This window comes from Sphaerisporangium sp. TRM90804 (assembly GCF_029846175.1).
Lineage (GTDB): Bacteria > Actinomycetota > Actinomycetes > Streptosporangiales > Streptosporangiaceae > Sphaerisporangium.
Map to the genome: position 1 here is coordinate 280718 of NZ_JARWAC010000004.1, position 113022 is coordinate 393739.

Sequence of the window (113022 nt, forward strand, 5' to 3'; positions counted from 1 at the left end):
CGCAAGTGCCCAATCGAGATGCCCGGGTCGTCGTCGACGATCAGGTGGTCGGCCTCGTCGAGTTCGGCCTGCTTCTTCGCGACACGGGTCCAGTCGTCGGCGTTGAGGTCCCGCTGTTGCAGCTTCTGGAGCGTGACGCCGGCTTCGTGGGCGACCATGCGGGCGAGGATTTCGTCGTGGCTCATCTCCAGCGACGCGAAGAACACCGGGAGCTTCAGCCGCACGCCGACGTGCAAAGCCATGTTGACCATCAGGACCGACTTGCCCATGCCGGGTCGGGCACCGACCACGATCAACTGTCCGGGGCGGAGCCTGGTCACCAGGGAGTCGAGGTCGACCCATCCGGTGGTGACCCCGACCTCGGGGGCCTTGGACTCCAGGCGGTCCAGGTAGGGCCCGATCAGCTCCGAGACGGGCTTCGCGGACGACCCTTCCGGGACTTCAGCGACCTGGTCGAGGATCTTCCTGGACTGTTCGGCGACGTCCTCGATGTCCAAGTCCGAGCGCGACCCGAGGGCCTTCAGGCGCCTGCCGGCCATGAACAACTTGCGGCGGAAGTACTGCTCCTGGAGCAGCCGCAGGTGGTACTCGATGTGACCGGCCGCGGTCACCGACTCGATCAGGTCGAACAACAGCCGCGGGTGGACCTGCTCCCGTTCCTGGGTGCTGCGGCGCTCCAGTTCGGCCCTGACGGTCACGATGTCTACGGGGGCGGACCGCTCGACCAGGGAGGTGACGCACTCGAACACGACTTGGTGTGCCGCCCGGTAGAAGTGCCGGATCGTGAGGGTGTCGACGACCAGGCCGGCGGATTCGGGGGACAGCATCGCGGCGCCGAGGACCGACCGTTCGGCTTCGAGGTCGTGGGGAAGGTCCGCGTAGTCCTCGCTCATCGTCCCTTCCTCCGGTCTGCGCCGCTCAGCGCGATCACGGTGGCGCCGTCACGCAGACGGCTGGCGAGCCGGTCCCCCAGCGGTTCCGACAGCTTGCGCATGTTGGTCGTGATCGCGGTCGGCAACCCGTGCTGCCACCGCTCGTCGACGACCGACAGCAGGCACTCCCGCTGCCAGTCGTTGATCCGGAACGACCCGAGATCGTCCAGCGCGAGGAAGTCGACGACCCGCATCGCGCGGAGCTGCTCGCGGTCTACGGGCGGCGCGGTGGCGTCCTGCCAGTCAGCGGACGTGGCGACCTTGAACCCACCCAGCCACCCGGCCCGCACGGCGCGGTCCAGGGCTTCCCAGACGCTCCAGGTCTTCCCCACGCCCACGTCGCCGACGACCACGAGGTTCCCGGCCCTGCGGGCGACCAGCTCGGCGGACCACGCGGCGATGCGCTGGTCGAGCACTCCCTGGTGGGAGAGCTGCGGCGGGCGCTGGGCGCGAATGGTGTTGAGCCGGAGCGCTAGCCGGTCGGCGCGCCACTCGGCGTCGAGAAGCTCCTCAACGGGCTCGCGGGTCTCAGTCATTCCCGAACACGTCCTCAGGGTCGTCGGAATAGGGCTGGGATCGATCGATGTGGGGGCCAGAGCCGTTGCCGGAGCGGCCGTCGGTGCCGGCGTGCCACCGACCGTGGATCTGGCCTCCACCGCGCTCGCCGCGTGACTTCATTTCAAGAGCGCCGTACTTCTCGCGGAACTTGGGCAGCGCGTTGATGTTCAGCGACCAAAAGCCATCCCGCTGCGACCAGTCGAGGACATCGAGAGCCTCAGCCAGCGGGATGCCGTCGAGGTCCAAAAGCTTGCGCGCCTCGTCGCGCCAGCCGTCGGGCACGGCGGCGGGGCGCTGGCGGTAGTTCTTCTTGATCAGCCACTGAAGGAGTCGGGCGCAGAGCTGCTCGACGTCCTCTCTCGGTGGGGCGTCCGCCAGCTTGGGCTTGGTTCGCTTCTTCGGACGAGAAGAAGAAGTTCTTTTCTCGTAGTTCTCCGTAGGAGAACTACTTGCGCGGCCAATTTGGCCGGTAGGCAGGTCAGACCCAGTGGCCAGATTGGCCAGTGGCCAGATTGGCCGCTGGTCGGCCTCACCATCGGCCGAATTGGCCACTGGGTTCGACCTGGCGGTATCCGTTTCGTCCCCTTCGACCACCGGCCAATCTGGCCACAGGTCGGCCTGCCTACCGGCCAAATTGGCCGGTGGGTTGACCTGCCTACCGTCCAATCTGGCCGTTGGGTCGGCTTCACCACCGGCCAAATTGGCCACTGGTGTGACCTGCCTACCGTCCAGATTGGCCAGTAGGGTTTCGCCCGGGTTCAGACGGCACCGATCGGAGAGCCGATGCCCCTTGTCGTCGTATCGCTTGTGCCGCTGAATGTGACCGCCCTCCTCCAACTGCTCCATATAGCGGCGCACCGAGCGGGCTGGCACTAGCGCTACGGCGGCGATTTCTTCCTGACTGGCTGCGCACTCCCACGCGTCGTCCGCCATGCCCGCAAGGCTGAGCAAGACGATCCGTGCGCCGGGGTTGTTCGCGATCGGCTGGGCCCATGCCCATTCAGCCGCCTCGCCGTCCAGGCACACAGGGCGCTCGCCGGCGGCTGACGTGCCGGTCTGGGCTTCACCCTGGAGCGTGTTGTCGTTCACCTAGCCTGGCTCTTCCTTGGTGCTTGATCTTTGTGGTTGGGCTTACTCCTCTCGACGCGAGCCCTGTCTTCGACCTGCCGAGTCATCCACGGCAGTCCCCCTCATCGCTTGAGTGTTCGGGTTCATCATATGCCTCACCCTGTGGCACAGTGTGCGGCAGACAGTGTGACATTTGGTGTGGCAGACTGGTCGCCATGGATATAGGCCACCAGGTAATGCCGCATGTCCTGTGGCACCATGTGGGCATGGACGAAGAGCGCCGGAGACGATTGCGCCGCCTCGGGCGCGCCTACCGGGCCGCCATGGACGCCGAGAAGAAGGCCCGCGAGGCACTCGCTGCCGAGGTCCTCGCAGCCCTCTCCGCAGAAGAGCCCGTGGGCGAGGTCGCCCGAGAGGCCGGCTTCGACAGGGAGTGGGTCCGCCGGGCTCGCATCGCCGAAGAGAAGCGCCTCGCGGATGAGGCGAATAAAAAAAACTCTTTGTTGTCCTCCAATGCGGCGGGTTTGTCGCCCAACGCGGACTGAACGTCTGACTTCTGAACGGCCGTAACGCTGCATCGCTACCTCCCTCCCGCGGGGACAGGAGGGGCGGACCCGAGTCCGCCCCTCGCGGGTTACTTGGGCTGGGGGAACTTCTCGTGCTCGGCGAACCGCAGCGTCATCAGGTCCCGGCCGTCGCGGTAGTAGTTCCACGCCTTGATGGTCATCGCGAGGACGTGCTTCTCGTGGAGGCGGCCGGGTTGGGCGTTGATGTCAGCGAGCCGGTTCCGCAGGGTCAGGACGGCGTGGCCCTTGGGGAGCATGGCGCCGTCTCCGAGGCGGTCGAAGAACTCGGTGCACTGGGCGGGGTTGATGCGGTTGAACAGCCACCACGTCAGGCCGATCGTCGAGGCCGGGAGGAGCTTGGCTTTGCGGTAGTGGTCTGCGGCGCGGGCGGCGTCCCGCAGGTCGGGGTTCTCGGCGAGGAACGCGAACGCTTCCGGGGTTGAGGCGGTGAACCGGCCGATCTGCGGCTTGAGGCTCAGCTCCCACAGCAGTGCTTTGCGGACTGTCGCTGCGAGGGTGGTGGCGGACGCTTCGCCGTGGAACTGGAACCGGTCGGCCATGGTCCGCTTGGTGCCGTCGTCCACGGTGTCCCGGGCGGTGGCTGGGAGGTTGGACACCACGAGCAGCCACGCCGGGGTCGCGGACTTGACCATGGCGTGGAGGCGGTGCTGCCCGTCGAGAAGGTTTCCGTCGGCGGAGAAGCGGACGGCGTCGCCGTTCTCCATGAACCTGCCGTTCTTCAGGTCTCGGCCGATCTTGTCGACCACCTCGCCGCGCAGACTCCGGTTGCCGTTGTTGCGGTACAGCCACTCGTGGGCGGTGTCAGGAGTGACCCACACCAGCTCGTACACCACGCCGTCAGGGGAGACGAAGCTACGCGGGTTGGGCTGCCCGGTGACGCTACGCACGAGCCCGGTCGCCCCGTTGGAGGCGGGTGCCTGCGGGGCGATGAACGCTACGGTTGTGGCTGACATGAGGTCTTCTCCTTGATGTGTGATCTCGTGGTGGCCGCCCGCGCACCGGGCGGCCACATTCGTTTCTGGGGGGTTCAGGGGCCGCGGCTCGCTCGCCGGGGTCGTCACGACGCGCCACCGAACAGGTTCAGAGCGATGGGCTTGGTCAGGCGTCGTTTGATCAGCTCGGCGTGCGGCTGCTCCAACTCGATCAGCACGCAGCGGAAGCCCTCGATGACGCACGCCTCGGCGGTGGTGCCTGAGCCCGCGAACGGGTCGAGAACGGTCCCGCCGGGCGGGGTGACGAGCCGGACCAGCCACCGCATCAGATCGACGGGCTTCACCGTCGGGTGCGTGGTGCCGTCGTCGAGGCGGGGCCGCTCCGATGTGGAGGCCTTTGCCTCGTAGCGGAAGGTCGGGAAGAACCGGGACGCGCCACCGGTCTTGGACATTTCCCAACCGTCACTGGCCGTCGCGCCGGACGGCTTCCCGACCCGGCTGACGGTTGCGCCGCTCTGGCGGTCGAGTTCGACAACCGGGCATTCCGCCTCGCAGGGCCTGCCTTGCACACAACCCTGGCCATGGGTGAACACCACGTTGGTCGGCCACCGGCCGATCGCCGAGGCGGTGTCGTTCCTTTGTGCGTCCTTGCCGTAGACCTCGTTGGATCGCTCGCCGAAGCGGCCTTTGTTGCTGTTGTGCTCGTAAGTTGCCCGATCAGTCACGTCGATCCGGCACCCGTCGATGTTAAGTGCGCCTGTGCCATATGTCAGGACGTTGGAGGCCACCGTCCCACCCAAGGGTTTCCGGACCAGCCACCAGTGTTCCTGGGACGGCTTGAGGGCTGTTCCCCAGCCCTCCCAGCGCTTCGCCATCTCCGTCGCAGGAGCAGTTAGGGTGCGGTCCTCGCTATCCCCGATGTAGGGCACCGAGCCTCGTCCAGTGCCGACTCCGGTGGTCCGCTCGCCGATGACCTCCCGCTGGTGCCACGCCTCACCCGGCTGGCCCTTACGGCCGTTCAGCCGCCAGACCTCGGCGTCCATCTCGTCGCCGAACCCAAGCAGGTGCTTGAGCTTGAGCCACTGATCCCATGTGGGCACCATGGCGATCTTTAGATGAGGGCGTGCGGTCCAGTGCCCTGCCATGCCGTGAAAGCCGAAAGCCTCGTCGATCCGCCGATTCGTCCACCCTGTGGCGTCCCGGGCCGATGCGATGAACGCGGTCACGTTGAGAATTTCGGCCCGATCGTCCCGGGCCCTATCAATGGCCTTGGATACGTCTAGCGACTTAGGGAAGCCGGACCCGAAGACATGGACGATGCAGTCCCGGATCTCAAACCCAGCGCCTTCCAGGGCCATGGCGGTCCAGTGGGAGGTGCGGGGCAGCGCCCACACCAAGGCGTGGCCGCCAGGCTTGAGAACCCGGCATGCCTGCTTCATGCGGTCAGCGAGCCAGGCGATCCAGGCGTCACGGCCGCCCTTGTCGGAGTCCCAGTCACGGCCCATAAAGGCGACCCCGGCGGGCGGGTCAGTGACAACGGCGTCGACGCTCGCGCCGGCCATCCCGGTGAGCACCTCGCGGCAATCCCCGACATGTAAGGTCACGCCTTCGTCTTCCCAGTAGGGCGTCACGACGCGGCCTCCACAGGAGCAAGGGCGTCGCCGTCAGCGTCAACGGCGCGTTCGGCTCGTGCGCGTTCGACTGAGGCTCTGCGGCTGCGCCGGCGGCGTTCGACGTCCCGCTCGTCGTCGTTCAGGCCGCCCCAGGTGCCGTACTTCTCAGGCCTGCTGGTGGCGTAATCCAGGCAATCGGAGCGGACCGGGCACCAGGAGCAGATCTCCTTGGCCTTACGCTCCCGCACGTCTCTGTCGGGCTGTCGTTCGCCTTCAGGGCCGAAGAACAGGTACAGGCTCTCTCCGCGGCAGGCGGCGTTGTTCTGCCACTCCCATGACGGCCGGGTGATGGGGTTGTGGGTTCCGTGGGGGATGCCGGTCTGTGCGGCCATCACGCCTCCTCAAGGGCGGTTACGGCGTGCTCGGTGACCTCGGCGTCGCCGGGGGTATGGTCGGGCGTTTCCTCGATCAGCCGGTTGTGGATCGCCATTTGGGCGCGGGGCACGCCCACCGTGCGTGGGGTCCCGCCGCGGGCCGGGGCGGTGGAGACGACGACTTTCGTCTCGGTGACCGCGATCACGGTCAGGCGCCGGTCGTCGCGGCCGGGGTCCCGCGGCTGCCACACCTGGCCTTCGCGGACGTCGGTGTACCCGTCTTCTTCGCGGGCGGCGAGGAGTTTGCGGAGGCGCTGGCACCGGCGGATCGCGTCCCTCAGGCGGTCCTCGGCCTCACACATCTCCCGGCCCGCCAGGACGGTGCCGGCGCGGCCTGTGGACAGGTGGGCGGCGCATCGCCTCATGGATTCCTCCGCGTGGCGGGCAGCCCGGGCAGTCACCTGGATTTCGTGTTCAGCGGTCCCGACGGGCGGGTTGACCGGGTACACGTCGCGGAGTAGGTCAGTCACGGTGATCCGCTCCCATCCGGTCACGTCCCGAGTCGTCCGGATTTGCTGTCTGGCCGGTGTCGACGCCAGCGAGCCGCAGCACCGTGCGGGCTGCCATGCGGAGCCCTTCAGCGATGCCTGCGGCGTGCTCGCCGGATCCGGTGGGCGGTGTCATCTGGAGGAGCGTGACTGCGGTGGTGGACGCGAAGTCCTGGCGGTCCCACCGGGCCTGCTCCGTGTGGAGGCGGGTGATCGCCGCCTCCACACGGGCAGCGAGCTGCTCCTCCCAGACGGGAAGCGTGTCGACGGTCAACACGCCTCCCGCGGCTGGCGGGTTGCCGGCGGGCCCAGGAACGGCGTGGCGTGGCATGTCACTGAGAGAAGGCATGGCAGGGCTTGTCCCGGAAGGTCGAAACGGCATGGGCAGGCCGGTAAATGGGAAGGCGGTAAGGGTCGGATGGCAGAGCTGGTCGCCAGGTGTTGAGACGACTCGGGTAGTCGGCTGGGGCGGTGTAAGACGGTGGCTTGGCGAGTCGCGCAAAGAGGGCAGGCAAGGACGGTGTGTGAGGTGGACTGTCGGCTTGGCATGGCTGAGCTCGGCAAGTCGGCCCGGCACGGGCAGGGAAGTGGTGGCATGAACTGTCGGAGTGACCTCGACAGGCGACGAGTCGGCTTGTCGACTCGGGACGTAATGGCACAGGAGCGGAGGGGCTTGTCGGCGTGACATGAGTCAGGCGTGGCCAAGGCAAGTCGGATGGGCTCAACGAAGACGCGGGTAAGCCAGGCGTGCCTGCCTGTATGGCTAGCCGTATCGGTCACGGCGTCGCGGGTCCGGTAGGCCATGGTCAGGCGACCTTCTCGAACGCGAGGAGTTCGAACCGGCCGTCAGACCGACCACGGTCGGCACCGATGCCGATGCCCTCACCACGCTCCCAGATGCGGCCCCACTCCTCCATCGACAGGAAGTCGTCGTGGACTTCGAGGACGAACTCCAGCAGGGGGCGCTCCACGAACTCGACCCGGTTGATAGAGCTGCGGGGCCCCTGCGGGCCGTTGGTGTGCTTGATCCGCTCCTCAACACCGGTCGGCTCCTTCACGCCCAAGCCGATGTACACGCCCTCGACGAAGACCCGCTCTGCCAGAGTGGACATCAGGCCCTTTCGGAAGCTGGCGGCGACCTTCTTCTTGCTGGGCCAGTCCACGCCCGGGTAGGCACTGTTGGCCCACTCCTTGATGGCTGCCTTCATGCACCGCGCCTCGTACGCCAGCTCACCGCTGTCGGGGATGCGTTTGAACCCGTTGACCGATGGTGCCGCGTCCGATTCCATGAGCGCCTCGGCGAGTTCGTCCGCGGATGGCTGCCGGTCAGGGAACCGCTCTTTCAGCGTCTGCTCGGTCAGCTCCTGCAAGTCCCGGTCGCCGAGCTCCATCCGGGTCTTGAGCCAGCCTTTGATGACCGACTCTTGGGACGGCACCCCGCCCACGATCTTGTCCAGGACCTGGAGACGAACCCGGTACCTGGTGACGTGAGACTTGATCGCGAAGACATCGACGGCGCTCACGAGGCCACCTCGCGCTGCTCGGCAGGACGCTCGACCGCGCCCTGAACGACACGGCCGGCCGTCGACAGCGGCGTAGCGCCGCGGCCCGCGTTCAGCGCCGCGTTCGCGGCCCGTAGGGCGGCGTTCTCCTGCTTCGCCTCATCCAGGCGTCGCTGCACGTCGGCCACGTACGCCGCAGTCTCCATCGGCATATCCGCCGGCGGCAGCGCGGCAAGCTCGGCGCGGACCTGCCGCACCATCTGCCGGGCCCGTCCATACTTGGCGACCGAGATCTGCAACTCGGCGGCCTGGCCGATCGCCCGGAAGGTGTCGAACAGCTCCCGCGGGTTCTTACCGTTGAGGGACTGGCCGGTGATGGCCTCGATGTCCGCGCGTAGCGACGCATCACCCTGGATCAGCGCTACGACGGCGTCGAACTCCTCCGCGGAGTACTGCTGCGCGGTCTTTCTGTGGTTCATTGGGTCCTCACTTCGGGGGACGATGTAAGAACGGCGGGGGTCCCGTGTGCTCTCTGGGAGGCCACTACGCGGCCACTTCCGGGGACAGGGAAAGTCATGCGCGGCACTCCTCGGCGTGCAGGACGGCGCGGAGCCGGTTGCCGATCCAGTGCCCGACCGGAGGGCTGACGGCGTTGCCGAACCCGTCGACCTGGTCTCGTGCGGAGCCCCAGACGATGAAGGTGCCTTGACGGTCGGCGAAGTCGACGTCGAAGCCACAGCCGGCGCCGACCTCGTGCGAGGCCATCATGCGGAAGTAGCAGTCCTCCAGCTTCAGGTTCGCGAGGACCTCGCGCCACTGGGCGCCGAGTGCTGTGGTGTCACGAGCGGTCAGGGTCCCGGTGGCGGTGAGCAGGCCGGGGATCTGGTCGGACGTGACGGTGGGCATGGCCTGGGCATGCGATGTCGGGGTGGTGTTCTTCCGGAACGGGAGGACTCCCGAGGAGAGGACGCCGAGGCCACCGGAGCCGGCGCCGCCGACAAGGGTTTCCATCGGCTCGCCGACGCTGCGGCTTGTGCCGTTGGTGCGATTCGGCAGGACCCGCGCGGCAAGGAGCCCCATCGTCTCCGAGCCGCCCTGCGTGGGAAGCGGCTCGTCGGCGCCACGAGGCGCGCCCTGGAAGTTGTTCACCGCGAGCAGGACTGCCTTCTCGTGCGTGCTGGTGACCGTGTCCATCGCCTGGGTGATGTGCTTGCCGTCGCCGTTGTGCCGGTGCGCGACCATCACCTGTCCGGTCATTAAGGCGACCGGAGGCGTGAACAGCGCCTGGGTGTTGGTCGCGGTCTGCGACGGCAGCACCTCGCCCAGGGTGCGGGTGCGGCACTCGGAGCCGGGCCGCTCGTAGGTGTTGCCTGCGGCGGCGATGAGCGCGCCGGTCGAAAGGATCGACGTCTCCTGCTGGCTGGTCTGCGTCGCGAGGGGCTGCCACGGGTGGCGTTCGGAGCCGCGCTGGGACTTGGCCGGCATGAGCACGGCGGGGAAGTCGGCGAACCGCTGCCTGCATCGCTCGGCCCTGGCCATGGTTGCCGGTGCGAGTGGGCTGCGGGTGATTTCACCGGTGTGCTTGTCCTTGAACTCGCGGAGTGGCTTGTCGCCGATCCTGCTACCGAGGTTGGACAGGTCGAGTGCGTGCAGCGACGGCGCGAACGGAGGCACCACGACGCTCCTGCATGAGCGGCACCGGTACTCGTACTGCTTGCCGTAGCGGACGCTGCCGGTGGGCGGTATCCCGGTCTTCCAGGTCCATGCGGCTTGCACGAGGGTGTCGCAGAAGGAGCACCATGACTCGGGCTGGTGGTCGAGGTCCGGGGTAGGTAGGTGTTCGTCCCAGAAGATCCAGTAGCCGCGGTCGCGGGATTGCGGGACATCGAAGAACATCGAGTTGAGGTACAGCACGCGGTGCTTGTAGCCCAAGGTGCCGAACTGCTTGAGCCACCACCGGTACGTGGACCCGTCGCCGTACTTCTTGCCCTGCACCGCTGGGCCCCATGAGGTGAGTTCGGTGGTGCATTCGATGAGGATCATCCGAGGGTGGTGCTGGGCGGCGTAGTGAAGCACGCAGTTCGCCGTGGCGCGGTCACGCTCTGATTTGGTGACGCGCTCGTCGAACTCCGGGTCGTCGAGGTCGAAGAGCGACAGACGCTGCTGGTAGGCCTTCTTAGTGTTGGCCTGCGAGTGGTTGACGCAGCTCACGCCGGCGACGAGGAGATCGCCAGGGGGGAGGTCCCTGGCGGAGTGGTAGTCGGCCGCCTCCGGGTCGACTAGGTCCGCGATCCAGTGCTCGGCGTGTGGGTGGTTAGCCTCGTGGATCTCGACCTTGTAGGCGTTGTGGTTCGCCGCCATGATCGTGGTGAATCCCGCGAGCTCGATGCCCTTCGTAAGCCCGCCGAAGCCCGAGAACAGGTCCACAGCGATGAGATCGTCGTGGCGGAACCGGCGCTGGCGCACAGCAGGGCGGTGGGTCGCAATACGGCGCTGCTGCGAAGGTCGGCGACTCATCGGTCTTCCTTGCGGGTGTCGGCAAGGGCGCGACGGCGGAGGCCGACGGCCATGGACAGCAAAAGAAGCGCCCAGCCGGCGACCTGTAGGGCCATGTCCATCAGGTGCTCCTTCTGCTGGTCGGGGTGGGTTTTCTCCGTGTGTACGACGCGGAGGGTGAGGGCGACGCCTACGACGGCGACTGCGAGGGTGGCGAGCATCAGGGGCATCATTGGTGGGTCCCGTTGGAGCGGTAGCGGGCCAAGTCGTCCGCAGTGGTCGCCGTGTTGGCGTCGAACTCAGGCGGCGGGGTGCGGGGCGGTGTCGGGCGTCGGCGGGTCCAGATCGCGAGCAGCGTGACCGCGAGCAGGCAGGCGAACACGGTGACTCCGAACCCGGCGGCGATGTTGAGGAAGACGTCCCACATCACAACCACTCCGCTTCGTCAGCGCAGGAGCCTTCGAGGGCGGCCCGTTCGGCGTCAGCGCCCACCAGGCCGGACAGCATGGTGTTGCGGTCACGGAGGGACGTGTTCTCGGTTTCGAGGTCCGAGACCCGGGACTCCAGCTCATCGACGCGGTTTCCAAGGCGCAGGTTCGTTCCGAGCGCGAGCGTCAGCCGGGCGGTGATGTCGGTGATGCGCTTGACGTCCGAGCGGCGCAGAAGCCACATCAAGACGAGGCCGACCACCAGGCCGGCGACAAAGAGCCCTGCGGTAAGCAGCGTCACCGTCCCTCCCCCACGTACACCGGAGGACCAGGAGCAGGCGCGGTGTTGCCGAGGATGGCGCGTGCGACGTCGACGGCGTACCGCACGGAGCCGGGTTCGTCGCACACCCCCCAGTCCTCGGGGTGGGTCATGGAGGCCGCTTGGCGTGCGCAGGACTCCAGCCAAGCGGCGAGCGGCTCGGCCAAGCCCGGATGCATCAGCGCGATCCACGGGGCACAGCCTGCGGCTCGCGGATGCTGGTTGTACTCGGGGGCGAGGACCGCGACCATCTGCCGTTCGGGGTCGGTGGTGATCGTCGCCGAGCACGTGATGGGCTTCGTTTCCCACCACCAGGGGCCGTCAGCGTGCCATGGCCCTGGGACGGCGGCAGCGGCCAGTTCGCGCACCTTGGCGGCGGCGGCGTTGAGTTCTTCGGCGACGGTCATCGGGCGAACACCTCGCCGCCCTGCTCTGAGGCGGTCTTGCACGGCCACGGGGTGATGGCGATCTCGTCCCAGCACACCGCGCACACCCAGATGCCGGGCCTGCACGTGTCCAGCCACTTCGGAATGTGGAATCGTGCCGGGAGCGTCGCCCGCTCCTCCAGCATCTCTGGCAGCGTCTCGTAGTGCGGGTGGTCCGGCGCTTCGAGGAGGATCGCCTTGACCGGCTCGGAGTAGGCGCGGCGGTGAAGCAGCGCCACCTCCTTCATCGCCTTCGTGACGGCGGTCTCGCCGGTGGCGGTCATCGTCCACCTCCGTGGGCGGTCGGGGCAGGAGCCGGGGACGGGGACGGGGCCAGACCGCTCACAGGAACGGGCAGCGACCACGAGAAGACCGCCACCACGAGCAGAGCCGCGAGGACCGCTCCACCGCCGGCGAGCACAACGGGAAGGGCATAGCGCATTACGCACCCCCGCCCTGCTCGGCGAGTCCGCCAGCCTCCAAAAGGTCAGCCGCCTTGGCCAGCGCCGCAGCGGAGGAGACACCAGAGAGGGCCGCTTCCTTTCCTCCGGCGTATTCGATGACCGACTGGTCCATACGCTCCTTGGAGTGGCTGCGAAGCTCCTCTATGCAGCGACGGCGCTCATCGTCGCGAACGCCGTCCTGTTCGGAGCGGAGGCGCTGCACTTCGGCCACCAGTTCGCGTCGGGCTTCATCCAGCGTCCATATGTCAGGGTTGTAGGGCGCCTCACCAGCGGTTGAGTCCACCTGCATGTCGCGGATCTCGGCGAAGCGTCCGGCGCTCATCGGCTCAGCCACGGTGCTCACCTACCGGGGCCGTCTCCTGGCCAGTGAGAGCCGCTTCGATCCGCGCGGCCTGCTCGGGCCCGGCGTACACGGTGGACATGGCGGCGAGGAGCCCGGTAGCGGGTCGGCCGGCGAACTGGTCGCCTTCCGCGCCGTGGTCCTCGGCGAGCCGCCGGGCCACGTCCACGGGCAGTTCAATGCCGTGTTCGCCGAGCGCTTTGGCGAGGGCACCGATCGACGGCAGCTCACACGGGGTCTCCCCCAGGGCGAGAACCTCGTCAGCGTCGTCGTATTCGAGGTCGGGGACGATGTCGGTCACCGACGCGAAGAACGTGCACAGGGGCGCGTCCCAGCCGACGATGGTCTTACGCCCGGGAGGGGAACCGGGAGCGTTGGGGATGACGTGTCGGCTCACTTCGAGTCACCGCCCCGGCCCACGAGAAGCAGCGTGATCGTCAGCAACAAGCTGGCCAGCAGCGCGGTGCCGTAGCTCATCGTCGGGATCACCGGCCACCACTGGTGATGCAAGACGCCGACCAGCAGCATCAACGCCCAACCCGACAGGAGCCACCCGCCGGCAGCGACGGCGACGAAGAGGAGGAGAACCATCACGCCTCACCGCCCGTCTGTGCCTCAGCCTGGTCAGCGAGAGCGGCCATGCGCGCGGCCTCGCGCCGCGCATCGGCCGGGGTCATCTCCGTGTTGTCGTCGATCTCCGCGCGGATCGTTCCGTCCGGCGAGATCCACGACCGGAACGAGGGCCGACCGCCCTCCAACCAGTCCTGAGCGAGAGTGGCCGGCCGTTCCAGGACGATCGGCGCCCGGTCTCCCTCGACGACGACCGCCCGGAATTCGGTGGTGGTCTGCTCGGAGTCCTTCTCGCCGAACGACCTGACGCGGATCTGGACGACGTGCCCGGCTACCTCAACGAGCATGAACCACGGGTTGGCGTGGTCGTACTTCCCGCCGTTGTTGGCGAGGCTCGCGGCGACGTTCTCCGGGGTGGGCGGGGTGATAGCGCTCATCGGGCGTCACCAACCTGAGCGTTGGTCTGCCCGTCGAGAACCTCAATGGTGAAGCGGCCACCGAGACTGAACCCGCAGAGAATGGAACCGGTCATGGCCTCCAGATCGACCACAACGTCCAGATCCTCTGACAGGACGTACTTGCGAACGTCGTTCCACACCAGATCAGAGAGATGGTCAGCTCCTGCAGCTACGACTACAAGCGGCGGGATGTCCCGGCGGCGGCCGACCCGGTCGTAGGTGACGCGGTACTGCGCCTGCGCCGGACGGGTCTCCTCCAGCGTGGCGTCGATGCTGGGGGTCTCGATCTGCTCGACGTACTCGCGGGCTGGTGGCGGGGTGAGAGTCACGCGGTTCAGATCCAGGCCAAGGGCCTTCACGGGGTTGGCGGGCGTGTCGTTCATCGAGCGTCACCGCCGATCTCCGCAGCCTCGTCGTGAACCGAACCCGCGAACAGCTCGAACAGCCCCAGAGGAAGACGGGCCCGGACCGTCTTGCCGTCCTCGCTGGTGAACACCAGCGTCCGGAACGGGGTGCCGTCGGCCGGCGCGGTGACCGCGTACAGGGTGGCGTCGAGTTCAACGGGCGGCTCGTCCACTGCGGTGTCCCCGCCGACCGCGTGCCGGACCATTTCCCGGTCGGTGGCCGGACGGATCACAATCGACGCGTCCTCGTCGGCGAGTTCGGCGCCGAGCGCGGCCACGAGGAACATCTCAACGGCCGTGTCAGCGTCCACGGGACCGGAAGGACGGGTCTGCCCCGGGTACGGCGCGGCGTGTCCGTCGAGCAGAACCCGCCACCGGCCCATGTTGGGGCCCGTCGGGAGAATCTGAAGGCCCCGGTCACGGAGGCAGTCGTCCAGAGCGTCAGCGTCCGCGAACGGGTGGTTGCTGGCCTCATCGTCGCTGGTGGGGTCGTTCTGCCACTTCACCAGGGCAGCGGCGATCTTCTCCCGCTTCGCCTGGTAGAAGCTCTTCTCGGGGGTTTCGGTGCTCACGGGGTGTCTCCTGGGGTTAGGTGCTTGAGTGCCTTGAAGGGCGGGGTGGCGTCCGGGTCCAGGCGGCGGGCGTGACGGGCCTTGTACGGCACGACCAGGCGCACCAGTCGCCGCAGCGCGGTCACGACGCCCTCTCCCGGTCCTCGCCCATGTCGGCGTACTGGGGGTTCTGGGCGTGCGGGTCGCACGACGCCCCCCACCCGTGGGTCAGGCCGTTCGGCGACGTTTCGGTGCGCTCGGTCCGCCACACCTCCTGGCCGCAGTGGATGCAATGGCCCACCGAAGGGTTGTCGAACGGGGACCCCTGCGGCGCGTCCTGCGCCGACCCCAACGGCTTGCTCGTGTCCAGCGGGTGCACCTTCAGGTCCGACACCCGCAGCGAAGGGATACCGGGCGCCGGAGACGTCACGGCCGGCGGCGCGGCGATCTGGGGGACGTGGACCCCGGTCATGCCGAGCAGCACTGAAGCGGGGTTGGCGACGTCGCATGCCTGCTGGGCGTGGTGGAGGTGCTGCTGCTTGTCCAGCGCCCGGGCGTCGATCTTCTTTTGCAGGTCCGCGATCTCGCCGAGCCAGGCGTCTACGTCGGCCTGTGCTTTGAACGCCTGCTCCCACTCGGCGTTGGCCAGGGCGACGGCGTTCTCGTACTTCTCGCGGATCGGCCCTGTGACGGTGTGCGCGGCTTCCGGGGTGGCGAACTGGACCAACGGTGCGCGGGACGCGGGGGGCTGGTTGTCGGTCAGGGTCGGGTTCGGGTCGTACGGCTCGCGGCGAGCATTTGATCCGCGGTCACGCATGAGGGTTCTCCGTTCAGGGGGTAACAGGGGGAAAGATCAGGAGGGGCGGTTGTCGCGGACCTGCTGGAGGGCTTCGCGGAGCCGTTCCAGTGGCACGCCACGCTCACGGATCGGGTTGAATAGCAGCCCGAACACGGCGGCCTCGACGTTGTCTTTTGGCTGGTCCAGCACGCCGGCGGGTTCGACGAGCGCCGCGACGCCGTTCTTCACAGCCCACGTGTCCGCGACGTCGCCTTCGCCGTCGGGTTCGTCGTGAATGAGCTGGACGTGCATGTCCAGGTAAGGGAACGCTTCGGCGATGACCGTCAGGTCCTCAGTGACCTCGGCCCGGGTCGGCCACTTACCGATGTTGTACGACGCGCAGCCGATCTTCCCGTCCCAGTCACACCACCCATGGGGGCCGTCGATGTAGGCAGACGCGATCTGCTCGTTGTGGAGGTAGTGCAGTTCCAGCACCCCGAAGCTGCTCTTCCAGGCGTCTTCGGCGTTGAGGTGCTCAAGGAACGCGCGAGGCCGTTCTTTGTCGCGCGCCCAGTCGTAGGCGGCGGGGCGGCCGAACTCCTCGGTTAGGAGGTTGATTTCCTGTTCCCACGCCCGGTCGTTGGTCGCCATGTGCCACAGGTCGGTGCGGATCAGGATCTCGTTCGCCTGCTCCCGCGAGACCGGCTGACCGGCCACGATGAGCCGGGGCCACTTGCCGTACTCCGTCACGACTCACCGCCCAGCGGTAGTTCGGGCCATCCCGGCGGGTCGAGCGGCAGTGCACGCTGGGCGGCCATATCCAGCCGGATCTTGGTCGACTCGTACAGGCGGTACAGCGGCTCGATCGCGTGGCCAAACACCTCGTACGTGGACTTGGCTGTCAGCCAAAACAGCGACTGGTATTCGACGCGAGGCTTACCGTCCTGTCGCAACACGCCGCCCTGTCGGAGAACTCGCGTCAACTCGACAACCGCAATGCGCACACCGAACCGTTGGCGCATAAGCACGACCGCGTCAGCCCAGGGGAACGTCAAAGGCTCGAACAGCTCCGGCGACGGAGGCGTCTCCACCGTGAGCTTGGCCGCAGCGTCTAGCGCCGAACGAACCTCTGCTTCGTGGGTACGCACGGCGAAGTACGTTTGCGCGGCAGCGACCTCGGGCTTGCGCGGGTCGCCGTTCATGGCCACGAGGTAGCAGGCGTAGCGAGTCAGGCGGTGGTCGTCGACAGGACGCTTGTGTCCACGGGCGTTCCTTGTGATCTTGAGGGCATCCTCAAAGTGATCATGGACTGCCGCGCCCACGGCCTGTGCGGCTGCCTTCGCCTTCTCAACGACCTCCATGAACTGACGCCAGTTGGTGTAGCCCTCAAGCGGTTGAAGATCACGGGCCGACCAGAACTCCCCGCGTTCGTCCACGCGCTTGATCGCGTCGAACGGTGAAGCTCCGCCGAGGTGCTCAAGGTTGCTCACTGGTCTCCCCCAACGGCCATGCGGTTGCGCTCCAGATACGCCTGGATTGATGCCAAGGGGATGCGCAGGTGGGAGTTGCGGGCGGGGCCTTTGATGGCCTCGATTTCGCCCTTCTGGATGAGTCGTGCCAGCGTGGCGCGGCCTTTGCCGATTGCTCCGCAGGCTTGCGCGGTGGACAGAAGCATGTCACCTTCCTCCGTTTGCTTGCTCAGTCACAGTACACAAGTGAGCAACTCGACGCAACGCAAAGTGCCCGGTTTGGTTGGTCAGAGACAGGACAGGGCGTACAACCGTCATGTGACCGCCGACAGAGCCCCCGCCGCGCCGTTCCACGCGCTCGTGCTCGCGACGCTCAACGAGCAGGGCAAGAGCCAGAACTGGCTGCACAAACGAACCGGCATTTCCCGGAACACCATCAGCGCATGGGCCAAGCAGCCCCGGCCCCCGCAGGCCGGCACAGTGCTCGCGGTCGCCGACGCACTCGGCATCGACAGAGGCGAGGCTCTCCGGCTGGCCGGCGTCATGGCGGACACCAAGGCTGCACTGGAGGGAACGACGGTGGACCTCTCCGAGGTAGACACCGAAGTTCTCCTCGCGGAGATTCGTCGCCGCATACGCGGCTGACACGCTTCTCATCTGCGGCTCACCGCTTCCCGGTGAAGCGCCGCCATGGGTGCTCGGCAAGGGTTCGCACCCACACCATGCGCCCGGCGTTGACAACCTCTTGGACGCGGAACGGGCTGCACGGCAGCACCAGAGGTGCCTCGTCGGGATGTGAGCCGAAGGTTTCGATGTACTCCTCACGCGTCGGCAGATCTTCGAAGGCGTCGAGCTGCTCGCGCAGGTCTTCGAGTTCCGCGATCAGGTCGTAGACCCTCGCGACGGTTTCCATCACGGCCGGGCAGTCCTTGGGGCCGTTGGCGTGCAGCCACGCCAAAGCCGTCTGCCGGTCCGCCTTGATCACGGCCAGATCGAGCGGCAGTGCCGGCGGCATCTCTGAGTAGTCCACCGCCGGGTCCTGCTCGGCAGGTGGAAACTCTTCGAACACGCGGCCTTCGTTGTAGTCAGCGCCCATGTTTCCGGACTCCAGTTCGTTCAAGAGGGCCGCCGGGCCCCACCCCCGAGAAGGGCCCGGCGGGCGGGTGATCAGGTGTCGATGCGGTGCGGCACGAACGAAGAGGTGTTGTCCGTGATCAGGCCGCGGGTCTCGCGGATGCCGACGCCGGCCGCTTCGTCGCCGACGACCCACGCTCCGAGCACGGGGTGCCAGCCGTCGAAGTCGGGGAGCGGCCAGAACTCCTGGTAGACGTAGCCCTCAGCGCCGTACTCGCCGGGGGTGTCCTGCGTCTGCCCGGGGGTGACGATGCGCATGGAAGCGCCCTCGCGGCCGAGCAGCGGCTTACGGACGTAGGCGCTCAGCTCGCGGGGCCCGTCGAGGTAGGCGGGCAGCAGGTTGGGGTGGTCGGGGTACATCTCCCACAGCACGGCCAGGAGCGCCTTGTTCGACAGGAGCATCTTCCACAGCGGCTCCATCCACGACCCGTTGGCCTGGCGTTCCACCGCGGACTGGCCGAACGGGTCGGAGATCATCCACTCCCAGGGGTACAGCTTGAACAGCGACCCGATCGGCCGGTTTTCCAAGTCCACGAACTGTTCACGGCCGGTGTCCCAGCCGATGTCCTCCATCGAAATGGCCGTGGTCCGCAAGCCGGCGGCCTGAGCGGTGTCTTGCAGGTAAGCGACGTTGAGGGCGTCCTCGCCGGACTCGTCGGTCGCGGTCCATGCGAAGTGCGCGGTCCCGCCGGGCGCGGCGAGTTTCTGCCACCGGGCCGCGAGCTTCTCGTGGATGGAGTTCCACTGGTCGCTGTCGGGGTGGACGTCCTGGAGCCAGAACCACTGGATGACCGACGCCTCGACGAGGCTGGTCGGGGTGTCGGCGTTGTACTCCAGCAGCTTGGCGTGCCCGGCGCCGTCGTAGCACAGGTCGAACCGGCCATACAGGTGCGGGTCGTGGCGCTTCCACGAGGCGCGGATCGGTTCCCAGCACCACTCGGGGATTCCGAAGTCGGCGTACCGCTTGCGCTTGATCACCCAGTCGACGGCCTTGAGGCACATGTCGTGCAGCTCCTCGACCGCGGCCTCCAGGTCCAAGACTTCGGCCATGGTGAAGACGTAGTGGGCTGCTTCGTCCCAGTACGGGCGCCCGTCATACCCGGGCGCTACCGACCGGTGAAACCCGAGCCCCTGGGACTCCACCAGGGCTTCCCAGCCCGGGCGCCGGTCCCCCAGTTCGCGGCGCATCAGGATCCGCTCCCGCCATGGCCGCCGAACCCGCCGCGGATCACGGTCCCGGACCGGGTGGCGATGTTCCCGGCCGCCGGCCGGGTGATCGTGCCGCCGGTCAGCCGACCGTCTGCGGCGCGGGTGCTGCCGTACATCCAAATGAACGCGCCGCCGCCGCTGCTCCCACCGCCACCGCTGTTGCAGTGCCGGTCATCGACCGCCTTGTAGGAGCCGTCGGCCTGCTTGACCGCGCAGTCAGCAGTGACCTGCGGCTCGTCGTCGGAGCAGGCGGTGACCATGGCGATCGACAGGGCGCCGAGCGCTAGCAGGGTGACGGCTCCGGATGCCTTAGGCATGGATCTTTCCTTTCAGGGGGTCGGGGGTGTCAGGCAGGTCACCGGGAGGGTTGTGCGTGACCTCGGGCTGGACGTGGTTGGCGTGGTCGGCCGGCATGTCCTGTCCGCAGACCTCGCACGCGGACACCGGGACGGTCTCCACGTCGGGGCCCGGGGCCAGGCGGATCGACCGGGCACAGTTCCGCTCGTACCGGACCAGCCCCATCGCCTTCAGGCGCCGCACGTGGTGGGTAGCCGACGAAGGGCCCCCCAGGTGGGCTGCTTCAGCGATTTCCGCTAGGGTCGGCGAATAGCCGTGCCGCGCGTGGAACTCGGCGATCGCGTCGAGGACCATGTGCTGCCGCGGCGTGAGGGCCTTCACCGGGCCACCTCGTCAGCCTTGAGGTGCGCCTCTTGCGCGGCCAGATCCGCAGGGCAGACACCACACGGGTTGCCGTCTGCGGTAGGGCACGCCGGCGGCCCACCACCGACACAGGCGTGACCGACGGGCATCATCTGGTTCTCGTAGTCGCACAGCTCCCACGCCACGACGGGAGGTGGGGTTGCGTCCTGGGCGGCGTCACGCAGCACCGGTGTCGACCGGCTGATCTGCCCGCACCCGGTGCACGCCATCTCCTGGCCGTCGACCACATGCTCGCGGGACGCCATGCACGGCTGGCACCAGACCATGAGGGCCGTCACGACGCCACCTCCGCCGGGGTCACGCCGCCCTTGTCGTCAAGCCACACCCAGCCGTGAACCCAGTGCCACACCGGGACATCGCCGGGAGCGGCGATGCCGTGGCGGATCTTCCAGCCCCGGGCATAGGCACCCTTCGGATCCGCTTCCACCGCGTTATGACAGAGCCGGCACGCGTGCAGATTGTTCGACGGGGTGTTGCTGTGCGGGTCCTTCGTGCCTCCCATGCCCTTCGCCATCCGGTGGGACGGGTCCGTGGCGCGGGCGTTGCCAAGGCAGATCACGCCGATCTCGCACATTCCGCCAGAGCGGATGGCGAGGATGCTCATCACCTTGCGGCTGGGGCCGGTGCGGCGGGACCGCTTTGGCGTGGCGGTCGCACGCTCCATCACCCCGCCGCCGGACGACATCCGCGTCTTCCGCTGGAGCGGCTTCCCCGGCTTTAGCCCCGTCTTGGCCTGGAGGCGGGTACGCCGCTGAAGGCTGCTCACTCGTCGCCATCCCCGGTCGCCGGGCCCTGCGGTGTGGTGTCCTGGTCGTCCTTCACCAGTTCCCCGGGCACGCTGTCAGGCTGCTCGGGTTCGATATCGAGAGCGTCGGGCGCCAGATCGGTGCGCACCGCCCCGTCCTGCGCCAACGCGCGTGCCATCTCCGCGGACTTGGGGATCAAGTCGAACAGCGCACGGATACACGACTTCTCCGCCATGGCGTTGTAGTCGTTCTTCCACGCCGGAGACCACGGGCTCTGCCCACGGTGGCGACGCCGTTCGACTTCCCGCCTGTCCAGCACGACGAACCGGTAGCCGCCGTTGACCAGCTTGGCGACCGCGTACCACTCCCCGGTCTCCTTGCCGCGTTCCCCCTTGGCGGGCTTGTGGCGAAGGAACGCGCCGAGCCCGTACTCGTAGTCGAACTCGTCGTTCTCGTACACCGTCTGCGTGTCGAGATACGCGGCCAGGGGGTGCTGCCAGAACAGGGTGGCCATGCCCTTGTAGCCGAGTTCGAAGCTGGCCTCCAGCACACCCTTGTTCTTTCGGGGGACGATGAACGCCTCACCCGTCGGGCCCGGCTCCAGCCCGAGTTGGGCGCAGGTGAGGATCGCGCCGGCCAGGGACTCGGCGGTGCATTCGGCCAGGTCGGGGTTCTTGCGGATCTGGGTGTAGGTGATCCGTGCCATCCGCTCGGCGGTCATGTGCGCCGGGAGTGCTTTGGCGATCTCCGGGGCCATCGCGGTGAGCAGGTCCCGCACCCGCGTTAGGGGATGCGGGCCGCTGCCGTTGCCCGCTTCTTCACGGTTGGCGATGGCGCTGCTGATGGTCTGGCCTGCCATATCAAGGCTCCTTCGAAAGACGCGCGGGGTTGAGCCGGTCCACGGTCGACTCGACAAGGCACGCCGCGTACACGTCGGGGTAGTCGCGCTTCAGCCGCTCACGGTCGATGTCCTTGCGGGGGAAAACCGAGCGGGAGCACACCTTGCGGTCCCCGGCGACGGCTCGTTTGCCGTCGCCGAGGATCTCTCTCAACTGGTTCTCGCACGCGTCCCTACGGCTCTCGGCATCCGCGAGATCACGCCGCGCCCGCTCGTAGTGGTCCGCCAGGGATTCGGGTACTTCGACCTCGGGTTCGTCGTCCTGGTCGACGGCCGGCCATAGGGACTGAAGCGCGCGGGCCGTGGCCGCGGCGTCGTCGATCGGCGGCGCGTCTTTGCGGTTCAGGCGGTCGACGAAGTTCGTGGCCGCGTCCCGTAGGAGCTTCACGTCCCGCTCGTCGTAGGTGACCAGGTAGTGACGGACCTGCTTGGAGTGCAGGAACAGGCACGACACGTAGCCTTCGGTCAGGCCGAGGGTGTCGAGCTGCCACAGCACCTGAGCCCGGTAGTGCACCGGGATCTCGTCAGTGCCCGCCTCGCCCCACCCCTCGTAAGTGGCGGACGTCTTGCCTTCCCACACCGCGACGGGGGCCACAGAGTTGGGCGACTCGTGTACCAATCGGTCCGGGGTCGCGAGCTGGTAGGGCCGCTCAGTGGACTGCCACAGCCCCGCGTCCCGCACGTGGAAGTGCGGGTGCGCTTCGGCGAACCGGTCAGCCACCCACGGCTCCAACGTCCGCCCGAGCGACATGGAGTCGTTGTCCCGGATCTGCGGCAGAGCGCCGAGCTTCCGCCAGTACAGGGAGTACGGCGACTCGTACGGCGACAGCCCGAGCAGCGCCGCGACCTCGGAGGCTGTTACGCCTACGAGACGGGCCGTGTGCCACTCGGGTGTCCGGTCCATGCCGGGAGGCAGGACCAACCGTGCTTTCACTAGTGGTCGTCTCCTTGGTCGTTCACGTCGTCGTCGGCCCGGTCGCGCCGGTCCCGTTCGCGGTCGGCCTCGGGCTGGACCTTCGCTGCGAGGTCGCGGCGCCGCTGCTCTACCGGGTCGGCGACGGGCTGCTGCGGCCGGCCGAGCCACATCGCTAGGGCGATGACGGCCACGCTGAACAAGATGGCCGCGCCGATGGACACCGCTGCCTGTACGCCGCTCACAGGGCGCCCACCTGCGTTGGGCCCGCGCCGGTCACCGCTACCGCGTCACCCTGTGGGGCGGGGAACTCGGCCGGCGCGGGAGCCTTGGGGAGGAGGACGACCTCGGCGGTGCAGCAGGCGTGAAGCTTCTGCGGGCGAAGTGCGCCGTCGACCTGCGCCCACGCCTCGCAGCACCGGCCCGGCTCACAGGGGCGGGCGTCTTCGAGCATCAGCCACACCGGGGGGAGCACGGTCTCCCCGTCCAGCTCGTACAGGCGAACCTTGTTGCCACGGTGGAGGTCCTCGAAGGCGGTCACAGCGCCTCACCGCCCGCGGGCTCCTCGCGACGGTTGGCGGTCCGCTCGTAGGCGATGAGTCGGCAGTGGATCCCCCACCAGGTGACGTGATGCGGACTCCGCCCGATCTCCGTCCACTCAGCGTCCAGCAGCTCGAAGAACGCGTCATCGGCACAGCAGCCGCTCTCGCCCTCCCCGACGTACAGCAGCAGGTCGCCTTCGTAGGCGGAGAGCGCGTGAGATGCCCACGGGTCGCTGTAGCTAGGCCATGACAGCAGCAGCGCCCTGTCGGGGTGCTTGCCAGCAGCCGACGCGTCATCGCGCAGCAACGGGTAATACGGCTCGGTGATCTCGACGAACGTGTTGTCGGTGACGTCGTTCGGCTCGTAAGCGACCACGTCGACACCGGCCTGGGCGAGTTGCCAAGCCCAGTACCCCGAACCCGCGCCCACTTCAACGACAGCGCGACCGTTCAGGACCCCGGCGATCCATGTGATGTCGCCGGGCGTCGGGATCGACCACGAGTAGGTGGAGACCAGCTTCGTACGGCCGACGCTCAACCCGGCGTAGTAGCCGGTCGGGGTGATCCCGTCGCCCATCCACCTGTCGTCGATCGAGGGCAGCAACCGGACGATCTCCCAGTACGGATTGCTCACCCCTTCCGGGACGACCTGGTCGTGGGCGGTACCGGCGATGATGAACTGATCGCGATGCCTCAGGTAGTCGAACTCGCCGTTCTCCACGTAGGCGCGGATCTCCGCGAGGGTCACGCCGAGGGCGTCCATGTCGATCTGTGTGGTCACCGGTCCACGTCCTCTCCGGTGTGCTGTGCGACGTGCGCGGCTTTGGTGAGCGCGTCGAACACCTCGGCGTCGCTGGCGCGGTCTGACCAGTCCCCCAGCAGCCCGACCAGCTCCCGGACGCTCAGCGCGTCGACTTCGGCCAGCGGAGCCACCACCCGACCAACCGTGCGGGCCGCCTCGATGAGGACCCGGTCGACAGGGGTGATCTCCTCCGGGGTGGCGCGCCACAGCCCGACCCACGTGTCCGGTTCCAAACCCACGGCGACGGCCAGCGCGCCGCACACATCTACGGACCCGTCGACCAACTCGTAGTGGCCACGGCACCGGCCATGCCGCTCCAGCACCGGGATTGCTGCGTTGAGGAGGTTCTCGACGGTCTTCACGCCGTCACCTCCGCGGCCTGCTCGGGCTTCACGAAGCGGGCGTTGTCCGGGTAGCGGTCTCGCCACTTCGGAGGAATGACGCCCTGATGCCATAGATCCCGGGTTGCCACCGTCCGACCGTCGAAGAACTCGACGTCGAACCGGCGGCCTCCGAAACCTCGGGACGGACCAGTGCCATCGCCGATGAGGTAGTGCTCCCCATCGATGACGACCCGCCGGGTTGGATCGTCCCGGTCTCTGAACCCGCCCGGCCCCCAGTAGTCGTCGTGATCCTCGCGGCCCTCGGAGACGGTCACAGTGATGGCGTAAGCCTTGCTGCCGCCGTCTGGCTGCGACACCGTGTAGACCGAGGTCACGTGGGTGGTGGCACCGTCCTTCGTGAACTCGCCAGCGGTTCGACTGGTGCCTGGCGTCTCCTGCGGCAGTTCCTTGATGACTGCGAGAACTCCAGCCCAGAGAGCGCCGTTGACGGACTCATTGCTGTTGCTTGTCACGCCGTCACCTCCGAGGGGACGACCTCGACCAGGCGGGCCACCAGGGCGAGGAACGCCGGGCAGGCCGCCATGTACGCTGCTTCACGCGCCGTAGCTGGGCTGTCGGGCCACGCCCCCCGGCACGCCGCCACGCTGAGAAGGCCAGGCGTGCTGGCCTCGTACGCGGCGACGATGTCCCACGCCGCGTCGTTGTGCTGGGTCAAGTGCCACCCGTCGAGCGGGCACACGTCCGGCATCAGGCACCACCGGGCGTGCAGCCACTCCCGGGCGGCCCGGAACCGCAACTCACGGGCCGCGTTCAGGGCGACGGTCACCCACGGGTCCAGGACGTCACCACAGTCCACGACGAGCCGGGCATCCCGGTACAGGCCTACGAGTTCTAGGGTCGGCATGCTGCGGATGTGGTCTTCCGCGGGAAGCGACTGGTCGAAGGGGCCCATGGCTGCGGGGGCGAGCTGCTGGGCGGTCACCTGGGGCCTCCGGCGTGCTCGGGGCAGTAGTCGATCGGTGAGCGGGAGCCCTTACCTCGGTTCGGGGGAACGTCCCATCCCGCGTCGCGGGCCGCGACGCGGGCGGAGTGGGCATGTCTCCGCCCGAACTCGCTTGAGGGGGTGAAGACAGCGCCGCAGTCCGGGCTGTCGCAGCGCACGACGTAGACCGGCGGCTGAGCTTCGTGGGTGCTCATGCGACGCCCCCGGCCTGCTCCACCTTGTGGACCGCGTACCCGGTGGCCTCACGGAACCCGTCTACGGCCACCGCGTGCAGCGCCACCGTGGACGAGTCACCGTCACCGACGCGCACCCACTCCCAGCGCTGGCCATCACCGGGCCCGCCGTCGGCCTCGGCCAGCTCTTCGGCGTGCGCGCGGGCGACGTCCTCGCGGGCGGCGGTGTCGATCTGCTGCCCCTCGAAGGTGACGAGGTACGCGACGCCTCGGTCTGATGTGGCCATCACGCAGCCCTCCGCTCAGCGGAGAGAACAGTGATGTCCCTGGCCAGCACAGCAGTCAAAGGCCCGTCGTCCACCTGGACGTACACCACCAGCTCACCCCGAAGGGTCGTGGTCCTGTACGCGGTGCCCTTACGGCCCTGGCGGTCACGAACCCGGGCGGGCCCATTCCCGAGCTGCATCTGGAGGTAGGTCTCGCGGACGCTCACTGCGCCACCCCCGCCGGGGTCTCGACGGCCTGCTTGGCGGCGTCGTACTGGGCGATGCCCCAGACGATCCCGTGGAGCGCCCACAGGAACCACCAGTGGAAGTCCTGAAGCTCCCACTCCCAGGTGTCCTGAAATCGGAACGGCTCCCCAGCCACCTCTTCGGGGAGATACTCGAAGTCGTTCAGAGCTGCGCGGGCGCCATCCTCGTACTCAGTGTTGTACTCAGCGAGTACGCCGTTGACGTGCTCGTCCCACGCCTTCGTCACGCCCGGATAGTCCTTCTCGACGTCCGCGAGATCGGCCGCGACCTGCTGATCGAAGACGTCCTTCGAGTACGTTCGGGTCGCATCCCTGTGGGAGGTCAGCTTCTCCGCCCAGTAGGAGGGGCTGATGTGGCCGACCGGCCCCCGGAAGAAGGCGAACATGTCGTCGAGGCGGTCGAAGACGAAGCTCTCACCGTCGCCCCGGAAGATCAGCGCGTGAGGCACCGTGATCAGGTCAAACCAGTAAGAGCCGCTGCCCGGCTTCTGGAACCTCAGGTGCCGATACAGGCCGTCGTCGTGGCGGACCGTCATCGTGTGCTCAGCGGTCTCGCGGGCGAACCGCTCTGCGATGCCCTGGTAGCGGTCGCTCATCGGGCCACCGCCGGGGTCTCGGCGTTCACGGGCAGGTCGAACACCAACGTGTACTCGACCTGCTCAACCATCCCGGTCACCCGCTGGGCGAACACCCGGTCGATCTCGGTGTACACATGCACGTGCACCGGACCGAAGAACAGGTCCACACCACCGAAGTCCTTGGTCCGGCACTGCCTGACCACCCCGCCCGCGTCCACGCACGCCCTGGCCGCGGTCACCATGAACTCGACCGCGTCAACGGGCTCGCCCAGGTAGGCCAACATGCGGTGCGACCCGGTATCGAGAGCGGCCCGCTCGGCGACCTTCGGGTTCACCGCCAGGAACGCGGCGACGTCACCCCAGCCCCGGCACATCGCTGCGGCCTCGGAGACCGACGTCGGGGTTTCGGGGCGGGTCTGGTTCTCGTCTAATGTGGTGGCCATCAGCCGCCACTTCCTTCCTGCTTTGGATCTGGTGTGTGGTGGGTTGAGATGGCCCGGCCGGTGCAGTCGGCTCGGGCCATCGAACGTTCAGGACTTCAGATGGCTTCAGGGAGCGTGTCGAGCGCGAGAGTGTCCGGATCAAGCCGCAGCTCCGCGCACACATCCGCCAAGGTCGGAAGCTTCATCAACTGCTTGTCCGACTTGAGCAACGCGGCGAGCTGCATGCGAATCGCGTTGCTCTCAGCGCGACCATCGACAACCGCCGCCTCACGGAACACGGCCTCGACGAACTGAGCCGGCGTCGCTTCGACCCAGAGCACGCCCTGTCGAGCTCCGTCCGATCTACGGACTGACATGCTCGGGCTGATGAGTCGCCCCGAGGTGACGGAAACGCCCCGAGCGATGAGACGCTCGTTTCGGCGCTGAGCCTCCCGTCGAGTCCTCACGGTGTTGACGTAGGAGCCGAGCGCGGCTTCAAGACGCGAGTCGATCCACGCGTTGATCTCGGGGTCGTCATGCTCGGCGGCCAGCTTGATGAACTCGGCACCCCAGATGGCTTTGTCCGCTCCGGGGTGCAGTCCGAGCACCATCTCGGCGATGCCCTGCTTCAGTTCCTCGCTCATCGAGCACCGCCCCCAATGACCCGCAACCCCGGACGGCGCGCGGCGCGAACCGCTTCCAGCCACTCAGTGACGTCACGAACCATGGCTGTAGCGACCTGCAACTCGGCCTCGGTGAGTGCTGCCGCGACTTCCTCTGCGTCCTGGAGGGGCAGGTCCGCGACCGCCGCGATCGAGCGGGACCAACGAGCCCGTACCCGGGTGCGGTTGACCTCGGCTCGCGCACCGGGCTGACGCTTCTCGATGGCGTCGAGAAGCTGGTCATCGCTCGGAGTCGCCGGGTCGTCCTCGACGATCTCGGCGTCGACCACTTCGACCACTTCAGGCGTCGGGGTCACTGGAGGAGCTGTGCGCAAGGGGGTCGGCTTGGGGGCCACGACTTCGCGGGCCTGCCGCACGGCAGCCGCCGTGGGCTTTCCGCCGGCGCCCTGAACGGCATGGTTCCAGGTCTCGCGAAGCTTCTCCGGCTTGTCGAGAAGAGGGGCAAGCTCACGGGCCTGAGACTCGGTCGGCACCCTAACCGGTCCGGGAAGTTGATCTACTTCCACAATTGTGGAATCGAGGTCCGCCTTCTCCGGAACGGTTTCCAGCGCTCGAACAACTCGCCCGTGGTCGAGGAGTTGGTAAGCGCGGGACTGGGACATCCCGAACTCGGTCATCGCGTAGTCGCGCCAGGAGTCGTAACCCAGGGCGCTCCACGCTTGCCCCTCATGGGCGCGCAACAGGAGCGAGTAGAGCTGCTCCGTCGCCGCCTTGATCTGCTCGGTGAGCAGTCGTGCTTCGTCCTCACCGAGACGGGATTCGATGTCGCTCACGCCGCACCTGCCCGCTTGGCGGCCTTAGCCTGACGCATGCGAAGCGCAGCCTTCTGGTAGTACGCCGCTTTGGCGTTCTCCGCGAGCTTGAGCCGAACGCCGGGGGCGAGCTTGCCGTTGGGGTCGACCTTGCGCTTCCAGTACTCCAGCGACGCCGGGGAGTTGTTGCGGGCTTTGGCAGTCGCTCCGGCCCGGTTGTCCTCGTGGGACCACCGGGTGTGGGCGGCGATGCTCGCGATGATGCTGCGCTCAGAGGGCGTGGCCATTACTCGGTCGCCCTGTACATGATCTCCTGCACGGTGCAGTCGAGTGCGTGGGCGAGGGAGTGGAGAAGGTCCACACTCGGACTTGCGGCGCCGCGCTCGATCGCTGAGATGTGCGGCTGAGTGACGCCCGCCTTCTCTGCGAGCTGCGCTTGCGAGAACCCTGCCTCCACGCGCTTGCGGCGTACCGCAGCGGCGTCGGCGTACTTGGGTCGCGCGCGGCTGCGGCGCTTCCGCCTCGGGGATTTCGTGGTCACAGACACCACACTACTGATCACTACACAGTTCTACAAGAATTTTTGGATGTCAGACTGTGTAGTTCTATGCAACGCGTGTTGTCAAGGCTTGTAATCTTCGGCGGATCCGCTCACTATGCTGGTCATATAGCTCTAGAGAGATCCAGAGAGGAGTGCAGGTCCCATGCCGCGAGACCTGCCATCAACGCCCGAGGGCGCCCTCATTCGCCGGGCCCGCGAGAGGGTCCGACCGAAGATCTCAATCGCCGTAGCAGCCGCACGCGCGGCGATGAGTCCCGAGAATTGGGGACACGTCGAGCGTGGCTACCAATCGCAAGGCCGCGGACAGCCCCCTCGCGTAGTCGTCGCGCCGGCCGACACGCTCGCCCACATGTCAAGGGCAGTCGGCCTCACTGCTGAAGAGCTGCGGGACGCAGGACGCCATGACGCTGCCGATCAGTTGCAGGACTTGATCAACCAGACGCCCCCGGGCGGCTTCCGGACCCAGGCAAGGTTCCCCGCGCTGATTACCGACGCGCAGCCGGCGACCGAGACAGCCACAGAGGCGCCGGTCGGAGCGAAAAGTCCCGCATGGTTCACCAGCGAGGCGAACCGGCGTGGGCTGAACATTGATCTGCTTACCGTCGACCAGCTCCGGAGCTTGGCGGCCCACTTTGGCTACACGCTGGGCGAGCTGCTGCTGAACGCTGGTCTGGCCACTGAAAGCGAGCTGAAAATTGGCGAGCGCCCTGCATCCCAGAGCAGGGCGCTCGCCGAGTTCGATGCTGCGATCAAGGAGATCGTTTCGTCTCCGCTGCTGTCCAAGCGGGATCGGGAAGCGGTGCAAAAGTCCGCCGACAAGACCCGTCAGGAAATCGTGGAGACCTACCTCGGAGGACAGTGATCCCCCACCTCAGGCGACGCCGTTGATGCGGTCCGTGAAGGGATGGCTACGCATCCGCCGTCCTTCCGACTCCTCGATCAGGGCAGCCTTGAGGCGGGCCGTCTCGATCTGGGTACGCCTGCTCGCCAAGGCTCCGTGATCTCCTCGGGTGAACCAGAGCACGAGGGTCCACAGACTGACCAACAGCGTGGCCAGCCAGACAACGAGGTACATCTTCAAGTGAAGATCTGTCATGGCGGCTCCGATCGTGCCGGCCCAGAGCAGGCCAGTGGCGCCCCCCAGCGCCACACGGATGCGTCGTGCGGTCATCGTTCCCCTCCATCAGCCGCGGGCGGCGCGGCTACTGCGGTGAATGCGTTCCCAGGCGTTCGCGGCAGTCCGGCTACTGTAAACGAAGTGGGCTGGCAATGGAACGGTGCAAATTCATACTTTTGATTGAGGCTTAATAGGCACTGCTCCCTGCACGTGCAGCATCACACGGGGTAATTGAACCCTTAACCACTTGCCCCTTTAGCTCCGTATGCCGGTTACGCCCCGCAAGCTTAGGTAAGCCATCCGTAACCCTCGGGACAGTGTCCCCGGTGGACTTCCAGCTAGATACGGTCACCAGGCGACAACCGGGCATGCGCCTGCCATGCGCGACGATCAGCGGCGGAGCGCCCATACCGGCGGATCATCTCCCATGACGCCCAACCGGCGATTCTCATGAGATCACCCTCGTTTCCCCCCGATTCCAACCATTTGTGTGCAAAATCATGGCGGAACCGATGCGCGTGCACATTGGCCACGCCGGCTTGCTTGCCACGGCGCTTCAACATCTGGTGTATGCCGGAGTTCTTCAACTGCCCCTTAGGGCCAAGCCACAGCCACCCGCTTTCGGCCAATGGATGGCGGGCCCGGGCTCGAATGTAACGATCCAAGTCCCGGGCCGCTTTGTTACCGACGGGTACGAACATCGTGTCGCCCCCCTTCTTGCGGATCCGCAGCAGCTTGCGTGACAGCAGGACGTCGCTGGCGTCCTGGTCGGCCGAGTAGCGCAAGCCGGCCAACGAGTCCAGGCGCATACCGGTGTCGACGAGAAGGCGGAGCAGGGCTGTGTCCCGCCGGTCGACGAACGACGTGCCCGAGGCAGCTTTGAACAGCTTGATCAGATCTTCGTCGTCGAACGTCTCAGTGGGGTGGTCGGGGACCTTAGGTTGATCTACGTTGGCCATGGGGTTGGCGCTGTGGCGTTCGCCTTCGGCCACCAACCAGCGGAACATCACCCGGAGGTTGCGGAAGTGCTTGGCGGTGTCCCCAGGGCTGGACTGGGCGATGGAGCAGCCGCAGGGCTCCGGTTCGTCGTCCGGTTCGGCGCCGGGGATCCAGCACCCGTTCAATTTGACGCTGAGATAGCTGCGTAGATGCTCGGCCTGGACTCCCTCGACGGTGTTGGGCATGTCATGCTCGTCGAGGTAGTCACAGAACTGGCGGCCCGTGAGGAGGTACGAGGTGATCGTCCCTTTGGAGCGGTTGGCCGCGGTGAGTGCCAGATCCCAGGAGTCGAGCAAAGTTCGCAACTCCGGTGATCTATCCTTAGTCTTGCGCCGGGGGGTCACGAGGCGAATACTATGCTTTCGCCTGGGTGTGCACAGGGGTCTTGCTCCTAGAGACTCGGGATAGACGCAGGTCAAGTCTCAGTTTTGCGGGGCGGTAGCTCAGCCGGTCAGAGCAGCGGACTCATAATCCGTAGGTCGTGGGTTCAAGTCCCACCCGCCCTACGACCCTGATCACGAGATAGAGCCCCTGGCCGGCAGCCATGCCGCCAGGGGCTCTCTCGTCTCGTCCGACCGTCCACGGCTGACGGTGGCCGTCTACGGCCGGTCTTCCCTGATGCTCACCCGGTGGCCGCTCCTGGAGCGTGAGTCATCTCGGGGGTTGAGGGTCGGATCGATCGCGGAAGCGTACCGCCGCTCCGGCGTGCTTGCGTGACGGTGCGAGCCTTGACGGGTGGCGGCTCACCATTGGTAGTCGCAGATCGCGGCGTTCTTGGAGTAGAACCATTGCTTGTCGAGGAACTCCGTATTGAGTTGCGCGGCCGCCGCGGTGTTCTCGATGAAGAATCCGTGATCCTGGGTCGTGTCGGGATAGACGTTCCTGGAACCGACGTAGAACGCGGTGTCGTCCACGCAGACCAGTTTGGTGTGCAGGCGGTACTTGTAGCCGTCCGGCCAGGTCTGCTGATTCGACGCGCGGAACGGTGCCAGTTGCAGGTTTCTTCTCAGTATCTGATGCGCCTGCGCGTCGTAGGTGGTGGTGAGCCGGACGCGATCGAAAAGCGACTTGTAGGCCACGTCAAGGCTGCCGATGTTGGAGTAGTCCGGCCGCCCGGGATTGCTGATGACGATGCGGACCTTGACGCCGGAGGACATCTTCGCGGCGAGGACGTCGAGGAACCTGACGTCGAACAAGGCGTGCCCCAATGGGGAGCCCGTGAATCCGTTGATGTCCTGCTGGGACAGTACGATCTTCGCCTTGGCGTGGGCGACCAATGCCCGCAGGGCGTTGGCGTCGGGATTGACCGTCATGAAGTCGCGGTCGGTGTTGGTCTCGTTGTTCGAGCCGGTCGCGGCCTGCTCTATCCGCACGACGGGCGACGGCACGTAACGGGAGGTCTCATCGCGGACCTGGATTCCGTAGCCGAGGCTGCCGACGGAGATGACTTCCAGGTTCCCGGCGTCGGCCGGCGTGAGGTTTTTGTACAAGGCCCAGTCCTTGGGCTTGTCGGACGCGCCGACCGCGACCCAGGCCTGGCTACCCGGGGCGTTGTGCACCCATTTCCATAACTCGTCCAGGAACCTGCCGGCTGAGGCGGCCACCGGGCCGCGCAGGGCTATGTCGAGGTCGGTCACCGGAGCCGAGTCCCCGAACCCCCTGCTGAAGAAGGGCCCGGTCTCGATGTAGTAGTTCGTCATCCAGTTGACGCCGCCGTGGATGACCGACTCGCCGTCGACGATGACCAATTTGGTGTGGTTGTACGATGACATGCCGCGGGTCGTCATCGACGCGACCCTGAAGTCGATCACTTCCGCGGCGGCCGGGCCGACCTTCTCTATCAGCGCACGACGAAATCCCAGCGGACCGGCCGTCACATCCACCCCCACCACGCCGGTCAGAACCCGCACGGTCAGCCGAGTGCGGTCCTTGGCGGCGCCGACGGCCGCGAGCTTGAGGCCGGTGCACATGGCGTCGAAGAAGTTGCCGTCCGGGAACGGCCCGGCCGGAGAACCTATCACGTCCGGCGGCCCGAAACCGCTGATGTCGACGGTTCTCTTCGCCTTGGCGATATTGTTCTGGATCTTGACGAGCAGGGCCTTGACGCCGGGCTTTTCCTCACCCTTCGGAATGTCCGTCGGGGAGGCCCAGCCCCAAACGCCGGGAACCTGCAGTATCCAGGATGCGCTCCCGCCTCCAGTCGTGTCGAGCGCATTCCCAGAAGTGCGCTCCCACAGTTTTCCTCGCATTCCGGGCGAAACGGAATTCAGTTCGTGTTCTACCGCGTCCAGATACTCCATATTCGCATCGTTGCATCCAGAAGCCGAGACCACCAGATACCAATGCCATTCACCTCGAACCTTCGTGAGGCGGTCGGGTCGTGTAGCGACTCGACCGAGTGGCGTTTCCAGCGGCGGGTCAACCGTTTAGCCCGGCTTTCGCGTCGAGTGGGCGATATTCCATGGTTCCGGGTGTGGTGTCCTTCCTGGCCGTCGGGATCGTCGGGGCTTACAGGGCGCTGCCGTGGACGTGGAAAGCCTCATCATCGCCGGACGGTTACGGTCCCCGTCCACGCCCCGCCGGGTCCGCGCCGTGCTCAACCCGCTCGACCTGCCTCGCTACGGCCGCTACCGGCACACCTACGCCGGCCTCCCGGCCGCGCACGCCGAGCTGATCCCGCGTCGATGCCGTCGACCGGCAGGTCATGGTCACGGCCGCCCCGCGACAAGGGGGCCGAGGGTTTCCTGGTCAGCCCGTGGTCTCAGTGAGACGAGCTCCACGGTCGTGGGTGCTTCGCGGAAGCGAACTGTCCCGTGGCGATCAGGATCACGACGAGCGCGAGCGGCGCGATCCACCCGCTCCAGCCGAGGATCGTCGCCTGCGTGGTGTCGACGTGCTCGCCGGCCTTGGCGAAGAGGAGGTAGGTCCCGCCCGCCCCGTTGAACGCGGCATGCGCGAGGGCCACGGGCCACACGGACCCCGATCGGAGCCGCAGCCAGCCGAAGACCGCGCCGACCAGGATGCACATGCCGACCATCGCGGTCACGCCGAGCCAGCCCGGCGCATCCGGGTAGTTGTACCCCAGGAGAATGAGCGGAGCGTGCCAAAGGCCCCAGATCACGCCCGAGATCAGGAGGGCTGGGAGTGTACCGAGCGGCATCAGTCTCGGCAGCAGCCACCCTCGCCACCCGAGTTCCTCCCCCAGCGCCGGGATGAGGTTGATGAACGCCGCCAAGGGGAGCGCGGCGAGCTGGATGACGACGAGCGCGCCGATCGGCATCGGGATCTCGGCCACTCCCGCCGCGCCCGTTTGCTCGTCGAGGACCCGCTGGTACGCGGAGAAGTTCACGAAATCGGCCGGGTAGACCCCCAGCAGCGCGCCGACCGGAAGCGCCACCAGGACGAGCGCGATGGACACGATGATCCCCAGCGCCGCGTAGCCGAGCAGGCTCCGGACCGGTCGCAACGGCCACAGTCCGAGCGTCCGCGTCTTCCGCTGCGGCCGCTCGACGAAGAACACGACGACGAGGGCGGCGATCGCGGGGGTCGTCATCGTGGCGGCGGCCACGAGGGTGAACCAGGGGCCGGCGAGTCCGTCACCGAACCAGAGCGGGAGCGCGAGGAGCCAGGCGAGCGCGAACGCCAGGGTGGTGAACACACCGATGGATCGCAGATCGCGACTGCTCATGCGGGGGCCGCCTCGGGGCGCGGCCGCCTTCGATCCGACCGGAGCTTCGATGGTCACGACGTCTGCCTTTCGAGGATGTGCAGACCGGCGATGGTGCGGTCGTCGCGGAACGCGATCCGCGCCGTGTAGTCGCCCGCCTCCAACGCAAGCGGCGTGTTCGTGATCGTCACGTCGCCGGCCCGGGCGACCTCAGGCTCTCCATGCCCCTCGAAAGCTCCCGACAGGCCGACGATCTGCGCCCACGCGGCCGCGAGCGCGTCCTCCGACAGGCCATCGCGCATGCTCGGATCGAACCGCTCGGTGACACGCGACCATCGCCCGGACGCGAGGTCCTCGATCACCGAGGCGGCCAGTTCGGCGACGCCGGGCAGGGGCGTGGTGTTCATGGGTTCTCCTGTTCTCGGATCGGTCGGCTTGCCGTAGCGCTGAAACGCCGCTTGCCGGCTCACGCCGAGCGCATCACCGATGACCTGCCACGTGGCGCCGTTCTGGCGCGCCTGCTGCACGACGGCACGCACGACGTCATCGGCGGCCGCCTGCATGCTCACGGCGCGCCCGATCGAGTCGGCCCAGTCGTCGCTTCTCGTCAGGACCCGTGAGGCGAGGAACGCCTCCATGCGCGCCTTCAAGGCCCGCAGCGCCTCTGTCAACGTCTCTTGCACTTGTAAATCATAGCTTTACAAATGGCCTGTGCGTCAAGAGGGATTGCTGGGACCATCTGGTTGGAATCGAACGCTAGCGACACGTTTTCGCAGCTCGGAGCCTTGACTTAACGATGCCCGGCCCGCGGCGACTCTCGACGGGGCTCAACCGGCACGCCGGTCGTCCACCTCGACGGACAGCCATCGCCACGGCGCCGGGGAACACCGGTGTGTCAGGCCGCGGGCCGCAGATGTTCGCGCGCCCACTGCTCGAAGGTCGTGAGCGGGATCCCGAAGGCCCGCGCGTACTCGGGGCGGGCGGGTTGCCCGACCACCTTGACGAACTCGTGTGAGGCCACGCCCGGCCCCGGCATCCCCGCGGCGACCGCCTCCTCCATGGTCATGTCGGGCGCGGCCAGCTCGGTGCCCAGCGCGCGGGAGAGAACCCCGGCGATGTCCGCCATCGTCAGATAATCGCTCGCCAGCTCCAGTTCGACCTTGTGGAACCGCTCAGGGGCGGCGAAGGCCGCGGCGGCCGCCGCGCCGATGTCGTCGACCGCGGCGAGGGAGAGCCGGGTGTCGGGCTTCAGCACCGTCACCAGGCCGCCCTCGACCCCGCGGGGAAGCAGGTATGCCACGGACGGCAGGAAGTTCTCCATGAAGAAGCCCGGCTTGATGATCGTCCAGTGCGTGAAGCCGGCCTCACGCACACGGTCCTGGGCGGCGGCCTTGGCGCCGAGGCTGGGCCCCAGCGATGCCCAGCGGCCTTCGGCCCAGCCGGGGGCCTCGGTGTGCTGCCCCGCGCCGGAGACGGACGTGTGCACGAACTGCGGCACGCCCGCGGCCAGCGCCCCCTCGATCAGGTTGACGGCCTGGGCCAGCTCGCCGTCGAAGTCGAAGGCGCCTTCCCTCAGCGCGGGCATCTGCACCGAGAAGACGGCTCGGGCTCCCTCGGCGGCCCTGATGACGGAGTCGCGGTCGCGCAGGTCGCCGGTGACCAGTTCGGCGCCGAGCGCCTTGACCGCCTTCGCCCGGTCGGTGGAGGGATCGCGGACCAGCGCCCGGACGGGCACGCCGGTCGCGAGCAGGGCGCGGGCGGTGGCGCCACCCTGCTGTCCGGTGGCACCGGTGACGAGGACGGGTGCGGGATCGGTGGACATGAGGCTTCTCCTCCGATGGGCGGGCAAGAAACGGCGGGGCCCGCCGTTTCCTGTTCCGGTAAGATACGGCGGGCCCCGCCACTTAGCAAATGTGAGGTGACGACATGCCCGTCCAGCGTGCGGACGCCCGGCGCAACTACGCGCGCCTGCTCGCCGTGGCCGCGGAGGCGATCGCCGCGCAGGGCGCCGACGCGTCCCTGGAGCAGATCGCCCGCACGGCGGGAGTCGGATCCGCCACCGTGCGCCGGCACTTCCCCACCCGTCACGCCCTGCTGGAGGCGGTCTTCCGCGAACGGGTCGAGACCCTGTGCGCCCATGCCCGCGACCTGACCGCCCGGGCCGACACCCGGGCCGCCCTGCTGGAGTGGCTGAGTGCCGTCACCGCGGACGCCGCGACCATCCGGGGCCTGGCCATCGCCCTGACCCGCGACCAGGCCGACCCCGGCGTTGCGCACGAGCACTGCAGCACGGCGCGGCTCACCGAGGCGGGCGCCCCCCTGGTCCGCCGCGCCGCCGACGCCGGCGCCCTCACCCCGGGCGTCACCATCACCGACCTGCTCAACCTGATCACCGGCATCGCCCTGGCCACGGAACACCACCCCGACCCCGCCGCCGAGGCGAACCGGCTGCTCACCCTGACCGTGGCAGGTGTGAGCCCCCACCGGAGATGAGCGGACGGGAGCACGTTCGGCGTCGCGCCGTCGGCGACGGAGCCGTCAGCGGGCGGGCTCAGAAGCCCTGTGGGGTCTGCCCGAGGGTCTGGCGGGTGTGGAGGAGGCGGGTGCCGAGTTCGGTGGTGTGGTGGAGCATGAGGTTGGCGTGTCTGACGCTGGCTATGAGCTTGGCCTGGCGCAGGACGTGGGCGTGTCTGCTGGCGCTGGACAGGGAGACCCCGGCGTCGCGGGCCAGTTCGCTGGTGCTGCAGCCTGAGGTCAGGGCGATGCAGCGCAGGATCTCGGCCCGGGTCTGGCCAAGCAGCGCCACCAGCGGGTCGCTCGCGGGGGTGCCAAGGGCGGGGCGGCGCGGGACGGGGTAGGCGAGCACGGGGGGAAGTCGCGGGTCCACCAGGGCGATCGGGTTCATCCGGCAGAAGTAGGACGGGATCAGCGTCAGGCCCCGGCCTCTGAGGTGGATCTCGCGGTCGAGGCCGGGCGGGTAGTCCACCTCCAGAACGGGAGGTCGCCAGCGCATCGCGGGCCCGAGGTTGGCGAGGACCTGCTCGGGGCCGCCGGTGACGAGGTGACGCAGCATGAAGGCGCGTTCCTCGGTCAGCGCGTGGTCGGCGTCGGGCAGGTGGGGGGTGACGACGGCCCGGCAGTAGCCGGCCACGACGTCCCCGAGCCGCCTCATGGTCTGCTGGTCGCCGCGTGCGAGGTCCTCCAGGTCGGCGGAGGGAAGGCCGGTGGCGCGGCGCAGGAGGTCCACCTCCTCCCGGACGCGGGTCCGCGGAGTGTCCTGGAAAGCCTGGATGCCGGGCTCGTCTCCCAGCTGCGCCTCGATCGGGGTGAGGAAGTCGGGGAAGTACGGCCCTCGGGGAGCGAGGGGAAGCAGGAGGGAACGCACGGAGGGCAGCAGGCCGCGTTCGCTCAGCCGGGCGTGGGCCTGACACCGCCACGCGGCCATCGCCCTGTCGCCGTCACGCGTCTGGAGCCGGTGCAGGCTGCCGATCATCTCCCACATGAGATCGGTGCGCGTCGCCGTGCGGGTGAGCACGAGGTCCTCGGCGGTGAAGACGATCCTCAGGGTGCCTTTGGAACGGTGGCTCATGCCTTTCCTTCGCGAGCTGCTCGACGACGACGTCCCTGACCAGCACCAGGCCGACGCCACACCGAGCACCCGGCCCGCGCGATCCCCGCACGCTCCACGCTAACCTCCGCCGCGCGCGTCCGCGACGTCGTCGGCGCCCCGGGGCCGGCCGCCGTCCGGCGTGACGCGCCGTGCCGTCCGGCCGACCGTCCGCGCCGGACGGGTGGTGCACGCACCGTCATCAGGATGTTTGCCGCCGAAGTCAAACCTCTTGCACTCGACGTTGTCACCGTCGACCATGAGCACGACTTGGGCGATATGCGGCACATGGCCGTCTGCACCGCGTGGGCGCGGCCAGAGCACTGATGAACGGACGCCTGTATCCGCGGCCGGCCTCTGAGGGGAGAGCCGGCGGCACGGGAGGAACCGGCGTCTTCGGGGAGCCTTGCGTCTACGGGGAGATGGCTGATGGGCGAATGTGTGGTGCGACTCGACGATGTGCCGGTCAGGCACCGGTTCGGCTACTGGTGGGAGCTGGTCGCCAAGTCGGTGGTCTCGGTGGACGCCTCCAGCCGGCACGCGACCGACTTCTGGGCCGAGATGCGTTCGGTCGACCTCGGCGCGGTGCACCTGTCGAGGGTGAGATGCGTCGACTTCACGGCGAACAGGACCGCCAGGCACATCCGCGGCTCCGACCCGGAGGCCTACCAGCTCTCCGTCACCGTCCGCGGCCGATCGGGGATACGGCAGGGAGACGGTGAGGCACTGCTGGCGCCCACCGATCTGGTGCTCTACGACACCTCGCGGCCGTTCAACGCCTGGAGCTCGCCCGATGCTCTCAGCGCCTGGAACGGCTCACGCGGGAACATGGCCGACGGCGTGATCGTGCACATCCCCCACGACGTGCTGAGGATCTCGGCGGCCGCGGTTAAACCGATGCTGGCCAGGCGAATCCCGGGACGTGGCGGCGTCGCCGCGGTGTTCGGCAACCTGCTCCACCACCTGCTGTCGCAGGCCGACCGCCTGTCGCCGACCGACCGCGATCGGCTCTCCGTCGTGGTCATCGACCTCGTCACGGCCCTGCTCGCACACGAACTGGAGATCGATCCGGCCTCGTTCACGGCGGATCCCGGAAGGGTGCTCGTCCTTCGCATCCAGGAGTTCATCGAGAGGCGCCTTGACGACCTGAGCCTGACGCCGGCCGACATCGCCGCCGCCCACCACATCTCGCTCCGCCAGATGCAACGGCTCTTCCACCAGGAAGGGCACACCGTCAGCGGCTGGGTACAGCATCGGCGGCTCGAACGGTGCCGTCACGCACTGGCCGACTCCCTGATGGAGGACGTCCCGATCAACGCCATCGCGGCCCGGCTGGGCTTCGCCAGCGACGCGCACTTCAACCGCCTCTTCCGCCGGACCTACGGGCTCCCGCCGGCGAGCTACCGCCGCCGCCTGCGCGACAGCCGGTTACAGCCCGCCCGGGAAGCCGGATAGGACTCCGCGAACAGCACGGCGGCGCCGGGCGCCTCGTTCTCCGGCGCCGCCCGGGAGAGGCCGGGGGCGGGTTGCCGCCTCGGCGGCGGGGGCGGATAGTCGAGGGGAGACGCCTTCCGGGAAGGAAGGTCCGCTGTGACACGGGTCTTCGTCAGCTACCGGCGCCGTGACGCCGGCGACCTGGTGGACGGGCTGGATCACGCCCTCAGCCGGGCCTTCGGGCGGGAGAACGTCTACCGGGACGTCGTCTCCATCCCGGCCGGGCGCGACTGGCTCAAGTCCCTCACCCATGCCATCAGGGCCTGCGACGTCGTGCTGGCCGTCATGGGCCCGGACTGGGCGGGCGGCACGGGCGGGGACGGGAGCCGGCGGATCGACGACCGGCGGGACGTCGTCCGCGTGGAGATCGCGACCGCGCTTTCGGAGAGGGTGCCGGTGATCCCGGTTCTGACCGACCGGGCCGTCATGCCGCGCCCGGAGGAGCTCCCGCTCAACGTGGCCGGGCTGACGCGTCTCAACGCGCTCTCCCTCAGGCGAGCCCATCTCCAGGCGGACATCGCGCACGTGGTCGAGGCGGCGAGGGCCCAGCCGGCGAGGCGCGGGGAGACCTTCCTCAGCCGGCTCGACGAGGCCAGGCGCCCGGGTGACCTGGTCGGCACGTGGGTCAGCCGGAATCCGGGCGACGCGCTGCTGGAGTTCACCTTCCATCCCGACGGGACGTACGAGTCGACGGGCGCGCTGCGTCAGGAACGGCGCTCCGGCTCCATGCTCTTCGAGTCCTACCAGGCGGGCGAGTACACCGTCACCGGCGGGCGGATAGGGCTCACCCCGTTCCGATCGAGCACCAGCCGCCGCGACCCCGACTTTCCGGAGGAGGACTATGTGAACCGTCCCGAGCGCGCGGCGGACAGCGAATACTCCTACACCATTTCCGGGGCGGCGCCGGACGAAGTCCTCGTACTGGTCGACCAGCGGGGCAGGCGAATCCCCTATCGCCGCCTCGGCTGAACTCCGGCGCGACGCCCGCCGCGCGAGATCCGCCCTCGCCGGGCGCCTCAGCCTGCGGCGGGGGTGCGGCGCAGCAGGTAGGTGTCCATGATCCAGCCCTTGCGGGCGCGGGCCTCGGCGCGCAGCTCGCGGATCCGGTCGCCGACCTCGGCCACCGGGCCGGAGACCAGGATCTCGTCGGGCGTGCCGAGGTAGGCGCCCCAGTAGATGTGGAAGTCGTCGCCGACGCCGGCGAACGAGCAGTGGGCGTCGAGCATGACGAGCACGTCGTCGGCGGTGGCGCCCTCCTCCGCCAGGCGGCGGCCCGTGGTGATGTGCACGGGCCGCGCCACCCGGGTGAGGCTGGTGGCGTGCCGGGCGGTCAGCGCCGAGACGCTGCTGATGCCGGGGATCACCTCGTACTCGAAGGTGAGGAGCTCGGCGACCTCCTCCAGGATGGCGAGCGTGCTGTCGTACACGCCCGGGTCGCCCCACACCAGGAAGGCGCCGGTCTGGCCGTCCGCCAGCTCCTCGCGCACCAGCGCCTCGTACACCCGCGCCCGGCGCGAGCGCCAGTCGCGCACGGCGTCGGCGTAGGCGGGCGTGGTGCGGTCGCGGTCGGGGTCGCGGGCCTCCACCACCCGGTACGGCGGGCGGCCGTGCGCCTCGATCAGGTCGTGCCTCAGCCCGGTCAGGTCGTGTTTGACCTCGCCCTTGTCCAGCAGGAAGAACACGTCCGCGGCGGCGATCGCCTTGACCCCCTGCAGGGTCAGGTGGTCAGGGTCGCCCGCGCCGATGCCGATGATGAGTAGCCGCTTCACCCGCAAAAGCATGCCAGAAGGGCTGCTATACGATATCCCTCGCAAATCACCCCAAGGAGGCACGTGGCCGCGATCACGGTCGTCGGCGTCGGCGCCGACGGATGGGACGGCCTCGCCGCCGGCTCCCGCCGGGCCGTGCAGGACGCCGAGGTGCTGATGGGCGGTCGCAGGCAGCTCGGCCTCGTGCCGCCGAGCGCCGCCGAACGGGTCGCCTGGCCCTCTCCCCTGCTCCCCGCGCTGCCCGAGCTGATCCGGGCGCACGACGGCCGCCGCGTCTGCGTGCTGGCCAGCGGCGACCCGATGTTCTACGGCATCGGCTCCACGCTGGTGCGGCTGCTCGGCCCCGGCCGGGTGGAGGTGCTGCCGCACCCGTCGTCGCTGTCGCTGGCCTGCGCCCGGCTCGGCTGGCCGGTGGAGGGCGTGGAGGTGGTCAGCCTGGTGGGCCGTCCCCCGGCCGCGCTGAACGCCGCCGTCCAGCCCGGCCGCCGCCTGGTCGTGCTCGGCGCCGACCGCGGGTCGCCCGCGCTGGTCGCCGCGCTGCTCACCGCCCGCGGCCACGGGCCCAGCCCGATGACCGTGCTCTGCGACCTCGGCGGGCCCGGCGAGTCCGTCGAGCGGGGCACGGCCGAGGCGTGGACGGCCCCGGCCGCGTCCGCGCTGAACGTGATCGCCGTCGAGTGCGCGCCGGGCCCCGGCGCCGAGCCGCTCGCCAGGGTGCCCGGCCTGCCCGACTCCGCGTTCGAGCACGACGGGCAGCTCACCAAGCGCGAGGTCCGCGCGGTGAGCCTGTCGCGGCTCGCCCCGCTCCCCGGCGAGCTGCTGTGGGACGTCGGCGCGGGCGCGGGCAGCGTCGCCGTCGAGTGGATGCGCGCCCACCCGTCGTGCGCCGCCGTCGCGATCGAGAGCAGGGCCGCCCGCGCCGCCGCGATCCGGCGCAACGCCGACGCGCTGGGCGTCCCCGCGCTGCGGGTCGCCGAGGGCGAGGCGCCCGCCGCGCTGGAGGGCCTGCCGGCGCCGGACGCCGTGTTCGTCGGCGGCGGCGCGACCGCCCCCGGCCTGCTGGAGACCTGCTGGGCGGCGCTGCGGCCCGGCGGACGGCTGGTGGTCAACGCCGTCACACTCGAATCCGAGGCCGTCCTGGCCCGGTGGTACGGCCGGCTCGGCGGCGACCTGGTGCGGCTCTCCGTCCAGCGCGCCTCGCCGGTCGGCGGCTTCACCGGATGGCGGGCCGCGATGCCGGTGACCGTATGGTCGGTCACCAGGAAGGACGCGCCATGACCGTGTACTTCATCGGAGCCGGCCCCGGGGCCGCCGACCTGATCACCGTGCGGGGGCTGCGGCTGCTGGAGTCCGCGCGGGTCTGCCTGTACGCGGGCTCGCTGGTGCCGCGCGAGCTGCTGGACGCCTGCCCCGAGGGCGCGCGGCTGGTCGACACCGCGAACCTGACCCTCGCCGAGATCGTCGAGGAGCTGGCCGGCGCGCACCGGGCCGGGCTCGACGTGGCCCGGCTGCACTCGGGCGACCCGTCGGTGTTCAGCGCCGTGGCCGAGCAGATGCGCCGGCTGGACGCGCTGGACGTGCCGTACGAGGTGGTGCCCGGGGTGCCGGCGTTCGCCGCCGCGGCCGCCTCGCTCGGCCGGGAGCTGACCATTCCCGGGGTCGGGCAGACCATCATCCTGACGCGCACCTCGGCACGCGCCACTCCGATGCCCCCGGGCGAGGACCTGGCGACGCTGGGCGCTAGCGGCGCCACGATGGTGCTGCACCTGGCCGTGCAGCGCATCGACGCGGTGGTCGAGGAACTGCTGCCGTCCTACGGGCCCGGCTGCCCGGTGGCCGTGGTGGCGCGGGCGAGCCGGCAGGACGAGGAGATCCTGCGCGGCACGCTGGCCGACATCGCCCCCCGGGTGCGCGCGGCGGGGATCCGGCGCACCGCCGTCATCGTCGTCGGGCCGGTGCTGACGGCGTCGGAGTTCCCCGACAGCCACCTCTACAGCGCCGCGCGCGTCCGGTCGTGAGACGCGTCCTGATCCTCGGCGGCACCGCCGAGGCACCCGTCCTCGTCGCCGGGCCGCCCGGCCCGCGCGCTGAGTGCGCACGTTCGTGAGACGCGTCCTGATCCTCGGCGGCACCGCCGAGGCGCGTGCGTTGGCCGCCGAGCTGGCCGGGCCGGGCGTCCACGTCGTCTCGTCGCTGGCCGGGCGCGTGAGCGACCCGCGGCTGCCCGTCGGCGAGGTGCGCGAGGGCGGCTTCGGCGGGCCGGACGGCCTGGCCGCCTGGCTGACGGCGCGTCGCGTCGACGCGCTGGTCGACGCGACCCACCCGTTCGCGTCCCGCATGACCGCCTCGGCCGCCGAGGCCGCGCGGCGCACCGGCGTGCCGCTGCTGGTGCTGCGCCGGCCCGGCTGGCGGGAGGGGCCGGGCGACGAGTGGCGGCGGGTCCCCTCGCTGGAGGCCGCCGCCGAGCTGCTCACCGCGCCCGCCCGGGTGTTCCTCACCACCGGGCGCAGGAGCCTGCAGGTCTTCGCCGGGCGACCGGGCGTGTGGCTGCTGGCCAGGTCGGTCGACCCGCCCGAGCCGCCGGTCCCGGCCGGCGTCCACGTGCTGCTGGACCGCGGGCCGTACACGGTCGAGGGCGAGCGCGCCCTGATCCGCGAGTACCGGCTCGACGTGCTGGTCACCAAGGACAGCGGCGGCGCCATGACCACCGCCAAGCTCGTCGCCGCCCGCGAGCTGGGCCTCCCGGTGATCATGGTCGACCGGCCGCCCCTGCCCGAGGGCCTAGGCCTGGTCGGCGACGTCTCCACCGCCGCCGCCTGGGCCCGCGGGCGGGCCTGACGCCCGGCGCCCGGCCTGGCGCTCCAGCCGTACCTCGTGAGGCCGGGCGAGACCGTGCGGGTGAACCCGTGGGGGACGAGTGCCACAAGCGCACGAGACGGCCGCCGCCGTGATCGTCAGGCCGGGTCCGCCTTGTGTGCGTCCCCGTCGGCTTGGCTGATCAGGTGCGCTCGGCGCAGCACGTCGAGCTGAGCAGGGTTGTAAAGAGCCTGGAGGGCGTGGCCGGCGGCGCTCAGGGCCGCCCGGGCCCGGCCCGGTGTGGCGGCCTTGGGCTCCAGCGTGACCGAGTGATCGGTGGCCGCGTCGATGAGCGGTGCTATCCGTTCGGCGAGGGCCTGCCGGGTGGCCTCGTCGGCGTCCTCGGGAAGGTCGCGGAACTCCTCGTCGAGTGCGGGGTTGGGACGTGCCTCAAGGGTCTGCCGCACCGCATCCATCGACTCGTCCGAGAACAGCTCGGCATAGATCGTGAGCAGTGCGCGATCGTTGTCACGCAGCGACTCCGCGACGCCGCTGAACCCGGCCGGCACATCCGGCGACGCGCCGGGCTGGGACAGCACGGCCAGCTCTCGCCGGATGTTCTGGAGCCGCTCCACCGTCGCCTCCAGCTCGGCGTCGATTGCCTGGAAGACCGAGGCGCGGCCGTCGGGGTCCGTTCCCATCGCCGCCACCTGTGCGAGCGGCACACCCAGTGCGGTCAGTCGCTTGATCTGCAGAAGCCGCGTCAGGTGGCGGACCTCGTACCGCTTGTAGCCGTTGGGCTCACGCTCGGGCTCGTCGAGCAGGCCGATCTCGTGGTAGTAGCGCACCGTCTTCACCGTGCATCCCGCCAGCTCGGCCAGCTCGCGTGTGCTCCACGCCATGGGTCCTCACCTCCTCACGCGGTACCGCACGTCCGGCGCCGGCGGCGGCGCTAGCTCGTGGCCCCCGCCCGCCGCTCGCGCAGCCAGACGAACAGGACCATGCCGATGTCGACGGCGGCGATGATCAGCAGGGACGCGTCGCCGGTGTCGGTGGACCGGTCGAGCGGGAAGGCCTCGCCATCGGCCATCAACGTGTTGACCGTCGTCGCCAGGACGTTGTTCGCGATGTGGAACGCGACCGGTGCCTCGATGCCGCGGCTGATGATCGCCATCAGCCCGGCACAGACGCCGAACACGACATAGTATCCAAAAAGCCATGGGTCGGTTGACCCGTGGACCACGGCGAAGGCCAGGCTGGAGACCACGAGCCCGACGACCAGCGCCGGGCGGACCGCACGCACCCAGGACGCGGCGGCGGGCAGCGCGGCGCTTCGGAACATCAGCTCCTCACCGGCGGACTGTACCGGGGTCGTCAGAAGCATGATCACCAGTATGGCGATCGTCGTGCCGGTGACGCCGAAGGCGGTCCAGCCCGGAGCGTCGGGTGCGACCAGCGCCCCGAGACCGATCCCGGCGCCCACCAGCAGAGCCGCGCCCGTCAGGTACCGCGCCAGACGGCGTGCGTCGAACGCTCGCGGCGAACTGATCAGGCTTCGCCACGGCACCCCGGCCGTCCACGCCAGGAGCAGGATCGCCAGCACGCCCGCCGCGCCGATGCTCAGGTTGACCGCCAGGAACTTCAACGGCGTGATGGTGGCCGACATCGGGTCGTCACTGCCCTCGATGACGCCGACGACCTGGTAGAAGAGAACCTGCAGGACCAACATCGCCAGCGGCGGCACGATGATGACCACGAGCGGCTTCCACCAGCTCATGCGCAGGTGGGCACCGAACGGCCGGGACTCGTCGACGGCCGGGTGAGACCGCCCCGGCGCCAGGGTGCTCGGGTGGGACGTCGCGTCCCGGGGGTCGCCGGAACCGGGTGTTTCCATCGTTGATTTCCTCGTGGGCTCGAATCTCCATCTTCGCTCACGAGCCAACACCCTGCCCTGGGGGCACACTCAAGTCGCCGGGTGGACGCGATCCTCGCTCGGGGTCAGGGGCGGCGGCGCGGGGTGTGGACGGTGCCGGTCACGCGGGTGGTCGAGGAACCGGCGATCAGCAGGCAGCGCGTGGCCATCCGCTCGGGGTCAGGGGTAGCGGCGCGGGGTGTAGACGGTGCCGCTCTCGGTCACGCGGGTGGTCGAGGAGCCGACGATCAGCAGGCAGCGCATGTCGACCCGCTCGGGGTCCAGCTCGCCGAGCGTGGTGACGGTGACGCTCTCCCCGGGGCCGCCGACGTCCCTGCCCACCACCACCGGCGTGGCCGGGTCGCGGTGCTCCAGCAGCAGGTCGCGGGCCGCCGCGAGCTGCCACGTGCGGCTGCGGGAGGCGGGGTTGTAGAGCGCCAGCACCAGGTCGGCGCGTGCGGCCGCCGTCAGGCGTTCGGCGACGACCTCCCACGGCTTGAGCAGGTCCGACAGCGACAGCACGCAGTAGTCGTGGCCGAGCGGCGCGCCCACCCTGCTCGCCACGGCCTGCGCCGCGGTCAGGCCGGGCACCACCCGCACCGGCACGTCCGGGAAGCCGGCCGCGGCCTCCAGCACGGCGCTGGCCATGGCGAACACGCCGGGGTCGCCGGAGGACACGACGGCCACCCGCGCCCCCTGCCCGGCCAGTTCGAGGGCGTGCCGGGCGCGCTCGGCCTCGACGCGGTTGTCGGTGCGGTGGCGGCGCTGGCGCGGGTTCGGCGCCACCCGGTCGACGTACGGCCCGTATCCGACCAGGTCGGTGGCCGCGGCGAGCGCGTCCTGCGCCTCGGGGGTGAGCCACGGCCGCCCGGCCGGGCCGAGGCCCACCACGACCACCTCCCCCGGCCCGCCGGACGGCTCGCGCTCCGGCACGAAGGTGCGCTCGGCCGGGCTGGCGAGCAGGGCCAGCGAGAAGTACGGCACCCCGTCGGGGTCGACGTCCTTCAGCGGCGCGACCCGCTCTGCCCCCATGGTGGCCCGTTCCACGTACCAGGCGTCGTCGAGGCGGCCGGCGTCGGCGAACGCGTCGCGCACCTTCTCGAACGTCCGGCCCAGCTTGAGCACCGCGGCCGAGCCGGTGCCGCGCAGGTGCTCCGTCAGCACCTCGCCGGGCAGCGTGCCCGGCAGTACGGTGAGGATCTCGTCCCGCTCCACCAGCGGCCGCCCCAGCACCGCCGACGCCGCGCTGACCGAGGTGACGCCGGGCACCACCTCGGTGGGGTAACGGTGCGCGAGCCGCTTGTGCATGTGCATGTAGGAGCCGTAGAACAGCGGGTCGCCCTCGCTCAGCACCACCACGGTCCGGCCGGCGTCCAGATGCGCGGCCAGCCGTTCGGCGCAGTCGGCGTAGAAGTCGTCGAGGGCGCCCTGGTAGCCGCCCGGGTGGTCGGTGGTCTCGGTGGTCAGCGGGTAGAGCAGCAGCTCCTCGACCTGCCCCTCGCGCATGTACGGCAGCGCGATCGACCGGGCGATGCTGCGGCCGTGCCGGGCCGCGTGGTAGGCGATCACGTCGGCGGCGCCGATCAGCCGGGCGGTCTTGACCGTGACCAGCTCGGGGTCGCCGGGGCCGAGGCCCACTCCGTACAGCCGTCCCGTCATCGCTCACTCCACTTCGCTGGCGATGGCGTTGACCGCCGCCGCCGTCATCGCACTGCCGCCGCGGCGGCCGTGCACCACCAGATGGTCGAGGCCGCTCGCGGCGAGCGCCCGCTTGGACTCGGCGGCGCCGATGAAGCCGACCGGGATGCCGAGCACCGCCGCCGGGCGGCCCGCCCCCTCGGCGACCAGCTCCAGCAGCCGGAACAGCGCGGTGGGCGCGTTGCCGATGGCCACCACCGAGCCCGCCAGGCGGTCGCGCCACAGTTCGAGCGCCGCCGCGCTGCGGGTGGTGCCGAGCCGCTCGGCCAGCGCGGGCACCTCGGGCGCGCCGAGCGTGCAGATCACCTCGTTGTCGGCGGGCAGCCTGCTCCGGGTCACGCCGGAGGCGACCATCATGGCGTCGCACAGCACCGGCGCGCCCGCCCGCAGCGCGGCGCGGGCGCCGACCACCACCCCGGGCGACCAGCCGAGGTCGGCCACCAGGTCGGTCATGCCGCAGGCGTGGATCATGCGGACGGCGACCTGTGCCACCTCGGGCGGCATGCCCGACAGGTCGCTCTCGGCGCGGATGGTGGCGAACGACCGCCGGTAGATCTCGGCGCCGTCGCGGATGTAGTCGGTCACTACTGCCTTTCCTCGTATCCCTCGCCGGTGGCGACCATCTGCGTCACCCGGCCGCGCGGCAGGCCGCAGCGCCGCTCGCATCCCGCCCAGTGCACCGGCACCGCGGGCGCCCGGTCCCGCCCGGCGGCCCAGCGTGCCGCGTCGGCCTGGACGTCGGCCAGGGACTTCGCGCAGCCGGGACGCCCGGTGCAGGCGGTCACGCCCACCCAGGGCGAGGCCGGGTCGGTGACCAGGCCCGCGTCCTCCAGCGGGCCGGCGAGGGCTTCTACCGCGCGCGCGTCCACGTCGAGCAGCACGACCGTGCGCCACGGCGTCAGCCGCACGGGCCGGGCCGTGCCGGCGAGCGCGCGCGCCTGGGCGGGTGAGAGCCGGCCCAGCGGCACGACCGCCTCCAGCGCCACGCGGCCGTCCCGCTGCCCGACGGGCCCGGCCCGCCGCGGCGCCGGGCCGGGCGCGGGCTCGCCGGTCGTCGCCCCGCCCAGGCGGGCGGCGATCCGGGCCGGGCCGCCGGTCAGCTCGGCGATCCGCCACGCGCCGTCGTCGCCCCGTTCGGCGAGGAACGCCTCGGCCGCGGCGATCATGAGCGTGACCGGGTCACCGGTGGGTGTCGGGCGCCCGGCGGGGTGCGGCGGGCCCGCCGTCCCGGCCCCGGGGCGCGGAACGGCCGAGCCGGCCGTGAGACCCTCGGCCGGGAATGGACCGCCGGCGGCGAACCCGACGCCGGTGCCGGCCAGCAGCAGGCCGCCGGCGCCGAAGGTCACGTCGGCGCCGAGCCCGGCGGCGTCGCCGGTGCCGTCGTCCAGGGCGAACAGGAACCGTCCGGGCAGCCCGGCCAGGCCCGGGGTCGCGCACAGGGCGGTGTCCAGGGCCGCGACCAGCGGTTCGGTGGCCAGCGCGCCCGACGGGCCGCGCCCGCCGAGCGGGGAGGCGACGATGTTGCGCACCCGTTCGTGGGCGGGCGAGGGCAGCAGCCCGGCGGCGGCGATCCGCGCGGCGAAGGCGGCGGGCGACCGCAGGCCGCGCACCTGGACGTTCGCCCTGGACGTCAGCTCGATGACGCCGGAGCCCAGCTCGTCGGCGGCGGCGGCCAGCTCGCGAAGCTGGGCGGCGGAGACCACGCCGCCGGGCACGCGGACCCGCGCCAGCGGGCCGTCGGCGGCCTCGTGCACCTGTAGCGCTCCCGGACAGGCGTCGGGACGCGCCCGTCCGGAAAAGTCAGCTATGGACACGAAGAGGATGGTAACGCCAGTTTTACGGTGAGCCGAGCTGCCGTAGTCTTCCCGTAGACGAAGGCAATGGGAGGAAGCCGGTGCGAATCCGGCGCGGTCCCGCCACTGTGACCGGGGAGCGAACCCCACCGAAGGCCACGGCCCGGAGACGGGCGGGAAGGCCGGGGTGAGCGTCGATCCGGAAGCCAGGACACTTCCGCCGTCGTGACACCCGCGGCCCGGGGCGAGGACCCCGAGGGAGGATCTCTTCGTGCCTGGCGACAGCCATACCGTCCTGCTGCTCTCCACCTCCGACACCGACCTGCTGAGCGCCCGCGCCGGCGGCGCGGCCTACCGCCTGGGCAACCCGGCGAGGCTGCTCCCCGAGGACCTGCCCGCGCTGGTGGACGGCACCGACCTGGTGGTGGTGCGCCTGCTCGGCGGGCGCAGGGCCTGGGAGGACGGCCTGGACGCGCTGCTCGCCGGACCGCGCCCGGTCGTGGTGCTGGGCGGCGAGCAGGCGCCGGACGCCGAGCTGATGGAGCTGTCCACCGTCAGCGGCGGCGTCTGCGCCGAGGCGCACGCCTACCTCGCGCACGGCGGCCCCGCCAACCTCGCCGAGCTGCACGCCTTCCTGTCCGACACCGTCCTGCTGACCGGCCGCGGCTTCGCGCCGCCCGAGCCGGCGCCGTCCTGGGGCCGGCTGGAGCGCGAGTCCCGGGGCGGGCCTGGGCCGGTGGTCGGGGTGCTCTACTACCGCGCGCACCACATGGCCGGGAACACCGCGTTCGTCGAGTCGCTGTGCCGGGCCGTCGAGGACGCCGGCGGCCGGGCGCTGCCCGTGTTCTGCTCCTCCCTGCGGACCGCCGAGCCCGAGCTGCTCGAAACGCTGCGTCAGGCGGACGCGCTGGTGGTGACCGTGCTGGCCGCCGGCGGCTCGCGGCCGGCCACGGCCGGGGCGGGCGGCGACGACGGCGCGTGGGACGTGGGGGCGCTCGCCCAGCTCGACGTGCCGATCCTGCAGGGGCTGTGCCTGACCTCCAGCCGGCAGGCGTGGGAGGAGAACGACGACGGCCTGTCGCCGCTGGACGCCGCCTCCCAGGTGGCGATCCCCGAGTTCGACGGCCGCATCATCACCGTGCCGTTCTCCTTCAAGGAGGTCGACGAGGACGGGCTGACCGTCTACGTCGCCGACCCCGAGCGGGCCGCCCGGGTGGCCGGCATCGCCGTGCGGCACGGCCTGCTGCGGCACACCCCGCCCGCCGAGCGCCGCCTGGTGGTCATGCTGTCGGCCTACCCCACCAAGCACTCCCGGATCGGCAACGCGGTCGGCCTGGACACCCCCGCCAGCACGGTCGCCCTGCTCGCCAGGCTCGCCGCCGCCGGGTACGACCTGGGCGACGGCTTCCCGGGCGTGGCCGGGCAGGACGGCGACGCGCTGATCCACGCGCTGATCGCCGCCGGCGGGCAGGACGCCGACTGGCTCTCCGAGGAGCAGCTCGCCGGCAACCCCGTGCGCATCCCCGCCGCCACCTACGAGGGCTGGTACCGGACGCTGCCGGACGACCTGCGCGCCCGCATGGAGCGCCACTGGGGGCCGCCGCCCGGCGAGCTGTTCGTGCACGAGGGCGACATCGTGCTCGCCGCCCTGCGCGCCGGGAACGTCGTGGTGATGGTGCAGCCGCCGCGCGGCTTCGGGGAGAACCCGATCGCCATCTACCACGACCCCGACCTGCCGCCCAGCCACCACTACCTGGCCGCCTACCGCTGGCTGTCGGCGGAGTTCGGCGCGCACGCCATGGTGCACGTCGGCAAGCACGGCAACCTGGAGTGGCTGCCCGGCAAGTCGGCCGGCATGTCGGCCTCGTGCGGGACGGACGCGGCGCTCGGCGACCTGCCGCTGGTGTACCCGTTCCTGGTCAACGACCCGGGCGAGGGCACGCAGGCCAAGCGGCGCGCGCACGCCGTCCTGGTGGACCACCTGGTGCCGCCGATGGCGCGCGCCGAGAGCTACGGCGACATCGCCCGCCTGGAGCAGCTCCTGGACGAGCACGCGTCGATCGCCGCGATGGACCCGGCCAAGCTGCCCGCGATCAGGGCGCAGATCTGGACGCTGATCCAGGCCGCCAGGCTCGACCACGACCTCGGGCTGGCCGACCGGCCGCACGACACCGAGTTCGACGACTTCCTGCTGCACGTGGACGGCTGGCTGTGCGAGGTGAAGGACGCGCAGATCCGCGACGGCCTGCACGTCCTCGGCCAGGCCCCCGAGGGCCCGGCGCGCGTCGGCCTGGTGCTGGCGATGCTGCGCGCCCGGCAGATGTGGGCCGGCACCGAGGCCCTGCCCGGCCTGCGCGAGGCCCTCGGCCTGGCCGAGGACGGCACCGCCGGCCTGGCCGGCGTCGACCACGCGGAGGCGACCGCGCGCGCCCTGGTGGAGGCGATGGAGTCCGCCGCCTGGTCCCCCACCGCGGTACCCGCCGTCGTCGACTCGATTCTCACCGATCCCGCCCACCACGAACCCGCCGACCTCCCCGAACCGGCCGAACCGGCTGCCGGGGAGCGGCGGGTCACGGAGCCCTCCATTCCGGCCGGACGCGCATCGGCGCTCCCGGAACCGCACGCGCCCGCCGACGCGGCCCGGCGTGAGCTGGTGGCGCGGGTGCTCACGTTCGCCGCCACCGAGATGGTGCCGCGGCTCGCGCGCACCACCGACGAGCTGGACCACGTCCTGCACGCCCTGGACGGCGGATACGTGCCCGCCGGGCCCAGCGGCTCGCCGCTGCGCGGGCTGGTCAACGTGCTGCCGACCGGGCGCAACTTCTACTCCGTCGACCCGCGGGCGGTGCCGAGCAGGCTCGCCTGGGAGACCGGTCAGGCCATGGCCGAGTCGCTGCTCGCGCGCTACCGCGCCGACACCGGCGCCTGGCCGAGGTCGGTCGGCCTGTCGGTGTGGGGCACCAGCGCCATGCGCACGGCCGGGGACGACGTGGCGGAGGTGCTCGCGCTGCTCGGCGTCCGGCCGGTGTGGGACGAGGCCTCGCGCCGCGTCACCGGCCTGGAGCCGGTCGCGCTCGCCGAGCTGGGCCGCCCCAGGATCGACGTGACCGTGCGGATCAGCGGCTTCTTCCGCGACGCGTTCCCGCACGTCGTCGCCATGCTGGACGACGCCGTGCTGCTGGCAGCCGGCCAGGACGAGCCCGGGGAGGACAACTACGTCCGCGCCCACGTCGCCGCCGACACCGATGCCCACGGCGACGCGCGGCGGGCCACCATGCGTGTCTTCGGCTCGGCCCCCGGCGCCTACGGAGCCGGGCTGCTGCCGCTCATCGACAGCCGCAACTGGCGCGACGACGCCGACCTCGCCGAGGTGTACGCCGTGTGGGGCGGCTTCGCCTACGGCCGCGACCTGGACGGCGTGCCCGCCCGCCCGGACATGGAGCGCGCCTACCGCCGCATCGCCGTCGCCGCGAAGAACATCGACACCCGCGAGCACGACATCGCCGACAGCGACGACTACTTCCAGTACCACGGCGGCATGGTGGCGACCGTCCGCGCCCTCACCGGCAAGGCCCCGGCCGCCTACGTCGGCGACAGCACCCGCCCCGACGCCGTGCGCACCCGCACCCTGTCGGAGGAGACCTCGCGGATCTTCCGCGCCCGGGTGGTGAACCCGCAGTGGCTGGCCGCCATGCGCCGCCACGGTTACAAGGGCGCCTTCGAGCTGGCGGCCACCGTCGACTACCTGTTCGGCTACGACGCCACCACCGGCGTCATGGCCGACTGGATGTACGACCGGCTGACCGAGGCCTACGTGCTCGACCCGGAGAACCGGGCGTTCATGACGAAGTCCAACCCGTGGGCCCTGCACGGCATCGCCGAACGCCTGCTGGAGGCGGCCGACCGCGGCATGTGGCAGCGCCCCGACCCGGATATCCTGGCCCGCCTGCGCGAGGTCTACCTCAAGACCGAGGGCGACCTGGAAGACGACACCCCCCGCTGACCGCCGCAGGACCGCCGCAGGCTCCGGCCGTGCGCCGCCGCTGACCGGCGCCGGGACGGCGCGGAAGGCTCCGGCCGTGCGCCTCGCGTTGCCTGGGCGGCCCCGCATCGAGCCAAGGCGGAGGCCGGCCGGGACCGCGCCGCCCGGCCGATGCGGCGTCGAGCCGGGCGGCCCGCGTGGGACCTACCGCAGGCCCGAGGGGGCCTTGGCGGACGCCACCAGGCGGTGGGCCAGCCAGGGGGTGGCGGTCCAGTGCAGGTGCAGGTAGGAGGCGGTGAGCAGGGCGTCGCCGAAGCCGTCGGCGCCGTCCTGCCAGCGGAACAGCGGGTCGGCCGCGGCCTCGACGGCGGTGCGGTGGAACTCGTGGCCGTGGAAGCGCTCGCCCGCGACGGTGAGCAGCGAGTCGCGGGTGGCGACGGCGTCGCGGTAGCCGAGCGCGAGCCGGCCGGTCATGCTCGCCCTGCCGGGCACCCGGCCGCACATGCGCCGGCCGTCCAGCTCCTCGCACAGGTAGAGCAGCCCGGCGCACTCGGCCGCGATCGGCCCGCCGAAGCCGGCCACCTGCTCGCGCAGCGGCCGGTTGGCGGCCAGCTCGGCGGCGTACATCTCGGGGAACCCGCCGCCGATGACCAGCGCGCCCGTGCCCTCCGGCAGCGCCTCGTCCTTGAGCGGGTCGAACACCGCGACGTCCGCCCCGGCCGCGCGCACCAGCTCGACGTGCTCGGCGTACCCGAAGGTGAACGCCCTCCCCCCGGCGACGGCCACCACCGGCCGCCCCCCGCCCGCCCGGGCCGACCAGGCCGGGCCGGGCGCGTACGGAGCGGCCGAGGACGACCAGGCCGCGCCATGCGGGCGCGAAGCGGCGGACAGCTCCCCGGCCCCCGCGCGGGACGGGGACCGGGGGAACCGGGCCGAGTCGGGAGCGGGCGGACCGGCGGTGGATCGGCCCTCATCCCGTTCCCGGTCCGGGTCGCCGGATCGGGAGGACCGGGCCGAGTCGGGTTCGTGCGGAGCGGCGGTGGGTCGTTCCTCCACCCGTTCTCCTTCCAGGTCGCCGGATCGGGGCAAGCGGGCTGAATCGGGAGCGGGGGTGGATCGGCCCTCATCCCGTTCCCCATCCGGGGCGCCGGGCCGGAGGGGCCGGGCCGGGCCGGGAGTGGGGGTGAGGCGGCCGCCGTCCCGTTGCCCGGCCGGGGCGCCGGGGCGGGGGGACCAGGGTGGGCCGGGGAGGGGCGGGGCGGTGGCGGCGAGGCGGACGAGGGCGTCCAGGTCGCAGGAGCGGGCGACGAGGGCGGCGAGCCGGTCGACGGCGGCCACGGCCTCGGACTCGCGCTCGGCGGCGGGCACCAGGCCTAGGTGGCGGGAGGGGGTGGAGACGGCGTCGTCGCGGTGGATCGCGCCCAGCACCGGCACGCCCGCGGCCGCGAGCGCGGCGCGGCAGAGCTGCTCGTGGCGGTCCGAGCCCACCCGGTTGAGCACGACGCCCCCGACCCGCACCCGCGGGTCGAACGTGGCGAACCCGTGCACCAGGGCCGCGACCGACCTGCTCTGCCTGGCCGCGTCCACGACCAGCACCACCGGCGCGTCCAGCAGCCGGGCGACGTGCGCGGTGGAGGCGAAGTCGGTCTGACCCCTGCCGTCGAACAGGCCCATCACGCCCTCGACCACCGCGAGGTCGCACCCGGCCGCGCCGTGCAGGAACAGCGGGCCGATCAGCTCCTCCCCCTGCAGCCAGGGGTCCAGGTTGCGGCCGGGGCGCCCGCTCGCCAGGGCGTGGTAGCCGGGATCGATGTAGTCGGGCCCCACCTTGTGCGGCGAGACCCGCAGCCCGCGTGCGCGCAGCGCCGCCATCAGGCCGGTGGCGACCGTCGTCTTGCCGCTGCCGGACGACGGCGCGGCGATGACGAGGCGCGGGGGCCCTACCACTCGATGCCTTTCTGTCCCTTCTGCCCGGCGTCCATGGGATGGCGGACCTTGCCCATCTCGGTCACCAGGTCGGCCACCGCGAGCAGCCGCTCGGGCGCGTCCCTGCCGGTGATCACGACGTGCTGGTCGCCGGGGCGGGCGGCGAGCGTCGCGAGGACGTCGTCCAGGTCGAGCCAGCCCCACTTCAGCGGGTAGGTGAACTCGTCCAGCACGTAGAAGCGGTAGGTCTCGGCGGCCAGGTCGCGCCTGATCTGCTCCCAGCCCTCGCGGGCGTCGCCCGCGTGGTCCTCCTCGGTGCCGGGCCGCTGGATCCACGACCAGCCCTCGCCCATCTTGTGCCAGGTCACCGTGCCGCCCTCGCCGGAGGCGCCCAGCACGGTGAGCGCCCGCTCCTCGCCGACGCGCCACTTGGCCGACTTCACGAACTGGAACACCCCGACCGGCCAGCCCTGGTTCCAGGCGCGCAGCGCCATCCCGAACGCGGCCGTCGACTTGCCCTTGCCCGGCCCGGTGTGGACCATCAGCAACGGCCTGTTCCTGCGCTGCCGCGTGGTCAGCCCGTCCTCGGGCACCGTCTCCGGCTTTCCCTGCGGCATGTCAACCGGCCCTTCTGTGATCGCGGACCACCGAGCCGAGGTCCGACAGCGTGTCGAGCGGGACGAGGCGCGCGCCGAGGCGGGCGGCCAGCCGGACGGCGAGGCCGAGGCGGACGGGGCCGCTCTCGCAGTCGACGACCACGCTCGCGACGCCGCGCAGCAGGGCCGCGGCGCGGTCGACGTCGCCGCCGGCCGTGGCGCGGCCGTCGGTGACCACCACCAGGAGCGGGCGGCGGGACGGGTCGCGCAGGCGTTCGACGCGCAGCACCTCGGCCGTCCTGACCAGGCCCGCGGCCAGCGGGGTGCGCCCGCCGGTGGGCAGCGAGCGCAGCCGGGCCGCGCCCGCCTCCACCGAGGAGGTGGGCGGCAGCACCAGCTCGGCGGTGGCGCCGCGGAAGGTGACCAGGCCGACCTTGTCGCGCCGCTGGTAGGCGTCCAGCAGCAGGCTCAGCACCGCGGTCTTCACCGCGGTCATCCGCTTCCGGGCTGCCATCGAGCCGCTGGCGTCCACCGCGAACAGCACCAGGTTGCCCTCCCTGCCCTCGCGCACGACCTCGCGTAGGTCGTCCCGGCGCAGCAGCAGGCCGGGGCCGGCGCGCCCGCGCCGCCTCTGGTGCGGGGCGGCGGCCAGCAGGGTCGCCGTCACGTGTAGGTCGTGGACGGTCCCGCCGGGGCGGCGGGAGCCCGCGGCGCGGCCGTGCGGGGTGCGCGCCCGCGAGCGACGGCCGGCCGCCCCCTCGCCGAGGCCGGGCACCTGGAGCAGCGGCACCCGGTGCGGCGCCGCCGCGAGGGCGACCCGCCCGGGGCCGTCATCCGGGCCGCCGGCCCGGTCGTCATGCCGGTCGCCGGCCTGGTCACGCCGGTCGTCGGCCGCGTCGTGGCGGTCGCCGGTCCGGCCGTCACCGCGGGCGTCGCCCTCGCCGTCGCGCGGGGCGTCGGTCGTGTCAGGCCCGTCGCCGTTCCGGGCCCGGTCGTGTGCGGGCCCGCCGGCGGGGTCTCGCCGGTGCTCGCCGGGATCGGCGGCGTCCGAGCCGTCCGCCGGGTCCCGCGTGTCCCCGGCCGCGCCGTCCGGGCCGGCGCCGGGGTCGTCGCCCGCGCCGGGATCGCGCCCGCCGGGTCCGCCCGGCGGGTCGCCGGGGTCGTCGTCGTCGCCCGATGTGCGGTCCAGCAGCTCGTCCAGCAGCGACTCGTCCAGGCCCGGCGCGTCGAACGGGTCGCGGCGGCGTCGGTGCGGCAGGGACAGCCGGGCCGCCGCCCGCACGTCCTCGGTGGTCACCGCGTCCCTGCCCTGCCAGGCGGCGTGCGCGATCGCCGCGTTGGCGGTGACCAGGTCGGCGCGCAGGCCGTCCACCTCGAACGCCGCGCACACCGTGGCGATCTGCCTGAGCCGCGCGTCCGGCAGCCGCACCGACGGCACCCGGGCCCGGGCGTGCGCGATCCGCTCCGCGAGCGCCGCCTCCTCGGCGGTCCACCGGGCGGCGAACGCGCCGGGCTCGGCGTCGAACGCGAGCCGCCGGCGGACCACCTCGACCCGCTCCGCCGGATCCCGGGACGCCCGCACCTCGACCGTCAGCCCGAACCGGTCGAGCAGCTGCGGCCGCAGCTCCCCCTCCTCGGGGTTCATCGTGCCCACCAGCAGGAACCGGGCCGCGTGCCGCACCGACACCGACTCGCGCTCCACGTAGCAGGTGCCCAGCGCGGCCGCGTCCAGCAGCAGGTCCACCAGGTGGTCGTGCAGCAGGTTGACCTCGTCCACGTACAGCACGCCGCGGTGCGCGGCGGCGAGCAGTCCGGGCTCGAACGCCTTCACCCCCTCGGTGAGCGCCCGCTCCACGTCGAGGGAGCCGACCAGCCGGTCCTCCGACGCGCCCACCGGCAGCTCCACGAGCGCGGCCGGACGGCGGACGCCGCGGGCGCCGGGCTCGTGCGGGCCGTCCGGGCACTCGGGGTCGGGCGCGGCGGGGTCGCAGGCGAACCGGCAGCCCGCGACGGCGTCCACGGGCGGAAGCTGGGCGGCGAGCGCGCGGACGATGGTGGACTTGGCCGTGCCCTTCTCCCCGCGCACGAGGACGCCGCCGACGCGGGGCGAGACGGCGTTGAGCACCAGCGCCAGCTTCAGGTCGCCGAGTCCGACGACGGCGCTGAACGGGTAGGTGGCGACCAAGGGATGACCTTCCGGTTGACGTGGGCGACCCGCCAGCCGTCCCGCGTGACGGTCAGCTCAGTGGTCGAGAGCGGCGCGATGTCGAAGCGGGCGGCCGTGCGCGGGTCCAGGCCGAGCGCGTGGCCGAGCGCGGCCCTGATGGCGCCCGCGTCGCAGACGGCGACCGCGGCCGGCTCGTCGCGGACCGACTCCAGCCAGGCGCCGACGCGGACGGCCAGCGCGGCGAGGCTCTCGCCGCCGTGCGGCGCCGCCTCCGGGTCGGCGAGCCAGCGTGCCAGCTCCTCCGGCTCCCGCCGCGCGACCCTGTCGTACGGCAGGCCGCGCCACCGCCCGGCGTCGGCCTCGCCCAGCGCCGGCGCCGCACGCGGGACGAGCCCCATGGCCTCGGCGGTCTCCGTGGCCGCCCGCACCGGCGCCACCCAGGCCGCCTGGGCCCGGGTGGCCTCGTCAGGGCCGCCGATCACCTCGGCGCTCCCGGCGGGCGCGGCGGCGTGGACGGGCGCGGCGCCGGTCGTCAGCAGGCCGGTCAGGGTGGCGGCCCTGGCCAGGCTCGCGGGGTCGGCCCGCTCGTCGGCGGGGAAACGGGCCGAGCGCATGCCGGGGGTGGTGGCGTGCCGGATGAACAGCACTCCGCTCAGCTACGGGAGAGGGCGGGCGCGGCGAACGCCGGGCGGCGGGCCGCGCGGTCGCTCACCCAGCCGAACAGCGCGCCGAAGGCGGCCCAGAAGACGAGCTGGGTGCCCAGCGACGCCAGCCTGAACTCCCACAGCAACCCGGCGGGGAAGCCCTCGGGGACCTCGTCGACGGCGGGCAGCAGCAGCCAGGCCGCCACCACCGGGACGAGGAACGCGGCCACGGCGGCGGTCCACCGCGGCCACGGCCCGCTGTGGACGTGGCGCGCGGTCGCCACCGCGATCGCCACGGCCGCCAGGCCGACCAGGACCATCACCACGTAGAGCACGGTGCGGCCGTTGATGGTCTCCGGGTCGCCCACCGCCGGCGGGTTGGCCGGGTACTTCAGGAAGGGCACCAGGATGACCGCGCCGAAGGCCGTCGCTGCGGCGGCGAGGGCGAGCCCGCCGTCCGAGCGCGGCCCGACCCGGCCGCGCAGCCCGGCGTAGACGAGCGCGAACACGCCGCCCACGGCCAGGCCGTACAGCCCGGTGGCCAGGAACAGGCCCGCCTTCTGCACCGGCCGGCTGACCGCGGCGTCCTCGCCGTGGTCGTGCCCGGCCTCCTCGGCCGGCCCGGCGGCGGGCGCGTGGGCGGCCGCAGCCTCCTCCAGGGCGATCGCGCTGTCCACGTGCGGCTCGCCGAAGAGGAAGGCGAACCCGCCCGCGGCGAACCCGGCCAGCAGGCCCAGAAGCAGGCCCCTGACCAGCAGGGTGCGGATCACGCCCGCCCCTAGTGGCACGGCACGCCGAGCAGATGCCGCCCGTCGTGCATGAGTTCGTGGAGGTAGGTCCCGGTCTGGGAGATGGCGCCGTTGTCCATCAGCACCAGATAGGCGACGAGGAGCAGCACCGGTACGGCCAGCAGCCACGGGCCCAGGCGGGGAAACGGAATGACGGAAGGAGCGGACATGCCACTCATGAAGCCTCCTCAGGGATGACGCGTCCCGAACATCGAGGTCACGGCCACCCAAGCGACCTGGCTCCCGGGATCAACGTCCCGGATACAGTGGCGCGTCCGCACCGGCATCTCACCGGATTTCCCTTGGACAACCGTGAAATCTACCGAAACGTATCCCTTCCTCCCGTTCGCGTCAACGCCGGAGGCGCCCCCCGGCCGGCGAGCCGCCGCCCACGCGAGGCGCGCCCGGGGCGCTCGCGGGGACGTTCGCAGGGGCGCTCGCGGGACGTTCCCGGGTCGTTCGCTGGTCGTTCGCGGGGCGGCGGGTGGCGCCGCGGGTAGGTCTCCCGGTGAGCGCCTTCCGGGGGGAGAGAGCCGATGTCCGACGAACGTCCGATCCTGGTGACCGGGGCGGCCGGGAGCGTGGGAAGGGTCGGGCGGAGCGTCGTCGGCCTGCTGCGGCGCGACGGCCTGCCGGTCCGCGCGCTCGTCCGCCGGGAGGACGAGCGCGCCGAGGCGCTGCGCGCGATCGGCGCGGAGGTGGTGGCCGGCGATCTCGCCCGCGCCCCCGACGTGGCGCGCGCGCTGGACGGGTGCCGGAGCATGTACTTCGGCATGAGCGTGTCGTCGTCGTACCTGGAGGCCGCGCTCACCACCACGGCCGTGGCGCGCCGCTACGGGGGCCTGGACGCGTTCGTCGCCATCTCGCAGATGACCGTCTCGCAGATGGACGTGACCAGCACCGAGGAGTCGGCGCACCAGCGCTGGCACTGGCTGGCCGAGCAGGCCCTCGCCTGGTCGGGGGTGCCGGCCGTGTACGTCCGGCCGACCGTCTTCCTGGAGAACCCGCTGTTCACGACCTTCGCGGCGGCGTCGATACGCCAGGACGGCACGATCCGGCTGCCGTTCGGGGCGGGCCGCACGTCTCCGGTCGCGGCCGGGGACGTGGCCGAGTCGGTCGCGGCGATCCTGCGCGACCCCCGCCGGCACGTCGGGAAGGTCTACGAGCTGACCGGCCCCCGCTCCCGCGACCTGACCGCCATGGCGGAGGAGTTCTCCCGCGCGCTCGGCCGCACCGTCACCTACGTCGACGAGCCGGCCGAGCGGTGGCTGGACCGCGACCTGCGCGGCGCGCACCTGCCCCCGCACCTCGCCGGCCACCTCGCCGCCATGGCCCGCCTGCACGCCGCCAACCGGTACGACCGGGCGACCCGCGACGTCGAACTGCTCACCGGACGGCCCGCGTCCACCCTGGAGGACTTCGTCCGGGCCCACCCGGAGCTCTACCGGGGCGCCTCACCCGCGTGACCGGCGGGCCGCGGGCCGCGGGCCGCGTCTACGATGAGGCGGTCTCCCCCGTTCCCGGCAGGCGCCCCCCACCGTGGGAGCGAAACGGAGCAGCATGACCGACGACGCACGAGCACTCATGCCCATCGCCCTGGAAGCCGTGGCCGTCGCCCGCGAGCTGGTCACCACCAGCCTGCCCGGCGTCGTCACCTCCAAGGGCGACCGCGACATGGCGACCGAGGTCGACTTCGCCGTCGAGCGGGCCGTCCGCGAGCACCTCGCGCGGCACACCCCGGCCATCGGGGTGCTCGGCGAGGAGGAGGGCACCGACGGCCGCGTGCACAACGGCCTGCAGTGGGTGCTCGACCCGGTCGACGGCACCGTCAACTTCGTGCACGGCCTGCCGCTGTGCGGCGTCTCGCTCGCCCTCGTACGCGACGACACGGCGATCCTTGGCGTCATCGACCTGCCCTTCCTCGGCTCCCGCTACGCCGCCGCCGAGGGCGGCGGCGCCACGGCCGACGACGAGCCCATCAAGTGCAGCACCACCGCCACGCTCGACGCCGCCCTGGTGTCCATGGGCGACTACGCGGTCGGCGACGACGCCGGGCGGCTCAACCGCGACCGCCTGGCCATCACCCGCCTGCTGGCCGCCCGGGCCCAGCGGGTGCGCATGTTCGGCTCGGCCGCCATCGACCTGGTCTGGGTCGCCGAAGGCCGGACGGACGCCTGCGTCATGCTCGCCAACAAGCCCTGGGACACCGCCGCCGGGGTCCTCATCGCCAAGGAGGCCGGCGCGCTGGTCACCGACGCCGACGGCACCCCGCACACCACCGCCTCCGGCGCGACCCTCGCGGCCGCCCCGGGCGTCCTGCCCGAGCTCGTCGCCCTCGTCGGCGAGGCGCGCTCCGGACAGCCGTAGAGGCCGGCGCCGGCGGCGTGCCGGCACCGGCCCCGCCCGCCCGGCAGGGGTGCGGCCGGGCGGGGGCGTGCGCGGGTCAGCCGTCGATGCGGCACCCGTCCACGGTTTTGCCGTTGTTGCAGTGGTTGAGCTGCCAGCTGTCGGTCAGGTAGGCGAAGTTCTGGCCCGAGGGGCTGACCACCGAGAGCTGCACGGTCGCCGTGCCGGAGGGCGCGATCGCCGAGACGTTGTACTCCTGCCAGTCGGACGTCAGCGCGTACAGCGAGCTGTCGCTGGTGGAGATCAGGCTGTTGGAGCCGTTGTACCAGGACAGGCGGAGCTTGACGTCGCCGGAGGCGCCGGTCGTCAGGCGGGTGAAGAACTTGTACCGCTGCCCCGCGGTCACCGCCGGCCTGCGGGTGATCGACAGGAACCCTTCGGCGTGGGCCTGGACGTTCATGGTCAGCGACCGGCGCCCGTCGTAGTACCGGGCCGAGACCTGGTTGTCGGCACCGGGCGGGGTGATCTGCATCCAGCCGCCGCCGGAGACGCTGAACCCCGTGGGGAACGAGTAGGGCGCCTGGGCCTCGATCGTGCGTTCCTGCGCGGTCAGCAGGTCGTTGCTGTAGCCCACGTCACAGCAGATCGGCGTGGTGAACTGCGGGTACGCCGCCAGGTTGACCTTGTTGGTGCTCGGGTGGTTGGAGGTGTAGAACAGCGCCGAGACCTCGCTGGGGTCGTAGTAGTTGTTGAACTCCTGGTCGACCTGCCAGTCGTTGTACTGGCTGCTCATGACGTCGTTGACCGCGAGGGTGTCGGGCACCTCGGTGACCTTCGCGTGATCCACGTTGTGCAGGTGGATCAGCTCGTGCATCATCGTCCCGCTGTCCCATTCGTCCGCGGTCGCCACGCAGACCGGGCCGCAGTGCGCGGTTCCCGTGCCGTCGAAGTCCTCGAACACCACGTACTTGCGGTTGGCGTCGTCGTACCCCGCCGCGGCCAGGTCGTCGGCCATGACCTCCGGCGGGTTCTCGGCCGCCGGGTCGGCGAGCTCGATCTTCTCGGGGATCACCAGCGCGTGGGCGTAACCGGAGTAGGTGCTGGTGTCGTACCCGGTACGGCAGCTGGTCTTGATGTGCTGGTCGTAGTTGGTGGACTCGTCGAGCAACCAGTCCATCCGATCGACGATCTTGGCGATCCGCTCGACGTAGGCCTCGTAGTTGTTCCCGTTGCCGTCGTGCCAGGCGTAGATCACCTGGACCGCCGGCGTGCTGCCGGTCGTGTTCTTGGGGTCCGCGGGCGTGGTGGTGCAGCCCCGCTTGGGGACGCTTGCGTCCACCGGCTGGGCGTACGGCGCGACGGGTTCGGTGGCGATGGGGTCGAAGACGGCTCCCGCCGGAGTCGCCATCGTCAGAACGACGAGGGCTCCCGCGGCCATCACTAAAATGAACCGGTTCAGCTGCGCTGACAAAACATTCCTCCCGTGGATGAACTAACGAGAGTAAGACTAATCGCCTCTTAGTCGACAAATTAGTTACGACGTGTTAATTCTGTGGAATGCCGTGATATCAAGCGGCTTAACGGGAGGTTGAACCCGTCAATTCCTCACACCTACCGCTATATGCCGTTTTCCATGCGAACTACCGCTTATCCCGGCACAGAGTCGCTTGCCACCGCAGACCTCTGGTTGCGGGAGGAAACACCACCGCCGGTCCGTCAGGACAGCTTGTTCCGGGCCTCGTCGGCTCGGCGGCGGGTCTCCTCGGCTCGGCGGGTGGCGCGGTTGCGTTCGCGCTCGGACATCCTGAAGCGTTTGAGCAGGGCGTCCTGGCGGTCGAGGACGGCGTTGAGCTCGCGGCGGAGCCGGGACTCCTCCTCGGCGATCTCCGTGCACGCCTGCTCGGCGGCGTCCACCTCCGCCTGCCACTCGGCGAGCGCCTCCTCGGCCTCGCGGGCCTCGGCGGCGGCGGCTTCGGCCTGTTCGGTCAGGCGGCGACGCCGCTCCTCCTCCTCGCGCCTCTTCTCCTCCTCGCTCTGCTGCTTGTCGGCGCGCTTCTTGGGGGTGGGGCGCCTGGGCGTGGTCTGGGCGCGCGGGGCGCCCTCCCCGACGGGGGCGAAGCCGGCGTAGGCGCGGGGCTGCGCGAGGCGGCCCTCGGCGACCTCGTCGGCGACCTCGGGGTCCATCGTCGCCGCGTGCAGCGTCTCCTGGACCTCGCGGACGGCGGGCTCGCGCAGCGGCCGTTCCGCCTCGGTGGCGAGCCGCTCGACGGTGCGGACCAGACGGGTGATCAGCTCGCCCCGCCGCTGGTCGAGCTCGGCGACGTGCTCGCCGGCCGCCCAGGCCGCGCGAAGCTCGGTGCCGACCTCCAGCAGCCCGTCGAGCTCGTCGGGGGCGGAGCGGGCGAGCTGGTTGACAGCCCAGGCCGAGACGGTGGGACGGCGCAGCGCGCCGATCTGCTTGGCCAGGGCGGGGTCGCCGCCCTTCTTCACCCGGGCCGCCAGGTTCGCGCGCGCGAGCACGAAGTCCTCGGGGGCGTGGCCGTAGAGCTCGTTCACCGCGGCAGACAGATCCACACCAACCGCTTACCCGAACCGGCGCCCCGGCGCCAGCCCCAACGTCCAGATCAGGCCGCCTGATTGCCGAGGACAGGGGATTTATAGGCATTCGCCCGGTTTGGAGTGGGGTAGGTCCCGCGTATGACCAAGAGACCGAAGGACGAGCCCGGCGTGGGCGACGAGGTCACCTGGAAGAGCCACGGGGTGACGGTGCCGGGCGAGGTGAAGAAGAAGGTCACCGAGCGGACGGAGGAGGCCGGGCGGGCCGTGGCGGCCTCGCCGGAGGAGCCGCAGTACGTGGTCGAGAGCGAGAAGAGCGGCAAGCGGGCGGTGCACAAGCCCTCGGCTCTGCGTAAGAAGGGGTGAGCCGATGCCCGGGGACAGGGACCGGACCACCTCGGACTTCGCCGAGGCGGTCAACATGACCGCCTCGGAGCTGGAGCGCTGGCTGGAGACCGAGGAGTCGAAGGCCGTCGGCGACCGGCCGGGGGACGGCGAGTCGACCGGGCACGCGTCCGGGCGCAGGATCGTGACGCTTCTGCGCGGGCGCGAGGGCGACCGGTCCGACGACGACTACGCGCACATGCGCAAGGTCACGGGTTATGTGCGCCGCCACCTCGCCCAGCGGCCCGAGGGGGACGTCGAGCGGACCCGTTGGCGGTACTCCCTGATGAACTGGGGCCACGACCCGCTGAAGTGACCTCGGGCGGTCACGGTCCGCCGGGGCCGGGGGTGACGCGGGGGTGACACGAGCGGGACCGACGCGGGCGGGACCGACGCGGGGTGACGCGGGCGGTCACGGTCCGCCGGGGCCGGGGTGACACGAGCGGGACGACGCGAGCGGGGCCGTCCGGCGTGGGTCAGCGCCAGCGGAACTGGAAGAGCTCGTCGGCGACGGTGTCGCAGGGGACGCCCAGCTCGTGGGAGGAGAAGAGGTGGAGGCCGTCCTTGGTCTCCACCTCCAGCATGTCCCAGCGCAGGCCGTAGCGGGCGTGGCGGGCCACGCGGATGTGGGTGATCTGCGTCCAGGGCACCTGAAGGCGGCTCGCCAGGCCGGTGACCACGGTGACGCCGTGGTCGTCGGCGGCCAGGCGGACGGGGGCCAGGGTGTCGCGCAGGGCGAAGCCCGCGAAGAGCAGCGCGCCGCCCGCGCACAGCAGCATCCCGCGGACGTCCTCACGAAGCACGGCGGCGAAGACGGCGAACCCGGCCGCCACCGCCCACTTGAGGACCGTCGCCTCACGCCGAACCCGCCACTGCCGGGAAATGCCGGTCATGGGGGAACGCTACCCTCCCCGGCCGCCCCCCACCGCCACGGGGCGGATCAGTCGGCGAGGTCGAGGGCGGCGGCGACGATGCTGTCGGTGTCCAGGCCGTGGTGGCGGTAGACGTCGTCGAGGCTCCCCGACTGCCCGAAGCGGGTGACGCCCAGGTGGGTGCCGGGGACCTCGTTCACCCCGGCCAGGAAGGCCAGCGTGTGCGGGTGGCCGTCCAGCACGGTGACGACGGGCGCCGCGCGGTTCGCTGGGAACACGCTGTCCAGGATCCATGTGGGGGCGTCGTCGTGGCCGCGGCGGGCGCGCAGGCTCTGGAAGAGCAGGCCGGGGCTGGTCACGCAGACGACGTCCGCGCCGATGCCCAGCGCGTCGAGCCGCGCCGCGGCCTCCAGCGCCTCGGGCGTGACCGCGCCCATCGCGGCGATCGTGACCGACGGGCGCTCGTGGCGGCGCAGCGGGTACGCGCCCGCGACGACCTGGCGGCGGCGCAGCTCACGCGCGGCCGGGTCTGTGGGCACGTCCGCGAGGGCCTGGTTCACCGGACGCGTGGAGAGCCGCAGGTACGCCGACCGGCCGCCGGGCCTGCCGAGCTGGGCGAGCGCGGCCAGGAGGCACCATTCCAGGTCGACGGCGAACGCGGGCTCGTAGCTGGTGCAGCCGGGCTGCTCCATGCCGATCGACGGCGTCTTGATCGACTGGTGGGCGCCGCCCTCGGGGCCGAGGGTCACGCCGGACGGCGTGCCGACGAGGATCGACTGGCCGCCGGCGTAGATGCCGAAGGACCACGGCTCCAGCGCGCGCTCGACGAACGGGTCGTACAGCACGCCGATCGGCAGCAGCGGCTGCCCCCAGCGCGACCAGGTGGCGCCCAGCTCGCCGAGCACGCCGACCAGGTTGGTCTCGGCGATCCCCAGCTCGATGTGCCGCCCGGTGGGCCGCTCGCGCCAGTGCAGGATGGTCTCGGCGTCGTCGTCGAACCAGTTGCGCCGCTCGTCGGGGGCCCACACGCCCACCTTGTTGAGCCAGCCGCCCAGGTTGGTGCTGGAGGAGACGTCCGGGCTGACGGTCACGACGCGGGCCCCGGCGTCGGGCGCCTGGCGGGTGAGGTCGAACAGGGTGCGCCCGAGCGCCGCCTGCGTGGTGCCCGTGCCGTGCGGGGTGCGGCCGAAGTCGGCCGGCACGTCGGGCGGGGCCACCTCGGGGGCGGGCGTCCTGCGCAGCCGCCGGGCGGTGTCCTCGCAGTGCCGCGCGGCCGGGGTCTGGCCGGGGAGGCGGGTCCACGGACGCCCGGGGTCGACGCCGGTCCGCCGCGCGAGCGCGCCGAGCTGGTCGGAGGTGAGCAGGGACGAGTGGTTCTGCGGGTGCCCCTCTGTCGCCAGGCCGTAACCCTTCACCGTGTACGCGAAGATCACGGTGGGACGGCTGTCGTCGATCGCGGCGAAGGCGTCGCGCAGTGCCGCCAGGTCGTGCCCGCCGAGGTTGCGGATCGCGGCGTGCAGCGTGGCGTCGTCCACGCCGGCGAGCAGGCGGCCGATGCCCTCGGCGTCCTGGCCGTCGCCCGCGGCCAGGCGGGTGCGCAGCTCGGCGGCGTCGCAGCGCAGCAGGCGCTGGTACTCGGGGTTGGACATCCCGTCGATGCGCCGGCGCAGCTCCTGGCCGCCGGGGCGGGTGAACAGCTCCTCCAGCAGGCCGCCGTACTTGACGGTGATGACCTGCCAGCCGGCGGCGGCGAACATTCCCTGCAGCCGGGTGCCGCCCATGTTGGGCACGACGCGGTCGAGCGACTGCCGGTTGAAGTCGACGATCCAGACGACCTCCCCCAGCTCCGACACCTGCGGGTCGAGGATGGCCTCCCAGCAGGCGCCCTCGTCCAGCTCGGCGTCGCCGACCAGCGAGTACTGCCGCCCGGTGCCGGCCCCGCCGAAGTGCGCCTCGACGTAGCGGCGGGCCAGCGCGCCCCAGATGGGGGCGGTGGCGCCGATGCCCACCGAGCCGGTCGAGTAGTCGGCCGGGTCGGGGTCCTTGGTGCGGCTCGGGTAGCTCTGGAGGCCGCCGAACTGGCGCAGCGTGGTGAGGTAGGACTCGTCCAGCTCGCCGAGCAGGTAGTTGATGGCGTGCAGGACCGGCGAGGCGTGCGGCTTCACCGAGACCCGGTCCTCGGCGCGCAGCGCCTCGAACCACAGCAGCGTCATGATCGACACCATGGAGGCGCTGGACGCCTGGTGCCCGCCGACCTTGAGCCCGGTGGGGTTGGGACGGACGCGGTTCGCGTGGTCGATCATCGCTGTGGAGAGCCACAGCACCCGCCGCTCGATCTCGCGTAGCACCTCCAGCTCGGCGACCGGCGCGGCACCGGCCGTCGCGGGCCGGGGCGGGGCGGGGGTGCCCGCGGGAAGGCCGGGGGCCACGGAGCGACCCGGGATGTCCGCCAGGTGGTTCATCGATGCAACGCCTCTCGAGCAGTACGCCGTTCCGAACGTTCCATCCGCCCGGCTCGACCGACAACAGGAGATTATGCGCAATCGCCCCAGATCACCCGCCCGCGCCCCCTCCCTAGGGGGTCCACCTCCCCCCGGCGGGGGCCCACCGCACCCACCCGGCGACAGCCCGTAAACCAGCAAGACCGCCCAAAAACGGCGCCTTCGGCACAGCCCCAAAACGGCCCGTCCGACCCCCACCCGGCCGCCCCCACGACCCCCGACCGGACATCCACCCGCCCTGTCCACCGGCCGAGCGACTCCACCGCTCCTCAACCAGGCCGCCGCCCCCACGACCTCCAACCGACCGGCCAACCGGCCGACCCCACGCCACTCAGCCAGGCGGCTCTCCCCCCCGCCCGCCAACTGCCACTTCCGGCGCCGGGTCGGCGGGGAGTGTTACGGCGAACTCGGCGCAGTCTTACGGCGGTTCACCCGGCGAACCACGGGCCGCCCCATCGCCCCCTCGTGTCAGCCGATCGCCGTCCCGAGATGGTGCCTGCGGCGCGCCTTCTCAACGGGCCCCCTCGCCCGGCCCGCCGATCCAGCGTCGCGCGGGCGAGCGCGCCGGGTATCCCGAAGGACGACGGTCATCGACACCCGTGCCGGTCCACCGGCCGGACGCGGGTGAGGAGTCTTGACGCCCGGTCGCGCGACTCCCGCTCCCCCGGTCTTTCGACGGTCGAAGCCGGCTGCTCGCGCCGCCGTGGAGTGGACCGCGTGGAGGGCCGCCCTTCATCAAGCGCGCCGAAGGCACCGTTCCCGAGGGGCGACGGGTGGCCGCGGGCGTCGAGGGGGTGCTACGGCCACTCGCGTGACGGCGGGCGACGGGGCTGGGTGAGACCCGCCTTGTGAGACTGCGCCGAAGGCGCCGTTTCGGGGGCCGACGAACGTCGTGGCAGGCGAGTACGCCCACCGGCCCCCGGGCGGCGGCTCGGGGCCGTCGCGCGGGGGCCGGTGGGCGTGGGTGGTGGTGTGGGGGGTCAGGCCACGTGGTGTTCGTTGGGGACGCAGTGGGTCATCTGGAGGCCGGTGACGTCCCTGGGGCCGTTCTTGCCGAGGTTGGAGAGGCGCTCGCGGTCCTCCTCGCTCAGGTCCTGGCTGGCCAGGGGCTCCAGGTGGGCGACGTCCTCGGGGCCGATGCCGAGGCCCTGGCCGACGCGCAGGCCGAGGTCGTCCTCGACCAGGAGCAGGTGCCAGACCATGCGCTCCTGGACCGCGCGGACGGTCTGGGACAGCAGCGTGGTGAAGTTGAGCACCAGGTCGTCGCGCTCCCACTGCTCCATCAGCAGGTAACGCTGGCCGGCCTGCTTGTAGTCGTTGGTGCGCGGGATCCGCTTGCGCGTGACCCGGCCGGAGATGAGCGGGCCCTGCTCGTCGTGCGTCGGGTACTGCGCCTCGCGCAGGCCGCCGGTGATGGACGGCTCGTAGTTGACGTGCGGGTTCTCCCCCTGGCCGTCGACGTGGTACGTCATCTGGCCGTCGCGCTGGTTGGTGCGCACCTCGGCGTTCTTGGCCTGGTTCACCGGAAGCTGCAGGTAGTTCGGGCCGACCCGGTAGCGCTGGGTGTCGCTGTAGGAGAACGTCCGCCCGACGAGCATCTTGTCGTCGGAGAAGTCCAGCCCGTCCACCAGCACGCCGGTGCCGAACGAGATCTGCTCGTTCTCGGCGAAGAAGTTGCGCACGTTGCTGTTCAGCACCATCCGGCCGACCAGGCGCGGCGGGAAGTCGTTCTCCGGCCAGACCTTGGTGTCGTCCAGCGGGTCGAAGTCCAGCTCGGGGTGCTCCTCGTCGGTCATGATCTGGACGAACAGCTCCCACTCGGGGTAGTCGCCGCGGTCGATCGCGTCCATGAGGTCCCTGGTGGCGTGGCCGAGGTCCTGCCCCTGCACCTTCGCCGCGTCGGCCTCGGTCATGCTCCTGACGCCCTGCTTGGGTATCCAGTGGTACTTCACCAGGTGCGTCTCGCCCTGCTCGTTCACCCACTTGTAGGTGTTCACCCCGAAGCCCTGCATGTGCCGGTAGTCGGCCGGGATGCCACGCGGGCTGAACAGGTTGACGAGCATGTGCATGCTCTCGGGGGTCTGCGACATGAAGTCGAAGATGCGGTTGGGCTCCTGCCGGAACGTCACGGGGTCGGGCTTGAGCGAGTGGATCACGTCGGGGAACTTGATGGCGTCGCGGATGAAGAACACCGCGAGGTTGTTGCCGACCAGGTCCCAGTTGCCGTCCTCGGTGTAGAACTTCACGGCGAACCCGCGGGGGTCGCGGGCGGCCTCGGAGGAGTCGCGCCCGCCGATCACGGTCGAGAAGCGCACGGCGAGGTCGGTGCGCTTGCCGGGCTCGGCGAACAGCTTGGCGCGGGTGTACCGGCTGATCGGCTCGTCGCCGAGCTTGCCGGTGGCCTCGAAGTACCCGTACGAAGTGGTGCCGCGAGCGTGCACGACCCTCTCGGGGATGCGCTCGCGGTCGAAGTGGCTGATCTTCTCCAGGAACTGGTAGTTCTCCAGCGTGGCAGGACCACGCGCCCCTACCGTGCGCTGGTTCTGGTTGTCGTAGACCGGGTGTCCCTGGCGGTTGGTCAGCACTTCGCGCTCGTCACCCGGCCGGGGTCCGGTGCTCGACACGTCCGTCATGACGACGGCTCCCTCCTATGGCGGTCACGGTCGTCAACCCATATCCGTTTTCGAGCCTGATAAGCCCATCGAATGGTTCAAAACCGTGAGGTAGGTAGATTTTTGCCTCGGGGATCGTGAAGATCACATGTCCAGGCATTCGGCCGCCGTGGTGATCCCCGCGCGCATGTTGCGCTCCATCATGCGCACCGCGGCGTCCGCCAGGTCGGCGTGGATGTGGGCCACGCAGTCCTCCGGCACGCGGATGTCGTAGTGCCGCACGTAGGCGTCCAGAGCGGTGTACAGGATGCACTGCTCGGTGACCTGCCCGGTCAGCACCACGGTGTCGATCTCCCGGTGGTTGAGCAGGTACTCCAGCGAGGTGCCGAAGAAGGCGCTGTGACGCACCTTCGACAGGAACGCGCAGTCGTGCGGCGGCAGCAGCGGCTCCACCAGATCGGGCCGCCGTCCCTTACGCGCGCGGTCCTCGATCTCCTCCCGTGAGGCCGTGAAGTCCCCGTGGTTGTCGTTCACGTAGATCAGCTCGACGTCGTCGCGCCGATGGGCGCGGCGCACGAGCTCCGACAGCCGCGGCACGACCTGCTCGGCGCTGCGCTCCAGCGGCTCGACGTCCTCGTGGTCGTACGGGCTCAGCATGTCGATGACGATCACTGCGGTCGCTGCCATGCCCGGATCCCTTCCCCGCCGGCGCCGGACGATTCAACCGGACGGTGGTCCGATCTCGTCGTACCAACTGGACGATATGTAGTACATGTACTACATTTCATTCTATGAGTGCTGCGATCAACGTGGCGGGCTCTCCCCTCGAACGGGGGCCGTGATGTCCGCCGAAGAGGTCTACAACCGCATCACGATGCTCAGGGCCGAGCGCGGCGTCTCCCGCAAGGAACTGGCCGCCGCGCTGGGCGTCCACTACCAGACGATCGGCTACCTGGAGCGCGGGGAGTACAGCCCGAGCCTCCACCTGGCCCTGCGCATCGCCGAGTACTTCGGCGTGCCCATGGATGTCGTGTTCTCCCTCAAGCCGTTCCCCCGGCTCGGAAGTGAAGTGGTGAAGTCATGAGTCAGCTGACGGGCAAGCAGATCGAGGAGCTCCGCGAGGGCCTGCGCCCCACCTGGTACGCCACCCGGCGCGGACGCCGCAGGGCGGTGGCGCTGGGAGCCGCGGCGCTGGGCTGCCTGTGGGTCAGCGCCGCGGTGTGCTGGTTCCTCGCGCCCAGCGACACGGCGATGTGGACCACCTTCACGCTGGCGGCGATCGGCCTGGTGACGTACGCGTTCGTCTTCCGGGTGCTGGTGGCGGCCACGCAGGGGGTGGTCGGGCTGGCCGACCACGATCTGGACGAGCGCCAGCTCGCCCAGCGCCGGCACGTCTACGCGCTCGCGCACCGGGTCAGTCTGTGGATGCTGCTGGTCGCCGCCGTGCTGGCCGGCCTCCTCCCCGACCGCGGCGACCACTTCCTGGAGGTGCCGTCGGCCGCGGTGGTCCTGTTCATGGGCTCGATCCTGACCAGCCACCTCATCGCGCCGCACCTGGTCGCCGGCTGGGTCATGCCGGACTCTCCCCAGGACGACGACTGAGCGCCCGTGCCCGGCGGGCGGGGCGCCAGGTGGCCACCAGCGCGAACGCCAGCAGCAGCTCGGCGACGTCGCCGCCGTAGTACATGATCGTCGCCGCGCCGCGGAGCTGCTCGCCGGGAACGGGGACGTCGACGAGCAGCCCGGCGTACATGAGCTGCGACAGCGAGGCGTGCACGGCCACCGCCACCCCGAGCACGACCAGCCGCCGCGGCACCGACGGGCGCCGCGGCGCCGGGTCGGGCCCGGCGATCACCCAGGTGAACAGGCAGCCGGCCAGCAGGAAGTGCGCGTGGACGAGGTGGTGCGCCATCGGGTCGGCCGAGGCCACCCGGTACAGCGGCGTCAGGTACAGCACCACCAGGCCGCCGGCGCTCAGCGCCAGCGCGAGCCACGGGTTCGCCAGCACGTGAGCGGCCCGGCCGCGCAGCACCGCCGCGGCCACGCGCCGGCCGCGCGGGGACGCCGAGCGCAGCGCCAGCGTGATCGGCGCGCCGAGCACCAGGCCCAGCGGGGCGAGCATCCCGGCCAGCAGGTGCTGGAGCATGTGCCCGCGGAAGTCGTGCGCCGCCAGGGACGCCACGGGAGGCAGCAGGGCCGCCGCCAGCAGCAGGATCCCGGTGACGAAGCTCGCCGTCCGCGCGTGGCTCCACCCCCGGGGCTCGCGGCGGCGCCGGGCGGCGAGCACGACGTACCCGGCCGCCGGCACGGCCAGCGCGACGAGGATCACGACGGTCGCCGCCGCGCCCGCGCCCCCGTGGTCGTGGACGGCGGGCGGCACGGACGTGGCCCAGACACCGGTTTCCGGCGGCGCGACGGGGGCGGCCACGATCTCGGGGCCCGCCAAGTGAGCGGGCGGGGCGATCAGCTCGGGGCCCGGCGGGCGGGCGGGCGCGATGATCATCTCGGCCACCGGCGGCGCGGCGGTCACGGTGACGACGCCCGTTCCCGGCACAGGTCGACGGCGGGCGCCCCCCGCTGGAGCAACCAGCCCCCCACGACCAGCAGGGCGCCCAGCAGCAGGAAGCCCAGGTCCCACCAGGTCTGGTAGCGGTCGGCGCGCACGTGGTGAATGGCGAGCAGGTGGTGGTCGACGACCCCCTCGACGAGGTTGAACAGCCCCCAGCCGACCAGCCCCCAGCCCCACAGCGCCCGCGACCGCCACACCCGGCCGCGCGAGTGGGTGACCCGCGAATAGAGCAGGCTCAGCCCGATCAGGACGGCGAGCCAGGTGACCACGTGGAACAGGCCGTCCCACAGCGTGTTCATCCGCAGGCCCGGCACGGTCGCCGGTGAGTAGTACCGCACCCCGATGTTGTCGCTGTCGGTGCTGCTCAGCATGTGGTGCCACTGGAGCACCTGGTGGAGCAGGATGCCGTCCACGAACCCGCCCAGCCCCACCCCGAGCACGATGCCGGGCGGCGCGAGCCCTCGCGCCGAGACGGATGTCCCGGCCGTTCCGACCGCCATGACGGCTCCCTCCCGGCCCGGCGGCGCGCCGGGCGGCGCGGACCCGGGTCCAGACGTGTGACCTCGGTGATCACCGCCTCTCTGCCCCGTGCCACGCGGGGTAAGCCGTTCTTGGTCACTCCTTGTGCGGAACGATGACCCCGCCCGCCCGGGGGCCGGCGGGGAAGGCCGTCCCCCGCCCGGGAGGGCGCGGGCGGGGAACGGCGTGGCGGTCCGGGGCGGCGGTGCGGCGGTGCGGGGGATCAGCCTTGGCCGAAGACCGCCGCCTGCCAGTCGGGCACCTCGGCCGCCGTCAGCGCCCGGGGGAGGATCGCGATGCGGTCCACCGCGCCCGAGAGGCGCTGGCCGCCGCCCTGGTCGGCGGCGAAGAGCAGCGGCCGTGAGGTGCAGCCGGTGATGCCGTCGGTGGTGACGTTCCCGCCGCCCGCGCGGGCGCCGTCGACGTAGACGGTGACCCGGCCGGTGGTCTCCATGGTGACCACCAGGTCGACGTAGCGCCCGGTGGGCACGACGGCGTCGGTGGTGATGTTCACCCCGGCGCCGATGAAGCGCAGGTTGTTCGACGGCGTCAGGTCGAGGATCACGCCGTCGTCGCCGGGGTTGCCCGACGGCTGCGCGTCGAACAGCCGCCGGTAGCCGCTGCCGTCCACCTTCACCTCGGCGGCGAAGGTGGCCTGCCGCAGGTACCCCAGCAGGGTCGAGCCGGTCGCCAGGTGGGACTCGCCGTCCAGCACCAGGCCGCTGCCGGTCGGCGCCGCGGCGTCGTAGGCGGCGTCGTAGGCGGCGGCGCCGGCGACGGTCGCGTGCCGGCCGCTGCCGGAAACGTCGTCCACCGTCGCGCCGGAGGACGGGTCCCAGGCCACGACCGGCCGGTCGGCGGGCGGCACGGCGCACGGGCTGAGCCCGACGCCGGCCGACCCGGACGCCGTCCAGCCGTCGCCGGTGACCACCGCCGTGAGTCGCGCGCCCCGGCTGCCGTCGGCCGGCCCCGGCGTGACCGTGAACGTGCCCGACCACGACCGGCCCGCGCGCACCGAGGGCACGGCGATGGAGGCCGGCGTGCCGGTCCACCCGGTGGGCAGCCGCAGCGTCGCCGTCGAGGCGGGCACCGAGCGCCCGCCGGTCGCCGAGACGGTGACCGCGACCGGGAACGAGGTGCCGGGAACGGCGTCCGCCGGGGCGGAGATCGCGACGGAGACCTCGTTGACCAGCTTGTACGTCCGTCCCGCCTTGGCTTTCCAGGTCAGGGTGTCGCCGTCGCGGGTGGCGGAGACGTCGGCACCCCGGTCGTCGGTGAAGCGGTAGCGCCCGGTGATCAGGCTGGAGCGCACCTTCAGCGTGCCGGTGCGCGCCGCCCGCAGCGTGACGGTGTCGGCGGCGGCGTTCCTCCAGGTGGCGCCGACCGTCACCCCTCCCCTGGCCCGCAGGCCGGAGACCGAGCCGGTCGGCCAGGCCGACGGCAGCGCGGGCAGCACGTGGACGACGTCGTGCTGGCTCTGCAGCAGCATCTCCGACACGCCCGACGTCGCGCCGAAGTTGCCGTCGATCTGGAAGGGCGGGTGGGTGTCCCACAGGTTGTCGAGCGTGGACGACTTGAGCTGCTCGCTCAGCATCTTGTGCGAGTGGTCGCCGTCGAGCAGCCGGGCCCAGAAGTTGATCTTCCAGGCCTTGCTCCACCCGGTGCCGCCGTCGCCGCGCGCGGTGAGCGACACCTTGGCCGCCTCCGCCTGCGGGGTGCCGGCCGCGATCTGGTGCCCGGGGTGCAGCGCGTACAGGTGGGAGACGTGCCGGTGGTCGTTGTTCGGGTCGTCCCAGTCGCTCTTCCACTCCTGGAGCTGACCCCAGGAGCCGACGCGGATGCCGGGGTCGAGCTTGGACAGCGCGGTCCGCAGCTCCGCGCGCAGGGCCGGGTCGACGTCGAGCTCGCCGGCGGCCTCCAGCGTGTGGGTGAGCACCTCCCAGACGATCTGCTGGGACATCGAGGCGCCGGCGGAGAAGTCGCCCTGCTCGGGCGAGTAGCTCGGGGTGACCACCAGCTTGCCGTCGCGCGGGTCGGGACGCAGGTTGTCCAGCCAGAACTCGGCGGCGCCCTTCATCACGGGGTAGGCGGTGTCACGCAGGTAGCGGACGTCGCCGTTGAAACGGTAGTGGTCGTACATCTGCTGGGTGAGCCACGCGGCGGCCTCGGGGAACCAGAACGAGGTGGCCCAGTCGTGCACGCCGGTGAAGCCGAACGGGTTGGTCTCGTTCTGCACGACCCAGCCGCGCGAGCCGAACATCTCCCGCGCGGTCTCGCGCCCCGGGGCGACCATGGAGGTCACGTAGCGGTCGTAGGGGCCGGTGGTCTCGGCGAGGTTGGTCTGCTCGGCGAGCCAGTAGTTCATCTGCAGGTTGATGTTGACGTGGTAGTCCGCCGACCAGGGCGGGTTCACCACGTTGTTCCACACGCCCTGCAGGTTCGCCGGCAGCGACCCGGCCCGCGAGGAGGAGATGAGCAGGTAGCGGCCGTAGGCGAAGAACATGGCCTCCAGCGCGCGGTCGTCGGGGGAGGCTCCCCCGGTGTAGGCGGCGCGGAGCCGGTCGGTCGGGACGGCGGGGGCGCGCTGCCCGATGTCGAGCTTCACCCGGTCGAACAGGGCGCGGTAGTCGGCCTGGTGCGCCGCCTTGAGCCGCTCGAAGCCGCGGCGCGCGGCCTTGTCGACCGCCGCGGTGACCTTGGCGTGCGGGTCGGCGCCGCGGTAGGAGGGGTAGGTGTCGGCGTAGTCCGTGCCGGCCGACAGGACGAACACGGCGCTGTCGGCGCCGGTGACGGTGATCCGGTCGCCGGCGTCGGCGCGGCTGCCGCCCTTGGTCAGCACCTGCACCTGCGACTCGAACCGCATGCCGTTGTCGGCCAGCGCGCCCTTGATCGTCAGCCGTCCGCCGGAGACGGAGACCTGCCGGTCCTGGCGGGGCGAGGTGGTGCGCAGCGTGAAGGAGACCTTGCCGGGGCGGTCGGCGGACACCCGCCCGACGACGACGTCGCCGGGGTGGCTGGCGAAGTACTCGCGGGAGTACCGCACGCCGTCGGCGGTGTAGCCCACGCGGGCCACGGCCTCGCGCAGGCTCAGCTCCCTGCGGTAGTCCGACGGGGTCGCCGGGGCGTCCTTGAAGTCCAGGAACAGGTCGCCGAAGGTCTGGTAGGCGCCGAAGCCGGTCTTGCGCTGGCCCAGCTTGGCGGCCACCGCCTCGGGGGTCATCCTGCCGTCGCGGTCGATCTGGGCCTGCACCTCGGCGATGGCGTTCGGCCGTGGGGTGGTCCAGTTGCCGAAGTCGTACCCCGGCGAGCCCGGCCCGCCGGTCCACAGCGACTTCTCGTTGAACTGGATCTGCTCGCTCGCCACACCGCCGAACACCATGGCACCCAGCGCGCCGTTGCCGATCGGCAGTGCCTGCGTCTCCCAGTCGGCGGCCGGCTTGTCGTACCAGAGCGTCAGGTCATCGGGTGTCTGGGGGGCTGCGGTGGACGCGGGGGCTGCGGTGCCGGACGACACCGCACCGGCTCCCTCGACGCCGGCGAGGGAACCGACGAGGGCCAGTAGCGCCACGAGGAGGACTTTCGGCCGGTCAAGCGCGCTTTGTGCACGGGGGGCGGGCAACTCATCCTCCACAAGTCATGATGTTTGCCTAAAGGCATAACATCGAAACAGTCCCGTAACAAGACCCGGTCATCCGATCTCTCGCCCTCCGGGGCCGAGCCGCAGGCGAATCCGGCCCTCTACCTGGGCGGGGGCCGGTAGATCGCGAATCGGTCTCGCCGTCGTCCCGTGCGGCGCCTTTCACGACCGGGACGGGCCCGCCGGCGAAGGCGCGGCACCGCCTCACGACGGCGTCCCTCGCCGGCGCCCCGTGGGAGTACGATCCCGGGGTGACCGTGCGCCCAGCCCGGCCTCGGCGCGGCCGGCACCGTCCCGGCGTGCCGTACGCCGGGGCCCGGCGACCGGCACTGGCATGACGGCGAGCGCCGGCCCTCGTGGGCACGGAGCCGGTGAAGGAGGTCAGGTGCCCTCTCACGGCCGCCGGCCGAGCATCGGCAGGGTCGCCGAGCTGGCCGGGGTGAGCCCGACGACGGTGTCCCACACGCTGAACGGCAGGCGCCCGGTCTCGGCGGCGACGCGCAAGCGCGTGCTGGAGGCGATCGAGCTGCTCGGCTACCGGCCGAACGCCCTGGCCCGCGGCCTGCGCACCAGCCGCAGCGAGTCGATCGGGCTGATCATCCCCGACATCACCAACCCCTTCTACCCGATGCTCGCCCGCGGCCTGCAGGACGTCCTCGGCCCCGCCGGGTATCACGAGATCATCAGCAACACCGACGGCGACCGCGCGTTGGAGCGGTCCGCGGTGGAGCAGATGATCGTCCGCCAGGTCGACGGCATCGCCTTCGCGGTGTTCCACACCCACGCCGAAGACCTGCTGCCCGCCATCGACGTCGGCGTCCCGGTGGTGCGGCTGGGCGGCAGGCTCGTCCAGGAGGGCGTCGACCTGGTGCACAGCGACGACGAAGGCGGGGCCGCCGAGGCCACCCGCTACCTGCTCGACCAGGGCTACGACCGCATCGGCTTCGTCTGCGGCCCCCGCGCCGAGGGGCCGGCCGCCGAGCGTGTCGCCGGGTACCTCTCCGCGCTGGCCGAGCGGGGCGTCGCGGCCGATCCCGAGTTGATCGCGCACACCCGGTTCAGCCGCGCGGGCGGCGACGACGGCACCGAGCGCCTGCTCGCTCTCCCCCGGCCGCCGCGCGCGGTCGTGTGCGCCAACGACGTGATGGCGATCGGCGCGCTCGACGCCGCCAGGCGTCGCGGCCTCGACGTCCCGGGCGAGCTGGCGATCATGGGCTTCGACGACATCGAGGCCGCGACGCTCGTCTCCCCCCGGCTCACCACGATGGCCAACCCCGCCCGGAAGATCGGCCAGGCGTGCGGCCGGCTCCTGCTCGACCGCCTGTCGGGCGCGCTCACCGGCCCGGCCACCGAGACGGTCGTCCCGGCCCGCCTGGTCCGCCGCCAGTCGGCCTGATCCCCCGCCCCGCCGCCCGTTCCTCATGTCGGGACGGTTACGGGGGCCCATTGACATCGATCACGGAGCGCGTATTTTCATGGTCAGTCTTAACGTTTTGCAAGGCCGTGTCCTGCGCCTTCGACCGCGCCGCACGCCTCACGTGTCCACGCACCGCCGGAGCCGGAGGTATCGATGACAGGCGCACGACCGTTGTCCAGCCACCGCCGGGCGGTCGCCGCCGTCACGGCCGTCCTGCTCGCCCTGGTGTGCGCCGCCTGCTCCTCGGGCGGCGGCGGCGCGACCTCGGCGGGCGGCGGCGCGGCGCTGGAGATGTGGACCTTCAAGCGCACCCACCTCGACGCGCTGAAACAGGCCGCGCGGGAGTTCCAGCGGCAGACCGGCGTCGCGGTCGACGTCCAGGCCGTCACGCCGGACGACGCCTTCACCGCCAAGGTCCAGAGCGCGGCGCAGACCAGGAGCCTGCCCGACGTGCTGGAGGTGCACGCCGGCGGCGAGGACTTCCGGATCGGCGGCGCCGGCCTGCTGGCGGACCTCGCCGGCGACTTCCCCGCCGCCGCGCTCGGCCGGTTCCTCGGCGACACCCCGCGCGCCGGCCTGGTCACCGAGGAGCGCAAGCGGCAGGTGAAGGAGCTGAAGGACGCCGAGATGGGCAGCCTGTTCAGCATCCCCTTCACCGCCGGCACCTTCGGCATCGTCTACGCCCACCGCGAGAAACTGGAGGCGGCCGGCCTCGACCCGGCCGTCCCGCCGAAGACCTGGCAGGAGTTCATCCGCTACCTGAAGGCCACCACCGGCGCCGACCCGCGGCGCGGCGGCCTGGCGCTCGGGCTGAAGGTGAGCCAGGTCGGGTTCAACTGGATCTACTCCCAGCTCGCGTTCGCCCACCTCGGCAAGGAGCGCTACCAGCGGTTGTTCGCCAGGGGGGCGGCACAGGGATTCGCCTCCCCGGACGGCGCCGAGACGCTGGCGCTGTACGGCGAGCTGACGCCGTACTGGATGCCGGGCACGACCGCGCTCGGCATCGACGAGGCCGACGTGGCCTTCGCGCAGGGCAAGGCCGCGTTCAACGTCGGCGGCACGTTCACCCTGGCCTTCCTCGCGCAGAACGGCGTCAAGCCCGGCGACCTGATCAGCTTCCCCATCCCGCCGCCGGACGGCGCGAAGGTGGCGGACCTGCGCCTGGCCCCGCTCGCGCTCACCGGCCTGTCGGTCACCTCGACCAGCGGCGACCGTGCCGCGGCCGTGAAGTGGGTGGACTTCCTCACCTCGCCGGCGGGCGCGGGCATCTTCGCCAAGGCCGCGCTCGACCTGCCCGCCACCGACCTCGGCGCGGACGCCGAGAAGCTCGTCGGCGCCGACCTCGCCGCACTGCAGCGCTACTTCACCGGCCCCGCGGACAGCACGTTCGACGCGGCTGACGGCACGTTCCGCCCGCCGGGATACGACGAGGCCAAGATCGGCCCGGTGCTGCTGAAGCTGTCGCCGCTGCGCGAGACCGATCCCGTCCGCACCGGGGCCCAGCTCGACGCCGTACTCGGGGACATGTGGAAATCGACGTCGTAGGGCGCGCGGCCCCGGTCCGCGACGTCCTGGCGCCCGCGCCGCAGCCCGCCGCGCCCGGCCGGTCGCGGTGGCGCGGATGGCTGACCGGCTACGCGTTCGTCGCGCCCGCCGTGGCCCTCTTCCTGCTGATGGGGCTGTACACCATCGGCTACGGCGTCTCGCTCAGCTTCGCGGAGTGGAACGGCTTCACCCCGACCTGGGAGTGGGTCGGCCTCGACAACTACCTCGACCTGCTGTACCGCGACCCGGGCCTGGCCCCCGGCCTGCACCGGGCGGCGCTGAACACGGCCGTCGTCATGGTGGTGGTCCCGCTGGGCACCATCGTCCTGGCGCTGCCGCTGGCCGTCCTGCTCAACCGGGTCACCCGGCTGCGCGGCCTGCTGCGCTCGGTGTTCTTCCTGCCTTACGTGACCTCCGGCATCGCCGTCTACTACGCCTGGCGCTACCTGCTGGAGCCGGAGGGGCCGATCAACTTCCTGCTGCGGTCGCTGGGCCTGGGCGGCCTGGCCCGGCCGCAGGGCTTCCTCGCCGACCCCGCCACCGCGCTGCCCACGCTCATCGTGATCATGATCTGGAGCGCCGTGCCGGTGGCGATGCTGCTCTACCTGGCCGGGCTCCAGTCGATCAACCCGAACGTCGTCGAGGCGGCACAGATGGACGGCGCGAGCCCCGCCCGCGTCGTCCGGCACATCGTCTGGCCGCTGCTGCGGCCCATCACCGCGGCGATCGTGCTGCTGGGGCTGCGCGACTCGATGCAGGGCTTCCAGATCTTCCTGGTGATGACCGACGGCGGCCCCGCCGGCCACACCGACGTCCTCGGCCTGCAGGCGTACCACCTGGCGTTCTTCAAGGGCCTGTCCTCGACGCTCGGCCTGGCCAGCGCGCTCGGCTGGATGATCTTCCTCGCCGCGCTGGCGCTCACCCTGCTCAACGCCCGCACGCTGAGGAGCGGCCGATGAGCGCCGCCACGACGGCCGCTCCCCCGGCGGCACGCGGGCGGGCGCCGGGCGCGCGGGCCGGCGCGGTGCGGCTGGTGGGGCTGGCGGCCCTGGCGCTGTACGCGGCCGTCAGCCTCTACCCGTTCCTGTGGATGGTCTCGGGCGCCTTCAAGGACCGCTTCGAGATCCTCGCCGGCGGTCACCTCATCCCCGTGCGGCCCACCCTGGACACGCTGCTGCAGACGTGGAGCGAGCTGCGCTTCCTCGACTACTTCCTGAACAGCCTGCGGGTCACCGGGTTCACCGTGCTCGGCGTGCTGGCCGTCTACAGCCTGGCGTCCTACGCCTTCGCCGTGCTGGACTTCCCCGGCCGCCGGGCGCTGTTCTGGTTCTTCGTCGGCCTGCTGTTCGTCCCGGGGATCACCGTGCTGCTGCCCGTGGTCATCCTGGAGAACCGGCTGGGCATCCTCGGTACGCATCTCGGGCTCGTGCTGCCGTTCGTGAACGGGACGGCGCCGCTGACGGTGCTCATGCTGACCAACGCCTTCAGGTCGGTGCCGCGCGAGCTGCACGACGCGGCCCGGGTCGACGGCGCGGGCGAGGCGCGCATCTTCTGGCGGGTCTACCTGCCGCTGAGCCGCCCGACGATGATCACCGTGGCCGTGCTCGTCGCCGTGCCCACCTGGAACGAGTACGTGCTCACGCGGGTCTCGCTCACCGAGGAGTCGCGGTACACCCTCCCGCTGGCCCTGGAGTCGCTCGCCACCGGCAACGTGCCGCAGTACAACGAGATCATGGCCGGCTCCCTGATCATCGTGGTGCCGGTGATCGTGCTGTTCCTCGCGCTGCAGCGCTACTTCGTCAGCGGCCTCGCCGGCGCCGTCAAGGACTGAACGGCGCGCGGAGGTCACGCCCCGCCCGGCCTCGCCCGGGGCCCGGTCCGGGCCGGCGTGCCGGCCCGGCGAGGGCCCCCGAGAGGGCCGGGACCGCGTCCGCGGACCCCCGCATCGAAGGCCGCTTCCCCCCGGCGGCCAGACCCCATGTGGAGGGCGGAGCTTCAACGGGTCCGCGGAACTGGTAGGAAGGAGGCACGCCTGCCCTGAAACTCGCAGGTCCGAAGGAGCCGATCATGCAGTATGGGGCCGATCCCCAGTTGGAGTTCACCGTGGCCGCAGACCGGCGAGATAGCGTCGTCGTCGTCCAGGCCCGGGGAGAGCTCGACTACACCTCCGCGCCGATCCTGCGCGGACGACTGGCCGAAGTGTGGGCCTCTCCCGGCGTCGCGTCGCTCGTGCTCGATCTCACCGAGGTCAGCTTCTGCGACTCCGTCGGGCTCAGCGAGCTGATCAGCACGCTGCGGCGGAGCGAGGCCGAAGGGGTGCGCCTGGCGGTGGCGGGCGTCCAGGGCACCGTGCTGCGCGTGCTCACGATCACGGGCCTGCGCCACGCCTTCGACATGTGCCCCACGGTCGAGGACGCCTTACCCGCCGAGGCCGTGTCCGCCGCGGGCGCCGATCCCCCTGTCGCCGGCAGGGACGCCGACCCTCTGGCGAACCACTGACGAACCACTGACGGGTGCCTGACCGCCGCCGGTCCCGGCGCGGGCCGGCCGGCCTCACATCAGCCGGCCGCCGCCGACCTCCAGCACCGCGCCGGTCATGTAGCTCGACAGGTCCGAGGCGAGGAACAGCACGGCCCCGGCCACCTCGTGCGGCTCCCCCGCGCGCCGCATCGGGATGTCGGCCTCCCGGGCGGCGAAGACGTCCGGCGGCATGGCGGCCGTCATGGCGGTGCGTATGAGGCCGGGCTGCACCGCGTTCACGCGCACGTTGCGCGAGGCGAGCTCCTTGGCGGCCGCCTTGGTGAGGCCGACGATGCCCGCCTTGGCGGCGCTGTAGTTGGTCTGCCCGAAGTTGCCGGACTTGCCGGACAGCGAGGAGATGTTGACGATCGAGCCCGCGCCCGCCGGGCGCATCACCGCCGCCGCCGCGCGCACGCCGAGCCACGTGCCCTTGAGGTGCACGTCGACGACCGCCTCGAAGTCGGCCAGCGCCATCTTGCCGAGCGTGGCGTCCCGGGTGATCCCCGCGTTGTTCACGAAGACGTCCAGGGCGCCGTAGCGGTCGACCGCGTGCGCCACGACCGCGGCCACCGCGTCCTCGTCGGTGACGTCGCATGCGAGCGCCGAGACGCCGTCGCCCAGCGCTTTCGCCGCCTCGGCCGCCTGCCCCCCGTCCCGGTCGGTCAGCACGACGCGGGCGCCGTGCTCGTGCAGGAGGCGGGCGATGGCCAGCCCGATGCCCTGCGCCGCCCCGGTCACCACGGCCGTGCGCCCGGCCACCAGCCCCGTGCCGCTCACCCGTCCCGCCCTTCCACGCGCCTTCCCCTCACCGCGTCCCCCCGCCTTCGCTCAGAGCCGCACCTCGTACGCGGGCGAGCGCCGGCGCCCGGGCTTGCCAGGCTCCTCCGAGGGGTCCACCTTGCGGATGTACCCCGCCGCCTCCAGCAGGTCGAGCGCGGGGACCATCGCCGCGACGGTCTTGAAGCGGCGGGCCATGCGGCGGAACACGTCGCGCCGCCGGAACCGCTGCACGCCGATGCGCCGGATGCATTCGAGCAGCGCCCGCGCGTCGTCGGGCAGGGCCTCGTCGGAGCGCGCGGGCGGCGCGACCGAGATGATCTGCATGCGCGAGGCGCTCTCGTTGCGGATGCGGGAGATCTCCAGGATGAGGTCGTCCAGGTCGACCAGCAGCCGGGTGGCGGCCCGGAAGCGCTCGAAGTCATCCTGGATCATCAGTAGCCGCTCGGCTTCCTCTCGCATGGCTGAATAATGTCATTTTTGGCACTAATGTCAACAGTCCCCACCGGCTATCGCCCGGACGTCAGCGGGCGGCCCGGGACGGGCCGGGATCTCCGGTCAGGGCGTAGGAGACGGCGGTCTCCAGGTCCAGGTGGCGGCCCTCCCCGAACGCCGCGGCGAAGCCCGGGCCGCCGATCGCCGTCCGCACCCGCCTCTCGGTTCGCACCCGGACCCCGTCGGGGCCGGACATCCACAGCCGCAGGCCGAAGCTCTGCTCGACGAGCTCCCCGACACCGAGCAGCCGCGCCGCCCGGACCATGTCGCCGAGCCGCGCGGCGGCCTCGGCGAGGGTGAGCACGGCCATGGCCATGCCCAGGGTGTCGTGCAGGAGGCGCTTGTCGCGCAGCGACGCGCGGGCGAAGCGGTCGCCCGCCAGGACGTCGCCCATGCCGAGCTCGATGACGCTGCGCACCCAGTCTCCCGACGACAGCATCCACATGTCGCCCGAGGAGTCGCACAGGCGGCGTTGGCGGCGCAGGCACGACAGGGCCTCCTCCCAGCGGCCGAGGCGAGCCAGCGCGTACGCCTGGCCGGTCAGCGCGGACGCCAGACCGGCGCCGGGGTCGCCGCCGTCCGCGTGGACGCGCTCGGCGCGCTCGTACAGCGCCAGCGACTCCGAGACGTAGCCGTGGTGCAGGCCGTTGGTGGCACAGCAGGTCGCCGCCCAGCCGGCCGCCGCCCGGTCGCGCTGCGAGAACGACTCCGCCAGGCACTCGGTGGCCAGGTCGTTGGCCTCGCGCAGGTCGCCCTGGAAGTCGGCGAGCCATGAGGACACCCACAGGGCGCGCGCGCGGCCCGGGGCCGTGACGAGGGTCATGGACAGCGCCCGCCGCAGGTGGCGGCGGCCCTCGGCGGCGTAGCCGCAGGCCATCCAGAAGTACGCGAGCCGGCCGGCGAGCTCGACGCCCGCGACGCGCTCGGCCGCGTTCGAGAGGCTGAAGCCGAGCGCCGCGCGCAGGTTGGGCAGCTCCAGGCGTATGCGGGCGTGCCACGCCACCTGGTCGGGGCCGAACCATCCCGCGTCGAAGCGGCGGGCCAGGTCGAGGTAGTGGTCGCGGTGGCGGCGGCGGGTCGGCACGTGCTGGGCGAGCTCGCGCAGCCAGGCCGCGCCGTACTCGCGCACGGTGTCCAGGATCTCGAACCGCACCGTGCCGTCGGCGTCGAACCGGCGCACGATCGACTTGTCGGCCAGGCCGCGCAGCAGCCCTTCGACGTCCTCGCGGCGCAGGTCGGCGCCGGTGCCCACGTCCGCGCACACGGCGTGGGCGGCGTCCAGGTCGAAGTCGCCGGCGAAGACCGACAGGCGCGCCCAGAGCAGGCGCTCCAGCGGCTCGCACAGCTCGTGGCTCCACCCGATCGCCGTCCGCAAGGTGCGGTGGCGGGGCGCTTCGGTGGGGGTGCCGGCCGACAGCAGGCCGAAGCGGTCGTCGACCCGGCCCACCAACTCCTCGACCGTCAGCGTGCGCAGCCGGGACGCGGCCAGCTCGATGGCCAGCGGGATGCCGTCCAGCCGCCGGCACAGCGTCGCGACCTCGGGGGTGGGGACGAAGCCGGGAAGCAGCGAGGCCGCGCGGTCGGCGAACAGCGCGACCGCCCCCTCCCTGCCCTCGTCGGCGCCCGCCGGGCCGACTCGGGCGCCCGCGCGGCCGTCGGCCTCCTGGCCCTCGGCGAAGCAGTCGGCCACGGCGACCGGCTCCGCGCCCCGGTGGCGCCCCTCGACGGGCAGCGGCTCCACCAGCACGCGCGTCTCTCCGCGCAGGCCGAGCGCGCGCCTGCTCGTCACCAGGACCCACAGCCCGGGCACGGCGCGCAGCAGCGTGTCGACCGTCTCTGCGCACCCGTCGACCAGGTGCTCGAACGTGTCCAGCACGACCAGCGAGCGCCGCCGGGCGAGGCGCTCGGCGGCCACCGCGATCGAGGCGCGCCCGGGCTGCCGGACCACCCCCATCGCGGCGCACAGGGCGTCTCCCAGCATCTCCGGCGCCCGCACCGGCCACAGCTCGACGAACCACACGCCGTCGGGGTAGCTCGGCTGAAGATCGCGCGCGACCCGCACGGCCAGGCGGGTCTTGCCCACCCCGCCGACGCCGGTCAGCGTGACGATGCGCGACTCCGCCAAGGCGCGGACGACCTCCGCGACCTCGCGCTCACGCCCGAAGAACCTCGTCACCTCCGCAGGCAGGTTGCCCGCGCGTGCCTCAGCAGGCACACCCCTCGCCGCCCCACGTCGCCCTGCCCCGATGACTACGTAATCGTAAGCCACCACCACCCTTTTGGACAGAATTCCCAATAGGTCCCACGCCCGCCCCGACCACACCGATCCGACGCCCGAACCACACCACCACGACGCTCGGGCCCACACAAGGACGACGCCCGAGCGCCACATCCACCGCGACGCTCGGATCACGCGGAGGCAGACAAGGACGACGCCCGGACCACACCGGCGCGACGCCTGGGCCACGCGCGGACCGGCACCAGGGCGACGCCTCCGCCACCCGTGCGAGCCAGACCGGGACGGCGAGGACGAAGGCGGGGCGGCGGCGCGGTCCGTCACGTGTCCGTCCCTGTTCCCAGGGCGGAAACGGCGGCAGAATCGGCTGATGAGGCTGTCACGACGGGTGCTGCGCCGGGTCGCGCTCCCCCTCGCCGGGCTGGCCCTGGTGGGGGCGGGAACCTACTTCGCGATCATCGGGCTCGACCGCGCCGACAAGCTCGCCAGCGTGCTGAGCGCCTTCGCCGGAGTCGCCGGCCTGGCCCTCTCCGCCTACGGCCTCGTACTCGCCCACCGAACCACGCGCCCTCCGGCGCACGCGCCGCCCCCCGGCGCCGCTCCGGGCGGCACCACGCCCCCCGGCCTCTCTCCGTCGGGCGCCACGCTCCCGAGCACTCCTCCGGCGGACGCGGCACCCCCGGGCGCGCCTCCGTCGGGCACGGCACGCCCGGGCACACCTCCTGCGGCCGGCGCGGCACCCGATGGCCGTCCCTCCGAGCCGCCGGGCAACGTGCGCAACACCGTCAGCGGCTCCGTCCACGGCCCCGTCGTCCAGGGCAGAGACTTCTCCGGCCCCCTGACCTTCGACTCCACGCCCGCCCCCGCCCCGCTGGACGACTCCGACGCCGACGACTCCCGTAAATAGCATTGCAATGCTATGTTAAAAGCGGAACCAGCCCGAGTCCTCTGACGTCACAGGAGCAGCGATGGCCGTCACACTGATCAACCCGGACGGGCTGCCCAAGCCCGAGGTGTACCGGCAGATGTCCGTCGCCACCGGCTCCAAGCTGGTGTTCCTCGCCGGCCAGGTCGCCCGCGACGCCGATGGGCGCAAGGTCGGCGAGGGCGACCTCGCCGCCCAGGTGGAGCAGGCCTACCTCAACATCGCCACCGCGCTGGCCGCGATCGACGCCTCCTTCGACGACGTGGCCAAGCTGACCGTCTACGTCGTCGACTGGACCCCCGACAAGATGCCCCGGTTGGGCGAGGGGGTCGCCCGGGCCGCCGAGAAGCTGGGCGTCGACCCGGTCAAGCCGATCACACTCCTCGGCGTCTCCGCACTGGGCGAACCCGATCTCCTGGTCGAGGTAGAGGCCACCGCGATCATCGACTGAGCGTCGGCGGCCTCCAGGACGGTCATCGGCGTCAGGGCGCTTCCCCGTCCAGATCCCGTAGCCGTGCCCGGACCATCTCTGCTTCGGGCAGGTCGAGCTGCTCGAACAGGGCGTAAGCCTGGCGCCACGAGATGCGGGCGGCGTCGGCGGCGTCCAGATAGAGGAAGGTGTCTGCCATGCTCGCGTGGATCCGCGCCTCCTGGTACGGGTCGCCGATCGCCCGCGCCATGGTGATCCCCTTGTGGAATGCCTCAAGGGCGAGCGTGCAACGGCCCGCGGCGCGGTGCACGTCGCCGACGCCCGCCACAGCGCGCACGTGCTGGTAGCTGTCGGAGATCCGCTCGGCGATGCCCACGGCCTTCTCGAAGTGGATGAGGGCCTCGTCGGCCCGGCGCATGAGCAGGTAGGTGGTGCCGATGCTGGTGAGGATGTCGGCCTGGTTCCTGCGGTCGCCGGTCTCCTGGAACGTCGCCATGGCCGTCCGGTAGCACTCCAGCGCGGCGTCGTACCGGCTCTCGTACTGGTGGATGTCGCCGAGGTTGCTGTTCAGGATCGCGTGGTTCTGCCGCCCGGCGATCTCCTTGAAGATCTCCAGCGAGTCCTGGTAGAGCCGGATCGCGTCCCGGTGGTAGCCGCGGCGCTTGTGGACGTCGCCCATGTTGTTGAGGGCCTTGGCCTCCCCACGCCGGTCGCCGGCCTTCTGGTAGAGCGCCAGGGCACGGGAGAGCAGGTCGAGCGACTCCTGGTAGCGGCCGAGGTGCCAGTACACGATTCCGGTGTGTCCCAGGGCGTCCGCCTCGCCCTTGGCGTCCCCCAGGGAGCTGAAGATCGCTCCAGCCTCCTCGTAGTGTGCCAGGGCCTCCCGGTAGTGCGCGGACGCCCAGCAGATGACACCGATCTGGTCCCAGCACGTCGCCTCCGCGCCCCGGTCGGCGACCGTCCGGTACAGCATGAGAGCTTCATGGGTGTGTCGCAGGGCGTCCTTGTGCCGGCCGGTCCTGAACCGCATGAACCCCAGGTCGAGCGACGCCCGGGCTATCCCCCGGCCGTCGCCCAGCTCCCGGCAGGCGTGCAGGGCCAGGGCGTGGCCAGCGGCGGCGTCCTCCCAGTACCCCTCGGTGTCGAGGTACTCGGCCATCTCGCGCATGAGCCGGACGCCGTGCTCCTTCCACCCGTGCTCGACCGCGTACTGGACGAGCTGCAGAACGGTCCCCCACTCCTCGCCCAGCCACGCGCGCGCCTCCGGGACGCTGGCGGACCGGCCTTCGGTGCCGCCCTCCGGGCCGGCCTTCTCCTGGGCCCTGCGCAGGGCGTCGGCGGCGCTCTCGACCCTGGCCAGGTAGTGGTCGAGGAGCCGGGTGACGGCGCGGTCGTTCTCGGACGCGGGGTCCTCCCGCCGCGCGCGGTCGTGTGCGTAGCCCCGCACCAGGTCGTGGAACCGGTATCCGCCCGCTCCGGTCTCCTGCAGCAGGCAGTGCCGCACGAGCACGTCGATGGCCGCTTGGGCGCGACCGGGCGTGACATCGCACAACGCGGCGGCGACCGCGGCCGTGACGCGCCCGCAGGGGTACAGCCCGAGCCGGCGGAAGACGAGTTGCTGCCACTCCCCCAGATCCCGGTACGAGAGCTCGAAGGCCGCCTCGATCTTGCGGTAGTCGTCCCCGACGGCGTCCCGGACGCCCGAGATCCCGTGCGCCTGTCCCGCTCCCAGCCACTCGATGCCTGTGCGACCGGCCATGAGTGTGATCATGAGCGGGAGGCCGCCACAGAGCCGTACCACCGTGTCGATGCCCGCCGGATCGGCCCGGTCGCCGGCCAGCCGGGTGGCCAGTTCGGTGGCCTCTCCGGTGGGCATCTCGCCGAGCGAGATGCACCTGACGCCCGGGACATCGTCGAAGCGGGCACGGCTGGTGACCAGCACGAGCGCGGGAGACGCCCCGCCGAGCAGCGGCCTGACCTGTTCCACCCCCGCGGCGTCTTCGAGGATCACGATCGCGCGCCGGTAGGCCAGTTCGGCCTGCCACATCGCCGCCCGCTCCGGGAGCGAGCCGGGAATCGAGGCGGGCGGCACGCCGAGCATGCGCAGGAGCATGAGCAGCGCGGTCGACGCGTCCAGGGGAGGGCGCAGGTGGTCGTGCGCTCGCAGGTCCAGGTAGAGGCGGGCGTCGGGGTAGCGGGACCTGAGCCGGTGGGCGATGTGGATGGCGAGCGCCGACTTGCCGACACCGGCCATCCCCTGGACGGCGACGACGAGTGGACCGTCCTTCCCCGCCCGCATGGCCCGGACGGCGTCGATCTGCTCGCGTCGGCCGGTGAAGTGCGGGATGTCACTCGGCACGGTGTCCGGTTGCGGTTCCCGCTCCCCCCGGCGGTAGATCGGGGTCACCGCCAGGTCGGGATCCTGCCGGAGGATCTGGCGGTGCAGCGCGCGCAGGCCGTTGCCGGGCTCGGTGCCCAGCGTCTCGCGCAGGTGGGCGCTCACCCGGCCGTAGACCTCAAGGGCCTCGCCCTGCCGGTCGCCGCGGTACAGCGCGGTCATGAGCTGGGCGGCGACCGACTCGTCCGAGGGGTGCAGCACCTCCAGCTCGTACAGCTCGTTCAGCACCTCGACGTGCCGGCCGAGGCGCAGTTCCAGGTCGATGCGCTCCCGGCGGCCGTCCGCGCGCTCCTGGGCCAGGGCCTGTCCCATGCGCCGTGCCCACTCCCCCGGAAGCCCCGCCAGCGCCTCCCCCGGCCACAGCCCTTCGGCCTGTTTGAGCAGGCGCAGGGCATGCCCGGGGTCGCCGCTCTTCGCCACGGCGGCGGCCTGGCGGCGCAGGAAACGGTAGCGGTCGAGGTCGAGGCCGCAGCCGTCCAGCATCACCCCGTAGGTGACCCCCCTGCCCTCGATGCGGGCGGCCTCCCCGACGACTTCGCGAAGACGTCGGCGCAGCCGGGAGATGTGAATCGTCAGCGCTTCGCGCACCTTTGGCGGCGGCCTCTCCCCCCACACCCGGGTGACGATGACGTCCACCGCGAGGGGCCGGCCGGCCGAGAGCAGCAGGATTGCCAGAATGAGCTGTTCCTTGGGGGGACCGAGCGAAATTACCCGTTCTCCGACGCGCAAGGTGACCCCTACCTCGGGACTTAACAGCCCGAAGTCCGCCCGTTCTGGCGTGATTCCATACGAATCAGCCACCTCTCCACGATGGCACGTTCCAAGCGATTTTTACCTTTCTTTACAGTCACACATGACTCTTGGGTGCTTTGGTAGTTAATGACGGTATTGTCCACTTAGGGGGCATAAGGTGTTTTTGGGACAGCAAAAGTGCCCACTAGAAGCATCACCAAAAAGGGGGCTATGATCCACTCGGCCCTCCGATACCCGGGCATTCGGGGGAAATATCAGTCAGTAATCCGAGGGAGACTCATCCCCAATGATCGTGCTATCCGCAGCGTTGGTTGGTGCCGCCATGTCACTACCGACCACGTTCGCCGACTCCGCCTACGCCGAGCGGCGGTTCCCCGCCGCCCACGTCGTCTCCGACGACGTTCAGGGTGATAAAAGGATCTTCATGATCAACTTCGACAACCAGAGCGCGGCCTCCAGCGCTGACCTGGAGACATAGACGGCGCGGGTGGTGGCCGTCCGACGACGGCCGCCACCCGCGGCGCGTGCAGGCGGGACGTCAAGCCGTCTGCAACCTCGACGCCCAGTGCGCGGGGGCACGCTCGCCGCCTGGCGGTCCGGCAGGGACCGCGCCGCGAGCGAGGAGTCGAGGCATGAACTACACAGAACAGCCCGTCAGGGGGCCGTTCTCGCCGGGGGTCACGGTGGCCGAGACGCACGGGGTGGAGCGGACGGTGCTCGCCGTGGTGCACCACGGCGCCGCCGCCGGGCGGCTGGGCGACGTCGTCCCGCTGGTCGAGCGCGACCGGCGCGTGCAGGTCGTCTACACGGTCCCGCCTTCGTCGCTCTACGTCGGCGGCGCCCACGACTTCCTGCGGGACGCGCGGGCGCTGGTGATGCCCTGGCCCCAAGCCACGCACACCCGGTTCGACCTGGCCGTGGCGGCCGGGCAAGGCCTCCTGGACCGGGTGCACGCCCCCGTGATGACCCTCTCCCACGGCGCCGGCCCGAACGCCTACGTGCGGCGCCGCGACGGGGACGGGCCACCCGCCGCCCGGGCCGTTACCGGGCTCGCCCCGCAGTGCCTGACCACGCACGGGCGGGTGATCCCCGCCGCGATCATGCTGGGCCACGAGGACCATCGCCGCCTGCTGGCCGGCCAGTGCCCCGAAGCCGTGCCGTCGGCCGTCGTCGCCGGAGACCCGTGTTTCGACCGGATGCTCGCCGGCCGCCACCTGCGCGCGGCGTACCGCGCCGCGCTGGGCGCCGGGCCGGGCCACACGGTGGTCGTGGTCTCCTCGCACTACGCCCCCGGCTCGCTGCTCGGGCCACCCTGCCTGCTGAGCCGCCTGGCCGCGGAGCTGGATCCCGCGCACCACCTGACCGTCGTCATCCTGCACCCTGCCGTGTGGGCCCTTCACGGACACAGGCAGATAGTCGCCTGGTTCGAGCCCCTGGCGCGGACCGGCGCCGTCCTCCTGCCGCCCGAGGAGGGCTGGCGGGCCGCGCTGGTGGCGGCGGACGTCCTGCTGGCCGACCGCGGCTCGCCCGCCTGCTACGGCGCCGCGCTTGGGCTCCCCGTCCTGCTGGCGCCCTACGACCCCGGCGACGTGATCCCCGGCTCGCAGTTCGCCGCGCTCGGCGAGATCGCACCCCGGTTGACGGGGGCGCCGCTCGCGCGCCAGCTCGAGGCCGCCCGGCGAGGGTGGCCATCCGGGGCGGCGGCGGTGATGCGCGAGCGCCTGACATCCCTGCCCGGCGGCGCCGCCCGTGTCATCCGGCAGACCATGTACCGCCTGCTGAGGCTGGCCGAACCACCGGGCTCACCGCTCACCGAGCCGGTTCCCGCGCCCGAGCCGCTCCGGTTCAGCCGGCCGGTCACGTGAACGTCGTCCGCGTGCTCGTCCCCCGCGCGACGGGCGACGGGCGCCGCGAGTGGGTGCTCGTGGACGAGCACGTGCGCGCCGAGTGCGACGAACCGGCGTGGTCCTCCATCGCCGACGTGGTCGTCTGCCGCCACCCCTCGCCCCGGGAGCCGGGCGCGTCGGTGATCGCGGCGCTCCTGGCCCGCCACCCGGGCGCGCTCGTCGCGGCGAGCGTCCGGGACGACGGCACCTTCGTGGTCGGGACGCGCGCGGGCGCGGTCGCGGCCTTCGCCGGAACGACACCCGAGTCGGTCGCGTCCCTGGCCCACGCCTGGACTGTGTGGGGCTGCTCCCCGGAAGGCTTGGCGGTCACCACACCGGCCCACGCCCGGAGGGCGCAAGGCGGTTCGCCGGAGGACCCGGCGGTCACGATCCTCGCGCACGCGTGGACGCTGTGGGACGGCGCCCCGGAGGGCGTGCCCGTCAGGGTGCGGGCGGCGTATCGCCGGGTAGAGCGGCCAACCTGTGGCGAGCCGATTCCGCCTCAGGCGCCGCCAACCGGTCGAAGATCTCCACCGCCGTGACGAGGTGGCCCCTGGCGCCGGCGTGGTCACCCGTGGCCGCCAGCGCCTCCGCCAAGGACACGCGGACGTTGGCACGCTCGTACTCGGCCCCCAGCGCGTCGACCAGGATGAGTGCCGTGAGCAGAGCGGTCCGTGCCTCCTCGGGGCGGCCGGCGAGCAGGTGCGTCTGGCCCAGGCCGGTGAGTGTGCGCGCCTCGTTGTACCCGTCGGGCAGGGCCGCGAACAGCTCGCGCGCCTCGCTCAGGTACGCGACCGCCGCGTCGTGCAGGCCCATGTCGCGATGGGCCTCGCCCAGCCTGCGGGTCATCAGGGCGACGCCGCGACGCCGCCCCAAGCGCTCATGGATCTCCCGGGCCCGCCGGAACCGCTCGGCCGCCCGCTCTGGACGCCGCATGCCGAGATAGGCGACGCCCATGGTGCTCAGCGCGGCAGCCTCGTCGAGAGCGTGCCCGCCCGACCGCTCGATGTCGGCGGCGCGCTGACACAGGTCGGCCGCCACCTCGAAGTCGCGCAGGTTCAGGTGGGCGGTGGCCAGTGCCAGCAGCATGCGCGACTCGGCCCGAAGATCCCCGCAGGCACGCGCGGAGGCGAGGCCGGTGCGGTGGGTCTCCACCCACGCGCCGTAGTGCTTGCGGTTCAGGAACAGGCCCCAGAGCGCCTCACACGTCTGCCAGGTCAGCTCGTGCAGGCCGTACTCGTGCGTCTGTGCCACGATCGCACGCAGGACGGGCAGCAGGTCCTCAAGCCGGTCAAGGGCCTCGGCGGGCCCGCCGAACGCGGGGGCCGCGCCGTCCGCCGCCTCGTAGGCGGGGCCGAGGTGCCACCGGCCGGGAACCACCACCAGATCGGCCGCGACGGCGGCGCGGAGGTACCACCCCGCGATCCGCGCGCAGGTCTCCCCGCGCTCCTCGGGCGGGTCGAGAGCGAGGGCCTTGCCGCGGGCGTGCAGGTGCAGCAGATCGTGGAAACGGAAGAGGTCGTCGTCCCCGGCCTCCAGCAGGTTGGCGGCGACCAGCTCCTCCAGGATGCGGGACGCCTCGCCCTCGCCGACTCCGCCGGCCGCGGCGGCGGCTCCGGGGCCGAAGGTCGCGCCCGGGTGCAGCCCGAGCCGCCGGTAGAGGCGGGCCTCGTCCTCGGCGAGAACCATGTAGGAGACGTCGAACGCGGCCTGGGGGGAGACGTCGTCGTCGGCGCTCAGCGTGGCCAACCGGCGCGAGGCGTCGGCCAGCTCCCGGACCAGGCGGTCGAGGGACCACCGGGGCCGCAGCGCCAGCCGCGCGGCCGAGGCGCAGACGGCGATCGGCAGCCGGCCGCACAGCCTCACCAGTTCGAGGGCGGCCTCCGGCTCCGCCCGGGTGCGCTCGGGGCCGAGCACGCGGTCGAGCACGCCGACCGCGGCCGCGGGCGTGAGCGGCTCCAGGGCGACGTACCGGGCGCCCTCGACGACGAGCCCGGCGAGCCTGCGCCGCGAGGTCGCGAGGACCAGGCTGTCCGCTGACGGCGGCAGCACCGCGCGCACCTGGGCGGCCGAGGCCGCGTTGTCGAGCATGAGCAGCAACCGGCGCCCGGCGGTGACCGACCGGAACATCGTCACCTGCTCGTCCAGGGCCACAGGGACGCGTTCCGGAGGGACGCCGAGCGCCCGCAGGAACCGCCCGACCACCTCGCCCGCGGCGGGCGGGACGCCCGCCGCGGACGCGCGCAGGTCGGCGTAGAGCTGGCCGTCGGCGAAATGCGGCCGGAGCCGGTGCAGCCATTTCAGGGCCAGGGAACTCTTGCCCACGCCGCCGACGCCCGTGATGACCACCAAGAACGGAGAGTCGGGCGGGTCGCCTTTCGCCCGGAAGTAGCGGTCGAGGCGCGCGAGCTCCTCTTCGCGGTTGATGAACACCGCCGGAACGGGGCCCAATTGCGCGGGAACGGGGGCGGGCACGTGCGTTCCGACATTGATCTGTACGTCGCCGTGGATCGACCGCGCCTGGACGGCCGGGCCGTAGACGGTCCCGCTGATCTCGTTGTCTACGCCCACCCCATGAGCTTCCGGATCCTCCCCTTTCTCAGGCGAATTCACCGGCGCCGCTCCTGAACTAGATTCGGGTTCACCGTGGGACTGCACAGTAACCCGAGCCCCTCCGACCGACAAGGCAGCGGTCGGAGGCCTCAGCGCCGATTACGCCGATTACGCCTGGATGCCTCCCGGCACGAATGTTATGGGCCCCGGCACCGGTGACGGCGGAATAACAGCCGATCCGCCCATCACTCGCTCATGTCTCTTCCGTACTGTCATTCCATCGGCTCCCAACAACACCTTTAATAGCTTCCGTACGATGATTCCCCCCCATCGGATTCCGCGGGAGCGGTCGTGGCCGGAGCGTCACTGGCGGGGGCGTCACTGGCGGGGGTGTCTGAGGCGGGGGCGTCGGTGGGGGTGAGGGGGGTTCCCTCGGCGTTCGCGAGGGTGCAGGGGATGAAGGCCTCCAGGTCTACCGGGCTGGCGGTCGCGCGGTACAGGCGGGTCGCGATGCGCTCGGCCAGCTTCGCGCGCTTCTCGCGCAGTTCGTCCAGGAGGGACTCCTGGGCCGTCTCCGGGCTTTCCTCCTTCGCCGCGGCGGCGATCCGCCGGTCGGCCGAGGCGGCCTCCAGTTCCATGAGGCCGATGTCGCGGGCGACGTCCGAGCGCACCACGGACGGAACCTCGCCGACCCCTTCGGCCACGGGCGGGCAGACGATCGCCGACCCGGCGACGACGTTTCCGGCCTTTCCCGTGTCCGGTGCGCCGGGGCCCTCGGCGGCCGGCGGGTCGTCCGAGGCGGACGTCTCCTCCGGGGCGGCCTCGGAGGCCTCGGGCGCCGCGTCGGGGGCGGGCGCCGGGGCTGCGGTGCCGGTGTCGACGATCTCCATGGGCGCGTCGGACTTCGCGTCCGCGTCGGGCTTGGTGTCCGCGTCGGGCTTGGTGTCGGGCTTGGCGGACGTGCTCGGCTCGGCGGTCTTGGCGGGGGCCGAGCCCGCGCCCTCGTCCGCCGTGGCGGGGCCGTCCTCGCCCGGGGGGACGGTGTCGACGGGGAACGGCGCGTCGTCCGGGACGGCCGTGTCGGCCGGGGCCGCCGTGTCGGCCGGGGCCGCCGTGTCGGCCTGAGCGGGCGTGTCCGCCGGGGGCGGGGCGTCGGCCGGGGGTGCCGTGTCGAAGGGGAGGGCGGAGGCCGCGGCCGCGGCGTCGTCGGGCAGCCCTCCGGCGGCGGGCGGCGCCGGGGCGGCGGGGTCGGTGGTCAGGGACCCCGCCGGGGGCGCCACCGCTCCGGGGATCTCACACGCGACGGCCGCGTCCAGCCCCTCGGGCTTCTCCCCGGCGGCGCCGAGGATCTTGACGATCTCCTGGACGGCGACGGCGCGCTGGTTCTCCAGCGTGCCGAGCACGGCGGTCCTGGCCGCCGCCGGGTCGGCGTCCTCACCGCGCGCGGCCAGGCGCCGGTTCGCGCCCGCGAGCTGGATCTCGATCAGGCCGAGGTTGCGGGCGACGCCGTTCACCACGTCGGACGGGACGTCCGGCAGGAGCCGCGCGATGCTCGGGCACGTCAGGGCCACCGCGCCGGCCCGGAAGGCGGACGCGCCCCCCGCGCCCTCGCCGGGGCCTCCCGCGCCGCAACCGGCGACCAGTCCGGCAACGGCCCCGGACGCCACCAGCGCCCCGGCGACCCGCCTGAGCTCCCGTCCTCGCCGGTCTCCAAACATGCGCACTCCTCTCGTTCACCGCGGGTGACACGCCGGCGCCCGGTCCTGCTCCGGTCCGCACGTGGCTCACCCCTCCATCACGGAGAGATACGGGGGATCGGGGCCAGGTGTTCGATCGGATTCGGCCCGCCGCGGGATGACGGCCCCCGCCCGCCCTGCGACGGCCGCCGTCATCCCGCGCCGAGCAGCGGAGATACGGCGAAGCCGCGACGCGCCGCGACGGTGAGATCGGGCGACCCGAAAGCGTCGCGATCACCTTGGAGGGGGGCGGGATCCGGCGACCCGCCGCCGGGACGACGAAGCCGGCCCGATCAGGCAGCCCGAGCACATGGGAGATCGGGCGGCGGCCCGCGACCCGCCGCCGGCGCGACGAGGCGGTGGATCAGGTGATCCGGGGCGTCGCCCGGACGTTGAAGTGGACGTAGGGGGAGCCGTCGGGCAGGTCGTAGAAGACGGCGGGGAGCCACAGAGGCTCGCCCTCGGGGCGGCCGACGAAGGTGGTGGCGTCGACGGGGAACAGCTCGAACTCCACGGGGGGCTTCATCCCGGCGAGCTCGCCGAGGACCTCGTCGTGCATCCAGAGCCGGCCGTCGCGCACCCAGAACGTCAGCCGGTTGCCGGTGCGCTCGTAGACCCCGGCGAACCGCTCGACGTCGACCTCGACCGGCTCGGCCGGCGGCTCGGGCCGGGGCGGCTTGGCGAGGCCGAGCAGCTCGCCGAACAGCTCGGCGCCCAGGGTGTGGTGCAGGGCGGCGGTGTGGCCGCCGTTGGCCAGCGCGCACACGACCGTGCCGGAGTCGGGGACGGCCCAGAGCATGGCGGCCTGGCCGATGGTGTTGCCGCCGTGCGAGACGACCAGACGGCCCTGCCACTCGTCCAGGGCCCAGCCGATTCCGTACTGGCGGCCGAGGACGTGCGGGTTGGGGATGTCGACCTGCGGGTCCCACATCACGCGCGGGTCGGCGAGCAGACCGCCTTCCAGGTGCGCGCGGGCGAAGGCGACGACGTCGGCGGCGCGGGCGCAGACCAGCCCGGCCGGGCCGCACGAGCGCATCAGGCCCCAGACGGGCGAGGGCTCCCCTTCCAGGTGGCCCAGGGCGCCGCGGAAGCGCAGCACGTCCTCGGGCAGCGTCCAGGTGTGGGTGAGGCCCAGCGGCTCGATCACCTGCTCGCGCAGCGCGGCGTCCCACACCCGGCCGGTGAGCCGCTCCACCACCCGCCCGGCGATGATGAAGCCGGAGTTGCAGTACGACTGCGTGGCGCCCAGCGGGTGGTTCTGCGTCAGTCCGGCGCACGCGTCGACGTATCTTTCGAGGCAGTCGTCGCCGCGCCCGGTGTCCAGGAACAGGTCGCCGTCGATCCCGGAGGTGTGGGAGAGCAGGTGCCGCAGTGTGACGGCCCGGGACACGCCGGGGTCGGCGACGCGGAACTCCGGCAGCACCTCCGCCACGGGGGTGTCGAGCGTGACCCGCCCCTGCTCGGCCAGCAGCATGATCTGGGTGGCGGTCCACAGCTTGGTGACCGACCCGATCTGGAACAGCGAGTCGGTGGTCGCCTCCACGCCGGTGGCCGTGTTGAGCACGCCCGCGGCGAACTCGTGCAGCTCCCCCTCGTGGAACACCGCCAGGGTCGCGCCCGGCACCTCGTAGCGCTCGATCAGCTCGCCCAGCCGCGACCGCCAGCGAGCCTCGTCCACCGTCACCGCCACCTCGTTCCCCTTCCGCGTCGCCCGCGCGCGTCACGTCACGATGGAGCCGGTCGCCGTCATGGGCGCGGCCACCTGAGCCGCTCGCGCAGCCGCGGCGGAAGGCGGCGCGTGAGACGGCCGAGTGGTGTCGCCGAGCCCGGCGTCGCGAGGCCGGAGGTCACGGACGCCGAGGTCGCCGGGCCGGGCGACGGGTCGGCGGCCTCGGCCAGGCGGGCGCGCAGGCGCCCGCGGATCTGGTCCGGCGTGTAGGAGAGGCGGCGGCGCTCGGCGCGCGCGACCACGACTCCGGTTGCGGCGACGCCCGTGAAGGCGGCCAGTCCGAGTATCTTCCACCAGCGCATGTCCCTACGCTACTGGGATGTCTGGCGCAAGCATCAGCCTCGACGAGGCCCTCGACCTCACGCGCACCGGTGACGTCTGGCTGTTCCGGGGGCGCACCGTGCCCGACCGGGCCATCCAGGTGACGACGAACAGCCCGGTCAACCACGTCGGCATGTCCGTCGTGATCGAAGACCTGCCCCCGCTGATGTGGCACGCGGAGCTCGGCCGGTCCCTGCCCGACATGTGGTCGGGCACCCACCAGCGCGGCGTCCAGCTCCACGACCTGCGCGACGCGGTGGTGGTCTGGGCCACCCGGTACGGGCAGCGGGGGTGGCTGCGGCAGCTCGACCGTCCGGTGAGCCGCGAGATGGAGGACGCCGTGCTGCGCACGATCGCCCGCCTGGACGGCACGCCGTTCCCGTCCACGGCGCGGCTGGCCGGGCGCTGGCTGCGCGGCCGGGTGCCCATCCCCAGGCGGCGGCTGACGGAGGCGGCCCTGGAGACGGCGTACTGCGCGGAGGTCGTGGCGTCGACGTACCAGGCCATGGGGCTGCTCCCGGCCGAGCGCGGCCCCCACTGGTACGACCCCGGCCGGTTCTGGAGCGGCGACGACCTGGAGCTGTCGAACGGCGCGCGCCTGGGCGGCGAGATCGCCGTCCGCATCCCCCCGGACGCCCGCGCGACGCGTGGCGCACGCGCCGAGACCGGCGCCTGACGTCCAAGGGCCCGGAGCCGGGGCACCCGCGCCCGGGCCAGGCGAACGCGGCGACGGGCCCACCGCTCCGGAGGGCGGGTCGCGGGGCAGGGCGGATCGTCCCGGAAAGCGGGTCGCCGCACAAGGCGGATCGCCCCGCGAGGCGGGTCTCCGCGCGGTCAGACCTGCTTGTTCATGACCATCCGCACGACGTCGCGCGCGCGGTCGATGAGGGCGGCCGTCGGGCCGAGCAGGAGGTTCCTGGCGGCCGACTCCACTCCCGGGTGCGGGTGGGTGGGGGCGAGCGCCTCGGCCGCCCTGACCCCGGCCGCCATCGCGCGGCGCTCGGCCGGGTTGGTTCGTTCGAGCAGCAGGGGGAACTCGTCGCGCTCCTCGGCCCAGGCGTGGGCCAGCACCACGTTGCGCAGTTCCAGGAACTCGCGCGCGAAGTCGGGGTGGCCGGTGCCCGCCCGCTCCAGCCGGGTGAGCAGCATCTTGGCGTGTTTCTCCTCGTCGAGCCGCCGGTCGACCACCGCGCCGCCGTCCTCGGCGAGCAGTCGCGCGTACGGGTGCACGATCTCCTCCTCTGCGGTCTCGTGCACGGCGAGCAGCCGGACCAGGCGCTGGAACGCCTCTTCCCGCTCGTCACCGACGGCGCCCCTGACCTCGGCGAACAGCTCCTGGATCATGGCGTGCTGGCGCACCAGGAGGTCGATGACGTCGTTCTCGTTCATCACCTCGGGCGTCGCCTGACGGTCGTCCATGACACCATCCTTCCCCGGCGGCCCGTGAGTCGGTGCGGGACACGCGGTACGGGCCGCTCCTCCCCGTGCTCACAGCCCTATCCAGATTTGGCGTGTCGAATACGACAAAGCCGTACTTTTCACCCCTAATCTCAACGGCCCCTCGGGAAACCGTCTTTCCCCACGACCGATATGAGCACGCAGAGCACACGATCGACAGCGTTCGGTGATGCTCGCTGAGCATGGCCGGACACCCTTGGAGGGTGCCTCATGGCACTCTTTGCTGATTTTCAGGAAATTTCAGTAAGGCATTGCATAGATCCAGTCTTCTGAGTAACTTCCGGGCAACACCCTCGAAATACGACAAGTGGAGGCCCTCGTGGTCTGGCCGCTCCCCCCACGGCCCTTGAGAAGGTCTCCCGCACGCCGGTCCGGCCCCCTGGTCGCCGCCGCGCTGGCGGCGGTCCTGTGCGCGTCGCCGGTCGCCCTCTCCCCCGCCTCCGCCGAGACGACCGCGCCCGCGGCGCCCACCGGCACGGTCGCGCCCGCCGCCCCGCCGCGGGACGCGGCGCCGCTGGTCTCGGCCGTGAGCACCGCGGCGGACCCGTCCGACAAGGAGCTGGCCAGGGACGCCCTGCGCTCCGACCTGTCGCGCGAGCGCTTCTACTTCCTGATGACCGACCGCTTCGCCAACGGCGAGACCGGCAACGACCGCGGCGGCCTGACCGGCGACCGGCTCGCCACCGGCTTCGACCCCGCCGACAAGGGCTTCTACCAGGGCGGCGACCTCAAGGGCCTGATCGGCAAGCTCGACTACGTCAAGAACCTCGGCAGCACCGCGATCTGGCTGACCCCGGCGTTCCGGAACCGGCCGGTGCAGGGCACCGGCGCGAACGCGTCGGCCGGCTACCACGGCTACTGGATCACCGACTTCACCTCGATCGACCCGCACCTCGGCACCAACGCGCAGATGAGGCAGCTCGTCCGCGAGGCGCACCGGCGCGGGATGAAGGTCTTCTTCGACATCATCACCAACCACACCGCCGACGTCGTCGACTACCGGGAGAAGACCTACTCCTACCGGTCCAAGGCCGCCTACCCGTACGTCGACGTCGACGGCCGCCCGTTCGACGACACCGACTTCGCGGGCGAGGACGACTTCCCGAAGGTCGGCCTCGGCTCGTTCCCCTACACGCCGGTCGCGCCCAAGGGCGTCAAGACGCCGTCGTGGCTGAACGACCCGACGATGTACCACAACCGGGGCGACTCCTCCTTCAGCGGCGGCGAGAACGACGAGTACGGCGACTTCTCCGGCCTGGACGACCTGTGGACCGAACGCCCCGAGGTCGTCAAGGGCATGATCGACATCTACCGCACGTGGGTCCGCGAGACCGGCATCGACGGCTTCCGGATCGACACCGCCAAGCACGTCGACATGAGGTTCTGGGAGCGCTTCTCCCCCGCGCTGGACGGCTACGCGGCGCGCCTCGGCAACGACCGGTTCTTCATGTTCGGCGAGGTCTACTCCGGCGACCCCGCCGTGACCAGCCGCTACTCCACGCGCGGCGGCATGGACGCCACCCTGGACTTCCCGTTCCAGGAGGCGGCGCGCTCGTTCAGCGGCGGCACGGCCGGCGCCGCGCGCCTGGCCCAGCTCTACGCGGGCGACGACCACCACACCGACGCCGACGGCAACGCGTCCTCGCTGCCGACCTTCCTCGGCAACCACGACATGGGCCGGATCGGCCGGTTCGTCACCCAGGACAACCCCGGCGCGCCGGAGGCCGAGCTGCTCAGGCGCGACCTGCTCGCCCACGAGCTGATGTACCTCACCCGCGGCCAGCCGGTGGTCTACTACGGCGACGAGCAGGGCTTCACCGGCAAGGGCGGCGACAAGGACGCCCGGCAGACGATGTTCGCCTCCCGGACCGAGAGCTACCTGTCGGACCCGCTGATCGGCACGGACGCCACCCACGCCCAGGACAACTTCACGCCCTCCCACCCGCTCTACCAGGGCATCGGCGCGCTGGCCGAGCTGCGCGACGCCCATCCCGCGCTGGCCGACGGCGCGCAGGTCGAGCGCCTGGCCACCGGCGGCCTCTACGCCTTCTCGCGCATCGGCGCCAAGGAGCAGGTCGAGTACGTGGTCGCGGTGAACAACGCCGAGACGGCCGCCACCGCCGGCGTCCCCACCTACTCCGCCGGCATGGCCTTCACCAAGGTGCACGGCGAGGGCGCGGCCACGGCCACCTCGGGCGCCGACCGGGCGCTGCGGGTCACCGTCCCCCCGCTGTCGGCGGTCGTCTACCGCGCCTCCGCCAAGCTGGCCGCCCCGGCGGCCGGGCCGGCCGTCTCGGTCGCGCTCCCGGGCGCCGAGATCAGCGGCCCGCCCGGCGACGGGCGCGTCCCGGTGACCGCGACGGTGCCGGGCACCGGGTTCGACCAGGTCACGTTCGCCGCCAAGGCCGGCGACGGCCCGTGGAGGGTGCTGGGCACCGACGACGCGCCCACCCCGGCCGAGGGCGGTCGCGCCTTCCGGGTGTTCCACGACCTGTCGGGGCTCGCGCCGGGCACGAAGGTGACCTACAAGGCCGTGGTGAAGGACTCCGCGGGCCGGTTCGCCGCCGCCACCGCGGCCGCCACCGTCGCCGCGCCGCCCGACCCGCAGGACCCGGGCGCCGTCACCCGCGACTGGCTGGTGGTTCACTACCAGCGCGCCGACTACGACGGCTGGGGCCTGCACGTGTGGGGCGACGTCGAGCAGCCCACCGAGTGGGGCTCGCCGCTCCCGCTGCGCGGCGAGGACGCCTACGGCAGGTTCGCCTGGATCAAGCTGAAGCCGGGCGCCACCAGCGTCGGGATCATCGCCCACCGGGGCGACGAGAAGGACGGCGGCGACCGCCTGGTCAACCCGGCCAGGAACGGCGAGGTGTGGCTGGCCGAGGGCAGGCCTGACACCTTCGCCTCGCGCGCCGCCGCGCAGGGCTACGCGACCGTCCACTACAACCGCCCCGACGGCCAGTACGACGGCTGGGGCCTGCACCTGTGGGGCGACGGGCTGGCCGACGGCGCCGGCACCGACTGGGCCACCCCCCGCCCGCCCGACGGCGCCGACTCCTTCGGCCCGTTCTGGAAGGTGCCGCTGAAGGACGCCACCGTCCCGCTCAACTACATCGTGCACAAGGGCGACACCAAGGACCCCGGCCCCGACCAGTCGTTCACCCCCGCCGCCCAGCCGGAGGCGTACGTCAACTCAGGCGAGGCGCGGGTCCACCCGACCAGGGCCGCCGCCGAGAACGTGGCCGTGGTGCATTACCACCGCCCGGACGGGAACTACGACGACTGGGGACTGCACGTCTGGGGCGGCGCGGCGAACCCGACCGAATGGGCGGCACCGGTGCGACCCGCCGGGACCGACGGCTTCGGTGTCTACTATCGGGTGCCGCTGGCCGAGGGGGCGACGAGCCTGAGCTACATCATCCACAAGGGGGACGAGAAGGACCTCCCGGACGACCAGTCACTCGACGTGACCACCGCGGGCCACGAGGTGTGGCGGCTGGCGGCGACGCCGGGCCACCTGCTGCCGCAGCCTCCCGCGCGCGGCGCGGACGCCGACCTGTCCAAGGCGAGCGCCCACTGGATCGACCGGGGCACGCTCGCGTGGAAGGTGACCCCGTCGGCGTCCCAGCGCTACTCGCTGGCGTTCTCCGCCAAGGGCGACATCGTCCACGAGGACGGCGAGCTGACCGGCGACATCCGGCTCATCCGCCTGGTCGCCTCCCCCGCCGGGCTGAGCGACGCGCAGAAGGCCAAGTGGCCGCACCTGGCCGCCTACGCCGCGCTCACCGTCGACCCGCGTGACACCGGCCTGGTGCGCGAGGCGCTGCGCGGTCAGGTCGTCGCCGTCGAGCGTGACGCGGCCGGCCGCCTGCTCACCGCCACCGGCGTGCAGATCCCGGGCGTGCTGGACGACGTCTTCGCCAAGGCCGCGGACGCCAGGCTCGGCCCGGTGTGGCCGTCCTCGGGCGGTTCGGGCCCCACGGTCTCGGTGTGGGCGCCGACCGCGCAGGAGGTCGAGCTGGCGCTGTACCGCGGCCCGTCGGGCGGCGAGCGCACCGTCGAGCGCATGCGGCGCGACGACGCCACCGGCGTGTGGTCGGTGCGCGGCACGCCCGCGTGGAAGGGGCGGTACTACACGTTCCTGGTGACGGTGTACTCCCCGGCGGCGGGCGAGCGGGTCACCAACGAGGTGACCGATCCCTACAGCCTGTCGCTGGCGGCCGACTCCACCCGCAGCCAGCTCGTCGACCTGGCCGACCGCGCGCTGAAGCCCGCCGGCTGGGACGGCCTGCGCAAGCCGGGGGCCGTGCGCCAGGACCAGGCGTCGGTGTACGAGCTGCACGTGCGCGACTTCTCCGCCTCCGACGCCTCGGTGCCGGCCGACCGGCGCGGCACGTACGCCGCGTTCGGCGGCGGCTCCGCCGGCATGCGGGAGCTGCGGTCGCTCGCGGCCGACGGCCTGACCCACGTCCACCTGTTGCCGGCGTTCGACATCGGCAGCGTCCCCGAGAAGCGAGCCGACCGCACCGAGCCGTCCTGCGATCTGGCGGCGATGCCGCCCGACTCCGAGGAGCAGCAGGCGTGCGTCGCGCGGACGGCGGCAAAGGACTCCTTCAACTGGGGCTACGACCCGGTGCACTACACCGTGCCTGAGGGCTCCTACTCGTCCGACCCCGACGGGTCGCGCCGCGTCGGGGAGTTCCGGTCGATGGTCGCCTCGCTGAACGGCGCGGGGCTGCGGGCCGTCATGGACGTCGTCTACAACCACACCTACGCCGCCGGGCAGGACCCCAGGTCGGTGCTCGACAGGATCGTGCCCGGCTACTACCACCGCCTGCTGGAGGACGGCACCGTCGCCACCTCCACCTGCTGCGCCAACACCGCGCCCGAGCACGCGATGATGGGCAAGCTGGTGGTCGACTCGGTTATCACCTGGGCCAGGGACTACAAGGTCGACGGCTTCCGCTTCGACCTGATGGGCCACCACCCGAAGGCCAACATGGTGGCGGTGCGTGCCGCGCTCGACCGGCTGACGCCCGCGCGCGACGGCGTCGACGGCAAGGCGGTCGTGCTGTACGGCGAGGGCTGGAACTTCGGCGAGGTGGCGAACGACGCCCGCTTCGTCCAGGCCACCCAGGCCAACATGGCCGGCACCGGCATCGGCACCTTCAACGACCGGCTGCGCGACGCCGTGCGCGGCGGCGGGCCGTTCGACGAGGACCCCCGGGTGCAGGGCTTCGGCTCGGGCCTGGCCGGCGCGCCCAACGGCTCCCCGGCCAACGGCACCGCCGAGCAGCAGCGGGCCAGGCTGCTGGCCTACCACGACCTGATCAAGGTGGGCCTGGCCGGCAACCTGCGCGACTTCCGGTTCACCGCCTCCTCGGGCAGGGAGGTGAAGGGCTCGGAGGTCGACTACAACGGCTCCCCGGCCGGTTACACCGCCGCGCCCGGCGAGGCGGTGACCTACGTCGACGCCCACGACAACGAGACCCTGTTCGACGCCCTAACCTACAAGCTGCCGCAGGCGACGCCGATGGCCGACCGGGTGCGCATGCAGGCGCTGTCCCTGGCCACGGCCGTGCTGTCGCAGGGCACCGCGTTCGCGCACGCCGGGAGCGAGCGGCTGCGCTCCAAGTCGCTCGACCGCAACTCCTACGACTCCGGCGACTGGTTCAACCGGCTGCTGTGGGACTGCGCGGCGGGCAACGGCTTCGGCGCCGGGCTGCCGCCCGAGGCCGACAACGGCCCCAAGTGGCAGTACGCCAGGCCGCTGTTGGCCGACCCGGCGCTCAAGCCCGACTGCGCGGCGATCAACGCGACCAGGGCGCGGTTCGGCGAGCTGCTGCGGATCCGCTCCTCCTCGCCGGTGTTCGCGCTCGGCTCGCTCGCCGAGGTGCAGAAGCGGCTGTCGTTCCCCGGCGGCGGCCCCGCCGAGACCCCCGGCCTGGTCACCATGCACCTGGACGCCTCGGGGATCGACCCGCGCTGGAAGTCGGTGACCGTCGTCTTCAACGCCACGCCCGAGCGGCGGTCGCAGACCGTGCCCGCGCTGAAGGGGGCCCAGGCGAACCTCCACCCCGTGCAGGCGTCCTCCGGCGACGCCGTCGTCAAGGCGTCCGCGTTCGACTCCTCGACCGGCACCCTGACCGTCCCGGCCCGCACGGTCGCGGTCTTCGTGCGGTCGTAGGCACGAGCCCCTCCCCCGGCACGGCCCTCGCGACCCGAGACGGCCCGGCGGGAGGGCGCGGGCCGGGCCGGGTGCCGCAAACACCCGGCCCGGCAGGGAACCCGTCCATCAACCCTGGAGGCCCCACGTGAGATCCTACGAATCCCGCTCCTCCCGGCGGCCGGAGGCGTCCCCGCGCCTGGCCGTCGCCGCCCTGCTGGCCCTGCTGCTGTCCCTGCTGGCCGTCCCGCTGACGGCCGCGCCCGCGCAGGCGGCCCCGCCCGGCGACAAGGACGTCATCGCCAACCTCTTCGCCTGGAACTGGCCCTCGGTGTCGGCCGAGTGCACCAGCGTGCTGGGCCCGGCGGGGTACGGCGGCGTGCAGGTGTCGCCGCCGCAGGACTCGCTGAAGCGGTCGGGGGTGCACTCGTGGTGGGAGCTGTACCAGCCCGCCGCGTACGACATCAACGGGCGGCTGGGCACCCGCGCCCAGTTCGCCTCCATGGTGCAGGCGTGCCACGCGGCCGGGGTCAAGGTGTACGCCGACGCGGTGATCAACCACATGACCGGCCAGGGCGCCACGTCCTACGGCGGCAAGACGTTCAGCAAGTACGACTACCCGGGCACCTACTCCGCGGCCGACTTCCACTACTACCCGGACGACTGCGGCAACGGGGACAACGTCATCCACGACGTCGACTACGGCGGCAGCGCGCGCAACGTGCAGCAGTGCGAGCTGGTCGGCCTGTCGGACCTGGACACCGGCGCGAGCTACGTGCGCTCGCGGCTGTCGGCGTACCTGAACGACCTGAGCAGCCTGGGCGTGGACGGCTTCCGCATCGACGCGGTCAAGCACATGAGCCCGGCCGACCTGTCGGCGATCTACGGCGGGCTCAGCGGCTCGCCGTACATCTTCCAGGAGGTCATCTACGGCGCCGGCGAGGCCGTCCAGCCGAGCCAGTACACCGGCCTGGCCGACGTGATGGACTTCCAGTACGGGCGCTACCTCAAGCAGAAGTTCGAGGGAAACATCTCCGAGCTGCAGACCTTCGGGGCGTCCTGGGGCGGGATGCAGCCGAGCGACAAGGCCGTCACCTTCGTCACCAACCACGACACCGAGCGCAACGGCTCGACCCTGACCTACAAGAACGGCGCCACGTACACGCTGGCCAACATCTTCCAGCTCGCGTGGACGCACGGCTCGCCGCAGGTGTACGACGGCTTCACCTTCACCGACCACGACTCCTCCCCGCCGTCGGACGGCAACGGGTACGTGACCGCGGCCAACTGCTCAAACGGGTGGACGTGCCTGCACCGCGACGGCGCGATCAACGGCATGGTGGGCTTCCGCAACGCGGTCAGGGGCACCTCGGTGGCCAACTGGAGCGCCCCCACCTCCAGCGTCATCGCCTTCAGCCGCGGCAACAAGGGGTGGGTGGCGATCAACAACGGCGGCGGCTCCCACACCGGCACGTTCGCCACCGGCCTGCCCGCCGGCACGTACGCCAACCTGACCGGCGCCGGCTCGGTGACGGTCGCCGCGAACGGCACCGCCACCGTCACCGTCCCGGCCAAGGCCGCGGTAGCCATCCGCACCGGCGGCCCCACCCCGCCCGCGTCGGTCGCCACGTCGTTCAACGTGAACGCCACGACCGCGTGGGGCCAGAACGTGTTCGTCACCGGCAACGTGGCCGAGCTGGGCAACTGGAGCCCCGCGGCCGCGGTGCCGCTGTCGTCGGCCGCCTACCCCGTGTGGCGCGCGACGGTGAACCTGCCCGCGAGCACGGCGGTGCAGTACAAGTACATCAAGAAGGACGGCGGCGGCGCGGTCGTCTGGGAGAGCGACCCCAACCGTTCTTTCACGACCCCCGCGAGCGGCACCGCCACGCGCAACGACACCTGGCGCTGACCCGCGCCACCCGCCCCGGCCGCCGTCGAGGCGGCCGGGGTCGCGGGCCGTCACGAGTGGACGGGCGGGCGAGGTCGCGGACCGTCACGAGTGGGCAGCCGGCCCGGGTTCGAGAGGTGACCGGGTCAGAGCCGGCCGAGTCCGAGGCGGTCCGGGCCCAAGGCGATCCGGGCCAAGGCGATCCGGGCCAAGGCGATCCGGGCCAAGGCGATCCGGGTCAGAGGCGGAAGCGGGCGATGACCGGGGCGTGGTCGGAGTCGGCGGCGTCGCGGCGGCCGGTCGGGTCCTCGGTGACCGACGGCAGGCCGTGGTCGACGACCGAGCGGACCTCCTCGACGCGTTCGATGAGGGCGCGGCTGACCAGGATGTGGTCGATCAGCTCGCCCTTGCCGTGGTGAACCCGGGAGTAGCGCTCGGCCTCGGGGATGAGGGTGTCGAGGTTCCACAGCCGCCAGGCGTCGCCCTTGTCGGGGCGCAGCGCGCCCGCCGTGCCCAGCGCCGACCCGGGCGGGCCCAGCAGGATCTGCGTGGTGGCCGCCTGCGCCTCGTCGTTGAGATCGCCGACCACCACCACGGCCCGTTCCTGCCCGCGCCCGTCCACCAGCCGGTCGGCCAGGCCGCGCAGCGTGGTGGCCTCGGCGGCGCGCCGGTACAGGGCGTACGCGCCGTACCTGGCCCGCTCGCCCTCGTCGCGCGCGGCGAACCTGCCGCCGGGGAAGCTGAGCAGCTTGGACTTCAGGTGGCAGACCGCGAGGTCCAGCGTGACGCCCGGGGTGGGCTCGACCCGCACCGCGAGCATGCCGCGGCTGGTCTGCGCGGCGCCCGGCCCGGTGTCGGCGTTCTGCACGGCGGCCAGCGGCGCTTCGAAGGCGGTGACGTCCTCCACCACGGTGACCGGCATCCGGCTGAGCACGCCCACCCGGATGCCGCGCGCGTCGGGGTGCCGCGACAGCGCCGTGTGCCAGTCGCCGCTGAGCGACGACGCGAGGTCCGACAGCGCCTCCGGCTCGCCCACCTCCTGCACACCGAGCACGTCGACGCCGAGCGCCCCGATCGTCGCGGCCAGCGCTTTGAGCTTGCCCAGGTACGCGTTCACGTCTCGTGGCCCGTACTTCCCCCCCGGCCGGTACAGGTTCTCCAGATTCCATGTGCCGACGACGACCATGCCCACTCCCGCTCCCGCCACGAACCTCCGGAAACAGACCCCCATCACGTTCCGCTGCTCCACTATGACCGGTCGTACCGCCATTTCGGATGCTTTCCACATTCTTTGCCACACGTGTTGTGGAAGCCGCCGCCCGGCCGGCTGGTCCCGACAGCCGCGCCGCGCCGCAAAGTACACGAAAGGGCTTGAACCTCCCGCTACGGGGGAGTTCCCACGTGGGCCACGTGGACGAAGCGGACGGCGACGGGACCTGCGGCGGTTGTACCGGGGTGCGGGCCCTGCGGTCGCTCGGGCTGCCGCTCAAGGACATCGCGGACGTGCCGGCCCGCCTTGGCGGGGGGATCTCGTGGGCTGTCGGGAGTCGGTGGTGCGGGATGGTCTGGTGGACGACGTGTCTCGGCACGCCGGATCAGCCTCTCAAGGCGAATCGAACCTGCGTCCGCAGGGCATCGGCCGTCTCCGGTCGAAGCCCTGCGGCACGTTTCCGCCGGCTCTCAGGTCTTCGTCAGCGACGCTCGGCAGTATTGCTCAACCAGTGAGCGGCCACTTCGGGCGGTCAAGCATCGCGCGAGCATCCGTAAGCCTGCCCCCAGCCCATCGGATTACGGGCAGGCCCCGTACCTCTGTGCCTCCACGATTGCGCGGAACGCATTTTCAACCTTGATGTAACCGGGAGTGGACTGTCCCACCCGGCTGTACGTGTGCCTCCAGTCGGATTGAAGCGGAGCGTCGAATTTGAGCCGGTAGCAGTAACCAGCGTCTACGCGGACGGCATCCCAGTCCTCGTTTGCCGGGGTCCTGCCGCCGTTGGCGGCGATCCACTTCGTGTGGGTGAGGGAGACGCACCCCGTGCGCAGAGTGCCGGTAGTGCCGTCAGTGCAGGTCCAGTCGCGAACCACATATACGCTTCCCGGGCTGCTGTTGGTCGTCGCCGAACAACCCACCGCGCTGCACGATGAGCCCAGCGGCTCGACCGGGTCGTCAGCGTTGGCGGTGCCGCCCATCCAGAGTGTGCCGGCAGCCGCGAAGCTCACAGCGAACGCGATCGGTGCCTTGTGTTTCCTCATTCGATTTCCTGCGGCGGAACTCGGGGCGGCGTCTGCGCCTTCCACGTGCCACCGCCTCGCTGTGGCGCGCAGATACCGGTCCGGGGCGGCTATGACGCTCAGTCTTCGGGGCCGGCTACCGGGGTCCAGCGGCGGCAGGCGTCGCCGGCGCAGGTGCGGAGGGTGGCCAGGCGGTTGGCCAGGGCCTTGCGGACCTTCGCGTACCGCGGGTCGTCGTGGGCGCTGGTGAGCTCGTGCGGGTCCTCCTGGAGGTCGTACAGCTCGCGCTCGCCCGAGGCGTGCTCGACGTACTTCCACCTGGGGGCGCGCAGGCCGACGTACCACCTCGCGGCCTGCTTGGGGCCGGTCTCGATGACGATGGCGCGGTTGAACGCCTCGTCGCCGGAGGCGATCGGCAGCAGCGAGCGGCCGTCGAGCGTCACGCCCGGGGTGGCGCCGGCGGCGTCCAGGACGGTCGGGGCGAGGTCGATGTTGCCCGCCAGGGTGCTCACGTGCCCGCCCTCGGGGATGCCGGGCCCCCGGATGATCAGCGGGACGCGGATCGACGGCTCGTACGGCACCATCTTGCCGCTGACGAGGCGGTGCTCACCCTGCATCCACCCGTTGTCGGAGGTGAACACGATGTAGGTGTCCTCCAGCTCGCCGGAGGCCTCCAGGGCGGACACGATGTCGGAGACGGCCTCGTCCACCGACAGCAGCGACTCCAGGCGCCCCTTCAGGCGGACGTTCTCCATCTTGGCCTCGGCCGCCGGGGTGATGCGCGGCTTGTTCCGGATGGCCAGCGGCTTGTCGGAGACGTCCTGCTCGTCGTAGCCGGGCGGCTTGGGAAGCTCGGCCCCCTCCAGCTCGCCGCGGTGCCGGGGCGCGGGGCGGGGGTTGCGCTCGGACAGGTCGGCCCCGGCGGCCGCGCCCTCGCCGTGCGGGGCGAGCGGCGCGAAGGACAGGAAGAACGGCTTGTCGGCCGGCGCCTTGCGCTCGATGTAGTCGACGGCCTTACCGGCGTAGACGTCGGTCTGGTAGAACTCGGGATCCTCGACGTCCGGCTCGCCGTACGTCTGCAGGGTGCCGTTCTCGTTGAGCGTGTAGCCCCACATGCGGTACGTGGTGGGGTCGACCGAGGCGTACCACTCTCCCCACCCGGGCGGCACCTCGGTGGGGCGGGCGCGGCCGTACCCGTTGAGGAACTTGCCGACGTGCCCGGTGGCGTAACCGGCGCGGCGCAGCCAGACCGGCAGGGTCTCGTCGGTGCGCAGCCGGGCGTACCCGCCGTCGGGCGAGCGGTTGCTCAGCACGCCGTGGTTGTGCGCGTACTGCCCGGTCTGGAAGGTGGCGCGCGACGGGCAGCACAGCGGGTAGGAGACCACGCTGTTGTCGAAGGTGGTGCCGCGCTCGGCGAGCAGCGACCGCACGTTCGGCATGTACTCCAGGGCGGACACGTTCATGTCGTCCACCATGATCACAACCACGTTCGGCTTCGTCGCGCGCGCCGCGGAGGTGTGGGCGGGCGACTCGGCGAGCGCTCCGGCCTGCGGGCTCGCGGCGGTGACCGTGAGCGTGACGACCGCCGCCATGACGGTGGAGATCGCTGCGGACGGGCGTCGGCGTGCGGTCATGCTGCTCCTTCGGGGCATGGCGGCAGGCGCCGTGGCGGGAGAACACTATCGCGATCCAAATACCTACTAAACCAGTAGAGTAAGCGGGTATTTGGGGGCCTGTAAAGAAGCCCGAGGCCCGCCGGGGCGCCCCTTTACGACCC

Annotated in this window: 117 protein-coding genes, 1 tRNA gene and 2 riboswitches (2 of these 120 only partly in view); of the genes, 29 read left to right on the forward strand and 89 right to left on the reverse strand. The window is 71.5% G+C overall.

Annotation, left to right across the window (positions count from 1 at the left end; all coding sequences use genetic code 11):
- The 3 genes in view from dnaB to PYR91_RS05235 are tightly spaced (each overlapping or abutting the next) and all read right to left on the reverse strand, a layout consistent with a single transcriptional unit that may run on beyond the window.
- Positions 1-893, reverse strand: the 5' portion of a protein-coding gene (gene dnaB, locus PYR91_RS05225; RefSeq protein WP_279777823.1) for a replicative DNA helicase. Its footprint begins 466 nt before the window's first position; 893 of the gene's 1359 nt are visible here — the first part of the coding sequence; its start codon is at positions 891-893; its stop codon lies beyond the left edge, outside the window.
- On the reverse strand, positions 890-1468 hold the full coding sequence (locus PYR91_RS05230; RefSeq protein ID WP_279777824.1) for an ATP-binding protein: 579 nt from the start codon (positions 1466-1468) through the stop codon (positions 890-892). Before PYR91_RS05230 ends, dnaB begins: the two co-directional genes overlap by 4 nt.
- Complete coding sequence (locus PYR91_RS05235) at positions 1461-2579, reverse strand: hypothetical protein (protein ID WP_279777826.1); 1119 nt, start codon at positions 2577-2579, stop codon at positions 1461-1463. Before PYR91_RS05235 ends, PYR91_RS05230 begins: the two co-directional genes overlap by 8 nt.
- Before the next feature lie 245 nt (positions 2580-2824).
- Here PYR91_RS05235 and PYR91_RS05240 point away from each other — a divergent pair, with 245 nt between their 5' ends.
- Positions 2825-3103 carry a hypothetical protein gene (locus PYR91_RS05240; protein WP_279777828.1) on the forward strand — a complete coding sequence of 93 codons (279 nt, stop codon included), beginning with the start codon at positions 2825-2827 and terminating at the stop codon, positions 3101-3103.
- A gap of 89 nt (positions 3104-3192) precedes the next feature.
- On the opposite strand, the gene PYR91_RS05245 is transcribed toward PYR91_RS05240, so the two are convergent.
- From PYR91_RS05245 to PYR91_RS05360, 24 genes are all read right to left on the reverse strand, one after another.
- Entirely contained in the window at positions 3193-4098 is a 906-nt protein-coding gene (locus tag PYR91_RS05245) for a hypothetical protein (protein ID WP_279777829.1), read from the reverse strand.
- Positions 4099-4202: 104 nt separating this feature from the next.
- Positions 4203-5708 carry a DNA methyltransferase gene (locus tag PYR91_RS05250; RefSeq protein WP_279777831.1) on the reverse strand — a complete coding sequence of 502 codons (1506 nt, stop codon included), beginning with the start codon at positions 5706-5708 and terminating at the stop codon, positions 4203-4205.
- Entirely contained in the window at positions 5705-6082 is a 378-nt protein-coding gene (locus PYR91_RS05255; RefSeq protein ID WP_279777833.1) for a WhiB family transcriptional regulator, read from the reverse strand. The genes PYR91_RS05250 and PYR91_RS05255 overlap by 4 nt, the downstream gene beginning before the upstream one ends.
- Positions 6082-6618 (reverse strand): hypothetical protein, encoded by a 537-nt coding sequence (locus tag PYR91_RS05260; RefSeq protein WP_279777836.1) that lies wholly within the window; start codon positions 6616-6618, stop codon positions 6082-6084. Before PYR91_RS05260 ends, PYR91_RS05255 begins: the two co-directional genes overlap by 1 nt.
- Complete coding sequence (locus tag PYR91_RS05265) at positions 6587-6886, reverse strand: hypothetical protein (RefSeq protein WP_279777838.1); 300 nt, start codon at positions 6884-6886, stop codon at positions 6587-6589. Before PYR91_RS05265 ends, PYR91_RS05260 begins: the two co-directional genes overlap by 32 nt.
- A 532-nt stretch (positions 6887-7418) precedes the next feature.
- Positions 7419-8135: a hypothetical protein gene (locus PYR91_RS05270; protein ID WP_279777839.1), complete on the reverse strand. Its 717-nt coding sequence runs from the start codon at positions 8133-8135 to the stop codon at positions 7419-7421.
- Positions 8132-8593: a hypothetical protein gene (locus PYR91_RS05275; RefSeq protein ID WP_279777840.1), complete on the reverse strand. Its 462-nt coding sequence runs from the start codon at positions 8591-8593 to the stop codon at positions 8132-8134. Before PYR91_RS05275 ends, PYR91_RS05270 begins: the two co-directional genes overlap by 4 nt.
- A 94-nt stretch (positions 8594-8687) precedes the next feature.
- On the reverse strand, positions 8688-10631 hold the full coding sequence (locus PYR91_RS05280) for a DNA cytosine methyltransferase (protein WP_279777841.1): 1944 nt from the start codon (positions 10629-10631) through the stop codon (positions 8688-8690).
- The gene (locus PYR91_RS05285) at positions 10628-10831 is read right to left on the reverse strand and encodes a hypothetical protein (protein ID WP_279777843.1); all 204 of its coding nucleotides are present in this window, start codon (positions 10829-10831) and stop codon (positions 10628-10630) included. The genes PYR91_RS05280 and PYR91_RS05285 overlap by 4 nt, the downstream gene beginning before the upstream one ends.
- 8 nt (positions 10832-10839) lie before the next feature.
- A complete protein-coding gene (locus PYR91_RS05290; RefSeq protein WP_279777845.1) occupies positions 10840-11037 on the reverse strand; it encodes a hypothetical protein in 198 nt (65 codons plus the stop codon).
- The gene (locus PYR91_RS05295) at positions 11037-11339 is read right to left on the reverse strand and encodes a hypothetical protein (RefSeq protein WP_279777846.1); all 303 of its coding nucleotides are present in this window, start codon (positions 11337-11339) and stop codon (positions 11037-11039) included. Before PYR91_RS05295 ends, PYR91_RS05290 begins: the two co-directional genes overlap by 1 nt.
- Positions 11336-11764 (reverse strand): hypothetical protein, encoded by a 429-nt coding sequence (locus PYR91_RS05300; protein ID WP_279777849.1) that lies wholly within the window; start codon positions 11762-11764, stop codon positions 11336-11338. Before PYR91_RS05300 ends, PYR91_RS05295 begins: the two co-directional genes overlap by 4 nt.
- A complete protein-coding gene (locus PYR91_RS05305; RefSeq protein ID WP_279777850.1) occupies positions 11761-12066 on the reverse strand; it encodes a hypothetical protein in 306 nt (101 codons plus the stop codon). Before PYR91_RS05305 ends, PYR91_RS05300 begins: the two co-directional genes overlap by 4 nt.
- A 157-nt stretch (positions 12067-12223) precedes the next feature.
- A complete protein-coding gene (locus PYR91_RS05310; protein WP_279777851.1) occupies positions 12224-12580 on the reverse strand; it encodes a hypothetical protein in 357 nt (118 codons plus the stop codon).
- Entirely contained in the window at positions 12573-12887 is a 315-nt protein-coding gene (locus tag PYR91_RS05315; protein ID WP_279777852.1) for a hypothetical protein, read from the reverse strand. The genes PYR91_RS05310 and PYR91_RS05315 overlap by 8 nt, the downstream gene beginning before the upstream one ends.
- Positions 12888-12979: 92 nt before the next feature.
- Complete coding sequence (locus PYR91_RS05320; RefSeq protein WP_279777854.1) at positions 12980-13177, reverse strand: hypothetical protein; 198 nt, start codon at positions 13175-13177, stop codon at positions 12980-12982.
- On the reverse strand, positions 13177-13593 hold the full coding sequence (locus tag PYR91_RS05325; RefSeq protein WP_279777856.1) for a hypothetical protein: 417 nt from the start codon (positions 13591-13593) through the stop codon (positions 13177-13179). Before PYR91_RS05325 ends, PYR91_RS05320 begins: the two co-directional genes overlap by 1 nt.
- On the reverse strand, positions 13590-13997 hold the full coding sequence (locus PYR91_RS05330; protein ID WP_279777857.1) for a hypothetical protein: 408 nt from the start codon (positions 13995-13997) through the stop codon (positions 13590-13592). The genes PYR91_RS05325 and PYR91_RS05330 overlap by 4 nt, the downstream gene beginning before the upstream one ends.
- Positions 13994-14590 carry a hypothetical protein gene (locus PYR91_RS05335; protein WP_279777858.1) on the reverse strand — a complete coding sequence of 199 codons (597 nt, stop codon included), beginning with the start codon at positions 14588-14590 and terminating at the stop codon, positions 13994-13996. Before PYR91_RS05335 ends, PYR91_RS05330 begins: the two co-directional genes overlap by 4 nt.
- Positions 14587-14715, reverse strand: coding sequence for a hypothetical protein (locus tag PYR91_RS05340; protein ID WP_279777860.1), 129 nt, complete (start codon positions 14713-14715; stop codon positions 14587-14589). The genes PYR91_RS05335 and PYR91_RS05340 overlap by 4 nt, the downstream gene beginning before the upstream one ends.
- Positions 14712-15386 carry a hypothetical protein gene (locus PYR91_RS05345; protein WP_279777861.1) on the reverse strand — a complete coding sequence of 225 codons (675 nt, stop codon included), beginning with the start codon at positions 15384-15386 and terminating at the stop codon, positions 14712-14714. The genes PYR91_RS05340 and PYR91_RS05345 overlap by 4 nt, the downstream gene beginning before the upstream one ends.
- Positions 15387-15422: 36 nt before the next feature.
- On the reverse strand, positions 15423-16097 hold the full coding sequence (locus PYR91_RS05350; protein WP_279777862.1) for a hypothetical protein: 675 nt from the start codon (positions 16095-16097) through the stop codon (positions 15423-15425).
- The gene (locus PYR91_RS05355; protein ID WP_279777863.1) at positions 16094-16837 is read right to left on the reverse strand and encodes a BRO family protein; all 744 of its coding nucleotides are present in this window, start codon (positions 16835-16837) and stop codon (positions 16094-16096) included. Before PYR91_RS05355 ends, PYR91_RS05350 begins: the two co-directional genes overlap by 4 nt.
- Entirely contained in the window at positions 16834-17022 is a 189-nt protein-coding gene (locus PYR91_RS05360) for a helix-turn-helix domain-containing protein (protein ID WP_279777864.1), read from the reverse strand. Before PYR91_RS05360 ends, PYR91_RS05355 begins: the two co-directional genes overlap by 4 nt.
- 40 nt (positions 17023-17062) lie before the next feature.
- Between PYR91_RS05360 and PYR91_RS05365 the strand changes: the two genes are divergently transcribed.
- A complete protein-coding gene (locus PYR91_RS05365; RefSeq protein ID WP_279777865.1) occupies positions 17063-17461 on the forward strand; it encodes a helix-turn-helix transcriptional regulator in 399 nt (132 codons plus the stop codon).
- Between the two features lie 19 nt (positions 17462-17480).
- On the opposite strand, the gene PYR91_RS05370 is transcribed toward PYR91_RS05365, so the two are convergent.
- The 20 genes from PYR91_RS05370 to PYR91_RS05465 all read right to left on the reverse strand — a co-directional run bounded on the left by PYR91_RS05370 (position 17481) and on the right by PYR91_RS05465 (position 28554).
- The gene (locus PYR91_RS05370; protein ID WP_279777867.1) at positions 17481-17912 is read right to left on the reverse strand and encodes a hypothetical protein; all 432 of its coding nucleotides are present in this window, start codon (positions 17910-17912) and stop codon (positions 17481-17483) included.
- Between the two features lie 71 nt (positions 17913-17983).
- Complete coding sequence (locus PYR91_RS05375; RefSeq protein ID WP_279777868.1) at positions 17984-19138, reverse strand: glutathionylspermidine synthase family protein; 1155 nt, start codon at positions 19136-19138, stop codon at positions 17984-17986.
- Positions 19138-19476, reverse strand: a complete 339-nt coding sequence (locus PYR91_RS05380; protein ID WP_279777870.1) for a hypothetical protein — start codon at positions 19474-19476, stop codon at positions 19138-19140. Before PYR91_RS05380 ends, PYR91_RS05375 begins: the two co-directional genes overlap by 1 nt.
- A complete protein-coding gene (locus PYR91_RS05385) occupies positions 19469-19837 on the reverse strand; it encodes a MarR family transcriptional regulator (protein ID WP_279777872.1) in 369 nt (122 codons plus the stop codon). The genes PYR91_RS05380 and PYR91_RS05385 overlap by 8 nt, the downstream gene beginning before the upstream one ends.
- A complete protein-coding gene (locus tag PYR91_RS05390; protein WP_279777873.1) occupies positions 19834-20157 on the reverse strand; it encodes a hypothetical protein in 324 nt (107 codons plus the stop codon). Before PYR91_RS05390 ends, PYR91_RS05385 begins: the two co-directional genes overlap by 4 nt.
- Positions 20154-20645 (reverse strand): hypothetical protein, encoded by a 492-nt coding sequence (locus PYR91_RS05395; protein WP_279777874.1) that lies wholly within the window; start codon positions 20643-20645, stop codon positions 20154-20156. Before PYR91_RS05395 ends, PYR91_RS05390 begins: the two co-directional genes overlap by 4 nt.
- Positions 20642-21484, reverse strand: a complete 843-nt coding sequence (locus PYR91_RS05400; protein WP_279777875.1) for a recombinase RecT — start codon at positions 21482-21484, stop codon at positions 20642-20644. The genes PYR91_RS05395 and PYR91_RS05400 overlap by 4 nt, the downstream gene beginning before the upstream one ends.
- A gap of 1 nt (position 21485) precedes the next feature.
- Positions 21486-22457 carry a lambda-exonuclease family protein gene (locus tag PYR91_RS05405; RefSeq protein ID WP_279777877.1) on the reverse strand — a complete coding sequence of 324 codons (972 nt, stop codon included), beginning with the start codon at positions 22455-22457 and terminating at the stop codon, positions 21486-21488.
- The gene (locus PYR91_RS05410) at positions 22457-22681 is read right to left on the reverse strand and encodes a hypothetical protein (protein WP_279777878.1); all 225 of its coding nucleotides are present in this window, start codon (positions 22679-22681) and stop codon (positions 22457-22459) included. The genes PYR91_RS05405 and PYR91_RS05410 overlap by 1 nt, the downstream gene beginning before the upstream one ends.
- Positions 22678-22977, reverse strand: coding sequence for a hypothetical protein (locus PYR91_RS05415; RefSeq protein WP_279777879.1), 300 nt, complete (start codon positions 22975-22977; stop codon positions 22678-22680). The genes PYR91_RS05410 and PYR91_RS05415 overlap by 4 nt, the downstream gene beginning before the upstream one ends.
- A complete protein-coding gene (locus PYR91_RS05420; RefSeq protein WP_279777880.1) occupies positions 22974-23759 on the reverse strand; it encodes a hypothetical protein in 786 nt (261 codons plus the stop codon). The genes PYR91_RS05415 and PYR91_RS05420 overlap by 4 nt, the downstream gene beginning before the upstream one ends.
- Positions 23756-24142, reverse strand: coding sequence for a hypothetical protein (locus PYR91_RS05425; protein WP_279777881.1), 387 nt, complete (start codon positions 24140-24142; stop codon positions 23756-23758). Before PYR91_RS05425 ends, PYR91_RS05420 begins: the two co-directional genes overlap by 4 nt.
- Entirely contained in the window at positions 24139-24636 is a 498-nt protein-coding gene (locus PYR91_RS05430) for a hypothetical protein (RefSeq protein ID WP_279777882.1), read from the reverse strand. Before PYR91_RS05430 ends, PYR91_RS05425 begins: the two co-directional genes overlap by 4 nt.
- Positions 24633-25106, reverse strand: coding sequence for a hypothetical protein (locus tag PYR91_RS05435; RefSeq protein ID WP_279777883.1), 474 nt, complete (start codon positions 25104-25106; stop codon positions 24633-24635). The genes PYR91_RS05430 and PYR91_RS05435 overlap by 4 nt, the downstream gene beginning before the upstream one ends.
- A gap of 211 nt (positions 25107-25317) precedes the next feature.
- A complete protein-coding gene (locus PYR91_RS05440) occupies positions 25318-25587 on the reverse strand; it encodes a hypothetical protein (protein ID WP_279777884.1) in 270 nt (89 codons plus the stop codon).
- 202 nt (positions 25588-25789) lie between these two features.
- Positions 25790-26428, reverse strand: coding sequence for a hypothetical protein (locus PYR91_RS05445; protein ID WP_279777885.1), 639 nt, complete (start codon positions 26426-26428; stop codon positions 25790-25792).
- Entirely contained in the window at positions 26425-26853 is a 429-nt protein-coding gene (locus PYR91_RS05450) for a hypothetical protein (protein WP_279777887.1), read from the reverse strand. Before PYR91_RS05450 ends, PYR91_RS05445 begins: the two co-directional genes overlap by 4 nt.
- Before the next feature lie 95 nt (positions 26854-26948).
- The gene (locus PYR91_RS05455) at positions 26949-27476 is read right to left on the reverse strand and encodes a hypothetical protein (protein ID WP_279777888.1); all 528 of its coding nucleotides are present in this window, start codon (positions 27474-27476) and stop codon (positions 26949-26951) included.
- Positions 27473-28288 (reverse strand): hypothetical protein, encoded by an 816-nt coding sequence (locus PYR91_RS05460; RefSeq protein WP_279777889.1) that lies wholly within the window; start codon positions 28286-28288, stop codon positions 27473-27475. The genes PYR91_RS05455 and PYR91_RS05460 overlap by 4 nt, the downstream gene beginning before the upstream one ends.
- Positions 28285-28554, reverse strand: coding sequence for a hypothetical protein (locus PYR91_RS05465; protein ID WP_279777891.1), 270 nt, complete (start codon positions 28552-28554; stop codon positions 28285-28287). Before PYR91_RS05465 ends, PYR91_RS05460 begins: the two co-directional genes overlap by 4 nt.
- A gap of 624 nt (positions 28555-29178) precedes the next feature.
- Here PYR91_RS05465 and PYR91_RS05470 point away from each other — a divergent pair.
- Positions 29179-29691, forward strand: coding sequence for a hypothetical protein (locus tag PYR91_RS05470; RefSeq protein ID WP_279777894.1), 513 nt, complete (start codon positions 29179-29181; stop codon positions 29689-29691).
- Between the two features lie 9 nt (positions 29692-29700).
- On the opposite strand, the gene PYR91_RS05475 is transcribed toward PYR91_RS05470, so the two are convergent.
- Together PYR91_RS05475 and PYR91_RS05480 are read right to left on the reverse strand one after the other, a co-directional pair.
- On the reverse strand, positions 29701-30000 hold the full coding sequence (locus PYR91_RS05475; protein ID WP_279777895.1) for a hypothetical protein: 300 nt from the start codon (positions 29998-30000) through the stop codon (positions 29701-29703).
- Positions 30001-30284: 284 nt separating this feature from the next.
- The gene (locus PYR91_RS05480; RefSeq protein WP_279777896.1) at positions 30285-31289 is read right to left on the reverse strand and encodes a tyrosine-type recombinase/integrase; all 1005 of its coding nucleotides are present in this window, start codon (positions 31287-31289) and stop codon (positions 30285-30287) included.
- An 88-nt stretch (positions 31290-31377) separates the two neighbouring features.
- Here PYR91_RS05480 and PYR91_RS05485 point away from each other — a divergent pair.
- Positions 31378-31451: transfer RNA gene (locus PYR91_RS05485), tRNA-Ile, on the forward strand.
- Positions 31452-31688: 237 nt separating this feature from the next.
- Here the strand turns inward: PYR91_RS05485 and PYR91_RS05490 are convergent.
- The 4 genes from PYR91_RS05490 to PYR91_RS05505 form a co-directional block, all read right to left on the reverse strand.
- Entirely contained in the window at positions 31689-33245 is a 1557-nt protein-coding gene (locus PYR91_RS05490; protein ID WP_279777897.1) for a phospholipase D-like domain-containing protein, read from the reverse strand.
- 461 nt (positions 33246-33706) lie between these two features.
- Positions 33707-34633, reverse strand: a complete 927-nt coding sequence (locus PYR91_RS05495; RefSeq protein WP_279778029.1) for a CPBP family intramembrane metalloprotease — start codon at positions 34631-34633, stop codon at positions 33707-33709.
- Between the two features lie 53 nt (positions 34634-34686).
- Positions 34687-35250, reverse strand: coding sequence for a DUF3887 domain-containing protein (locus PYR91_RS05500; protein ID WP_279778031.1), 564 nt, complete (start codon positions 35248-35250; stop codon positions 34687-34689).
- 257 nt (positions 35251-35507) lie between these two features.
- Positions 35508-36434: an NmrA family NAD(P)-binding protein gene (locus PYR91_RS05505; RefSeq protein WP_279777899.1), complete on the reverse strand. Its 927-nt coding sequence runs from the start codon at positions 36432-36434 to the stop codon at positions 35508-35510.
- Positions 36435-36538: 104 nt separating this feature from the next.
- Here PYR91_RS05505 and PYR91_RS05510 point away from each other — a divergent pair, with 104 nt between their 5' ends.
- Positions 36539-37105: a TetR/AcrR family transcriptional regulator gene (locus PYR91_RS05510; protein ID WP_279777900.1), complete on the forward strand. Its 567-nt coding sequence runs from the start codon at positions 36539-36541 to the stop codon at positions 37103-37105.
- A 58-nt stretch (positions 37106-37163) separates the two neighbouring features.
- Here the strand turns inward: PYR91_RS05510 and PYR91_RS05515 are convergent, their stop codons facing one another.
- A complete protein-coding gene (locus PYR91_RS05515) occupies positions 37164-38201 on the reverse strand; it encodes a helix-turn-helix domain-containing protein (RefSeq protein WP_279777902.1) in 1038 nt (345 codons plus the stop codon).
- Positions 38202-38648: 447 nt separating this feature from the next.
- Between PYR91_RS05515 and PYR91_RS05520 the strand changes: the two genes are divergently transcribed.
- Positions 38649-39674 (forward strand): helix-turn-helix domain-containing protein, encoded by a 1026-nt coding sequence (locus tag PYR91_RS05520; RefSeq protein ID WP_279777904.1) that lies wholly within the window; start codon positions 38649-38651, stop codon positions 39672-39674.
- A gap of 135 nt (positions 39675-39809) precedes the next feature.
- Complete coding sequence (locus PYR91_RS05525; RefSeq protein WP_279777905.1) at positions 39810-40682, forward strand: toll/interleukin-1 receptor domain-containing protein; 873 nt, start codon at positions 39810-39812, stop codon at positions 40680-40682.
- A 47-nt stretch (positions 40683-40729) separates the two neighbouring features.
- Here PYR91_RS05525 and cobF read toward each other — a convergent pair whose 3' ends face one another.
- A complete protein-coding gene (gene cobF / locus PYR91_RS05530; RefSeq protein ID WP_279777906.1) occupies positions 40730-41482 on the reverse strand; it encodes a precorrin-6A synthase (deacetylating) in 753 nt (250 codons plus the stop codon).
- Between the two features lie 63 nt (positions 41483-41545).
- Between cobF and cbiE the strand changes: the two genes are divergently transcribed.
- The 3 genes from cbiE to PYR91_RS05545 all read left to right on the forward strand — a co-directional run bounded on the left by cbiE (position 41546) and on the right by PYR91_RS05545 (position 44320).
- A complete protein-coding gene (cbiE, locus tag PYR91_RS05535; RefSeq protein WP_279777907.1) occupies positions 41546-42760 on the forward strand; it encodes a precorrin-6y C5,15-methyltransferase (decarboxylating) subunit CbiE in 1215 nt (404 codons plus the stop codon).
- A complete protein-coding gene (cobM, locus tag PYR91_RS05540) occupies positions 42757-43500 on the forward strand; it encodes a precorrin-4 C(11)-methyltransferase (protein WP_279777908.1) in 744 nt (247 codons plus the stop codon). Before cbiE ends, cobM begins: the two co-directional genes overlap by 4 nt.
- Before the next feature lie 85 nt (positions 43501-43585).
- The gene (locus PYR91_RS05545) at positions 43586-44320 is read left to right on the forward strand and encodes a cobalt-precorrin-6A reductase (RefSeq protein ID WP_279777909.1); all 735 of its coding nucleotides are present in this window, start codon (positions 43586-43588) and stop codon (positions 44318-44320) included.
- Between the two features lie 116 nt (positions 44321-44436).
- Here the strand turns inward: PYR91_RS05545 and PYR91_RS05550 are convergent, their stop codons facing one another.
- The 5 genes from PYR91_RS05550 to PYR91_RS05570 all read right to left on the reverse strand — a co-directional run bounded on the left by PYR91_RS05550 (position 44437) and on the right by PYR91_RS05570 (position 49642).
- Complete coding sequence (locus PYR91_RS05550; protein WP_279777911.1) at positions 44437-45180, reverse strand: MerR family transcriptional regulator; 744 nt, start codon at positions 45178-45180, stop codon at positions 44437-44439.
- A gap of 50 nt (positions 45181-45230) precedes the next feature.
- Positions 45231-46034, reverse strand: a complete 804-nt coding sequence (locus PYR91_RS05555) for a CPBP family intramembrane metalloprotease (protein WP_279777912.1) — start codon at positions 46032-46034, stop codon at positions 45231-45233.
- A gap of 336 nt (positions 46035-46370) precedes the next feature.
- The gene (gene cobJ, locus PYR91_RS05560; protein WP_279777913.1) at positions 46371-47849 is read right to left on the reverse strand and encodes a precorrin-3B C(17)-methyltransferase; all 1479 of its coding nucleotides are present in this window, start codon (positions 47847-47849) and stop codon (positions 46371-46373) included.
- Between the two features lie 3 nt (positions 47850-47852).
- Complete coding sequence (locus PYR91_RS05565; RefSeq protein WP_279777914.1) at positions 47853-48473, reverse strand: precorrin-8X methylmutase; 621 nt, start codon at positions 48471-48473, stop codon at positions 47853-47855.
- On the reverse strand, positions 48473-49642 hold the full coding sequence (locus tag PYR91_RS05570) for a precorrin-3B synthase (RefSeq protein WP_279777915.1): 1170 nt from the start codon (positions 49640-49642) through the stop codon (positions 48473-48475). The genes PYR91_RS05565 and PYR91_RS05570 overlap by 1 nt, the downstream gene beginning before the upstream one ends.
- Before the next feature lie 68 nt (positions 49643-49710).
- A riboswitch (cobalamin riboswitch) is annotated at positions 49711-49921 on the forward strand.
- Between the two features lie 31 nt (positions 49922-49952).
- Here PYR91_RS05570 and cobN point away from each other — a divergent pair.
- Positions 49953-53684 carry a cobaltochelatase subunit CobN gene (cobN, locus tag PYR91_RS05575; RefSeq protein ID WP_279777916.1) on the forward strand — a complete coding sequence of 1244 codons (3732 nt, stop codon included), beginning with the start codon at positions 49953-49955 and terminating at the stop codon, positions 53682-53684.
- Positions 53685-53867: 183 nt separating this feature from the next.
- On the opposite strand, the gene PYR91_RS05580 is transcribed toward cobN, so the two are convergent.
- The 6 genes from PYR91_RS05580 to PYR91_RS05605 are packed head-to-tail and all read right to left on the reverse strand — an operon-like array spanning position 53868 to position 59954.
- Positions 53868-55610, reverse strand: coding sequence for a cobyrinate a,c-diamide synthase (locus PYR91_RS05580; protein WP_279777918.1), 1743 nt, complete (start codon positions 55608-55610; stop codon positions 53868-53870).
- Positions 55604-56206, reverse strand: coding sequence for a cob(I)yrinic acid a,c-diamide adenosyltransferase (gene cobO / locus PYR91_RS05585; protein ID WP_279777919.1), 603 nt, complete (start codon positions 56204-56206; stop codon positions 55604-55606). Before cobO ends, PYR91_RS05580 begins: the two co-directional genes overlap by 7 nt.
- A 1-nt stretch (position 56207) precedes the next feature.
- Positions 56208-58370, reverse strand: coding sequence for a magnesium chelatase subunit D family protein (locus PYR91_RS05590; RefSeq protein ID WP_279777920.1), 2163 nt, complete (start codon positions 58368-58370; stop codon positions 56208-56210).
- The gene (locus PYR91_RS05595; protein WP_279777921.1) at positions 58322-58999 is read right to left on the reverse strand and encodes a histidine phosphatase family protein; all 678 of its coding nucleotides are present in this window, start codon (positions 58997-58999) and stop codon (positions 58322-58324) included. The genes PYR91_RS05590 and PYR91_RS05595 overlap by 49 nt, the downstream gene beginning before the upstream one ends.
- Before the next feature lie 5 nt (positions 59000-59004).
- Positions 59005-59766 carry a CbtA family protein gene (locus PYR91_RS05600; RefSeq protein ID WP_279777922.1) on the reverse strand — a complete coding sequence of 254 codons (762 nt, stop codon included), beginning with the start codon at positions 59764-59766 and terminating at the stop codon, positions 59005-59007.
- An 8-nt stretch (positions 59767-59774) separates the two neighbouring features.
- Entirely contained in the window at positions 59775-59954 is a 180-nt protein-coding gene (locus tag PYR91_RS05605; RefSeq protein ID WP_279777923.1) for a CbtB-domain containing protein, read from the reverse strand.
- A gap of 10 nt (positions 59955-59964) precedes the next feature.
- Positions 59965-60112, reverse strand: a riboswitch (adenosylcobalamin (AdoCbl) riboswitch).
- 208 nt (positions 60113-60320) lie between these two features.
- Between PYR91_RS05605 and PYR91_RS05610 the strand changes: the two genes are divergently transcribed.
- Both PYR91_RS05610 and PYR91_RS05615 read left to right on the forward strand, forming a co-directional pair.
- Positions 60321-61250, forward strand: coding sequence for an NmrA family NAD(P)-binding protein (locus PYR91_RS05610; protein WP_279777924.1), 930 nt, complete (start codon positions 60321-60323; stop codon positions 61248-61250).
- A gap of 94 nt (positions 61251-61344) precedes the next feature.
- Complete coding sequence (locus tag PYR91_RS05615; protein WP_279777926.1) at positions 61345-62151, forward strand: inositol monophosphatase family protein; 807 nt, start codon at positions 61345-61347, stop codon at positions 62149-62151.
- Positions 62152-62227: 76 nt separating this feature from the next.
- Here the strand turns inward: PYR91_RS05615 and PYR91_RS05620 are convergent, their stop codons facing one another.
- Positions 62228-63568 (reverse strand): hypothetical protein, encoded by a 1341-nt coding sequence (locus tag PYR91_RS05620; protein WP_279777929.1) that lies wholly within the window; start codon positions 63566-63568, stop codon positions 62228-62230.
- 278 nt (positions 63569-63846) lie between these two features.
- Positions 63847-64704: a hypothetical protein gene (locus PYR91_RS05625; RefSeq protein ID WP_279777930.1), complete on the reverse strand. Its 858-nt coding sequence runs from the start codon at positions 64702-64704 to the stop codon at positions 63847-63849.
- A gap of 123 nt (positions 64705-64827) precedes the next feature.
- Between PYR91_RS05625 and PYR91_RS05630 the strand changes: the two genes are divergently transcribed.
- Positions 64828-65052: a DUF2945 domain-containing protein gene (locus tag PYR91_RS05630; RefSeq protein ID WP_279777932.1), complete on the forward strand. Its 225-nt coding sequence runs from the start codon at positions 64828-64830 to the stop codon at positions 65050-65052.
- Positions 65053-65056: 4 nt separating this feature from the next.
- Positions 65057-65386 (forward strand): DUF3140 domain-containing protein, encoded by a 330-nt coding sequence (locus PYR91_RS05635; protein WP_279777934.1) that lies wholly within the window; start codon positions 65057-65059, stop codon positions 65384-65386.
- A 160-nt stretch (positions 65387-65546) separates the two neighbouring features.
- Here PYR91_RS05635 and PYR91_RS05640 read toward each other — a convergent pair whose 3' ends face one another.
- The 4 genes from PYR91_RS05640 to PYR91_RS05655 form a co-directional block, all read right to left on the reverse strand.
- Entirely contained in the window at positions 65547-65963 is a 417-nt protein-coding gene (locus PYR91_RS05640; RefSeq protein WP_279777936.1) for a PH domain-containing protein, read from the reverse strand.
- A 47-nt stretch (positions 65964-66010) separates the two neighbouring features.
- Entirely contained in the window at positions 66011-68404 is a 2394-nt protein-coding gene (locus tag PYR91_RS05645; protein ID WP_279777938.1) for a pyruvate dehydrogenase, read from the reverse strand.
- A gap of 1019 nt (positions 68405-69423) precedes the next feature.
- Positions 69424-71076, reverse strand: a complete 1653-nt coding sequence (locus PYR91_RS05650; protein ID WP_279777939.1) for a catalase — start codon at positions 71074-71076, stop codon at positions 69424-69426.
- 123 nt (positions 71077-71199) lie between these two features.
- Positions 71200-71742: a cysteine hydrolase gene (locus PYR91_RS05655; RefSeq protein ID WP_279777940.1), complete on the reverse strand. Its 543-nt coding sequence runs from the start codon at positions 71740-71742 to the stop codon at positions 71200-71202.
- 154 nt (positions 71743-71896) lie between these two features.
- Here PYR91_RS05655 and PYR91_RS05660 point away from each other — a divergent pair, with 154 nt between their 5' ends.
- Both PYR91_RS05660 and PYR91_RS05665 read left to right on the forward strand, forming a co-directional pair.
- Positions 71897-72139 carry a helix-turn-helix transcriptional regulator gene (locus tag PYR91_RS05660; RefSeq protein WP_279777941.1) on the forward strand — a complete coding sequence of 81 codons (243 nt, stop codon included), beginning with the start codon at positions 71897-71899 and terminating at the stop codon, positions 72137-72139.
- Positions 72136-72657 carry a hypothetical protein gene (locus tag PYR91_RS05665; protein WP_279777943.1) on the forward strand — a complete coding sequence of 174 codons (522 nt, stop codon included), beginning with the start codon at positions 72136-72138 and terminating at the stop codon, positions 72655-72657. The genes PYR91_RS05660 and PYR91_RS05665 overlap by 4 nt, the downstream gene beginning before the upstream one ends.
- Here PYR91_RS05665 and PYR91_RS05670 read toward each other — a convergent pair.
- From PYR91_RS05670 to PYR91_RS05680, 3 genes are all read right to left on the reverse strand, one after another.
- Positions 72626-73609 (reverse strand): cytochrome c oxidase assembly protein, encoded by a 984-nt coding sequence (locus tag PYR91_RS05670; protein WP_279777945.1) that lies wholly within the window; start codon positions 73607-73609, stop codon positions 72626-72628. The two genes, PYR91_RS05665 and PYR91_RS05670, sit on opposite strands and share 32 nt — an antisense overlap.
- Positions 73582-74124, reverse strand: coding sequence for a DUF2243 domain-containing protein (locus tag PYR91_RS05675; RefSeq protein WP_279777946.1), 543 nt, complete (start codon positions 74122-74124; stop codon positions 73582-73584). Before PYR91_RS05675 ends, PYR91_RS05670 begins: the two co-directional genes overlap by 28 nt.
- Positions 74125-74366: 242 nt before the next feature.
- Entirely contained in the window at positions 74367-77711 is a 3345-nt protein-coding gene (locus PYR91_RS05680; protein ID WP_279777947.1) for a glycoside hydrolase N-terminal domain-containing protein, read from the reverse strand.
- A gap of 454 nt (positions 77712-78165) precedes the next feature.
- On the opposite strand from PYR91_RS05680, the gene PYR91_RS05685 reads away from it, so the two are divergent.
- The 5 genes from PYR91_RS05685 (at position 78166) to PYR91_RS05705 (ending at position 83241) form a co-directional block, all read left to right on the forward strand.
- Positions 78166-79176 carry a LacI family DNA-binding transcriptional regulator gene (locus PYR91_RS05685; protein WP_279777949.1) on the forward strand — a complete coding sequence of 337 codons (1011 nt, stop codon included), beginning with the start codon at positions 78166-78168 and terminating at the stop codon, positions 79174-79176.
- A 174-nt stretch (positions 79177-79350) separates the two neighbouring features.
- A complete protein-coding gene (locus PYR91_RS05690) occupies positions 79351-80742 on the forward strand; it encodes an extracellular solute-binding protein (protein ID WP_279777950.1) in 1392 nt (463 codons plus the stop codon).
- Positions 80724-81701: a sugar ABC transporter permease gene (locus tag PYR91_RS05695; RefSeq protein ID WP_279777951.1), complete on the forward strand. Its 978-nt coding sequence runs from the start codon at positions 80724-80726 to the stop codon at positions 81699-81701. Before PYR91_RS05690 ends, PYR91_RS05695 begins: the two co-directional genes overlap by 19 nt.
- Complete coding sequence (locus PYR91_RS05700) at positions 81698-82573, forward strand: carbohydrate ABC transporter permease (protein ID WP_279777954.1); 876 nt, start codon at positions 81698-81700, stop codon at positions 82571-82573. The genes PYR91_RS05695 and PYR91_RS05700 overlap by 4 nt, the downstream gene beginning before the upstream one ends.
- A 236-nt stretch (positions 82574-82809) precedes the next feature.
- Entirely contained in the window at positions 82810-83241 is a 432-nt protein-coding gene (locus PYR91_RS05705) for an STAS domain-containing protein (RefSeq protein WP_279777955.1), read from the forward strand.
- A gap of 54 nt (positions 83242-83295) precedes the next feature.
- Here PYR91_RS05705 and fabG read toward each other — a convergent pair whose 3' ends face one another.
- The 3 genes from fabG to PYR91_RS05720 all read right to left on the reverse strand — a co-directional run bounded on the left by fabG (position 83296) and on the right by PYR91_RS05720 (position 86749).
- Complete coding sequence (gene fabG / locus PYR91_RS05710) at positions 83296-84039, reverse strand: 3-oxoacyl-ACP reductase FabG (RefSeq protein ID WP_279777956.1); 744 nt, start codon at positions 84037-84039, stop codon at positions 83296-83298.
- A 51-nt stretch (positions 84040-84090) separates the two neighbouring features.
- Positions 84091-84501: a hypothetical protein gene (locus PYR91_RS05715; protein ID WP_279777957.1), complete on the reverse strand. Its 411-nt coding sequence runs from the start codon at positions 84499-84501 to the stop codon at positions 84091-84093.
- Positions 84502-84562: 61 nt separating this feature from the next.
- Positions 84563-86749 (reverse strand): AAA family ATPase, encoded by a 2187-nt coding sequence (locus PYR91_RS05720; protein WP_279777958.1) that lies wholly within the window; start codon positions 86747-86749, stop codon positions 84563-84565.
- A gap of 391 nt (positions 86750-87140) precedes the next feature.
- Here PYR91_RS05720 and PYR91_RS05725 point away from each other — a divergent pair, with 391 nt between their 5' ends.
- Both PYR91_RS05725 and PYR91_RS05730 read left to right on the forward strand, forming a co-directional pair.
- Positions 87141-87677 carry a hypothetical protein gene (locus PYR91_RS05725; protein WP_279777959.1) on the forward strand — a complete coding sequence of 179 codons (537 nt, stop codon included), beginning with the start codon at positions 87141-87143 and terminating at the stop codon, positions 87675-87677.
- Between the two features lie 61 nt (positions 87678-87738).
- Positions 87739-88146: a RidA family protein gene (locus PYR91_RS05730; RefSeq protein WP_279777961.1), complete on the forward strand. Its 408-nt coding sequence runs from the start codon at positions 87739-87741 to the stop codon at positions 88144-88146.
- Between the two features lie 31 nt (positions 88147-88177).
- Here the strand turns inward: PYR91_RS05730 and PYR91_RS05735 are convergent, their stop codons facing one another.
- Entirely contained in the window at positions 88178-91324 is a 3147-nt protein-coding gene (locus PYR91_RS05735; RefSeq protein WP_279777963.1) for a tetratricopeptide repeat protein, read from the reverse strand.
- 274 nt (positions 91325-91598) lie between these two features.
- Between PYR91_RS05735 and PYR91_RS05740 the strand changes: the two genes are divergently transcribed.
- Positions 91599-91754, forward strand: coding sequence for a hypothetical protein (locus tag PYR91_RS05740; RefSeq protein WP_279777965.1), 156 nt, complete (start codon positions 91599-91601; stop codon positions 91752-91754).
- Between the two features lie 154 nt (positions 91755-91908).
- Positions 91909-93141 carry a hypothetical protein gene (locus PYR91_RS05745; protein WP_279777967.1) on the forward strand — a complete coding sequence of 411 codons (1233 nt, stop codon included), beginning with the start codon at positions 91909-91911 and terminating at the stop codon, positions 93139-93141.
- Here PYR91_RS05745 and PYR91_RS05750 read toward each other — a convergent pair.
- The 5 genes from PYR91_RS05750 to PYR91_RS05770 all read right to left on the reverse strand — a co-directional run bounded on the left by PYR91_RS05750 (position 93134) and on the right by PYR91_RS05770 (position 99482).
- Entirely contained in the window at positions 93134-93493 is a 360-nt protein-coding gene (locus PYR91_RS05750; RefSeq protein WP_279777968.1) for a hypothetical protein, read from the reverse strand. The genes PYR91_RS05745 and PYR91_RS05750 overlap by 8 nt on opposite strands.
- A 110-nt stretch (positions 93494-93603) precedes the next feature.
- Positions 93604-95733, reverse strand: coding sequence for a tetratricopeptide repeat protein (locus tag PYR91_RS05755; protein WP_279777969.1), 2130 nt, complete (start codon positions 95731-95733; stop codon positions 93604-93606).
- A gap of 281 nt (positions 95734-96014) precedes the next feature.
- Positions 96015-97433: a hypothetical protein gene (locus PYR91_RS05760; RefSeq protein ID WP_279777970.1), complete on the reverse strand. Its 1419-nt coding sequence runs from the start codon at positions 97431-97433 to the stop codon at positions 96015-96017.
- 382 nt (positions 97434-97815) lie between these two features.
- Positions 97816-99141 carry a serine hydrolase gene (locus PYR91_RS05765; protein WP_279777972.1) on the reverse strand — a complete coding sequence of 442 codons (1326 nt, stop codon included), beginning with the start codon at positions 99139-99141 and terminating at the stop codon, positions 97816-97818.
- Between the two features lie 56 nt (positions 99142-99197).
- Positions 99198-99482 (reverse strand): hypothetical protein, encoded by a 285-nt coding sequence (locus PYR91_RS05770; RefSeq protein WP_279777974.1) that lies wholly within the window; start codon positions 99480-99482, stop codon positions 99198-99200.
- Positions 99483-99499: 17 nt separating this feature from the next.
- Between PYR91_RS05770 and PYR91_RS05775 the strand changes: the two genes are divergently transcribed.
- Positions 99500-100177 carry a hypothetical protein gene (locus tag PYR91_RS05775; protein WP_279777976.1) on the forward strand — a complete coding sequence of 226 codons (678 nt, stop codon included), beginning with the start codon at positions 99500-99502 and terminating at the stop codon, positions 100175-100177.
- Positions 100178-100335: 158 nt separating this feature from the next.
- Here the strand turns inward: PYR91_RS05775 and PYR91_RS05780 are convergent, their stop codons facing one another.
- Positions 100336-100920, reverse strand: a complete 585-nt coding sequence (locus tag PYR91_RS05780) for a hemerythrin domain-containing protein (RefSeq protein ID WP_279777977.1) — start codon at positions 100918-100920, stop codon at positions 100336-100338.
- Positions 100921-101305: 385 nt separating this feature from the next.
- Between PYR91_RS05780 and pulA the strand changes: the two genes are divergently transcribed.
- Both pulA and PYR91_RS05790 read left to right on the forward strand, forming a co-directional pair.
- Complete coding sequence (gene pulA / locus PYR91_RS05785; RefSeq protein ID WP_279777978.1) at positions 101306-107146, forward strand: pullulanase-type alpha-1,6-glucosidase; 5841 nt, start codon at positions 101306-101308, stop codon at positions 107144-107146.
- A gap of 127 nt (positions 107147-107273) precedes the next feature.
- Positions 107274-109034 carry a carbohydrate-binding module family 20 domain-containing protein gene (locus tag PYR91_RS05790; RefSeq protein WP_279777979.1) on the forward strand — a complete coding sequence of 587 codons (1761 nt, stop codon included), beginning with the start codon at positions 107274-107276 and terminating at the stop codon, positions 109032-109034.
- Between the two features lie 217 nt (positions 109035-109251).
- On the opposite strand, the gene PYR91_RS05795 is transcribed toward PYR91_RS05790, so the two are convergent.
- The 4 genes from PYR91_RS05795 to PYR91_RS05810 all read right to left on the reverse strand — a co-directional run.
- Entirely contained in the window at positions 109252-110199 is a 948-nt protein-coding gene (locus tag PYR91_RS05795) for an endonuclease/exonuclease/phosphatase family protein (protein ID WP_279777980.1), read from the reverse strand.
- Between the two features lie 602 nt (positions 110200-110801).
- Positions 110802-111266, reverse strand: coding sequence for a hypothetical protein (locus PYR91_RS05800; RefSeq protein WP_279777981.1), 465 nt, complete (start codon positions 111264-111266; stop codon positions 110802-110804).
- A 98-nt stretch (positions 111267-111364) separates the two neighbouring features.
- Positions 111365-112879 (reverse strand): sulfatase, encoded by a 1515-nt coding sequence (locus PYR91_RS05805; protein ID WP_279777982.1) that lies wholly within the window; start codon positions 112877-112879, stop codon positions 111365-111367.
- Between the two features lie 134 nt (positions 112880-113013).
- A protein-coding gene (locus tag PYR91_RS05810) for a hypothetical protein (protein ID WP_279777983.1) crosses the window boundary here: on the reverse strand, positions 113014-113022 show its 3' portion. The gene runs 618 nt beyond the window's last position; only the last 9 of its 627 coding nucleotides appear in the window; its start codon lies beyond the right edge, outside the window; its stop codon occupies positions 113014-113016.

Coding starts and splice junctions, on each gene's coding strand:
- PYR91_RS05675 (WP_279777946.1), bottom strand. CDS start 74,124: ATGGCGGTCGGAACGGCCGGGACATCCGTCTCGGCGCGAGGGCTCGCG.
- PYR91_RS05615 (WP_279777926.1), top strand. CDS start 61,345: ATGACCGACGACGCACGAGCACTCATGCCCATCGCCCTGGAAGCCGTG.
- PYR91_RS05660 (WP_279777941.1), top strand. CDS start 71,897: ATGTCCGCCGAAGAGGTCTACAACCGCATCACGATGCTCAGGGCCGAG.
- cobO (WP_279777919.1), bottom strand. CDS start 56,206: ATGCCGCAGGGAAAGCCGGAGACGGTGCCCGAGGACGGGCTGACCACG.
- PYR91_RS05730 (WP_279777961.1), top strand. CDS start 87,739: ATGGCCGTCACACTGATCAACCCGGACGGGCTGCCCAAGCCCGAGGTG.
- PYR91_RS05690 (WP_279777950.1), top strand. CDS start 79,351: ATGACAGGCGCACGACCGTTGTCCAGCCACCGCCGGGCGGTCGCCGCC.
- PYR91_RS05620 (WP_279777929.1), bottom strand. CDS start 63,568: ATGGCCGCGGGAGCCCTCGTCGTTCTGACGATGGCGACTCCGGCGGGA.
- PYR91_RS05500 (WP_279778031.1), bottom strand. CDS start 35,250: ATGGAGGCGTTCCTCGCCTCACGGGTCCTGACGAGAAGCGACGACTGG.
- PYR91_RS05455 (WP_279777888.1), bottom strand. CDS start 27,476: ATGAGCGAGGAACTGAAGCAGGGCATCGCCGAGATGGTGCTCGGACTG.
- PYR91_RS05520 (WP_279777904.1), top strand. CDS start 38,649: ATGGGCGAATGTGTGGTGCGACTCGACGATGTGCCGGTCAGGCACCGG.
- PYR91_RS05700 (WP_279777954.1), top strand. CDS start 81,698: ATGAGCGCCGCCACGACGGCCGCTCCCCCGGCGGCACGCGGGCGGGCG.
- PYR91_RS05505 (WP_279777899.1), bottom strand. CDS start 36,434: ATGTCCACCGATCCCGCACCCGTCCTCGTCACCGGTGCCACCGGACAG.
- PYR91_RS05630 (WP_279777932.1), top strand. CDS start 64,828: ATGACCAAGAGACCGAAGGACGAGCCCGGCGTGGGCGACGAGGTCACC.
- PYR91_RS05795 (WP_279777980.1), bottom strand. CDS start 110,199: ATGGTCGTCGTCGGCACATGGAATCTGGAGAACCTGTACCGGCCGGGG.
- PYR91_RS05495 (WP_279778029.1), bottom strand. CDS start 34,633: ATGAGCAGTCGCGATCTGCGATCCATCGGTGTGTTCACCACCCTGGCG.
- PYR91_RS05655 (WP_279777940.1), bottom strand. CDS start 71,742: ATGGCAGCGACCGCAGTGATCGTCATCGACATGCTGAGCCCGTACGAC.
- PYR91_RS05290 (WP_279777845.1), bottom strand. CDS start 11,037: ATGTGGGACGTCTTCCTCAACATCGCCGCCGGGTTCGGAGTCACCGTG.
- PYR91_RS05440 (WP_279777884.1), bottom strand. CDS start 25,587: ATGGCCACATCAGACCGAGGCGTCGCGTACCTCGTCACCTTCGAGGGG.
- PYR91_RS05760 (WP_279777970.1), bottom strand. CDS start 97,433: ATGTTTGGAGACCGGCGAGGACGGGAGCTCAGGCGGGTCGCCGGGGCG.
- PYR91_RS05770 (WP_279777974.1), bottom strand. CDS start 99,482: ATGCGCTGGTGGAAGATACTCGGACTGGCCGCCTTCACGGGCGTCGCC.
- PYR91_RS05800 (WP_279777981.1), bottom strand. CDS start 111,266: ATGAGGAAACACAAGGCACCGATCGCGTTCGCTGTGAGCTTCGCGGCT.
- PYR91_RS05490 (WP_279777897.1), bottom strand. CDS start 33,245: ATGGAGTATCTGGACGCGGTAGAACACGAACTGAATTCCGTTTCGCCC.
- PYR91_RS05715 (WP_279777957.1), bottom strand. CDS start 84,501: ATGCGAGAGGAAGCCGAGCGGCTACTGATGATCCAGGATGACTTCGAG.
- PYR91_RS05320 (WP_279777854.1), bottom strand. CDS start 13,177: ATGGTTCTCCTCCTCTTCGTCGCCGTCGCTGCCGGCGGGTGGCTCCTG.
- PYR91_RS05665 (WP_279777943.1), top strand. CDS start 72,136: ATGAGTCAGCTGACGGGCAAGCAGATCGAGGAGCTCCGCGAGGGCCTG.
- PYR91_RS05745 (WP_279777967.1), top strand. CDS start 91,909: ATGAACTACACAGAACAGCCCGTCAGGGGGCCGTTCTCGCCGGGGGTC.
- PYR91_RS05550 (WP_279777911.1), bottom strand. CDS start 45,180: ATGGCGTGGAGCACACGCGAGCTGGCCGAGCTGGCGGGATGCACGGTG.
- PYR91_RS05400 (WP_279777875.1), bottom strand. CDS start 21,484: ATGGCAGGCCAGACCATCAGCAGCGCCATCGCCAACCGTGAAGAAGCG.
- PYR91_RS05445 (WP_279777885.1), bottom strand. CDS start 26,428: ATGAGCGACCGCTACCAGGGCATCGCAGAGCGGTTCGCCCGCGAGACC.
- PYR91_RS05450 (WP_279777887.1), bottom strand. CDS start 26,853: ATGGCCACCACATTAGACGAGAACCAGACCCGCCCCGAAACCCCGACG.
- PYR91_RS05230 (WP_279777824.1), bottom strand. CDS start 1,468: ATGACTGAGACCCGCGAGCCCGTTGAGGAGCTTCTCGACGCCGAGTGG.
- PYR91_RS05510 (WP_279777900.1), top strand. CDS start 36,539: ATGCCCGTCCAGCGTGCGGACGCCCGGCGCAACTACGCGCGCCTGCTC.
- PYR91_RS05780 (WP_279777977.1), bottom strand. CDS start 100,920: ATGGACGACCGTCAGGCGACGCCCGAGGTGATGAACGAGAACGACGTC.
- PYR91_RS05605 (WP_279777923.1), bottom strand. CDS start 59,954: ATGTCCGCTCCTTCCGTCATTCCGTTTCCCCGCCTGGGCCCGTGGCTG.
- PYR91_RS05740 (WP_279777965.1), top strand. CDS start 91,599: ATGTCACTACCGACCACGTTCGCCGACTCCGCCTACGCCGAGCGGCGG.
- PYR91_RS05345 (WP_279777861.1), bottom strand. CDS start 15,386: ATGCGTGACCGCGGATCAAATGCTCGCCGCGAGCCGTACGACCCGAAC.
- PYR91_RS05280 (WP_279777841.1), bottom strand. CDS start 10,631: ATGAGTCGCCGACCTTCGCAGCAGCGCCGTATTGCGACCCACCGCCCT.
- PYR91_RS05775 (WP_279777976.1), top strand. CDS start 99,500: ATGTCTGGCGCAAGCATCAGCCTCGACGAGGCCCTCGACCTCACGCGC.
- PYR91_RS05645 (WP_279777938.1), bottom strand. CDS start 68,404: ATGAACCACCTGGCGGACATCCCGGGTCGCTCCGTGGCCCCCGGCCTT.
- PYR91_RS05245 (WP_279777829.1), bottom strand. CDS start 4,098: ATGTCAGCCACAACCGTAGCGTTCATCGCCCCGCAGGCACCCGCCTCC.
- PYR91_RS05255 (WP_279777833.1), bottom strand. CDS start 6,082: ATGGCCGCACAGACCGGCATCCCCCACGGAACCCACAACCCCATCACC.
- PYR91_RS05705 (WP_279777955.1), top strand. CDS start 82,810: ATGCAGTATGGGGCCGATCCCCAGTTGGAGTTCACCGTGGCCGCAGAC.
- PYR91_RS05380 (WP_279777870.1), bottom strand. CDS start 19,476: ATGCCTAAGGCATCCGGAGCCGTCACCCTGCTAGCGCTCGGCGCCCTG.
- PYR91_RS05275 (WP_279777840.1), bottom strand. CDS start 8,593: ATGAACCACAGAAAGACCGCGCAGCAGTACTCCGCGGAGGAGTTCGAC.
- cobJ (WP_279777913.1), bottom strand. CDS start 47,849: ATGACGGGACGGCTGTACGGAGTGGGCCTCGGCCCCGGCGACCCCGAG.
- PYR91_RS05360 (WP_279777864.1), bottom strand. CDS start 17,022: ATGCTTCTGTCCACCGCGCAAGCCTGCGGAGCAATCGGCAAAGGCCGC.
- PYR91_RS05465 (WP_279777891.1), bottom strand. CDS start 28,554: ATGGCCACGCCCTCTGAGCGCAGCATCATCGCGAGCATCGCCGCCCAC.
- PYR91_RS05635 (WP_279777934.1), top strand. CDS start 65,057: ATGCCCGGGGACAGGGACCGGACCACCTCGGACTTCGCCGAGGCGGTC.
- PYR91_RS05330 (WP_279777857.1), bottom strand. CDS start 13,997: ATGAACGACACGCCCGCCAACCCCGTGAAGGCCCTTGGCCTGGATCTG.
- PYR91_RS05285 (WP_279777843.1), bottom strand. CDS start 10,831: ATGCTCGCCACCCTCGCAGTCGCCGTCGTAGGCGTCGCCCTCACCCTC.
- PYR91_RS05725 (WP_279777959.1), top strand. CDS start 87,141: ATGAGGCTGTCACGACGGGTGCTGCGCCGGGTCGCGCTCCCCCTCGCC.
- PYR91_RS05475 (WP_279777895.1), bottom strand. CDS start 30,000: ATGACCGCACGACGCATCCGTGTGGCGCTGGGGGGCGCCACTGGCCTG.
- PYR91_RS05375 (WP_279777868.1), bottom strand. CDS start 19,138: ATGCGCCGCGAACTGGGGGACCGGCGCCCGGGCTGGGAAGCCCTGGTG.
- cobM (WP_279777908.1), top strand. CDS start 42,757: ATGACCGTGTACTTCATCGGAGCCGGCCCCGGGGCCGCCGACCTGATC.
- PYR91_RS05240 (WP_279777828.1), top strand. CDS start 2,825: ATGGACGAAGAGCGCCGGAGACGATTGCGCCGCCTCGGGCGCGCCTAC.
- PYR91_RS05650 (WP_279777939.1), bottom strand. CDS start 71,076: ATGACGGACGTGTCGAGCACCGGACCCCGGCCGGGTGACGAGCGCGAA.
- PYR91_RS05610 (WP_279777924.1), top strand. CDS start 60,321: ATGTCCGACGAACGTCCGATCCTGGTGACCGGGGCGGCCGGGAGCGTG.
- PYR91_RS05805 (WP_279777982.1), bottom strand. CDS start 112,879: ATGACCGCACGCCGACGCCCGTCCGCAGCGATCTCCACCGTCATGGCG.
- PYR91_RS05300 (WP_279777849.1), bottom strand. CDS start 11,764: ATGACCGTCGCCGAAGAACTCAACGCCGCCGCCGCCAAGGTGCGCGAA.
- PYR91_RS05325 (WP_279777856.1), bottom strand. CDS start 13,593: ATGAGCGCTATCACCCCGCCCACCCCGGAGAACGTCGCCGCGAGCCTC.
- PYR91_RS05470 (WP_279777894.1), top strand. CDS start 29,179: ATGTCAAGGGCAGTCGGCCTCACTGCTGAAGAGCTGCGGGACGCAGGA.
- PYR91_RS05515 (WP_279777902.1), bottom strand. CDS start 38,201: ATGAGCCACCGTTCCAAAGGCACCCTGAGGATCGTCTTCACCGCCGAG.
- PYR91_RS05305 (WP_279777850.1), bottom strand. CDS start 12,066: ATGACCGCCACCGGCGAGACCGCCGTCACGAAGGCGATGAAGGAGGTG.
- PYR91_RS05640 (WP_279777936.1), bottom strand. CDS start 65,963: ATGACCGGCATTTCCCGGCAGTGGCGGGTTCGGCGTGAGGCGACGGTC.
- PYR91_RS05370 (WP_279777867.1), bottom strand. CDS start 17,912: ATGGGCGCTGACTACAACGAAGGCCGCGTGTTCGAAGAGTTTCCACCT.